This window comes from Haloarcula rara (assembly GCF_029338235.1).
GTDB classification, from domain to species: domain Archaea; phylum Halobacteriota; class Halobacteria; order Halobacteriales; family Haloarculaceae; genus Haloarcula; species Haloarcula rara.
Map to the genome: position 1 here is coordinate 1,932,206 of NZ_CP119785.1, position 109,540 is coordinate 2,041,745.

A 109,540-nucleotide genomic window follows, 5' to 3' on the forward strand; every position below is an offset into this window, starting at 1 on the left:
CGACTGGGAGGCCCTCGCTAACACCGGCGGGACCATCGTCGTGCTGATGGGCGTCGGCAAACTGCCGGGCTACACCGACGAACTGCTGAAATACGGGATGGCCCCCGACACGCCCGTGGCCCTCATCGAGCGGGCGACCTGGCCCGACCAGCGCGTCGCGACGGGCACCCTCGACACCATCGTCGACGTCCGCGACAGCGAGGGTATCGAACCGCCCGCCATCACGGTCATCGGCGAGGTCGCGGGCGAGCGCGAGCGGGTCGTCGAGTTCCTGGAGGGGGCCTGATGCGCGAGGCCACGCCTGCGGGTCGCGGCGTTCCGGCCCGACGACGAGCGACTGGCGGACGCCGTCGAACTGCTGGAATCGCTGGGTGCCGACCCGGTCCCCGACCCGATGCTCGCGGTCGAACCGACAGAGGCGGCCCCGCGAGAGGACTGTGATTACGTCGTCCTGACGAGCAAGACCGGCGCCGAACTGGCCGCCGAGGCCGGCTGGGACCCCGGCGAGGCGACCGTCTGTGCCATCGGCGACTCGACCGCCGCGGCGCTACGTGAGGCCGGTTACGCCGTCGACGTCGTGCCCGAGGAGTTCTCCTCGACCGGACTTGTCGAGCGGCTCGCGGCCGAGGTGGCCGGCGCTCGCGTCGAGGTCGCCCGTTCTGACCACGGCTCCGCGGTGCTGACCGACGGGCTCGAAGCCGCCGGTGCGTACGTCCACGAGACAGTTCTCTACCGGCTCGTCCGGCCACCCGAGTCGGGCGAGTCGGCACAGCTCGCGGCCGACGGCGAGCTCGACGCCGCGCTCTTTACCTCCTCGCTCACCGTCGAGCACTTCCTCGATGCGGCCGAGGAACGCGGCATTCGAGAAGCTGCCCTCGAAGGTCTCTCAGACGCGACAGTCGGGACTATCGGAAATCCCACGAAGGAAACAGCCGAAGCAGCCGGCATCCACGTCGATATCGTCCCGGACCGGGCCGACTTCGAGACGCTGGCCTGTGAAGTTGTCGAGGCGGCCGCCCCGACGCATCACGAGTAGCAGACACGGGTCGGCCGCCTCAATCGGCCGGCTCGCTCGTGCGCTCCTCGCTCGCAAGCTCCGCCCGGAGGGTGTCGAGTTCGTTCTCGACGGAGCGGTCCGTCGAGAGCCGGTCCAGCTCCCGGTCGATGTCGTCACCCTCCTCGAGGACGTTCTCTAGCTGGCCGGTCTCCTCCAGTTCCTCGAGCGCCGCCGCGCGGGCCTCCATCCGCTCCGTACGCTCGGTGGCTCGCTCCATCGTCCGGCCGACGTCGTCGATTGTCTCGCCGACGCCGGTGAACGCTTCGGAGACGCGGGCCGACGCCTCGGCGGCCTCGTACCGGGCCTTGACCGTCTCCTTGCGCGTGCGGAACTGCGCTATCTGGCTCGATAGCTCGGCCCGCTTGCCGACCAGCTGGTCCTGGGTCGCCTGCAGATTCGATATCTGCTCGCTGAGCTCGGTTATCTGGGAGACGTGGGCCTGTTTCTTCTCTACGGCGCGCTTTGCGAGGTCTTCACGGTCCTGGCGCATGGCCGCTCGCGCCTGACCGTCGTACTTCTCGACGTTCTCCCGGAGCCGGCGGCGATGTATCTCCAGGCGTTTCTTCTGGGTCGTCACGTCGGCGACGGCCCGGGTGACGTTCTGTAACTCGTCGCGTAACTGCTCGTAGGAGTAGTCGAGCTCGCTCGCGGGGTCCGAGGCCCGGTTTATCAGCGCCGAGAGCTTCGAGCGGATGGTGAAGGCGAGTCGACCGAGCAGGCTCATCGACCCACCTCGACGGACTGACTGGCGAACGCGGGGCGGTGATTCATACAGTAATATAGAATTGACAATAGGATAATCCCATCGGGCAATATCGGGCTACCGACGGAACCGCTCTTGGACGTCTATACAAGCTTGTGTGAGGGTATGGGCCAGTCACAGAAACGCTACCTACCAGTTATATATCAATCTCAGTTTATTGATATGGGGGCCGGTAGTACTGTCACGCATCGATGGAGCGACTCCGCTCGGTCTGGACTTCGGTGCCGGATGACGGGACGAGGTCACCAATCGACTGCGAGACGGGGCCCGAGAGCTGATGCCCGACGACTGGCCAGTCGTCGCGCTGCTGGCGGCGGTGGGCGTCCTTCTGCTGGTCACCGCTGGGGTGGTGCTGACCGGTGTCTTCGGGCTCTTCGGGTCCGGTGGGGCGGGCGTTGCAACCGAATCGCCGGCCGTGCCGACGCCCAGTGACGGGGTGCCATCTGACACGGCTACGACCGCCAGCCAGCCGTTCACGTTCGAAACCCACGAGGTAGCAGAGTGTGGGTTGCTGTGTCGCAACGTGACCTCGACGGTGAGCAACGAGCAGTCGACGGTCGCCCGCGACGTGACTGTCCGCACACGGCTCTACGCCGGCAACGACACCGACGGCGAGGTCCGCTGGGAGGCGACCGAGCGAGTGGCTCGACTCGACCCCGGTGAGACCTACCAGACGACACAGCGCGTCGAACTCTCTATGGATGCCGCTCTGGCCATCCGTGAGGCAGACGGCTGGGTGAGCATACGTACAACGGTCGAGACAGCCGAGCAGTCGGTCACCGTCACCGACCGCCGCGAAGTGACATGAGGCGTCGGCTTCGACCGCCGCGAAGTGATATGACGCGTCGGCTTCGACCGCCGCGAAGTGATATGACGCGTCGGCTTCGACCGCCGCGAAGTGACATGACGCGTCGGCTTCGACCGCCGCGAAGTGACATGACGCGTCGGCTTCGACCGCCGCGAAATGAAACGGCGCTCCTGAAGCTTTTTATCCGGAGGCGAACCTACCTCGCCACCATGAGCGTTCCCGTCCCTGCGCTGGCCGACCGCGCGACAGCGTCTGCCGACCGCCTCCGCGCGGCCGACCGCGTCCTGTTGGCCTCCCACATCGACGCCGACGGGCTGACGAGCGCCGCCATCGCGTCGGCGGCCCTGGCGCGGGCGGGGATTCCCGTCGAGACGGTGTTCAAGAAGCAACTAGACGCCGACGAGATAGCGAGTATCGCCGCGAGAGGCGAGGAGACGGTGCTGTTTACGGACTTTGGCTCCGGCCAGTTAGACGTCATCTCCGAGCACGTCGCCGCGGGCGACTTCGAGGCCATTGTCGCCGACCACCACCAGCCCGCAGACCCCGAGGACTGCCACCCCGACGCAGTCTACGAGACCGACGGCTACGCCGACTTCGACTACCACTGCAACCCGCTGCTGGTCGGCATCAACGGCGCCTCGGAGCTGTCCGGCGCGGGGGCGGCGTACGTGCTGGCCCGGGCGCTAGAACCCGACGACAGCGACAACCGTGACCTCGCGGCGCTGGCAGTCGTCGGCGCGGTCGGTGACATGCAAGCCGTCGGCGGCGAGCTCGTCGGGGCGAACAGCGCTGTCGTCGAGGAGGGTGTCGCGGCCGACGTGTTGACCGAGGGGACCGACCTCTCGCTGTACGGCAAGCAGACCCGCCCGCTCCCGAAACTGCTCGAGTACGCGACGGAGGTCCCGATTCCGGGCATCTCGAACGACCAGGCCGGGGCGACACGCTTCCTGGAGGAGCTGGGGCTGGACCTGAAGCGACAGGGCGAGTGGCGCACCTGGGCGGACCTCACCGACGACGAGCGCCAGACGGTCGCCAGCGCGCTGGTCCAGCGGGCCGTCAAACGCGGCGTGCCAGCCGGCAAGATAGAGTCTCTCGTGGGGACGACCTACACGCTGACAGCCGAACCAACCGGGACTGAGCTCCGAGACGCAAGCGAGTTCTCGACGCTGCTGAACGCCACCGCCCGCTACGAGCGAGCCGACGTGGGACTGGCGGTCTGTCTGGGCGACCGACAGGCGCCGCTGGACCAGGCCCGGAAACTGCTCGCGAACCACCGCCGGAACCTCTCGCAGGGGCTGGACCTCGTCAAAGAGCGCGGTATCACCCACGCCGACCACGTCCAGTATTTCGACGCCGGCGACGCCATCCGTGAGACCATCGTCGGCATCGTCGCCGGGATGGCCCTTGGCACCGACGGCGTCGACGCCGACAAACCCATTATCGCCTTCGCCGACGCCGACGGCGAGACGAAGGTCTCGGCCCGCGCGACCGGCCCGCTGGTGGGCCGTGGCGTCGACCTCTCGGAGGTGATGGGCGAGGCCGCCCGCTCTGTCGGCGGTGATGGCGGCGGCCACGACATCGCCGCCGGTGCGACCGTGCCAACGGGCAAAGAGGAGGCGTTCATCGCGGCCGCCGACGACATCGTGGCCGACCAGCTCGGGTAGGCCCGCCGCGGCGGCAATAAGAGCTATACGTTCTCACATACGATAATGGGGCGAATGGACCGACGCGTACTGTTCGACGCCCTGCTGGTCGTCGTCGGGGGGCTCCTCGCCTACACCGAAACGTTCGGCTTTGCGGACCCACGAGCGACACTCCGACAGATACTGGCCATTCTCGCGACCCTGGACGTCCGCGTCTATCTCGTCCTCAGCGGCCTCTTTGGCATCGTCTTTGTCGGCTACCTCGTCGTCTACCTGCCACAGAAGGACGCCCGGACCATCCGGCCGCGGTAGTTCACAGCCCACCACGTGGCACAACTCCGTACCACCTTTATTCCATGGGTCCCTCCTCCCGGCCAATGACCGACTTCGACCCCGGGCAGTTCGAGGACAAGTACGCCAACTACTTTCCACAGCTCCAGAAGGCCTACCAGCAGGCCTTCGAAGTGATGAACGACCGCTACGACTCCGAACTCGTCCACGCCATCGACCAGCAGGTGTTAAACGAGTCCGAGCCGTTCTACGACGACGACCGCGGGTTCTACGTCGAACTCCCCGAGGACCCGGCCGACCGGCTCACGGCGGTCATCGTCGACGACGAGAAGTTCGCGGTCGTGCTAGAGGAGTACGTCGACCAGCTAGCGACGGAACTGCACGAAATATTCGGCGTCGAGCGCTGAAAAAACGGTTCGCTCGGTCGCTACGGAATCGTCGGCGTCGGTGTCGGCGTGGGTTCCTCACCGCCGTCGCTACCGCCGAATCCGCTATCGTCACCGTAGCCGCCACCACCGAAGCCACCACCACCGAAGCCGCTACCTGGCGCGTTTTCGGGCGATTTGTTACCGGAGACCAGGAAGTCGAGTAAGTTACTCACCAGCACCTCGTTGTCGGCGTGGTAGAGGTACTCCTGGTCGAAGATGCTCGCGTCGCCGACTGTGACGAAGTTCCCGCTCCGCGAGAGAACGCCGTAGGTATCCGACTCGCGTGTCGTCGACAGCGTCGTTCCCTCGGTGGCGGTCAGCACCGGTTCGCCGCCGTTGACTGCCACTGACTCGTGGAGCACCACGCGGTCGACCCCCTCGGTGAGTTCGGAGTTACCGGACGGGGTCGCGTAGACGTTCCGGTAGTTGTTCGCGTTGTCGTCCATGTTGTACAGGTAGCCGTTCTCGTAGGTCACGCCGTACTCGTTGGACACGGAAAGCAGCGGGTTCGGCGGCGGAGCGCCGAAGCTACCACCGCTGGCGCCGAACAGCCCCTGTGGCACCTGCTGGCGCGGCTCGTCCATCAGGACGACGCGACCGCCGGCGTCGGTGAACGCCTTCAGCCCGGCGGCGTCCGACTCGGAGAAGGGCTGGCTGGCGCCGAAGACGATGTACGCGTCGGCCTCGCTCAGCGTGCTGTTCAGGCCCGCACCGTACGTCGAACCGCCGGAGCTGTACCGGACCGTGGCCCCGCTCTCGATCAGCGCGTTGGCCATCGGCGTCACTGTCTCGGGCGTGACACTCGAGCTGCGAGTCGTGTCGATGACGACGACCTGTCCCTCACCGTCTTCGGACATCGATATCTCGCCGTTTTCCTCGGGGACGTCCGCGACCGCATCGTCAGTGTTGAACGCCGAGGCGTTCGCGTCGTCGACCGCCGGCGCGGACCCGCCGCCCGCGCCGAGTGCGACCGACCCGACGCCGACCGCTAGCACGAGCGCGACGAGGAAGACGCCGACTCGTTTCGCGACGTCACTCATCGCGAACACCTCCCTGGTCGGTGCTGTTGTACAGGATTCGTTCGTTCTCGAGGGTGCCAAACAGCATGAAGAACCTGACTCTGTCGATGCCGTTGTCGTTCATCGGCGCCTGTTCGACGGTCACGTTACCGCTCGTCGCGTCGGACCCGTTCAGCCCCAGCAGACTGGTCTGGGGCTGTGCGGGGTCGCGGTAGCTCACCTGGTAGTCCGAGACGCCGGCGTCGTCTGCGGCGGCTACGACGGCATCTTCGGTGTTTCCGATCTCGTCGGCGTAGCCGGTGTTGACGGCGCGACCGCCGACGTAGACGGTCGCCTCCGCGACGGTCTCACGGTCGACAGTGAGATTATCGCCGCGCTCTTCCATTACCGAGCCGACGAAGGAGCGCTGCATCGACTCGATGGCAGCGTACCACTCGTCCTGTGTCATCGCGCCGGCCTTGTCCGGACCTGTGGTCACGCCTGGCGGGAGGCCGCCACTCGACGAGACGCTCGCTCTGACACCGACGCTGCCGACGAGGCTGCCCGGCGTGACGTATATGCCGTCACTCGGGATGGCGGTGTAGTACGCGCCGGAGGCTGCGGTGTCACCGACGCTCGTGTACACCGGCTTCTCCGCTTCGAGCCGTTTGACGGCCAGGTACATCGATTCGCTGGCCGCGGCCCCGCCACCGGGGCTGTTGATGTCGAGCACGACCGCTTTGACGGAGTCGTTCTGCCGGAGCGAGCGAAGCTCCGCGACGGTCTCCTGTGCGGACGAGCCCGTTATCGGTTCGTCGACGTTCACCACGACGACGTGGTTCTCGTTACTTTCCGCGACTGCCACCGCGTAGGGTGCCACTGCGGCACCGATGAGGAGGGCGACGATCGCGAGGACTGTGTACGACTGGAGGGCAGTCGCCACATACGTATCAATTGGGTTATCCATAGCGCCTACATTCCGTCCCTGACACGTGCGCATAATAAAACTATATGCATGTATCTGCGGCGCAGTTGGTCTCCGTTGTGCCGACTCGGTCCGACACCGACATGGCAAAGTTCCTTACGCTCGCCCCGCAAGCGCGGGTATGGACCAACGGACGCCACCCCAGACCGAGGAAGGCTGGTACGTGCTCCACGACTGTCGCCGTGTCGACTGGGACGCCTGGCGCGACGCTCCCCAGCGGGCCCGTGACCGGGCGCTCGCCGAGGGTATCGATTTCCTCGAAGGCTACGAGTCAGTGGCTGACGCCGAGGAGGGCCAGACGGCCGTCTACACCGTCATGGGTCACAAGGCCGACCTGCTGATACTGCACCTGCGGCCGACGATGGCAGACCTCGACGCCGCCGAGCGCCACTTCGAGCAGACCGAGTTTGCGGCCTACACCGACCAAGCGTTCTCCTACGTCTCGGTCACGGAAGCGTCGGGCTACACAGAGAAGGCCCGCGAGTACTTCGAGGGCGAGGTCGACGACGACTCCGGCCTGGCACAGTACATCCAGGCACGGCTCCACCCCGACGTGCCCGACGAGGAGTTCGTCTGTTTCTACCCGATGAGCAAGCGCCGGGACCCAGAGCAGAACTGGTACGATATGTCCTTCGAGGAGCGGGCCGCCCACATCAAGCGCCACGGCGACATCGGCCGTGGCTACGGCGGGAAAGTGAACCAGATGATATGTGGCTCCATCGGCTTCGACGACTGGGAGTGGGGCATCACGCTGTGGAGCGACGACATGACCCACATCAAGGAGCTGCTGACCGAGATGCGATTCGACCCGTCGACCTCGCGCTTTGCGGAGTTCGGTCCGTTCTACGTCGGCCGCCGGTTCGCGCCGGCAGACCTGCCTGCCGTCCTGGCCGGACACAGAGTCCCGACCGACGAGGCCGATGGGGTACCGTCGACCGCCACAGACGACCAGTCGGCCCACGCCACCGCGACCGACGCGCACGCGGCCGATAGCGGGCACTCGGGCGACGCCGACGGCCACGGGAACGCCCACCCCGGCAGCGCGGGCGAGGGCGACCACCCACACGGCGACGACGCCGCCGACGCCGACCACCCCACGAGCGGCGATAGCGAAGACAGCTCGTCGGGTAGCACCGGCGGCCGCCCGGACGTCTCGGGCGACTTCGAGGAGGTCGACGACGCCGTGGGCCGGCTGGGCCGGCTGGGCCTCCACGAGGGCGAGGCCTACGACGCCGGCGATTACGCGCTCGTCTTCCACTCCTCGGGGGACGCCGAAGACCTCGTCGACGACGTGGGCGAGCTCGCCGAGAGCTTCGACCACTACGACCGCCACGTCACGACGACGGTGCGGGCCCAGAGCGGCCAGAGCTACGTCGTCAGTATCTGGACCGCGAAGGAGGCCGCCGAGACCGCCGCCGGCTTCCTCGGCGACCTCGACGGCATCGAGGAGCGCGTGGGCGGCCAGCTCGGCGAGCCCGACGGGGCGGCTGACAGCGACGAGGACGACCGGACCGCTGCGTCCTCTCAGTCCATCCGCGAGGAACTGGACGCCGAGGGGGTCTACGCCGGCCAGCCCCACGGCGAGGACGTCTACGCCCTCGTCGTCTACTCCGAGGCCGACCCGGAGACGCTGGCTGAGGAGGTCTCGGGGCTGCGTGACGCCTTCGACCGCTACGACACGCACGTGCGGACGACCATCTACGAAGATACGGACTCCGACACCACCGCCGTCGCCTCCCTGTGGGACACCGAGGACGCCGCCGGAACGGCGAGTGACTACCTCACGGACCTCCCCGGCGTCGTCCGTCGACAGGGCGAGAGCGACGGCTTCGGGACGATGGGGATGTTCTACACCGTCAAACCCGACTACTGCGAGGACTTCGTCGCAAAGTTCGACGCCGTCGGCGACCTGCTGGCGGAGATGGACGGTCACCGCGAGACGGCGCTGCTTGCCAATCGCGACGACGCGAACGATATGTTCATCGCCAGCCAGTGGGACAGCAAAGACGACGCCATGGCCTTCTTCCGCTCGGATGAGTTCTCCGAGACCGTCAGCTGGGGCCGGGACGTGCTGGCGGACCGACCGCGCCACGTCTTCCTGGCGTAGTGGCTCAGGTTTTCGTTACTGATAACTAATCGACAAGCGTTTTTACCTGTCCACCGCTATCGCGAGCAATGGTGGGCGAGGCGGGACTAAGCGTCGCTATCGCCGTCATGATGCTCGCCGCGGCCCTCGCCAGCTACGGGTTCGCCTGGTACTCCCGGCGACGGGCCGAGCACCCCATCTCCGACCGCTTCGCGCTGCTGATGGTCGCCGACGGCTCCTGGGCGCTGTTCCTGTTGCTCGGGCACCTGAGCCCGACCGACTCCCTCGCGCTCCTGTCGCGGACGCCGATGACGGCCTCGGCGGTCTTCGCCACCGTCTTCTGGTTCATGTTCGTCATCGAATACACCGGCGACAGCGAGTGGATACCCGACGTGACAGAGTGGCTACTCGCCATAGCAGCCGCCGGCTACGTGGTCGTCTTCGCGCTCAACCCCGGCGGTATCGCCTACTCCAGCCGTGGTGTCGCCAGTTTCGGTTACCTCCGCGTGCCCTACGAGGTGTTTGGGCCGTTCATGATCGGCTACACCCTCTACACGTACGTCGTCCTCCTGTTCACGTTCGGGCTGCTGGGGCGGTTCCTGCTCCAGACGCGCAACCTCTACCGGAAACAGGCGGCCGTTATCTTCGGAGTGACCTTTCTGGTCCTGGTCTCGACAGTCGTCTACGTGTCGGGGGTTTCGCCCCATCCGCGGCTGGACCTGACGCCGGTCTTCTTCGTCCTTCAGGCCGTCGGAATCGGCATAGCGCTGTACCGATACGACTTCCTCGACGTCGAACCGATGGCGGCCCACACGCTGCTCGAAGAGATGGCCGACCCGGTGTTTGTCGTCGACTCCAGCGACCGGCTGGTCGACTGGAACGACGCCGCCGACGCCTACGTGGAGCGCGACGACGGCCAGACGGTCCTCGACGATATCGCTATTCCGGGCCTCCCGAGGACGCTGACCGTCACCGACGGCGGGTCGGGCGGCGACACGAGCACAGTGACGACGACGAGGGCCGACGGGAGCCGGGAACGGGTCACTTTCGACGTGCGGACGACGCCCATCGAGGACCGCTACGATATCGTCCGGGGTCGCGCCGTCGTCCTCAGGGACGTCACCGAGCAGGAGCAGCGAAAACGTGCCCTCGAAACCCAGAACGAACGGCTGGAGGAGTTCACCGGGATGGTCAGTCACGACCTCCGGAACCCGCTGCAGGTCATCGACAGCCGCATCGAACTCGCCAGACAGACCGGCGACCTCTCCCATCTCGAGGACGCCGGCGAGGCGACCCGGCGCATGGAGGAGCTGCTCGACGACCTCCTCGACCTGGCGCGGGAGGGCCAGGTGCTGGACGAGACGCGCGAGCTCGACCTGGCCAACTGTGCGAGACGCGCCTGGGACTCCGTCGACGCGCCCGAGGCCACGCTGTCCGTCGAGACCGACCGCGTCGTCGTCGCCGACGAGTCACGGCTCCGGCAGGTGTTCGAGAACCTCTTTCGCAATTCGATAGAGCACGGCGGCCCCGAGGTGACTGTCACGGTCGGGGACGCCGACGGCGGGTTCTACATCGCCGACGACGGCCCGGGTATCCCCGCCGACCAGCGCGACAGCGTCTTCGACTTGGGCGAGACCTCCTCGGCCGACGGCACCGGCTTCGGCCTCGCTATCGTCGAGCGCGTCGTCGCGGCCCACGGCTGGTCGGTATCGGCGAGCGAAGGCGAGAGCGGCGGTGCCCGCTTCGATGTCTCACTCTCGGAGCGGACCCTGCCTGCACTCGACGAGTGACGCCGCGGGCTACCTGGTCGGTTCGGCGACGAACCGCAACCGCCGGTAATCGGCCGTCCAGGTCTCCGTCTCGGAGTCATAGAGGTCCGGGCGCAGGCGCTCCTCGACACCATCGAGGATGGCCTCGCGGTCCGCCTCGGAGACCCCCTCGAACAGTTCGTCGCCGAACATCCCGACCCACTCGCGCAGCCCAGAGGCCCCGCCGTCCAGTTCCGTCGGCCGGTCGAACAGCGCCGCGTCGGTGACCTCCAGCCCGTGGGCCGCCAGACGGGGCGCGTACTCGCCGACGCTCGGGAAGTACCACGAGTGGTTGGTGTCGTAGCCGCGCGCGTCGAGTTCGGCCCGGACGGCCCGCTCGACCCGCTGGACGTTGCCCCGGCCCCCGAACTCCGCGACGAAGCGGCCCGTCTCGCCCAGTGCCTCGCTGACCATCGACAGGACTGCGTCGTGGTCCTCGTCGGGAATCCAGTGCAGCGCGGCGTTCGAGAAGACGGCGTCGAACGCGTCGGGCTCGTACTCGCGGGCGTCGGCCACCGCAAAGTGCAGGTCGGGGTACCGCTCGCGGGCCTGCTCGACCATCGACTCGGCGGCGTCGATGCCCACGACCTCGGCCCCGCTGTCGGCGATGACTGCCGTCAGCGTGCCCGTCCCACAGCCGAGGTCGAGGATGCGCTCCCCGGGCTGAGGGTCCAGCAACCGCACCACGTCCCTTCCGTACTCCGCGACGAAGCCGTGGCCCTCGTCGTAGTCCTCTGGGTCCCACTCGTTGTCTGGCATACCGGGGCGACGGCCGGATGCGGATAAAAACTGTCGGGGGTGTGAGAGGGCGCTCCCATACGGATGGTTGTAGATTATTCCCGGACAGCGGCGACGCCGGGGGTCGCTGCGTCCCGGTAAACCGCTACAACCATCCGTATCAGTCGTCGTCTTCGGTCGTTGTCCGCTCGATATCCAGCTCGTCGAAGTAGATATTCGCGCCGTCCTGAGCGACCTTCTCGGCCAGCACGGCACATTTGATACGCATCGGGGAGATGTCGACCCCGAGCATGTCGACGATGTCGTCGCGGTCCATCTCGCGGAGCTCCTCGACGGCCATCCCGTGGAGGCGCTCTGAGAGCATCGACGCCGAGGCCTGGGAGATGGCACAGCCGTCCCCGCGGAAGGCGACCTGCTCGATTGTCTCCTCGTCCTCGCTCAACACCACGTCCATCCGGATTTCGTCACCGCACATCGGGTTCTCGCCGACGTGGGTGAAGGTGGGATCCTCGAGCTCCCCCGTATTCCGGGGGTTCTTGTAGTGGTCGAGAATCTGCTGCCGGTACATGTCGGAGCCTCCGATACCCATTGTTGAACTCTTGTACGGTACTCCGGCGGATAAGGGTTGCCTCTCCACCCTTTTTTGGCGGGGTCACACTGTGTGCCCAGACAGCGGGACCGCCGCTCCGGTACCCCCTCGGCGAGTGGCGCCGGGCGCTACAGGAACAGCGCGGGCACCGTGTTCCGGAAGATGTTGAGCGAGATGAGAAAGAGGAGCCCGACGACGAACCAGTTGAACTTCGCCTCGTCTATCTCCAGGCGTCGGAGGTACGTCCCCACCAGGAGGCCGACGACGGTGACGACCGCGATTACGGAGCCGAGCCAGAGGCGATAGGGCGTCAGCAGGTCGGTGAAAAAGAGCATCTGGACGATGCGGACCGTAAATATCGTCCCCAGGACCATCGACAGGCCGCCGATGTACCGCTCGACGTCCCGCTCGAAGGTGTGAAAGTACGTCGGGAGCAGCGGCCCGAGGTTGGCGACGGCAAGCAGGAACCCCTGCAGGAAGCCCGCGACGCTGAGCGCGACCGGATGGTGGGCCTCCTGGACGGTCACGAAGTTCTGGGCGACCTGGAACAGGACGTAGCCGAAGATGACCAGCCCGATGAGGAACGGGACGATGGGGCCGGCCCGGAACCTCGCGAGGAAGGTGACGCCGATGACGGTGCCGATGACGGCCAGCACCAGCAGGACCCACTCCTCGCGGACGAACGCCAGCCCGGTGTCGGTCTCGCCGACCTGGAACATGTTCAGCATCCACGGCGGGATGGCAAGCACCGCGACGGCGAGTGTCGGGTCGATGACCGAGGCGAAGATAGGGGTCGTGATAAGCGCGTAGCCGAAGCCGATCATCCCCTTGACGGCGCCGGCGACGACGGCGACGACCACGAACAGCGCGAGCAGCCCCCCGGAGACGTCCGACTGGAGCCCCTTCGTGACGTTGTCCATCCCGGGAAAGAACACGATAGCGCCGGCCGCGACTGCGAGCGTCGCGGCTGCCATCATCACCTCGCGGTACCGGAAGTCGACGAGGTTCGCCAGGAACTGTTCGGCGTCGATGTGTGGTTGGTCTGAACTCATGAACGGATGGAAAGCGAGTAGCTGAGTGGTCCGTCCTATAACACAGCCGCACTTCTCTCCGTCCTTACCGGTCGTATCTGAAGCGACCGGTGACTGGGTCGCTGGTCACTCGCCCGGTATGACGGAGTTTTCCGGCCCCCTCCTACGCTATCGACCGTTTCGGTCGCGTCATAGACGCCCGCAAGTTTTGCTCACTGTGCCCTCCCGAGCGCGGTCGAAGACGCTCGCTCGTTCCGAGTTGCTTCGCCATGCGAAGCAACTCGTGTCAGGCAAACAGCTGACGAGCCTGGCGAGACTCGCTGCACTCGTCTCGCTGGCTCTCGGCTCACTTTGTTCGCCGAGAACGTCGTCTATCGCGACGACACTCGTCAGGCAAACAGCTGACGAGCCTGGCGAGACTCGCTGCACTCGTCTCGCTGGCTCTCGGCTCACTTTATTCGCCGAGAACGTCGTCTATCGCGACGACACTCGTCAGGCAAACAGCTGACGAGCGTCGTCGATGGCCTCGACCAGCTTGTCGACCTCTTCTTTCGTGTTGTAGACGTAGAAGGACGCTCGCGCGGAGGCGGGAACGCCGAGCTTGTCGTGGAGCGGCTGCGTGCAGTGGTCGCCCGCTCGAATCGCCACCGCCGAGTCGTTGAGGATAGAGGAGAGGTCGTGGGCGTGGACGGAGTTCAAGTTAAAGGAGACGAGACCGCCCCGTTCGACGCCGGCGGGCGGGCCGAGGATGTCGATGTCACCCTCGCCTTCCAGCTGTTCGATGGCGTACTGGGCGAGTTCGTTCTCGTGGCGCCGGATGGCGTCCATGCCGATATCGTCCAGATAGTCACAGGCCTCCGCGAGCGCGATGCCCTGACAGATGACCGGCGTGCCGGCCTCGAACTTCCAGGGGAGCTCGTGCCAGGTCGAGTCCTCGAAGGTGACCTTGTTTATCATCATCCCGCCGTAGAGATACGGCTCCATCTCTTCGAGGATGTGCTTCTTGCCGTAGAGGACACCGATACCGGTGGGCCCGGCCATCTTGTGCCCCGAGAAGGCCAGAAAGTCCGCGTCGATGGCCTCGACGTCTACGGGACGATTCGGCACCGACTGGGCGCCGTCGACGAAGATGTAGGCGTCGTGGTCGTGGGCGATGTCAGCGAGTTCGGAGACCGGATTCACGGTCCCTAGCGTGTTCGAGACGTGGACGACGCTGACCATCGCGGTGTCGTCGCCGATGAGTTCGCGGGCGTGGTCCATGTCCAGGGTCCCGTCCTCCTCGACCTCGATGTAGCGACAGGTCGCGCCGGTCTTCTTGCAGATCTGCTGCCAGGTGACCAGCGAGGCGTGGTGTTCCATCTCGGTGAGGACGACCTCGTCCCCGGGCCCGAGTTCGTTCAGGCCCCAGGCGTAGGCGACGAGGTTCTCGCTCTCGGTGGTGTTCTTCGTGAAGACGATCTCCTCGCGGCCGCCGGAGGCGCCGATGAACTCGGCGACCCGGTCGTGGGCCTCCTCGTAGGCGATGGAGGCCTCCTGGCTCAGCTGGTGGAGCCCGCGGTGGACGTTGGCGTTCGTGTGGCGATAGTAGTGAGCGATGGTGTCGACGACCCGGTCGGGGGTCTGGGTCGTCGCAGCGTTGTCGAGATAGACGAGCTGCTCGCCACCGAACTCCCGCTGGAGGATCGGATACTCCTCGCGGATGGCCTCCACGTCGAGCGGTTCGATATCGGTTTGTCCCATTGGCTAGTGACAGGGGTTGGGCAGTGAACTTTCTTTTGGTTCACCAAAACCACGCTTCGTCTGGAGCGAAAACAGCCCGTCCGGGCGGTCCGTGAGTATCACCGCGGATACCCACAGGGGCCTCGCTGTCCGGCCGCCGCCTGATGTATTCGGCCCGTTCGGGGCTCCGTTTATCAGCCGCTGAAATAGTGACAAATATTTTATGAGTGTGGCTGTACTGTACCACCAGCGATGGGGGACCCAGACGACCGCAGTTCCGATGTGGTGAAACAGCCCGACGGGGGCGTGGTTCGACACGGGAGCCGACAGCGCGCCCGCTCACTTCGACCGACCGGGACCCACGAACAGCCCGGCGTCGAGCGCCACGAGGTGCCCGGCACAGTCCACGTCGGCGACTATCACGAATACCACCACGCCGACCGGTGGAAGGCGGCCGACACCCCGCTGCGTGGTGACGCCGACATCGACTGGCTCGCAAGCGACGAGTGGCTCGCCTACGACGTCTACATCCAGGCGGCCGGCCGCTACGAGCTGACACTCGATGTCGCCGCGGCCGACAGCTTCGGCGGCGGCGACCTCGGAATCGTCGTCGACGACGACCCGCTCTGCCGGGTCGAGTTCGACGCCACCGGTGGCTGGTACGACTGGGACGAGATCAGGACCGAAGTCGAACTCCCCCGTGGAACCCACACCGTCCGGCTGGTCGTCTTCGAGGGCGGCTGGAAGCTCAAACAGCTACAGGTGCGGTAGCGAACTAAAGCCAGAGCAACTGTGCGTGGCGGGTCCCGTCCACGTCGAGGACGTTCTCCTCGTCGACGAACCCGTGCTCTATGGCCACGTCCACGCTCTCGGTGCCGACGATGTTGGCGACGCTACAGCGCGCGAGGCTGTCGACGACCTCCGATTCGGTGACTGTCTCGCCGCCGTAGAACTCCTCGGAGACCGTCAGCGAGACGGGACCGTCCTCGAAGGTCTCGCCCATGACTTCGGCGTCACAGACGGAGACGAGCAGCCCCTCGTCGGTCTCGCGCTCGTTGAGTATCATTCGAGCAGCTGCTGTTCGGCCTCGTCGCGCATCTCCTCGACTTCCTCGGCCAGTTCCTCGGCCTTGTCGTACTCGCCCAGCTCTTCGAGCGCGCGGGCCTTCTCTTCGAGCACGTCGGCGTTACGGAAGCTCAGCCGAATCGCGTTGTCGAACGCGTCGAGGGCGTCCTCGGCCAGCCCCCGCTCCAGCAGGAAGAAGCCGCGGTTGTACCACGCTTCGCCAAAGCGCGGGTCGATTTCCACCGCTCGCTCGGCGTGTTCCAGTGCCTGTTCGGTGCGGCCCGACTCCCACAGCGCGTAGGCCAGATTGGTCTCGGCGGTGGCGGCGTGGTCGGACTCCTCGTCGTAGGTCAGGGCCTCCTTGTAGGCCCCGATGGCGGCGTCCCACTCCTCTAGCTGGGCGTGGGCGGCGCCCTTGTTGGTCCAGGCCTCCTGTTTGAGCCGGTCGTCCTCGCTGAACTGGGCGACCCGCTCGAACGTCTCTGCGGCCTGTTCGTGGCGGTTGATATGCATGTACTCCAGCCCGACGTCGAGCAGTTGCTCGGGGTCGACGGCGTCGGAACTGACGTTGCGCCGGTCGAGCATGTCCGTCAGCACGCGTGAGTCGACGGGGTCGACCTTGTCCGGGTCGACTTCGAACTCCGGCGGTTCGAGGTCAAAGCCCTCGTAGGGGTCGTCGAACCCCTGTCCTTCCGAGAACTGGTGGTCCTCGCGCTCGCGGTCTGTCATTGCCCTGGATTGACGGTCAGGCGGGTTAAGGGCTGCGTCCCGGCGCCACGTTCTCAATCGGGTGCGTCGCTCGTCCGGCCACTCGTCTCATCGATGCTCAGTACGACGTAGCCGAAGCCGCCAACGGCGAGCAAGAGACCGATGGTACTGCCGTTCGCCGAGAGACCGTAGACCGCGAGACCGACAGCGGCAACGAGGATGGCTGTACACCGCCGCACCGTGTTCTGGAGGGCCCCGACGTCGTCCATACATGACGCCTCGGCGACAATTATGACACGTGTTTCGGCGCCGGAGCCAAGGGCGGCCCACACCTGGTGGCGCGTATGAGCAAGCGACTGTTCGTCAGCGTCGACCTCGACGGGCTGGCCGACGCGGTGGCTGCCGTCCAGCAGCGGTTCGCGGGCGCCGGCGGCCTCCGCTTGACCGACCCCGAGCAGGCCCACGTCACGCTGAAGTTCCTGGGTGACACCGACCCCGAGTGCGTGGACGACCTCGTGACCGAACTTGAGCGCGCCGTCGCGGACAGCGGTGTCGAACCCTTCGAGGCCCGGTTCGGCGGGCTGGGCGTGTTCCCCTCACTCGAGTACATCAGCGTCGTCTGGGTCGGCGTCCGCGACGGCCACGGGGGCCGCGAACTGGCGGCGCTCCACGAAGCCGTCGAGGACCGAACCACGGCGATGGGGTTCGACGCCGCGGACCACGATTTCACGCCCCACGCCACCATCGCCCGGATGGACCACGCCGGTGGGAAGGGGCTGGTCCAGGACGCCGTCGAGACCGATGACCCGGACGTCGGCCGCCTCCGGGTCGAGGCAATCCGGCTCACCGAGAGCGTGCTGGGCGAGGACGGCCCGACCTACCGTACTGTCGAATCGATTGCGCTCTGAGCGCCAGCGTGCAGCTCTAGGTCGGCCAAAAACAATCAAATTTATGATAATTCTTATGTCCGTGAGTCCAGTAGGACTCGCATGGTCGTCGTCGAGAACGTCGCGTTCGTCTTTGTCGCCGGATTGCTGACGGCGCTGGCGACCGGGCTGGGTGCCGCCCCCTTCTTTCTGGTCGAGGAGTTCTCCGACCGGTGGAACGTCCTGCTGTGGGGTATCGCCTCCGGCATCATGGTCGCCGCGTCGCTGTTCGGGCTGGTCCGGGAGGGACTGAACTACGGGTCACCGATTCTCCTGGTCCCGGGACTGCTCACCGGCGTCGCCCTCGTCGTCGTCGGGCACGAACTGTTGGAGGGGTACAACCACGGTCCGGAGAAGTTCGAGGAGGCCGATTTCAAGAAGCTGGTGCTCATCCTCGGCATCCTGACGGTCCACAGCTTTCCGGAAGGTGTGGCCGTCGGCGTCTCCTTTGCCGAACTCGGACTGGACGGCGCCAACGCGGGCGAGACGCTCGCCGTTGCCGGCGTCGCGGTGCCGCTGCTGGCGGTGTTCATGACGGTGGCCATCTCCATCCACAACGTCCCGGAGGGGACGGCCATCGCCATCCCGCTGCGGTCGCTGGGGGTCAGCGAGCCGAAGATGGTGTGGTGGGCGGTCTTCTCCTCACTGCCCCAGCCCATCGGGGCCGTCATCGCCTACTACTTCGTGACGCTGGCCCGGGAGTTTCTCCCCTTTGGCTTTGGTTTCGCGGCCGGGGCGATGATATATCTCGTCGTCACCGAGTTCGTCCCCGAGGCCCTGGAGTACGGGCAGAACCTCGCTGGCGGCGGCAAGCGGGAGCTACTGACAGGCGTCATCGCGGGCGTGCTGGCGATGGTCCCGCTCGCGTTTATATAACTGAGCGCTTCCGGATGACTTTCAGGTCCACGAAGGCCTGCAGCGGGTCGTCGAACTCCTCGACGCGGTTCTCCATCCGGTAGCTGGAGTGGTCGACGGCGAAGTAGTACGGGCCCGCTGATTCGACGGACTGGCGGTTCCCGTCGTTGTCGGTGGTCGCCTCGTACATACTGTCGGCTTCTCGCTGTACAGCCGCCTGGCTGAACTCGCTGTTGCCCGGCGGTTTCGACTCCGGGTCGTCACCCTTGATGTACGCGTCGTACTGTTCGAAGGCGGACTCGTCGCTGAAAAAGTAGACGTCGAAGGCCTGTTCGGCCCGGACGATGTATTCGATGGCGCCGCCGGTGTCCGAGAGGTCCGGAATCTCTTTTTCCATCCACGCGTTCCCGGGGTCGACGGTGACGTCCTGCTGGACGCTCACGATAACCTCGCCACCACCGCCGAGGCATCCGGACCCGGCGACGACCATCCCCGTCCCGAGTGTCTGTAGCACGGACCGTCGCTTCATACGTGACTGGTGCCGATTTCGGAACTTAACTCTACGCGCCCACTTACCAACCATGATAATGAAAGTCCTCTGTGGTCAGGCAGGCGACGGCGAGCCGAAAAGGAAGGAATTTAAGCCGTGGCACAGAAGGTCCGACACCATGAGCAAGAAGTCGAAGGCCAAGAAGAAGCGTCTGGCCAAACTCGACAACCAGAACAGCCGCGTCCCGTCTTGGGTCATGCTCAAGACCGACCGCGAAGTCCAGCGCAACCCCAAACGGCGCCACTGGCGCCGGGGCGACACTGACGAATAATGAGCGCCGGTGACTTCGAGGAGCGTGTCGTCACGATTCCGCTCCGCGACGCCCGTGCCGAGCCGAATCACAAGAAGGCCGACAAGGCGATGAACCTCATCCGCGAGCATCTCGCCAAGCACTTCTCCGTCGAGGAGGACGCCGTCCGCATCGACCCCTCTATCAACGAGGCGACGTGGGCCCGCGGCCGGTCGAGCCCGCCGAGCAAGCTTCGCGTGCGCGCCGCCCGCTTCGAGGAAGAGGGCGAGGCCGTCGTCGAGGCAGAGACAGCGGAATAACCCTTGCTCCGCGCGGCATTCTCCGGGTCGTCGTACGTCGGTGTCTTCGCTCGTGCGACCGACGACTGCGTGCTGGTTCGCCCCGACGTAGACGGATCGCTGGTAGAGGAGATCAGTGCGGAGCTCGAGGTCCCCGCCGTCCCCACGACGGTGGGCCACTCCGCGACGGTCGGTGCGCTGGCGACCGGCAACAGCAACGGGCTGCTCGTCTCCTCTCGCGTGCGCGAGACGGAAATCGAGCGCATCCAGGACGTCGTCGACGTTCCGGTCACCGAACTGCCCGGGCGCATCAACGCCGCCGGAAACGTCGTCTGCTGTAACGACTCGGGCGCCTACGTCCACCCCGACCTCTCTCGGGAGGCCGTCCAGGCTGTCCGTGATGGGCTCGGCGTCCCCGTCGAGCGCGGCGTCATCGCCGGCGTCAACACCGTCGGTACCGCCGCCGTCGCCACCGACAGCGGCGTCCTCTGTCACCCGAAAGCCACCGACGGCGAACTCGACGCGCTCGAGGACCTGCTCGACGTCTCGGCCGACATCGGTACCGTCAACTACGGCGGCCCGCTGGTCGGCTCCGGACTCGTGGCCAACGACGCAGGCTACGTCTGTGGCACCGACACCTCCGGGCCGGAACTGGGCCGTATCGACGCGACGCTGGGTTACATCGACTGACGCGCTGTATTCCTCGTTTTTTTTGCGGCCGCTGAGCCGCGGCTGTCGGCATCCGCGCACTGGATCCGGGTAATGTCAACATTTATCATGATAGACGTTGAACGACTATACATGTCAGAGAAAGAACTGACGACGGCCGAACCGAAGCCGCTCGTATGCCGCCGGTGTGACTACGCGACGGAGGTTCTCAGGACGTCATGTCCGATGTGTGGCGGTGATATGATATACGAACCGGACTAGCGAGGCACCGAACGAGGCACCGAACGAGGCGAGGTTCCTCGAAAGTGCCGGGGGAGCGGAGCGACCCGCACAGCGAAAGCGGTGGGTGGAGGCCTCGGTAGTCCGCTTACAGGGACGCGAGCGTCACCGCGTTCAGCGCGACAACGGCCAGCGAGACCAGTGCGAACCCGACGAGTACGGCCGTGTCCCGGGGCTCGTCGAACCGGGCCCACGCGACCACCACGACCACCAGGGCGCTGAACTTCAACAGCCCAATGCCGGGCGTCCCGTAGGTCTCGATGAACGCCCGGGCGACGGCGTTGCCCTCGCTGAACCCCTGGTCCATCCCGACCATGGTAGTCACGACGTCGAACAGCGACGAGAGGATGACTACCGTCCACAGGACGGTGTGTGACTCAGAGAGCGGCCGCTCACCTGGGAGCCACCCCGCGCCACTGCCGCCCATCGCCGGGCTGTCGGACCCCACTGTTGTCTCTCCCGTCGTCGGCGACCGATATAAGCGCTGTTGCCCCCAGTCCCGCCGCCGTCCCGGACTTCCGGGGTGTGGGTGAAAAACACCGAAGGGGAAGATACTTCCCTGTCCTGCCCGCACCGGAGGATATGAGCACGTACACTGTTCGCGGTAGTTTCCCGGCCCGCGACGGGCCCCAGCAGTTCGAGAAGGAGGTCGAAGCGCCCAACGAGGACGTCGCCACCGAGCGCGTCTATAGTAACTTCGGTTCCCAGCACAATCTCAAGCGCACACAGATCACCATCGACGAGGTGGCAGCATGATGGGCGGCGGTGGCGGTGGCGGCATGCAGCAGCTCCAGCAGGAAATCGAGCAGCTCGAAGCCGAAATGGAGGCCATCGACGAGGAAGTCGAGCGCCTGCAGGAGAAGAAATCAGACATCGACGACGCTATCGAGGCCATCGACGTGCTGGAGTCGGGCTCGACGGTGCAGGTCCCCGTCGGCGGCGACGCCTACGTCCGCGCGACGGTCGACGACATCGACGAGGTCGTCGTCTCGCTCGGTGGCGGCTACGCCGCAGAGCGCGACCAGGACGGCGCCGTCGATACGCTGGAAGCCAAGAAGGAGACCCTGGACGGCCACATCGAGGGACTGCAGGACGACAAGGCCGAGGTCGAGGGCGAGATGAGCGAGCTCGAACAGCAGGCCCAGCAGATGCAACAACAGCAGATGCAGCAGATGATGCAACAGCAGGAAGAGCAGCAGTCCGACGAGTAAGGTCCCCATGTTCGATGGACTGAAGGACAAACTCAGCGGGTTCACCAGCGACGTCGAGGACGACGTCGACGAGGACGCTGTCGAAGACGACGCCGAGGACGAAGCAGCCGAGACGGAGGCAGCTGACGCCAAGGCCGTCGAGGCCGAGTCGGAACCCGCGCCAGACACCGGAGCCGAATCGCCGACCGAGGCCGATAGCGGCGACGCCGCCGAAGCCGACACCGAGACGGTCGAGGAGTCCGCCGAAGCCGACACCGAGACGGTCGAGGAGTCCGCCGAAGTCGACACCGAGACGGTCGAGGAGTCCGCCGAAGCCGACACCGAGACGGTCGAGGAGTCCGCCGAAGCCGACACCGAGACGGTCGACGAGCCCGACGCATCCGGCGCCGAGACGGAGGCCGAAGCGGTCGACGAGCCCGCCGAAGACGACAGCGAGGACGCTGCCGACGAGGCGGACGACGGCGGCCGAAGCCTCACCGAGAAGGCCAAAATCATGGCCACGGGGAAGACCGTCATCGAGGAGGAAGACCTCCAGGGCCATCTGGACGACCTCGAACTTGCCCTGCTATCTTCCGACGTCGAGATGAGCGTCGCCAACGAGATACTCTCCGGCGTCGAGGAAAACCTCACCGGGGAGACCCGCCGGCGCCTCTCCAGTACCGGCAATCTCGTCCGGGACGCGCTGCGGGAGGCGCTGTTCGACGTCATCAGCGTCGGGCAGTTCGACTTCGACGAGCGGGTCCAGGCGGCGGACAAACCCGTAGTCATCATCTTCACCGGCGTCAACGGCGTCGGGAAGACCACGACCATCGCCAAGCTCTCGCAGTACTTCGAGGACCGCGGGCTCTCGACGGTGCTGGCAAACGGCGACACCTATCGGGCCGGCGCCAACGAGCAACTTGAGAAACACGCCGAGAACCTGGGCAAGAAGATAATCACCCACGAGCAGGGCTCTGACCCGACGGCTGTCGTCTACGACGCCGTCGAGTACGCGAAGGCCAACGACGTGGACGTGGTGCTTGGCGACACGGCCGGCCGGCTCCACACTTCGGACGACCTGATGGCCCAGCTCGCCAAAATCGACCGCAACATCGATCCGGACATGACGCTATTCGTCGACGAGGCCGTCGCCGGCCAGGACGCGGTCAACCGCGCCCGCGAGTTCGACGATGCGGCCGAGATAGACGGCGCGATACTCACGAAAGCCGACGCCGACCCCCAGGGCGGGGCCGCCATCTCCGTGGCCCACGTCACCGGCAAACCGATTCTCTTCCTCGGGACCGGACAGGACTACGACGACCTCGAACCGTTCGACCCCGAGGAAATCGTCGACAGTCTCTTCGACGAGTGAGCGCCGTCTCTTACTCTCACACTACTCGACTGGCCTCCCGAACACAGCCGTCATGCGACGATATTCGCACCCGATAGTGTCGAGTCAATCCGGAATTACAATCCGGTTTACCCCTCGTAAACTGTCACTTACCATAAGCCCTGGCGCAGACGGGCCTATCGATGCAACGGAACAGCACGACTCGACGCGGTGTACTGACGGTCGCCGGCGGTGCGCTGGTCGCCCTCGCCGGCTGTAGTAACAGCGGTGGGCAGAGCGGGACGCCCACCGAAACCGACACCGAGTCGGGTGGGATAGAGCCGACGGACACCGAGACGGCCGAGCCCACGGAGACGGAGGCCGAGCAAGCGACCGAGGACGGGACCGAGACGCCCACGGGGGGCGACGCGATGCTCCGGGTCGCCCACCTCGCGCCGGACGCGCCGAACGTGGACGTCGCTGTCGACGGTACTGAGGTACTCACGGACGTTCCGTTCGAGACGGTGAGCGATTACCTGTCGGTGACGACCGGAGACCACCAGATAACCGTCACGCCGACCGGCGGGTCGGAGGCGGTGTTCGACCAGACCGTCACACTGGAGAGCGGACGCCAGACGGCCGCGGCCGTCGGCGAAGTGTCGGGCGAGAGTCAGGCGTTCACCGTGACGCTGCTTTCCGACGACGCCGGAACGGCGGACGCTGGCAACACGAACGTCCAGGCCGTCCACACGATTCCCGACGCCCCCGCCGTCGACGTCACTTCCGGCGAGACGGTCATCGCCGACGACATCGAGTTCGGTGGGGCCGGGGAGTACGTTACCGTTCCCTCGGACACCAGCACCGTCGAACTCCGGCCGGATAGCCTGGCCAACGACGAGGAGCCGGTCGGGACGTTCAGCGTCGACCTGACCGACATGGCTGCCCAGACCGTCTTCGCGACGGGCTATCTCGAACCCGCCGGCGGGCAGCCCGAGGCCCGGCTCGTCGTCGCGACCGACGCCGAACCCGACAGCATGACCGGCGGGACGGAAACGCCTACTGGGACTGCCACGGGAACCGCGACCCCGACCGACGGGATGTGACACCACCGCGGTCGCACAGTCTCGCGGGCCACGGCGCTCGTCCGTCGTGACAGTGTCCGGGTCAACTGTCACGACACCTTCTGTACCGCCGCTCGCTCTTTCCGAGGACCCTCACTCCGCTCGGTTCCTCGCTTGCTCCACGGGTCACTCCGTTCCCCGTTTCGCTTCGAGGGACTTCGCTCTGCTCAGTCCCTCGCCTGCTCCACAGCCTCCACGAACTCGACCGCGCTCTCGCGGACGCCGTCCATATCCTTGTTCCTGATGGCCTCGTAGTCAACTAGCGCCGAGCCGGCACCGACCGCGACTGCGCCCGCATCGAAGTACTCCGCCACGTTCTCGGCGTCGACGCCGCCGGTCGGCATGATGGGAACGTCGCCGAGCGGTCCCTGAATCGCACTGATGTGTCCTGGGCCGACGGTCGAGGCCGGGAACATCTTCAGCATATCCGCGCCGGCGGCCATCGCGTCGGCGGCCTCCGTGGGTGTCATGACGCCCGGAATGCAGAGCACACCCTCGCGATTGCACACCTCGATGACGTCTTCGTCGAAGTGGGGTCCGAGGATGAACTCCGCGCCGGCCTCGATTGCGTTGCGCGCGGCCGCGGGGTCCATCACCGTCCCGACGCCGACGATGGCGTCGGTGTCGGAGAGCGCCCGGTCGACGGCAGCGACCTGCTCCGAACACCGCTTGGCGTCGGCGGTCAGTTCCAGCGCGCGCACCCCGCCGTCGTGGACGGCGCGGGCCACGTCGACCATCTGGTCTTCCGGAACCCCCCGCAGGACGGCCGTGACGCCGCTGTCGAGGAGTGCCGCTTTGACTTCTTCTTTCCGTGTCATGGGTCACAGTCGACGGCCTGGCCGGAAAAACGTAGCTGAACCAGTCACTCGTCAGGTTCGTACGGCAGGCCGGGGTCGGACTTGGGCGCGCCGACGCCGAGCACGCGGCCCGACTGGTCGGCGTCTTCTGGCACGAAGGCGCGGTGGGGGCTCTCGGGCTCGGCGATGAACACCTCGTCGGTCTCGACGACGAACTCCCCGTCGGGTGTCTCGATGTGGACCGGCCCCGAGACGACGTAGAACAGCTCCTCGCGCTGTTTGTGGTAGTGATACGAACGCGGGAGCTGTTCGCCGGGCGCCATCTCGTAGGTGGCCGCGTGCAGCGCCAGCAGCTCCGCCGCGTCCGAGAGTCCCCGGCGGTCACACGGGTAGTCCTCGGTTTCCGGCAGCGCCTCGGGGTCGATGTGGTGGTAAGGCATACTGGGTGGTGGGGCCGCGAGCGGGGAAAAGCGTGTGGTGGTGTCCCCGACCCGTGTCATCCGAACAGCCAGACGAGCACCGATAACGTTCCAAGCGACGCCACGGTCGTCACGACGACGTTCATCGAGGCGAAGGCGGCGTCGCCGCCGAGTTCGCTGGTGTAGACGTACGTGGAGACGGCGGTGGGAACACCGAGCATGATGACGGCCGCCGACAGGGCCGTCGACCCGACGCCCAGCGCCGAGAACACGGCCCAGGCGAGGACGGGCATCCAGACGACCTTCAGCAGGACGACGCCGGTCGTCGGCCGGAGCGTCGACAGGGACAGCTCCGTGTCGAGTTTCGCCCCGACACAGACAAGCGCCAGCGGGAGCGCGAGCGTCGCGACGGCGTCGAGGCCGGTGACCATCGGCGCCGGGACGCCGACACCGCCGACCGAGGCGGCGATGCCAGCGGAAAGCGAGACGAGGACGGGATTCGTAGCCAGCGCCCGTAGTTCGCCCGACAACGACGCGTCGCTGTCGTTGATGCGGATGAGTGTCAGCACCGTCACGGGGACGTGGGTCAGCGCGCCCAGCCCGAGGACGACGCTGGCGATGGCGGCGGCCTCGCCGCCCAGCGTCGCCGCCACCAGTGGGAGCCCCAGAAACCCCATATTCCCGTGGTAGGACTGCACGATGGCGACGCTCCGGCGGGCATCGCTCTCCCGGCGGCGGTGGACGATCCAGCCGGCGGCGACGGTCGCCGCGAGGACGGTCCAGAAGCCGACCAGCAGTGCCGGCGAGACGAGTTCGCCCAGCGGGCGGTCGAACGTCGAGGCAAAGACCAGCGCCGGGAGGGCAACGTAGAACGCGACGGCTGTCAACGTCTCCGTCCGCGACGCGGTCAGAAGGGAGACGCTGCGTGCGGCCGCGCCGATGGCGAGAAAGACCAGCATGAAACCGAGCTGCTCGATGACGGCCATACCGGTCCCTTCGAGCAGGTACTTTAGTGGCTTTCGTCACCAGGGCGCCGTGCCACTGGCAGTCAGGGGCAGACTGCGTCTCGCTCAGTTCGCCTGCACGACGACGCTGGTGGTGCCCGCGTCCGCCGCGACGGTCACGGTGTAGGCCCCGCGCGGTTCGACGGTCCAGAGCGCACCGTCGCTCCCGGTCGAGCCCACGGGCTGGCCGTTAATCGTGACCGTCCCGTCGACGTCGCTGTCGGTCTCGTTGTTCGACGCGGTGACGAGCAGCGGCCCCGTCGCGCTGGACTGGCGGACCGTCACCGCGAGGGTGCCGTTGACGTTACGTGCTGTCGACGTCGTCCGGACGTCCGAGAGGCTGCGGAACTGCTCCTCGTAGAAGACGTCGGTCGTCCCGCCGTCGAGATACGCCCGCAGGTTGCCGTTGGGATGGTCGGCCGTCAGTTCGTAGATGCCCGAATCGCCGTAGAACGTGAAGCTCGGTCGCTGTCGCTCGTAGAGCCACGGGTAGAGGTCGGCCGCCCGCTCGTCCGCGACGTCCAACCGGTCAGTCTCGGGGTCACCGTCGTTGATTGCCGTGTCGAGGAACTGGTCGGGCGCACTGGCGTCCCGTGCGCCGTCGAGGCGGGTCTCTCTGACGTACTCGTCGTCTGTCACCGTCGCGAGCATATAACCGGTGTCGGCGACCTCGATGTACAGTGTGCGGCCGGCCGCCTCACCCGACTGGAGCTGGTCTCCGATCGGGCCGGTAAGGGTCCGTAGCTCACCCTCGACCGAGCGAAGGCGGGTGATGGTGGACTCGTTCAGCGAATACTCGGGCGCGGTGTCGGGGGCAGCCGAGACCCGATCGAGTGTCGCCAGTAGCTCGCTCGCCTCGGCGTTGACGACGAGGCGCGTCCTGAGGAACGCCGCTGCAGATATCTCATCGCGGGCGTAGCGGGCGATAGCGGCGTCCTGGCGCTGGTCGAGGGCCTGCTCCTGGGCTTCGATAGCTGCCAGGCGGTCGGTCACGAGTCGTGCCCGCGCCTCGCGCCCGTCGGCCCGTCGGAAGCGTTCCTCGAACGAGAGGGCGTCGTGTCGGTGCTGGAGCTGTGTCGACCAGCCCTCGGTGGCGGTGCCGACGTCGACGTCGGTCTCGTTGTGGCTGGTCCGTCGGACCTCACCGCCGGGGATGGTGAGCTGATTCGTCGTGTTCTCCACGGTGTCGATATTCTGGGCGGGAACCGCCGTCGTGAAGGTCCGCTCTGGCGTCGCGTAGGCGCCGGCGACCGGGAACGCCGCCGCGGTGACGAACAGCAGCGCGACGAGGAGGGCAGGAAGCGGTCGCATTGTCGATTCGTATACCGGCAGCGTACAAAAATCTCTCCCATTACACCACCCGTAACTGTCGCGTGAGAAGCGCCGAGACGTTTCACCGCCACCGCTGACGTTTTATTCTTCGATAGAAAGGGTTTTGCCGACAGCCCGTACACTCTTTGTGTGATATGGCCCCGCGGGTATCCGCCGTCCTCCTCGTTCTCCTCTTTGTTGCGTTCCCAGCGGCCTCGGCAGCCACACTGCCTGTCGCCGCCCCCAGCGAGCCGGCCGCGCAGTCGACGACGGCCCAGGAACTGGCGGCCGAGAACACGACGTTCCAGGTACAGTTGTACCCGGACGGAGACGCGCGCTGGCGGGTCGTCGAGCGATTCAATCTGACGGACGAGAACGACACCCGAGCGTTCGAACGGCTGGGCGAGACGTTCGTTGCCGGGAACACCGAGGAGAACGCACTGGCGGAGTTCCGGACCGCGAGCGATGCGGCGGCCAGCGCGACCGGGCGCGACATGGAACTGCGAGACGTCAACCGTGAGTACGTCGTGGACGACGGACAGGGACGGCTCGTCCTCTCGTTCAACTGGACGAACTTCGCGGCCGTCAGCGGCAGTAAGCTCCGGCTCGAAGACGCCTTCTACACGCCGAGCGGGACGTGGCTTACCAACCTCGCGGCGGGCCAGTCACTCGTCATCTCCCCGCCCCAGGGGTACGTCCTGACGAACTCGCCGCAGAACTCCTATATCGACGACGGAGACCTTCGTATCGACGGGGGTCCGGCGACGACGTTCGAACGTGGCGATCTGAACATCGTCTACGATAGCGGCGGGTCCCCGAACAGCACGGGGACAGCGACCGACGAAGGCCCCATCCAGGGCGGCGGGTTCCCGCTGTGGGGTGGTCTGGGCATCCTGCTCGTCCTTGGGGTAGTGGCCGCGTTGCTCTACCTGAACGAGTCCAACGAGTTCCCGGCCGTAGGCGGCAGCGCGACCGACAGCGACGGCGGGGACACACCGTCGGCGCCCGCGCCGACCACCGACGATGACGAGTCGACCGACGAAGTCGACGTCGAGTTGCTCTCCGACGAGGAACGCGTCGAACGGCTGCTCACCCAGAACGGCGGTCGGATGAAGCAGGCACGCATCGTCAAGGAGACCGGCTGGTCGAACGCCAAGGTGTCCCAGCTGCTCTCGTCGATGGACGAGGACGACCGCATCGACAAGCTCCGCATCGGGCGGGAGAACCTCATCTCCTTCCCCGACGAGGACGTCACCGAGATCGAGGACTGATACTGGTGGCTGTAACAAACTGACGTACTTCGCCACCCTGGGGTGGCGAACACCTTTCCGAACCTACAGTCACCAGATGAGCGGGCCGGCGGTAGCGTTTTCTCGCTGCCGGCCCACCGTTCAGTGTGCAAGTCCTTGTCACAGCGGTGCCGGTGTCCCGGGCCGACGGCGACTCCGACACCGGCGGCACCGAGTACCGCCTCGGTGCGTGGGACGCCCGTGCCCTCGAAGCGGCCGTAGGGTTACGGGAGACCCACGGGGACGTGACAATCGTCACGGCGACCGTCGGGCCGCCGGCGGCCGACTTGGTCGTCCGGGCGGCGCTGGCGAAGGGGGCCGACCGCGGGATACGTGTCTGGGACGACGCCCTCGCCGAGACGGCCCTGTTCGACCCCCGGCTGAAAGCGCGGCTGCTGGCTGCGGTGGCCGCCGACGTAGAGCCCGCCCTCGTACTTGCGGGGGTCCAGTCCGGTCCCGACGGGTTCGGTGCGACCGGCGTGGCCCTGGCGTCGACCCTGTCGTACGGCTGGGCCACGGTCGTCACCGACATCTCGCTCGATCGCGACGCGGGCGTCGTCTCGGTCCGGTGTGACCGCGACGGTCCACACGTCGACCTGGTCGCGGTCGACCTGCCGGCCGTCCTCACCGTCGGGTCCGGCGCCAGCGAGCCCCGGCACGCGAACCTCGGGGCAGTCAGGGCCGCACACCGGGCCGAGATTGCGGTGTGCTCACTCGACGACCTGGGGCTGGACCCGGCTGCTATCGAACCGTCGCTGACACGGGCCGGCACTGCCGACCGGGACCGCGACGTGACACTGTTCGAGGGACCGCCGGACGAGGCGGTGGCCGACCTCGCGAGCGCCCTCCGCGCTCACGGAGTGGGGCCGTGACTGTCCTCACCGTCGCCGAGCACCGCGGTGGCCGGCTGCGCGAGGTGAGCCGCGCGACACAGACGGCTGGGCTGGAACTTGCCGAGGCGACCGACGACCCCGTCCACACCGCCGTCGTCGGCGGCGACGCCGAGCGGTTCGCACCACGACTCGCCCGTGACGGCGTCGACGTAGTCCACACGGTCGCCGAGGGCGAGGAGTTCACCTACGACATCGCCACGCAGGCACTGACACAACTGGTCGCCGACATCGACGCGCGGGTCGTCCTCGCGCCGGGCTCGGCGACCGGGCTGGCGTACGCCCCCGCAGTTGCTGCCCGACTCGGCTGGCCGGTCGTGACCGACGCGGTCGGGCTGGACGCCGCGGACGGCCTGACGGTCGCCCGCGAGGCCGACGGGACGGTGACGACGTTCGCCGTCGACGGCGACCGGGCCGTGGTGACGCTCCGGCCCGGCGAGTGGCCCTCCGCCGAGGCGACTGGTGACGCCGAAATCTGGTCGTTCGCGGCTGATATCGACGACGTAGCGGTCCGGTCGACGGTGACCGGTTCCGAGACGCTCGGTGACCGCGAGCTCACCGAGGCCGACGTGGTCGTGGCGGTCGGACGCGGCATCGGCGCCGAGGCGAACCTCGAGGTGGTCTTTGACCTCGCCGAGGCCATCGACGAGACCGTCGCGGCCGCCAGCCCACCGGTGAAACGGGGGTGGCTTCCACCAGAGCGGCAGGTCGGCCAGTCCGGCGTGACCGTCGCCCCCGACGTCTACCTCGCCATCGGTGTCTCCGGCGCCGCCCAGCACCTCGTCGGGATGCGTGAGAGCGACACTGTCGTCGCTATCAACAGGGACCCGACTGCGCCGATATTCGACGTGGCGGACTACGGCATCGTCGCCGACTTCGCCGATGTCGTCCCAGCCCCGGTGGCCGCGTTCGATTCCTGAGTCGGCCGGAATTTTTACTGCCGTGTAGCCTCTGCTTACCGGGACTGTATCACTGTTTATATTTTGAGTTCTTCTGGTATGCAAAATACTGCCAGTAGGGTCTTCTTTACTGTCAGAACCCTTATTTCCGGTAAACTTATGATGGGTGATTAATGATGTACGTGTCAGCAAGAGGGGCGAGTATGGGCCGGTCGCCGAGGCGACCGGCGTGGGACCTCTCGGCGCATACATAAATCACAATGACAGACCGGATTACTGACCGCATATCACGACGGAGCGCACTCAAAACACTGGCAGTCTCGGGGACGGTGGGTCTCGCCGGGTGTGGTGGGATTTTCTCGGACTCTGACTCGACAGAGTACGGCCCGACGGACGTTCCACCCAAGCCGGAGGGCATCGACGAGTGGGGGAAAAAGCTCAACGAACACGCCAGAGAGGCCAACATCAACTGGGAGCAGTTCTCTGACGACGACATCACGCTGACGTTCGGGATGGGGCTGCACCCATACTCGACGACGTTCTCGACGACGCCCGAAGGCGAGGAGAACAACAAGGCGGTCAAGGACTATTTCACCGACCTCACCGGTATCGAGGTCGAGTACGAGATCGTCTCAGAGGACAAGTTCTGGTCTGAGACCGAGAGCGCCCTCTCCAGTGAGAACAATCCCTACGACGGCATTATGAACGGGCTGTGGCCCTCGGGCGGCTACCACTACGGCGACAACGGCACCGCCTGGGTCCGTGACCTCATCCCGTACATCAACGACGCCAGCCTGACCGACAAGAAGTGGCTGCGGATGGGCGATTACAGGCGACAGACCATCGAGTTCATGTCCTACCCCAACGCCGACGGCACGGTCGAGCTGACGGCCCTGCCGAACGGCATCGAGTTCTACGGTGGGACGGCCATCCACAAGCCGACTTTCGATACGCTCGGGCTCTCGGAACCGACGAACTTCGCGGAACTGGAGTCCGCCGCCAAGACTATCGCCGAGTCGAGCGACGTCGACCGGCAGGGTATCGTCTCTCGGACCAGTTCGGCCACGCTGTCGGCAGCCAACTGGGGGACGATGTTCAAAACCTACGGCGGGGAGTGGATCGACCGGGAGAACCGGACGGCGACACTCAACGAGGAAAAAGGCGTCAAATCGCTCGAACGCTTCGGCAACATGCTGAACAAGTACGGCCCGACGGACCCCGGGTCGTACGACTGGTACAAAAACAACAACGCCTACAGCAACGGCGACGTCGGGATCATGTACTCGACGCCACAGACCTCCGGTATCGTGGACACCGAGGTGATGCAGGAGACGAAGTGGCTCCCGCCACTGGAGGGACCGGACGGTCAGGATCCGGTGGCCGACACCTGGGTCTGGGCGACCGGTATCACCGCTACTTCGGACAACCCAGAGGCGGCGTGGCTGTATCTCCAGTGGGCTAACTCACGCATGGCGAACCTGCTGCTCTCGACGCGGCAGTGGGAAGACGACGGGCCCCGCGCGGGCTATGCCCGGTTCGACTATATCAAAGACCAGATCGAGCAGGGTAACGCGCCCCCGGTCCCCGGCGAGGGGTACATCGAGGCGTTCAACCAGGGGATGGACGCCGTTCCCGGTGGCAAACCCGACAAGCCCCAGGAGTATCCGCCGGTCCCGGTCGACACGCCCCAGAACATGAACATCATGCGCCGGGCCGCCGGGGCGATGAGCAGCGTCGTCAGCGGCCAGCAGACCGCACAGGCAGCGCTGGACGACGCGGCGTCCACTATCGACGACGAGGGGTTCCTCTCCGAGGAGTCGATTCCCCAGCGCTACGTCGCAGACGACAGATTCTTGGACAGAGACTACGGTCAGCAGTACGGAACTAATGGGAACTGATACACAACGATGAGTGGAGAAGACACACAGCAATCACGGAGCGTCGAGGAAGCCAGTAGCATCCTTCCCGGCTTTCTCGCACGGAGCTTCCTCGCGAAGTTCCTGGTCGCGCTGTTGCTGATATCGGTCGTCATCGTCGGTGTGAGCGCGAACACGTACGACCAGACGTCCGATCAGCTGACTGCGGAGACCCAGACGGAGTATACGGGTGTCGCGAACCAGAGCGCGACACAGATCGAGGAGTGGCGCGAGTCACGAAGCGACACCACCCGTCGACTCTCGCAGTTCGAGGTGGTTCGCAGCGGCACGCAGCAGGAACGGCAATCGTTCCTCGAGAACGAGCGCGAGCAGCTCCCGGGGGACGTTTACAACGTCCACCTCGTCGACTTCGAGGACAGCTCGAACATCACCGCGAGCACGGACGAATCCGAGATCGGCCAGAACCTCAACACGCGCGAGGCGCCCTGGCAGACCCGTGTCGGGAATCTGAGCACCAACGATGACGGCGTGTTCATCTCCCGTGCAGAAGAGGCACTGGGACGCTCGCTCGTGTCGTTCGTGACGGAGGTCGAGACCGAGAGCGGTGAGAGCCGATACCTCGTGGTCCAGGCTGACATGGACGCACTGGCCGGGGACCTCCCGGCCCCATCCGAGGACGTCTACTCGCAAGTTATCGACAGCGAGGGCCGTATCGTCGCGGGGACCCAGGACACTCAAGCGCTGGACCGTAACGACGGCTCGCTCTCCGTCTACTCGGAGAACCCCGACCAGCTGAGTATCCTCCAGGACGGGCTGAACGGCGAGACCGGCTTCGTTCAGGGCAGCGAGATCAACAGCTCGACGGTCCCGTCACACGGGGACTACGCTATCGGGTTCGCCGCGGTCGGGGGCGACGACTGGATCGTCGCGACCCACGTCCCGCTCTCGACGGCGTACGCGCTGCGGAGCACCATCACTACGAACCTGCTCGTCCTCTCGGGCGCGGCGTTCTTCGGTATCGCGTTCATTGGGCTCGTCTTCGGCCGTGGTGCGACGAGCGCGCTGAACGGGCTGACCCGGAAGGCCGAACAGCTGGAGGCGGGGAACCTCGACGTCGACCTCGACGTGACTCGCCGCGACGAGTTCGGTCAGCTGACCGCCTCGTTCGCGAACATGCGCAACGCACTGCGTGACCGTATCCAGGAGGCCGAATCCGCACGGAAGGAAGCGGAGGTCTCCCGGCAGGAAGCACTCGCCATGACCGATTACCTCCAGGAGAAGGCACAGGACTACAGCGAGGTCATGCAGCAGTGTGCCAACGGTGACCTGACCCAGCGCATGGAGATCGACAACGAGAACGACGCGATGGACCGCATCGCGGCGGAGTTCAACGACATGCTCGGCGAGCTGGAGAAGACGACCGGACAGCTCAAGACCTTCAGCGAAGAGGTCGCCGAGTCCAGTGACATCGTGCTGACCAACACGGAGAACGTCCGTCAGTCCGCCGAGCGAGTCACTGCCTCCGTCGAGAGCATCAACACGGACGCGACCGATCAGGGGGCCCGCCTCGAAGAGCTGGCCGGCGACCTCAACGAGGTCATCGACCGGCTCCACTCGCTGAAGGGCAACCCCCACGTCGACATCAACGACGAGTTGGACCAGTTCCAGAACGTCGCGAACGTGCTCGAACAGGCGACCGGACAGAGCCAGTCTATCCGCTCGGAAGCCGAGAGCGCGGCCGAGACCTCCAAACAGCAGGCCGACGAGCTGGACGAGGTCTCCGAACGTGCCGACCGGCTCAAACGCTACGCGAAGCCGCTCGGGGGTATCCTCGACCGCTTCGAGACCGCCGCGGAACACGAGTTCGTCTTCTCCGGCGGCCCGAGCCAGCCGGTCCAGAACGACAACGACGACTGACTTCGCGGTCACTTTTTTGATTTTTTGCCAGTCTGGGAGGCGGTGCTTAGTTTAGCGGAGATTCGCTCTGAGAGCCAGAAAGCCCCCGCGTTCTCGACTCGTGCGGCTCGCTGTCGTCCGAAAGACGGCATAGCCGTCTTTCGTGATCACGAGAGAGCAGAGCTCTCTCGAACGACGCGCCGTAGGTGCTTGCTTCGCCGTGCTTCGTCGAGAACGCGGCCCCTTTCATCCCCACCCATGCCGGCTGGCCAACCGGCTACGGGTGGGACTGAAAGGGGCGGCTGGCTCCGGGAAGACGGCCGACGCAAGGACCGCAACGTAGTGAGGACCGCAGCGAGGCCCTCGACCGGAGCCAGCCGGGGCTTTCTGGCTGTTCGAACTCGGAGTTTCCTAAGTAAACACGACATCTGGAATGCCCGCACACACTGGGTCGTCAGGTACTTTTCCCCGTGGTCCCAAGCCGACGGTAATGGAGTATCTCGAGGCGCGTCGTGACCGCGTCGAGGCGCGGCTACAGGCCGTCATCGACGACGTCGAACCCGACGAACTCGCAGACCAGGTCGGCCACGTCGTGCTCTCGGGCGGGAAACGGGTGCGCCCGACGGTGGCGGTGCTGGTGTGTGAGGCGCTGGGTGGGGACCCGGCCGACGCCGTCGATTTCGCCGTCGGCATCGAGCTAGTCCACAACGCCTCGCTCGTCATCGACGACATCATCGACGAGTCCGAGGTCCGCCGCGGGACCCCGGCGGCGTGGGCAGAGTACGGCCACGGACCGGCCATCATCGCCTCCGACGGGCTGCTCGGGGAGGCCTTCGCGCTGTTCTCGTCGGACGAGCGGGCGATGCAGACCGTCTCCGAGGCGATGGTCGAACTCGGCGAGGGCGAGGCTATGGAGCTGGTCGCCCAGCCCACAAACGAGACCGAGTACATGGAGCTCGCCCGCCGGAAGACGGGCGCGCTGTTCCGGGCGGCCGCCGAGCTGGGCGCCATCGCCGCCGACGCCGACGCCTACACCGTCGAGGCCATGGGCGAGTACGCCCAGCGCGTCGGGGTGGCCTTCCAGATGCGCGACGACGTGCTCGACGATATCGCCGACGAAGAGACGCTCGGCAAACCCACCGGCCACGACGCCGAGATGGAACGACCCTCCTTCGTCGAGGTGACCGACCTCACCACAGAGGAGGCAAACGCCAAGGCCCGCGCCGAGTCCGACGCCGCCCTGGAGGCGCTCGACACCGTCGACGCGCAGAAGTCTCAGTCCGTGGAGTACCTGCGGGAACTCGCCGAATTCGTCGTCGTTCGGGAACGCTGACTAGCAACGACGGCTTCTGGTGCTGTCTTCGATGTCTGGAGTCCCGCAGCTGACGGCACTGAGAGCCAGAAAGCCCCGGCTGTGTCGACTCGGGGGGCTCGCTGCGCGCCTCGGTCGCTTCGCTCCCTGCGGTGCTTGTGTCGCCCGCCTTCGTCGACACAGCCGCCCCTTTCAGTCCCACCCAGTGCTGTTTGACCAACCGGCTACGGGTGGAATGAAAGGGGCGAGCGGCTACGGGAACCCCGGTGAAGCAAGGACCACAGCGAGTGAAACGAGCGAGGACCGCAGCGAGCCGCGGGACCGTAGCCGCTCGGGGCTTTCTGGCCGTACACTGCAGCATTCGTGTGTCAGATTGCTAGCGGGGCTTTCTGGCCGTACACTGCAGCATTCGTGTGTCAGATTGCTAGCGGGGCTTGCTGGCCGTACACTGCAGCATTCGTGTGTCAGATTGCTAGCGGGGCTTTCTGGCCGTACACTGCAGCATTCGTGTGTCAGATTGCTAGCGGGGCTTTCTGGCTGTTTCCAGTAGGTCCGGCCCCAACAGTCACCACAACGAGAACAGCAGGTCTTTAGCCGGGAATCGACAACACAGGGGCAATGACAGTCATCGGTGTCGTCGGACTCCCCGGCAGCGGCAAGAGCGAGGCGGCCGAGGTCGCCCGCGAGATGGGCGTCCCGGTCGTGACGATGGGAGACGTGATTCGCGCGGAGTGTCGCGAGCGCGGGCTGGACCCGGCGACCGACCACGGGACCGTCGCGAAGGCGCTGCGCGAGGAGAACGGGCCGGGGGCCATCGCCGAGCGGTCGCTGCCGATTATCGAGGACGAGCGGGCCGGCCACGACACCGTCCTCGTCGACGGCATCCGCTCGGACGTCGAGGTCGAGGCCTTCCGGGACGCCTTCGGCGAGGCGTTCGTGCTCGTCGAGATATCGGCCCCCTTCGCCGTTCGCGCCGAGCGGCTGGACCTGCGGGGGCGAGACGCCAGCGTCGAGGAGGGCGGCGAGTCCCTCGAGGACCGCGACGAGCGGGAACTGGGCTTCGGGATGGGCGAGGCGATGGAGATGGCCGACGTGACCATCGAGAACACCGACTCGCTCGCGTCGTTCCAGCGCCGCATCCGGACACTGCTCGAAGATGGCGTGGAGGCCCAGTCGTGAGTAGCGTCTACAGCGTCGACGTCGAGATTACGGCGCCGGTCAACGACACCGAGGTCACGGCGAGAGTTGCGGACGCCATCCAGAACCTCTTCCCGGAGGCCGACCCCGACCACCGCGATGGCGAACTCGTCGCCGAGGTCCACACGATGGAGGGCTTCTCCGAGGAACTGCACCGTGCGGAGATTCTGGACACGGCTCGGTCGGTCTTCTTCGACAACCTGACCGGCGACCAGTTCGCCTTCGACCTGAAGAAACAGGCGGCATTCGAGGGCCGGGTGAACTTCGCCGTCGGCGAGCCCGCCGAGCTGGGCGACATCCGCGTCGACGTCACGGTGCGAGCCCCCGGCGCCGAGAGCTACATCGACTACGTGGCGCCCCCGACCGAGGACGGCAAACCCGTCGACACGGAATGACCGAGGCGCTCTGTTTCGCCCTCGACGAGGTGCTGGTCCACCGGACCCGCGCTGACGCCGATATCCTGCGGGACGTCTTCGCGGCCCACGGCATCGAGCCGTCCGACGAGGTCCTGACGACGGCGCGGGACGCCTTCCGCGATGCCTTCGAGAACCTGGAGCCAGCCCCCTACCGACAGTCGATGGCGGCGGCCCGCTCGCTGGCCGAGGCCAACGGGTTGGCCGCCGACCCGGACGCGATGGTCGCGACGCTACGCGAGCGGACGTACGCGGGAACGACGGTTCCCGACGCGGCCCGGGAGAGTCTCGCCGGGCTGGCCGAGGACAGCGCGCTGGCGGTGATTACCGACGGCCCCCGCGAGTGGCAGGTCGGCAAACTCGACCACCACGACCTCACCGACCGGTTCGACGCCGTCGTCGCCTCCTACGAGGCGGGTTCGCACACGCCAGATACGGCCCCGTTTGAACTGCTGTGCGAGCGCCTGCCCGCCGACGAGTACGTGATGGTCGGGGACAGCGAGGACGTCGAGGGCGCGCGGGCCGCGGGCTTTGTCCCCATCGAGTACAGCACGGCGGGGGCGGACCTCTGGGCGATCATCGACGCCTTGCTCTGACCTACTCTGCCAGATAGACGCCCGCCTTCGGGTGCTGGTCGGCGTCCTCGACGATGCGGTCGTCGTCCCGGGCGGCCTCGATGGCGGCTCTCGCGGACTCGCGGCTCATCTGGCCCACGACCGACATGACGTCGACGAGTTGGTCCTCGTTGATGCCCTGCCGGCCGCCGGGCGCGTTGCTGAGTACCGATGGCGCGTTCTCCTCGAAGAAGCGCAGATAGGCAGCGGGGTCGCGCTCGCCGCCCAGCTGGTCGTGCCACGCCGCCGGATACTGGCTGATGCGGCCGCCCTCGAGTTCGTAGAGGCGTTCCCCGTCGGCGACCCAGCCGTCCGAGTCGGTGCGGCGCTCGTCGACGACCTCGCCGAAGACCTCGGTGTCGAAGCTGCTGTCATCGCGTTCGTTCAGATCCCGTGCGTACGCGGCGATAGCCGCCTCGGGGACACCGGGCCGGTCGTCGTGATACCGTTCGAGGATGTCGACGAGCGCCCCAGTTCCGAGGCCCTCGCCCTGGTGGACGATCTCGTCGACGGCCTGCTGGTCGGTGTCTACCATACCGCCAGTACTGTCGTCGAACCGATAAGCCGGCGGCTTTCAGATGCCACTGGCGAAGATAGCGAGCCATCTACCTGCCTCGCGCGGTTCGGTCACCGGCGTGGCGGTCAGTACGCCCGCTGCAGGACCACGTCCCCGCCGCTCGTCCGGACGGTGACCCTGTCGCCGTCGTTGTTCCAGACCGCCCCGCTGGCGCCCCAGTACCGGGCGGTCGCGTTGTCGCTCCCGCTGCCGGTGTAGAGGGTGGTCCGTTCCCCTGGCCCGAGCGAATAGATTCCGAACGTGTAGCTGTGGCCCGCGGCGTCGGTGACGGTCCAGCCGGTGAGGTTCAGGGCGTCCTCGCCCCGGTTCGCGAAGACGAGGTACTCGTCGTTCAGATTCTCGTTGTCGTTGCCCGCGGCGTCCTCGTGAATCTCGACCAGCGCGAGTCCCGAGGGGCTCGTGGTCGCCGTGGCCGTCGTCCAGTCGGCCGCCTCGGGGTCTACACAGCGCCAGAGGCCGCGACGGGCATCACGGGCGCCCGCCTCGGCGGTCGTGAACGACCCCTGCTGACTGAAGTCGCTGTCGTAGACCCTGGCACGCCCGCTCGCGACGAGCCGGTAGTTGAATAGCCGCTCGTCGACGACCACGTAGGCAAGCAGCCGGTCGTAGTAGCCCCGCCGGTCGAGATTGGGGTCCGTGGCGATGCCGACGGTCCGTCCCAGGAGTCGGTCTTTGGCGAAGTTCGAGGCGTTCGTCCCGGCCTCGCGGAGACAGTCCGCGCCGGCCGCGGTGTCGGGGACCCCCTCGAACTCCGCGGGGTCGTTCTCGGCGTGTACCTCCGGCGTGTCGACGCCGACAAGCCGAACGGTGTCGCGCGTGCCGTTTTTGTACTCGATGCGGATGGTGTCGCCGTCGACGACGGCCGTGACGGTGACCTGTGTGGTGTCGGCCGGGAGACTGGTCGCCGTCCCCGGCGCCGTCGGAGCGGGCCCCGTCCCGGAATCGGGAACGAGCCCGCCACAGCCCGCAAGCAGGACTAGCACGACCACCACGCCGGCTCGCCGACCTGTCATCGTCGGACCGAGGGCACCCACCTACACAACCTTTCGGGCGGAGAGTTATGACACTGGCCCGAGAGAAACCAGTCGATGCTCGCCCTGCACGTCAGTGAGGTCATGCAGACGCCCGCAAGCACTATCACGCCCGGGAGCCCCATCGTCGAGGCGGCGACGCGGCTCCGCGACGAGGGCATCGGCTCGCTCGTCGTCGAGCGCAACGGGGAGTCGGTCGGCATCGTCACCGAGAGCGACATCGTCGCCGTCACCGCCGAGGAGGGCGACACGCGACAGCTGACCGTCGCGGACGTGATGGCGACGGCGCTGGTGACCATCTCGCCCGACGCCGACCTGGAAGTCGCCGTCGACCGACTGCGCACCCACGGCATCAAGAAGCTCCCGGTCGTCGAGGACGGCGAACTCGTGGGTATCGTGACGACGACGGACATCTCCCGGTACGTCCCCCACATCACCCGTCCGAAGCTGTCACGCGAACCCCGCCCCGAGCGGCGCCGTTTCACCCGCCCCGACACGCTGTACGAGGACGACGACTGGGAGTTCGACAGCTACGGCGTCGCCGACGGTATCGACGTGGGCGACCACGTCCGCTTCTCGAAGACGCTCTCGGAGAACGACGTCGAGCGCTTCGCCGAGATCAGCGGCGACACGAACCGGCTGCACCTGGACGACGAGTTCGCCGAGGGGAGCCGCTTCGGCCGCCGCATCGCCCACGGAACGCTGGTCTCGGGTATCATCAGCGCCGCGCTGGCCCGACTGCCCGGCCTGACCATCTATCTCTCTCAGGAGCTCTCCTACCGGGGGCCAGTCGACATCGGCGACCGCGTCACCGCCCACTGTGAGGTCGTCGAACAGCTCAAAGAGAACCGCTTCCGGCTGGCGACTGCCGTCGACGACGGCGACGGGGAGTGTGTCGTCGAGGGCGACGCGGTCGTCATCTCGGACCCGATTCCCGACGCTGACTAGGGCACCAGCAGTATCGTGAGCGCCAGGGCGATCCAGCCGATTTTCAGCCCCGTGTTGACGGCGATGACCTTCGAGCCGAACTCCCGGCCCCAGATGCCGTACTGGAACGGGATGGAGCGTTTGAACGTCGAGACGGCAAAGGAGACGATGCCGCCGACGAGCATCGTCGCCACCGCCGTCCGAGCGGTGAAGGTGCCGTTCTCGATGAGCGGGGCGATGACGACCGCGCCGGAGGTCGTATCGAGCGCGAAGGCCGCCACCACTGGCACGGCCGCGCCCGGCAGGCCGAGCAGCCCGGTCAGCCCGCTGGCGCCGGTCGTCAGCGCCTGTCCGGAGCCCCCCGCCAGGACGAGAATCTCCTCGGAGTACGCGACCAGCAGGGCCACGACGACGTAGATGCCGGCCAGTCGCGGGAGAATCTCGCCGAGTTTCTCGCCGGTCTCGAAGAGCGCTTCGAGGACCCGCTCTACGTTCGTCTCGGGTTCGTCCTCGTCGTCGCTGGCCGTACCGTCGTCCGCACGGGTTTTGGCGCCCCCGTCCGGCGTCGCGGCCATCGCCCCGCGGTCGACGTTCGCGCTATCGAGCAAGACCGCACCGGCGACGATGCCGGTCAGCGTGATGGCGAGTGAGATGAGCCCCCGCGTCGTCACGTACAGCACGCCGACGCGGGCCCCGAGGATGGGAATCAGAATCGGGACGTAGAACGTGACGATGTGCTGGGCGAACCCGAAGAACGTGTTGATGGTCACCGCGACCAGCGTCGCGCGGTCGTCGAGCACGCCGGACTCGCGGAAGTCCGCGAGCATGCCGTAGCCCGCCGTCGGCGAGGCGGTCGTCGTCAGGATGGCGGTGCCGACCTCATCGGGGAGGTTCGCCGGGCCGGTGAGATACTGCGAGACGACAGCTATCTTCTCGACGAGGCCAAACGAGACCGCGAGATTCGCGAGGAAGACGCCTATCGAGAGGAAGATGGCGATTCGCAGGACCCGCCAGACGACGTCGGCGAGCAGCGTGACCAGCGAACTCACGCCACGCAGTTCGGTCGACAGCGTCAAAGAGGCGTCGGTCCCCGCGTGTCGGCCCGGGACTTGCAGCTGCAAGCGCCAGCGTTGGAACGCCCGGCCCGATAGGCTATCCGATGGAAGAGAACCAGACGACAGCTTCGGACGACGTCTCGGTCCAGCGAAACGAGGAGATTTTCAACGACGACGGGACGCTCGTCGGTATCGTCGGCGACGCGACCGCGGCGGGGTTCACGGTCGAGACGGTCGCCTCAGTGACCGTCGCACACGGCGACGCCGCGCGCCACGACGACGAGGACCCCGGCCAGGAGTTCGGCGAGGGGTACATTATGTGGCGATGCACCGAGTGCGGTGAGCTGGGGGAACTCGACGAGGGGTTCCCGGAGACCTGTCCCAACTGCGGGGCGCCGCGTGAGGCCATCACGAAGGACCGAGAGGACTGAGACCGCCGTTTCCCGCCGGCTACACCAGCACCCTGACGGCGCCAAAGAGCACCAGCACGCCCAGCACGTCACACACGTTGGTGACGACGGGGATGACCACGTCGTCGGGGTCCAGTTCGAACCGGTAGGCGGCGTAGGTCGTTATCGTCGTGACGGCGACCGCCAGCGCCGCCAGCACGACGCCGCTGAGGAGCGCGACCGCGACGACCGTCGACAGGGCGAGCCGGGTCCCGCCGAGCAGGAACTGCAACAGCCACGCGCCGGCGCCCACGAGCGGGAAGACGGTGACCGCCAGCGCGATGGTGGCGACGGCGTTGCCCACGAGTCGGTCGTCCTCGGTGCTGAAAGAGAGCAAGCCGAGGTGCAGGGCCGTCGAGAACCGCGCCGCGAGGATGCTCCCCAGATTGCCGGCCATCCCGATGGTGACCGGCACGAGCACGAGTAGCGTCGGGTAGCGAAGCAGCGTCGACTCGAACGTATCGAGGACGATACCGCTGCCCAGTTCGATTGCGGTGAGGACGATGAGGACTGGCAGCATCCGGCGGACGATACCCCGCACGGTCCAGTTCGACGCCACCACGCTATCCGCCCCCCAGCGCGAGGACGATACGGGTCGCCACCAGCAGCGTCGCGATGCCGACGACGTCACCGGTCGTCGTCACCACCGGCCCCGCCAGGGTGTCGGGGTTCAGCCCGCGACGGTAGCCGACGAAGACGACCGAGACGACCGCGATGGTCAGCAACACGCCCGAAATCAGGCCCGCGAGCAAGGCGATAGCGACCAGCGTCGACAGCGACGCCGACGGCCGACCCAGCACGCCAAGCAGCGCGACCGCCAGGACGGCGGCGATACCGCTGACCATGACGCCGTTTGCCAGTGCCGCCGCCACCGCCGCGTTCACCCGCTCGTCATCAGTCGAAAAGGTCGGGTCGACCAGTCCCTGATGGAGCGCCGACCCCAGCCGCGCCCCCAGCGACCCGTAGACGTTTCCACGCGTCGCCAGCAGCGCCGGCACCAGTACGAGCAGGCCCGCCACCTGCTCCAGCTCGGCGTCCATCCCGCCCAGAACGACGCCTGCGAACAGTCCGCCGGCGGCACTGAGTGCCAACACGGGCAGTGACTCCCGGTAGGCCTCCTCGGCCACCTCGCGGACGGTCATTACGACACGCAAGCGCGTCCAGTCGCAAAAAGCACCCGTCTTTGGCGCTGCCGATAACAGCGCGGCCTGGATTACTACCGCGATGGATACAGACAGCCAGAAAGCCCCCGGACGCTGGACTCCCGCGGCTCGTTGCGCGCTTCGCTCACTACGTTCGCTCCAGTGCTTACGTCGCCGGGGTTCGTCCAGCGTCCGGCCCCTTTCAGTCCCACCCAACGCTGTTTGACCAGCCGGCATGGGTGGGACTGAAAGGGGCGGCGGGCTGAAGGAAGGCGGACGACGTCACCGAAAGACGGCTTTGCCGTCTTTCGAGATGATGAAAATCGTCTCGCGATTTTCAGATCACAAGCACGCGAAGCGCGCCTGGTTCGAAAGGCGCGCAGCGCCTTTCGTTCATCACGAGAGAGCTCCGCTCTCTCGGACGACAGCGAGTCCCCCGAGTTCAGCCCGCCGGGGCTTTCTGGCTGTTCACGATAGCAGTAAACTCATCGGCACTATCTGTTGCTAGGGACCGAAGTGTTCACACTGACTGACCCCTACCTCCCCCTAATGACGGAGCCACGGGTGCTGCTGACGAACGACGACGGCATCGATGCGCCGGGGTTGGCGAGCTGTTACGAGGAACTTCGGGCGGTCGCGGACGTGACGGTGGTCGCGCCCATGGAGAACCAGAGCGGCGTCGGGCGAACCCGGAGTCACCGTACCGCCCGCGAGAGCCACCCGTGGGGGTACGCCCTGGACGGGACCCCCGCCGACTGCGCGGCGTACGGGCTGCGGGGGCTCGATGAATCGTTCGACCTCGTCGTCTCGGGCTGTAACCACGGGCCAAACGCCGGCAACTACGTCGTCGGCCGCTCGGGAACGGTCGGGGCCTGCGTCGAAGCGGGCTTTCTGGGCACGCCAGCCGTCGCGGTGTCGGCGTACCACTGCGAGGACTTCTTCGTCCACCCCGCGGCGGAGTACGATTTCGACCGCCCGGCCCGGGTCATGACCGAGGTGGTCGTCAGGGCGCTGTCGGGCGATATCTTCGATACGGCTGACTTTTTGAACCTGAACGTCCCCGTCGACGTGGCGGACCCCGAGATGCGGCTGACCGAGCCTTACCACGATTACGACCTACAGGTCGAACACGACACGGCGACCGACGTCGACGAACAGGCGACCCAGGGGACCGTCGGCGACATCGCGCTGCGCGACGTCGTCTGGCCGGACACCGCGGGGTGGGAGAACCCCTTTGACGGCGAGGCCGACCTCGCCGAGCGCTACCCTGAAGGGAGCGACCGTCGGGCCATCATCGACGGCGCGGTGAGTTGCTCGCCGCTGACGGCGCCAGCGGTGGGCGTCCAGTCCGACGCACTCGACCGGCTGGTCGGAGAGTTTAACGAGAGCGAAGCGGTCCGCAAACGCAACCGGTAGTCCGACTACTCCGTCGCCTCGACGGGGTTGCGCCGCCGGAGCCGCCCCTCGTCGTCGAACCGTCCGGCCTCGTCGGTCACGTACCACTCGCCGGTCGTCGCCGCCGTCGCGACGTCGCTCGTCTCCCAGTAGCGCTCGACGACGTGGTCGCCACGGAAGGCGACAGTGCCCACTTCGGTGATGGCGACCTCCGTCCCGGGGAGCGGGTCTCCCAGTGCCGTCAGCTGTTCGGCGCCGTACTCGTTGACACAGCCGACGCCCGTGAGCTCCGTCGTCCCGAAGACCTGACTGACCGGGACGCCGAGCCCCCAGAGGAACTGCGTCGTCTCCGGGTCGAGCGGGTCGGTCCCGGACAGCGCGTGGTCGAGGTCCCCGAGCCCGAACGACTCCCGGAGCGGCCCGAACACGACGCGGGCCGCCGCGGAATCCGTCAGCGACCCCGTGTTCCCGTTCTGGACGGCCTGTCCCCGGTCGATTGCGGCGCCGTTGGCCAGCCGTCGTTTCAGCCCGCCCAGCTCCGCTATCGCCGCCTCAAGCTCCGACCGGAGGTGGTCGTACAGTTCCGGGGACCCGATAAGGACGTCCGGTTCCACCGCTTCGAGCCCGCCGACGACGTCGTCCGTCGGGATGTACGCCGCCGCTGCCCCCCGGTTCCAGAGGTAGTACGTCGCCGCCCGGTTGAAGATATCCGACTGCGACAGCACGGCGGTCCCGGTCGACCCCCGCGTGGCCGGGAACTGTTCGGAAAGCATCGCGGCCGCGGCCAGCAGGTTCCGGTGTGTGACCGCACATTCGACCGTCCCCATCTCCGCCCCGGGCGGGGAGACGATGGTCGCCACGTCGTCGGGGTCCGCGTCGAATCCCGGGAGGGTGTCGCGGTTGCCGGCGGGCAAGTCGCTGATGTCGAACACCTGCTGTGCGCCCGCCCTGACGGCCTCGCTCGCGGTGCCGTCGACGACGACCGTCTCGATGTCCGTGGTGGCCTCGACCGTGACCGTTCGTTCGTCCGTCTGGCCCGCCTGGATGGGGACGGAGACGACGCCCGCGAGATGGCAGGCGATATCGACGACCGACCAGCGGTACGAGGGCCGAGCACAGATACCGAGCGTCGTCCCGGGCTCGACGTCGGCGTCCAGCAGGCCGGCGGCGACCCGCCACGCCTGCGTGTACAGCTCACGGAACGTCTGTGATTCGTACCCGTCGCCAGTCGGGACGTACGCGGCCGGCCGGTCGCCGTGGCGGTCGACCTGCCGTGCGAACCAGTCCGCGACCGTCCCTTTCGGTATGGATACCGTCCCGCCGACGTAGACGTCGCTTTCGAGTTCCACCTCGGTGTCCTCGGCCTCGTAGGTCCGCTCGCCCCCTCGGGTCTGGTTCAGTTTCCCGGGCTGGTACTCGTAGTCCTCCGGCACCTCTTCTTGGTAGTACTCACTGTACTTCTGGTCGATGTCGGGGCCGGCGATGTGGGCGTCGAGCCACTCCTTCGTGAACTCCAGGACGTCCGTCGTTATCGGATCGCCGTTCTCGTGGCGCTCGCGGAACTCCCCCACCGTCTCGACGAACTCTTCGTGGAAGTCCTTGTGGTCGTAGAAACAGTCCGCACAGTCCATCGCGTACCCGCAGTCCTGCATGAACTCCTCCTCGTCGCCGAAGTGGTACTCCGTGTACCGCTCCAGTTCCTCGAGGATATCCCCCACCACCGCCTCGGAGTGACCCGCTTCGATGGCCACGTGCAGGTCGTTCAACAGCCCGAACAGGTGTTTGTGCTGCTCGTCGAAGCGGTCGATCTGTGTGCTGTACCGCTCGTCACGCCACTCGATGAACTCACCGTCCGACTCGGCCATACACCCGACTTCGTAACGAAACAAAAAAGCGAGACCGGGAATTCCCACTCAGTGAAAACTGCCTCGAGCGACTCAGAACGGGCCGCCGCCCATCCCGCCCATGCCGCCGCCCTCGCCCTGTTGCATCTGTTTCATCATCCGCTCCATGTCGCCGTCGCCCATCCCCTGGAACTGTTTTAACATCTGGGACATCTGCTTGTGCTGTTCGAGCAGTTCACGCACGCGCTCTTCGGGCTTGCCCGAGCCGGCACAGATGCGCTCGGTGCGGGACTGGCCGATGATGCGCGGATTTTCGAGTTCCTCTTCGGTCATCGAGTCCATGATGACGTCGAAATCACGCATTCGCTCCTGGGTGACGTCCATCGCGTCGTCGGGGAGCTGGTCCATCAGCCCGCCGCCCATCCCCGGAATCATGTCCATCACCTGGTCGAGCGGCCCCATGTTGTTCATCGTCTCCATCTGCTTGCGCATGTCCTTCAGGGTGAACGAGCCCTCCAGCATCTGCTCGGGGTCCCAGTCCTCCTCCTCGTCGCCGGTCTCCTGCATCGCCCGCTCGACGCGCTCGGTCAGCTGTTTCAGGTCGCCCATCCCGAGCAGCCGGGAGATAAAGCCAGAGGGCTCGAAGCGCTCGATGTCCTTGACCGTCTCACCGGAGCCCAGGAAGGCGATGGTCGAGTCGGTCTCGTCGACGGCGGCGAGTGCGCCCCCACCTTTCGCCGTCCCGTCCAGTTTGGTGATGACGACGCCGTCGATACCGATGGCCTCCTGAAAGTCCGCGGCCTGGCTCTTGGCGCTCTGGCCCATCGCGGCGTCGAGTACGAGGAGGTTGCGGTCCGGTTTGACCTCCTCCTCGATGCGTTCGATCTGCTCGATGAGCTCCTCGTTTAACCCGTCGCGACCCGCCGTGTCCACGATGCGGACGTCGGCTTCCTCGGTCGCCTCGAGCCCGTCGCGGGCGATTTCGACGGGGTCGTCCTCGTCGGGGTCACCGTAGAAGTCGACCTCGGCCCGGTCGGCCATCTCCTTTGACTGGTCGTAGGCGCCGGGCCGGTCGGTGTCGGTCTGGATGATGGCCGGTCTGAGTCCTTTCGTCGAGAACCACCACGCCATCTTGGCGGCGGTGGTGGTCTTCCCCGACCCGTAGAGGCCGGCGAGCATGATGGTCTGTTCTTCGAGCGGGAGTTCTGTGGACTCCCCGACCATATCGACCAGTTCCTCGTAGACGATGCGAAGCACCCAGTCCCGCGGCGTCGTGCCCGCCGGTGGCTCCTCCTCCAGGGCGCGGGTCTTGATGTTGTCCGACAGCTCCTGGACCAGCGCCACGTCGACGTCCGCCTGCAACAGCGACCGCTGAATCTCCTTGACGATGTCCTCGATGTCCTCTTCGGAGATGCGGGACTTCCCCCTGAGGTTGTCCAGCGTTCCCCGGAGAGAACTTCCGAGATTGTCGAGTACCATTGTTGGCCCCACCTACAGCACCGCGCGGGTAAAACACTGCGGTCCCACCTTTTTTCTTCGTCGGGTGTCCGCAGCGCCGCCATCGGCGGCGCTGCGGGCACCCTCCTCGAAAAACGTGGGCGAAAAAGGCCGGAATCGCGGCTGAGCCGCGATTCCGGGGAAACCGCGCCGGAGGCGCGGTATGCTCTTCGTCCCGGCAGGCCTGCCCTTCCCCGCGACCTTTTTCATCGTCGCCCTTCCTCGCTCACTCAGTTCGCTGCGGGAGGGCTCCTCGAAAAACGTCGATGAAAAAGGCCGAATCCTCGCTGTGCTCGGATTCGGTGAACCGGCTCGCTCCGCTCGCCGGACACTCCCTCGGCAGACCTGCCCTTCCCCGGGTCGCGGCCCGGAGGCCGCTCCCGGCCAATGCGGCAGCTACCGCCTGTCTCTCCGTTCGCAGCGCCGCTCAGTTAACCTCGTTGTACATCTCGTCTATCATCTCGTCTAAGTCCGGTTTACCGCCGCCGGGCTGCTGGGGCGAGTTGCTGAACTCCCCCCTTGCCGTCCGGGGCGTCGCCCTGGGTCCAGGGCTGCTCGGGGTCCTCGCGCTCCTCGTGGGCAGTGGACATGAACGTGTAGTTGAACTCCTGGTTCTCCTTGTCCTGGTCGAAGCTGTTGGGGACAGGGCGGTGCTCGCCTAGCGCGTCGAGGGCGGCGTGCCACTGGTTCTGGTGCATCGTGTCCCGCGCGATGAGGTATTCGAGCATATCCTTCATGCCGGGGTCGTCGGTGAACTCGTAGAGCCGCGTCGCGAGCAGCCGACCCGTTGACTCGGCCATGATGTTGGCGTACATGTCGGCGGCGAGGTTGCCGGAGGCGACCACGTAGTTGCCGGTGAAGGGCACGCCGTTGCTGTCGACCGGCATCGCGTGCAGCCCCGAGGAGAGCGCCTGGCGGGGCTGGCCCGACCGCATCATCTCGTCGATGACGGCGTCCTCCCGGGCGGCCTCGCGGGCCTCGTCGGACGCCCCTTCCAGGTTTTTCGAGACCGCGGTCGCGAGCATCTCGATGTGACCCAGCTCTTCGGTGGCGGTCTCCATCAGGAACTGGCGCATCTCCGCTTTCTCGGCGGGGACGGCGAAGGCCTGGAACATATACTGGAGGGCGACGCGCATCTCCCCTTCGGCCCCGCCGATGGCCTGCTGGAGCATCTTCGCGAACTGCGGGTCCGGCTCCGCTACCTCGACCTCGTACTGGAGTTCGTCGTCGTGATGGAACACGTATCAACTCACGGAAAGAAACTGAAAAAGCGAGTTGCCTGCAGTTGCCGGCGCCACCGGGACAGGCTGTTCACGACCCGTGGTGGGCTATTCGGGCACTTTCGCGACGGTCGTAATCGCTCGCGGGCTACCGGGCATCGACTGCTGGATGTGGTGTTCGAACTCCTCGAAGCCGGCCTCGCGGAACATCCGGTCGGCTTCGTCCTCGTCGTAGAACAGCATGATGGCGTCGGCTACCTTCTGGAAGACGCTGGAGTTGGGGTAGTCGGGACCGACGATGAGCACCTTGCCGCCGGGTTTCGTGATGCGGCGGGCCTCTTCGAGGGCGTCGACGGGGTTGGGCCAGTACTCGATGGAGCCCGAGGACCAGACGTGGTCGAAGCTGTCGTCCTTGAACGGGAGCCGCTCGGCGTCGCCCATGTGATACTGGACCCGTCCGAATTTGCCGAACTTCTCAAATGCCCTCGAGAGCTGGTGGGGGCTCTGGTCGAGCCCGTAGATGGTGTCGACGTGCTCGAGCAGCCCTTCGGTGGCGAAACCAGTCCCACAGCCGACGTCGAGCACGCGGTCGTCCGGGTCGAGCTCCAGCAGCTCGATGGCCTCGTCGCGCATCTCTTCGTTCCAGACGAGCGGATTGATCTCGTCGTACACCTTCGAGAGGTACTTGTAGAACGTCCGCGCCCGGGCTTTGTTCTCGAGGACTCCCATTGGTGGTTCTTGGGGCTTACTGGACATAATTCCCCGGATTCTCACCCGAGTCGGGTCCCCGGCGACATGGCTTCTGATACCGCGAAAACTTCGCAACTACCAAATAGCCGCTGGAGTAAGGTTCGGACGATTAGAGAATGCCACGGCCAGAAGTTCTAGACCGGATAAAGGAGGCCGAGCAGGAGGCCGACGATATCGTCGCCGAGGCCGAGGAGGACCGCGAGGAGACCATCGCGGCGGCTCGCGAAGAGGCCGACGAGATTCGCGAACAGGCCCGCGAGGACGCCGAGGCGGCGGCCCAGGAGCGCCTCGAGGACGCTCGCGAGGAGATAGAGGCCGAGCGCGAGGAGCTCATCGAGGAGGGCGAGTCGGCCCGCGAGGAGCTCGAACAGCAGGCCGAAGGGCGCGAAACCGAGGTGGTCGACTACGTGACAGACCTCTTCGAGGAGGCGGTACATGCTCAGACCTGAGAAGATGTGTCGCGTCTCGGTGACGGGGTCGAAACGCGTCATGGAGTCCGTCGTCGAGTCGGTCCACGACCTCGACATGCTCCACGTCACCGAGTACGACGGGGCCTGGGAGGGCTTCGAGCCGGGCGATCCGGTCGAGGGCGCCGACGAGGCTTCTGACCAGCTCGTCACCGTGCGCGCACTGGAGTCTATCCTCGGCGTCGAGGCCGAGGACGCGGGCCCGACGCGACTCGTCACCGACGAGGCCCTCGAGGAGGACCTCGAAGAAGTCCGGACGAAGGTCACCGAACTCGACGACCGGCGCGACGACCTGCGTGACGACCTCCGGGACGTCGAAGAGCGGATATCGACCATGGAGCCGTTCGTCCGGCTCGGTATCGACCTGGACCTGCTCCGTGGCTACGACACGCTCGCCGTGGCAGTCGGCGAAGGCGACGCAGACGAAATCGACGGGGCCCTCGCGGACAGCGACGTCGACACGTACGAGCTGTTCGATGAGGACGGCGTCGTCGCCGTCTTCGCGCGCGCCGACGCCGACGAACTGCAGGACGCGCTGGTCGGGGCGACGTTCTCCGCGCTCGACGTGCCGAAGGGCGACGGCGACCCGACCGAGTACTTAGAGGAGCTGAACCACCGCAAACAGCAGCTCGAATCGAAGCTCGACACGGTCGAGAACGAGCTCGACGAGCTTCGCCTCGACTACGCCGGCTTCCTGCTGGCCGCCGAGGAGAAACTCTCCATCGAGGTCCAGAAGGCTGAGGCGCCGCTGACCTTCGCGACGACGGAGAACGCCTTCATCGCCGAAGGGTGGATTCCCGACGAGGAGTACGAGCTGTTCGAACAGCAGGTCAGCGCGGACGTCGGCGAGGCCATCGACATCGAGAAGCTCGAGGTCGCCGCCTACGACAGCGACGGACACGTCCACTCCCAGGAGGAGGTCGAGGGCGAGGGCGGCCACGACGAGGCGGCCGCCGACGAGACGCCGCTGACCGACGAAGAGGACGCCGGCCGCGAGGCCGTCGCGGACGGGGGCCACGCCACGACGGGCAGTGGGCTCGTCACGATGGGCGAATCCAGCCCGCCGGTCATCCAGGACAACCCCGGCGCGGCCAAACCCTTCGAGGCGCTCGTCGAGGTCGTCAACCGCCCGAAATACGGCGAGTTCGACCCGACGGTGCTCTTTTTCCTCACCTTCCCCGTGTTCTACGGGTTCATGATCGGTGACCTGGGGTACGGTATCCTGTACTTCCTGGCCGGCTACGGCCTCTACTCGAAGGCGAGCGGCGACGTGATGAAGAGCCTCGGCGGCGTCGCGATGTGGGCCGGTGGCTTCACCGCGGTCTTTGGCGTGCTGTACGGCGAGTTCTTCGGCCTCCACCAGCTCGGTGATATCGTCTGGGGCGGCAGTCCGCCGATCCACAAGGGGCTCCAGCCGGTGTACGGCGAGTACGCGCTGGGCTGGCTGCTCGTTAGCGTGCTGGCCGGGATGGCCCACCTCGCTGTGGGGTGGACGCTCGGCTTCTTCAAGAACTTAGAGCACGGGCTCTGGGACGCCATCACTGAGAGCGGTTCCTGGCTCCTGATGCTGTTTGGCTTCTGGACCTGGATCTTCAGCGACTTCCCTGCCGGCAGCAAGCCCGGCTTCATCATCGGGAGCGAGGCCGTCTTCGCGGGTAATCCGTTCGGGCTGGGCTTTACCGGCTTCTCGGCGACCGTCGGGATGGCGGCGCTGGCCGTCTTCGTCGTCGGCCTCGTGCTCATCGCGCTCGCGGACTTCGCCGAGTTCGTCGAGGCCGTCTTCCTGCAGGTATTCGTCAACGGGCTCTCCTACACCCGATTGGCAGCGGTCCTGCTGGCGAAAGCCGGGATGGCCTTTGTCGTCAACCTGCTGTTCTTCGGCGTCTACGTCGACAGCAAGGGCGGCTGGCACTTCGGAATCGGCGGCATGCCGCCGGTGCCCGAAGGGTCCGAGACGGTGATGTATCACGGCTACGAGGTCACGAGCATCATGTTCCCGGGCCTGATGCACTCGGGTATCGCCGGCGTCGTCGGCGGGCTGCTCGTGCTCGTGCTCGGCCATATGCTGGTGCTCATCCTCGGTGTCACGAGCGCCGGCCTGCAGGCCGTGCGTCTCGAGTACGTGGAGTTCTTCGGGAAGTTCTTCGAGGGCGGCGGCAAGAAGTACAGTCCGTTCGGCTACGAGCGGACCTACACGACAGACGACTGACTGCCGCCATATTTCCGGCTATAGAAGCAGCGAAATTATCGACCGATCGTCGACTGGTACCCACTCACAGACGGTCGTCCAGCCACGCCTAAACCGCCAGAACAGGCTGCTGACGAACCGTTTTGGGAACCTTTATGAACTCCGTGGCGTCACATACGCCTGTTCGGACACGAGCAACTTCACAGAGGACTTCAACAACATGATCGAAACCATCGCACCCGTTGTCAACGCTGTACTGCAGGAAGGTACTGCTGCTGCGCCAGCTATCCCACCGAGTGCCGCCGCCGCACTCGCTGTCGGTCTCGCTGCGCTCGGCTCGGGCTACGCCGAGCGAGGTATCGGCGCTGCCGCCGTCGGCGCCGTCGCGGAGGACGACAGTATGTTCGGCCGTGGACTCATCCTGACAGTCCTGCCGGAAACGCTCGTCATTCTCGCGCTGGTCGTCGTCTTCGTCGTATAAACATCTCCCTTTTCAACAATGAGCCTTGAAACAGTCGTAGAGGACATCCGAGACGAGGCCCGCGCGCGTGCAGAGGAGATTCGGGCCGAGGCCGACGAGCGCGCCGACGAGATTATCGCCGACGCCGAGGCCGACGCGGAGGAAATCCGCGAGGAGCGCGAGGCCGAGGTCGAGCGCGAGATTTCCCAGGAGCGCGAGCAGCGTCTCTCCTCGGCGAAGCTCGAGGCCAAGCAGGCCCGACTGGGCGCCCGCCGGGACGTGCTCGAAGACGTCCACGAGGACGTCGAACAGGCCGTCGCCGACCTCGAGGGCGACCGCCGCGAGGAGCTGACCCGCGAGTTGCTCGACGCCGCCGCCGACGAGTTCGACGACGGCGCCGCGCTTCGGGTCTACGCTCGCGCCGAGGACCAGTCGCTCATCGAGGATATCCTCACTGAATACGACGATGCAACGTTCGCCGGTGAGCAGGAGTGTCTCGGCGGTGTGGTAGTCGAGAGCGAGGCCTCCCGAGTCCGTGTGAACAACACGTTCGACTCCGTGCTGGAGACCGTCTGGGAGGACAACCTGAAAGCAATCAGCGACCGACTCTTCGAAGACCAATGAGTCTGTACGGAACAGCATCCGGCGGCCGGGCAAGCAACTACGAGTACGTCATCGCTCGGGTCCGCTCCCGTCGCGCTTCGCTGTTCGACGACGACGACTACCGCAAGCTGGTCCGGATGGGGACGAGCGAGATCGCTCGTTTCATGGAAGAGACCGAGTACGAGACCGAGATGAACGCACTCGGGGCCCGCTACAGCGGTTCGGACCTCGTCGAGTACGCGCTGAATCGCAACCTCGCGAAACACTTCGACGACCTGCTTGAGTGGTCCGAGGGGGCGCTGTACAACTACATCGCACGCTATCTGCGGAAGTTCGACGCCTGGAACGTCAAGACGGTCATCCGCGGGTTGTACGCGGGTGCCGACCTCTCGGCCATCGAGGACGACTTCATCCGGGCCGGCGAGTTCAGCGAGCAGCGCGTCGACGCGCTGCGCAACGCCGGTTCCATCGAGGAGGTCGTCGAATCGCTCGACGACACTATCTTCGGAGCGTCACTGGCCGAGGCGTACGAGGTGTACGAGGAACAGCAGGTCCTCGTGCCCCTGGAGAACGCTGTCGACCGCGCGTTCTACGAGACACTGCTCGACGGGCTGCCGAGCAACCCGGAACGCGACAGTGCGACGGGGCTGTACGTCCAGTTCCTGCGGGCCGAGGTGGACTTCCGAAACCTCCGGAACGCCCTTCGGCTGGCCCGAAGCGGCGCGGAGACGGACCCGGCCGAGTACTACATCGACGGCGGCAAACTCTTTGACCAGCAGTCCCTGACCCAGCTTACGGCCAACATGGACAATCTGGTCGCAACTGTGCGTGACAGCACGTACGGCGACGACCTCGATTCGGCCCTGTCCGCGCTGGAAGACGCCGGGAGCCTGGTCGAGTTCGAGCGCGCACTCGACGCGGCGCTGCTGGAGTACGCCGACAAGTTGTCGACCCGCTACCCGCTGTCGGTCTGTCCGGTGCTGTCGTACATCCTCGCCAAGGAGCGCGAGGTCGACAACATCCGGGCCATCGCCCGCGGTCGCGAGGCGGGGCTTTCCCCCGACGAGATCGAACAGGAGCTGGTGATACTATGAGCCAGGAGATAGCAGTTATCGGGAGTCCGGAGTTCACGACGGGCTTTCGACTGGCGGGGGTTCGCAAGTTCGCGGACATCCCCGCACAAGCAAAGGACGAGCAGCTGGACGACGCCGTCTCGGAGATGCTCTCCGACGACGACGTCGGCATCGTCGTGATGCACGACGACGACATGGACCATCTCTCTCGGTCAGTTCGGAAAGCGGCCGAGACGAGTGTCGAACCGGTGCTGGTCACTCTCGGCAGCGAGGGTGCCGGCAGCGGCGGGCTGCGTGAACAGATCAAACGAGCCATCGGTATCGACCTGATGGACGAGGAGTAAACTATGAGTCAAGCAACAGAATCCGACGTCCGCGAGGACGGCATTATCGAAAGCGTCTCGGGACCGGTCGTAACGGCTCGGGACCTCGACGCCCGGATGAACGACGTCGTCTACGTCGGTTCGGAAGGGCTGATGGGTGAGGTCATCGAAATCGAAGGCAACATCACCACCATCCAGGTGTACGAGGAGACCTCCGGGGTCTCCCCGGGTGAACCGGTCGAAGGGACCGGTGCGCCCCTGTCGGTGGACCTCGGGCCGGGAATGCTCGACGCCATCTACGACGGCGTCCAGCGCCCGCTCGACGTCCTGGAGGAGAAGATGGGCTCGGCGTATCTCGACCGCGGTGTCGACGCGCCGGGTATCGACCTGGAGAAAGAGTGGGAGTTCCAGCCGGAAGTCGCGGAAGGCGATTCGGTCGAGGCCGGCGACATCGTCGGCACCGTCCCCGAGACGCCCAGTATCGACCACAAGGTGATGGTCCCGCCGAACTCCGATGGCGGCGAAGTCACCGCCATCGAGTCGGGCACGTTCACCGTCGAGGAGACGGTCGTCGAACTGGACTCCGGCGAGGAGATCCAGATGCGACAGGAGTGGCCGGTGCGCCAGCAGCGGCCCTCCGTCGACAAGGAGACCCCGACCGAACCCCTCATCTCGGGCCAGCGCGTGCTCGACGGCCTCTTCCCCATCGCCAAGGGCGGGACCGCGGCGATTCCCGGTCCCTTCGGGTCGGGCAAGACCGTCACCCAGCACCAGCTCGCCAAGTGGGCCGACGCGGACATCGTCGTCTACGTCGGCTGTGGCGAGCGTGGCAACGAGATGACCGAGGTCATCGAGGACTTCCCGGAACTGGAAGACCCAATCACGGGCAACGCCCTGATGGACCGGACCTGCCTCATCGCGAACACGTCGAACATGCCCGTCGCAGCGCGAGAGTCCTGCGTCTATACGGGTATCACCATCGCGGAGTACTTCCGCGACATGGGCTACGACGTCGCGCTGATGGCCGACTCCACCTCCCGGTGGGCCGAGGCCATGCGTGAAATCAGTTCGCGACTCGAGGAGATGCCCGGCGAGGAGGGGTACCCCGCGTACCTCTCGGCGCGCCTCTCGGCGTTCTACGAGCGGGCCGGCTACTTCTCGAATATCAACGGCACCGAGGGCTCCGTCTCCGTCATCGGTGCGGTGTCGCCCCCGGGCGGGGACTTCTCGGAGCCGGTGACCCAGAACACGCTGCGTATCGTCAAGACGTTCTGGGCGCTGGACGCCGACCTCGCGGAGCGTCGGCACTTCCCCTCTATCAACTGGAACGAGTCGTACTCGCTCTATCGGGAGCAACTCGACCCATGGTTCGTCGACAACGTTCGGGACGACTGGCCCGAGACGCGACAGTGGGCCATCGACACGCTGGACGAGGAGGCCGAACTGCAGGAGATTGTCCAGCTCGTCGGGAAGGACGCGCTGCCGGAGGACCAGCAGCTGACCCTGGAAATCGCGCGCTACCTGCGTGAGGCGTGGCTCCAGCAGAACGCGTTCCACCCGACGGACACCTACTGCGAGCCCGAGAAGACGTACCGTATCATGGACGCTATCAAGACGTACAACGACGAGGCCTTCGAGGCGCTCGACGCCGGAGTGCCCGTCGAGGAACTCACCGACATCGAGAGCGCTCCGCGGCTCAACCGCATCGGCGTCCAGGAGGACTACAACGAGTACATCGACGAGCTCGAGGACGACATCACCTCGGAGCTCCGGGAGCTCTACTAATGAAAGAGTATCAGACAATCACTGAGATCAGCGGCCCGCTGGTGTTCGTCGAGACCGACGAGCCGGTCGGCTACGACGAGATCGTCGAGATCGAGATCGGCGACGGCGAGACCCGCCGTGGCCAGGTGCTCGAATCGGCAAGCGACCACGTCGCCATCCAGGTGTTCGAGGGGACGGAGGGTATCGACCGCGATGCCTCCGTTCGCTTCCTGGGCGAGACGATGAAGATGCCCGTCACCGAGGACCTCCTCGGGCGAGTCATGGACGGTACCGGCCAGCCAATCGACGGCGGCCCGGAAATCGTCCCCGACGACAGACAGGACATCGTCGGCGCGGCTATCAACCCGTACTCCCGGGAGTACCCCGAGGAGTTCATCCAGACCGGGGTGTCGGCCATCGACGGCATGAACACCCTGGTCCGCGGTCAGAAACTGCCCATCTTCTCGGCGTCGGGGCTGCCCCACAACGACCTCGCGCTCCAGATCGCGCGACAGGCATCGGTGCCAGAGGAGGAGGAAGGCAGCGAGGAGGGCTCTGAGTTCGCTGTCATCTTCGGTGCGATGGGTATCACGGCCGAAGAGGCAAACGAGTTCATGGACGACTTCGAGCGCACCGGCGCGCTTGAACGCTCCGTCGTCTTCATGAACCTCGCGGACGATCCGGCCGTCGAGCGGACGATTACGCCGCGACTCGCGCTCACCACGGCCGAGTACCTGGCCTTCGAGAAGGACTACCACGTGCTGGTCATCCTCACGGACATGACCAACTACTGTGAGGCGCTCCGAGAGATCGGCGCCGCACGTGAGGAGGTCCCGGGCCGACGTGGCTATCCCGGATACATGTACACGGACCTGGCCCAGCTCTACGAGCGGGCCGGCCGTATCGAGGGTCGTGACGGCTCTGTCACCCAGATTCCCATCCTCACGATGCCGGGCGACGACGACACGCACCCGATTCCGGACCTGACCGGCTACATCACCGAGGGCCAGATCTACATCGATCGGGACCTCAACAGCCAGGGCGTCCAGCCCCCCATCAACGTCCTGCCAAGCCTGTCGCGGCTGATGGACGACGGTATCGGTGAGGGCCTGACCCGTGCCGACCACGCCGACGTGAAAGACCAGATATTCGCCGCCTACGCGGAGGGTGAGGACCTGCGCGACCTCGTGAACATCGTCGGTCGCGAGGCGCTGTCGGACCTTGACAACAAGTATCTGGACTTCGCCGACCGCTTCGAGGAGGAGTTCGTCGACCAGGGGTACGACACCGACCGCGACATCGACGAGACGCTCGAACTCGGCTGGGACCTGCTCTCGATGCTCCCGAAAGATGCGCTGAACCGCATCGACGAAGAGCTCATCGAGGAACATTACCGCGAGGAAGAGACGGCCGAAGAAGTCGCTGCGGACTGAGAGCGGCGACGGTTTCGACCCTCGTTCTCACGGCTCTCGACTGGGTTCACGCAAGCTTCGCCGCTTAGTACCCAACTGATTGGGTGTGCTAAACTTTACCTTCGGAACCCAAATTACAGTTGCACTATGCCACAACCAGGAAGCGAACAGATATGGCTATGGCTGGGTACAGCAGGCATGTTCCTCGGCATGCTATACTTCATCGGCCGAGGCTGGGGCGAGACGGACGACCGTCGCCAGAAGTTCTACATCGCGACGATACTGATAACAGCGATCGCGTTCGTGAACTACCTGGCGATGGCGCTCGGGTTCGGGCTGACCATCATCGAGTTGCCCAACGACCCCGAGGCGCCCATCTACTGGGCCCGGTACACTGACTGGCTGTTCACCACGCCGTTGCTGTTGTACGACCTCGCCCTGCTCGCCGGGGCGGACCGCAACACCATCTCGACGCTCGTCAGTCTCGACGTGCTGATGATCGGTACCGGCGTCGTCGCGACGCTGTCGGCCGGTAGCGGCGTGCTTGCGGCGGGCGCCGAACGGCTCATCTGGTGGGGAATCAGCACCGCGTTCCTGCTGGTGTTGCTGTACTTCCTGTTCAGCTCGCTGTCGAGCCGGGTGACCGATCTGCCAAGCGACACCCAGGGGACCTTCCGCACGCTGCGGAACCTCGTGGCCGTCGTCTGGCTGGTCTACCCCGTCTGGTGGCTCATCGGCACCGAGGGGCTCGCCCTGGTCGGCATCTTCACGGAGACGGCCGGCTTCATGGTCATCGACCTGGTCGCGAAGGTCGGCTTCGGGTTCATCCTCCTGCGCAGTCACAGCGTCCTCGACGGCGCCGCGCAGGCCCAGACGACGGGTGCCTCGCCCGCTGACGACTAGCGCAACTGGCGTCATGACCCACGAACGGCGTGGGTCCGACTGACGACGCGGATTTTTTCCACCGCGAACCCGACAGCCACGCCGCCGAGACGACTGAAAACGGTTAACTGGCTACGCCCGAAACGGCCCTGTAATGGCGAAGGACGTCAAACCCACTCGGAAGAACTTGATGCAGATAGAGGACCGCATCGAGCTCTCCGAGCGCGGGCACGATACGCTGGAGAAGAAGCGTGACGGCCTCATCATGGAGTTCATGGATATCCTCGACCAGGCACAGGACGTCCGTGAAGACCTCGACGACTCCTACGACCGCGCTCAGGACGCGATCAACATGGCCCGGGCGATGGATGGCGACGTGGCCGTCCGTGGTGCCGCGGCCGCACTCAAGGAACACCCCGAACTGACGACTCAGTCGAAGAACATCATGGGTGTCGTCGTCCCCCAGATCGATTCGACGGGCGTCAAGAAGTCCCTGGACGAGCGTGGCTACGGCGTGATGGGCACCTCCGCCCGAATCGACGAGGCCGCCGACGCCTACGAGGAACTCATCGAGAACATCATCCTCGCCGCCGAGGTCGAGACGGCGATGAAGAAGATGCTCGAGGAGATCGAGACCACAAAGCGGCGCGTCAACGCCCTGGAGTTCAAACTCCTGCCCGACCTCCACGACAACAAGGAGTACATCGAGCAGAAGCTCGAAGAGCAAGAGCGCGAGGAGATCTTCCGCATGAAGAAAATCAAGGCCAAGAAAGAAGAGGAGGAAGACGCGCTCGCGGCCGAGGAAGCCGAGAAAGCGGAAGCGGAACGGCTCACGGCAGACGACTGACGGGCGTGACGTCCTATCACTGGTCGTTTGGTGAATCGTCCCACATGTTCGAATCGTCGTCCCAGCCGTCGTCTGCCACACCGGACTCGTCGTCGACAGTCGATTCTATCGTCTGACCACCAGAGGCCGACGTCGCTGTCGGGTCGTCCGTCGCCGCATCGGTTTTCGCCGAGAATCCTTCACTGACGACGACAGTGCCAGCGAGGATATCGAACAGGCGTTGCCGGCGGTCCGACATCGCCATCGAGGCGAGGGCGACGAGATAGCCCAGCCAGGTCCCGGCGGTGATGGCGGGGATGTTCCGGACCAGCGCTTTTCTCACCCCGATTTCGTCACCCGCTTCGGTCACGACGCGGATACCGAGGAGCCGCTTGCCGACGGTCTGGCCGTTCCAGACGGCTTCGAGGATGGGGCTGTAGCCGACGATGACGACGACGGCGGCGACGAGAGTACCGAAGATGAAGATGGTGTCGGCCGCCTCGGGACGCTGTGTGACCATGCCGAGAAGGAGCGAAAAAAGGGCCATGACGGTCATGACGACGAAGAAAACCACACCCATCAGCAGGTAGTCGATTATCTGTGCAACGGTCCGGGCACCGATAACGTCTGTATCCGACCGGCCTGGTTTCGTTGACATGTACTTTCGTGTTTGTGACGGCGATAAATAGGTACTGCAGTACACCTGTACCCACCAGACTCATACTCGCCGCGGGCACAGGTCCGGTATGTCCTGTTCGCACTGTGGCGGTGCCCTCGTGGCCGTCCCCGTTCGCGCGGACCTGCGCGAGTATCTCCCCGGGGACGCCCCCGCCGTGGCGCTCTGTCGCGCCTGTCTGGCGATGGAGCCGGCCGACGAGTCGCCCGACGATGTCCCGAACCTCACCGACCTCGACGACGCGTTCCCCGCCAGCGCGGACGCTGCCGTCCCTATGGCGCTGCTCGTCGGCCTGCTCGACTCGCTGGCGGTACACCGCGCGGAGATAACGGCGTTGCTCGAACGGGTCGAACGGGCCGGGACGGACCCGTTACTGGCCGTCGACCGCCTCGCGGACAGTTACGGCGACGACGCGCACGTCGACCTCGGCCGTCGTCGGCACCAGCTCGAACAGCTACTCTGAGGCAATCCTAACGAGTTAGGCACTGTAAATTTATACATCCCGTCGCATGCACGAAATGCGGCAGACGTAAGCGTGTGTCCGCTTGTGGACCGACACTCTGCCCACTCCCCTATTCCCCACCCCCCATTCCCCATTCTGGATGGGTCAGACGCCAGTCGAGTAGCGGAGCAGTCCGGCGACGCCGCCGAAGGCGGTCTGTAGCTGCTCACCCTTCTCGAAGTCCGTGGAAATAAACACCGTTTCGGTCCCGCGCTGGTCGGCCAGCTCCATCAGGTGGTCGATGGCGTCCTCGCGTTCGCCGTCCTCGGCGTCGACCGAGGCGCCACAGCGGGTACACTCGTGGTCGGGTGTCGCCTTCGAGCTGTCGACGAGCTCGTACTCGTCGTGGCCGTTCTCGCAGGTGTAGGCGACGACGTCCTTCCGGAGGTCCTCGGAGATGAGCAGCTCCTCGACGGCGCCCATGTTCAGGTTCTGGCGGGTCTGGTCGAAGCCGTAGGTGGCCTTGTCCCCGTCGTGGAGCTGCTTGAAGAACTCCTCCATGACCTGCTTGTCCTGGAGCATCTCGTGTTCTTCGAGGACGTCCTCCGCGGCGTCGACGAGGTCGTAGAGGCCGGACTCGTCGGTGTAGGCGATGTCGAACTTCCCAAGCACCATGTCCTGGAGCTCGTGGTGGAGGTAGTCGCCGTCCAGGAACTCGTCTTTGGTCGGTGAGGGGCCGCCCACGAGGACGCCGTCCATCTCGTGGCGGTCGGGGACCATCAGGTCGTTGGCCATGCCGGCGACCTCCTGGTAGAAGTTGTCGATGGCCTCCAGGCGCAGGCGGGCGAATCGCTGGGCGGACTGACCACCTTTGCGCTGCTTGCCCGGCACCAGCGAGGAGGCGGACTTGACGGGTTCGACGCGCTTGCCCTTGAGCCAGCCGACGTTGGCCTCGCGCCGGTCCAGCACGACGAGCCCGAACAGACCCTTGTCGGCAAGCATGTTCTCCAGTGGCTCGGTGAGAAAGGCCGAGTCACAGTGGTAGCGAAAGGACTCGATGGGGTCGGGGGGCGATTCGAGCACCTTGGTCACCATGTTGGTCCGGCCGCCGCCGCTGTCGATGGCCCCGGAGAACAGCACCATCCCGTTTTCGGGCGGGCTGTGGTCGTAGTAGCGCAGGCGGTCCTTGATGGAGGTCAGCGCATCCTGGACGGCCGTCCGGGTGGCCTTCGATTTGATGTTCGACGCCTCGGAGTGTTCCTGGGTGACGTGGGCGACCACGTCGCTCAGCTGCTTGTCCTCGGGGACGTAGATAGAGACGAGCTGGGTACCAGAGCCCTCGTACCCTTTGAGTTCCTCTATGACCTTCTTGAACTCGTACTTCTGTTTGTCAGATTGCTCCTGTCCGTCCTGCTCACTCATTGTCTTTGTTTCGGTGAGGCTGCGTAAGAACCTGTTGACAGAGAGGTTCGAGCAGCGCGAGAACCTCTGGCATGCACAGCGGGGAACGAAGTGACGACCCGCGAGCAGCGAGAGCCGAACGTAGTGAGGGTCTCGAAGCGGAACGGTGAGCGTAGCGAACCTGGAGCAGGGAGGCGTGAGCTTCGCGAACGCCTCCTTCCAGTCGAACGGGGAGAGCGAGACCGACCGCAGCGAGGTCGTTCGAGACGGCTTTGCCGTCTCGTGATGTTGCAAGACCGGCGGTCTTGCACAGATCGCGAATCTTCGGTTTTCGAGGACCTCGAAAGCGAACCGTGAGACAAGCGGGCGAATCGAGCAGGGCGAGGCCAGCGACCTACGAGCAGGGGGCGCGAGCTATTACCTGCCCTCTCAAGGCCGGCAAACCGTTCCACTGGTACCGACACCACATCAGTAGCGTGCGTTCTCGGGTATTACTCACTTGTCATGACGGCTCACGGACAGCCGGGTTTATATGACTGCCCCTATTGAACACAGACAACAGATTATGGCGGGGTATGTTTGTACCATCGCAGGCGGGAAAGGCGGGGTCGGCAAGACCACGACTGCTGTCAACGTCGGTGCGGGACTGCAGGAACTCGGCTACGACGTCGCGGTGGTCGATGCCGACCTCGGGATGGCCAACCTGGGTTCGATGCTGGCGGTCGAACCCGAAAAGAGTGTCCACGAGATTCTGGCCGGCGACGCGGCCGTCAGCGAGGCGCTGACCGACGCCCCCGGCGGGCTGACCGTCATCGCCGGCGAGCAGTCGCTGGACGCCTTCGCCGACGCCGACCCGGCGAAGCTCCGCAAAGTCATCAAGACGTTGCGGGCCGCCTACGACGTCGTCATCATCGACACGGGCGCCGGGCTGAGCCACGAGGTCGCGGTCCCGCTCGGGCTCGCGGACGGCATCGTCCTCGTCACGACCCCTGACGAGGTCGCCGTCGGCGACACGGTCAAGACTGCCCAGCTCGCCGACCGCATCGACGGCAACGTTATCGGCGGGCTCATCACCCGCGTCACCCGCCACACGGACGTCGCCGACATCAACGAGCGCTTCGATTTCCCGCTGCTTGCGGTCATCCCCGACGACCCGCAGGCGACCCACGAGGAGCCACTCGTCCGCAACGAACCCGACAGCCCCGCAGCGGACGCCTATCTCCGCCTGACAGACGCCCTGGAGGGCGTGTTCTTCAGGGGCGACACCGCCGAGGCCGACCTCGACACCATCGTCGACGACGCCTGGTTCCTCGACGAGACGGAGGCCGCAGCCGACGAGGACGACGCCGACGAGGAGAGCTCCGGCGGCGTCTTCGGCCTGTTCAATTAGTGTCCGCTCTCTCTTTCGTGCCGAGTGGTATCGGTTCTTGAGACGCAGCGACCGCTATGAGTCCTGTGAGCCAGAAAACCCTGACTAGCTGTGTCGACCGCTGTAAACCGGGTTCATAGACGGTGCGTCACATCGAGGTCGGTGCGTCGACACCGATAGCGTCCAGCGCGTTCGCCACGGTGTGACGGGTGCCGGCGACGAGTGCGAGCCGGGCCGCACGCGTCTGTTCGTCCGCGTCGAGGACGGGACACTCCCGATAGAAGGCGTTGAACGTCTCGGCGACAGTGCGCGTGTAGGTCGCGACCGTGTGGGGCTGGAGGTCGTCGGCGGCCTCCTCGACGACGGCCGGGAACCGCGCGAGCACGCGAAGGAGGTCCAGCTCTTCGGGCTCGCCCAGCTGGTCGAAGTCGGGGTCGTCGGGTATCTCGCCGGCGTCCTCCGTGATACCACAGCACCGGGCATGGACGTACTGGACGTACGGGGCCGACTGGGCCTCGAAGTCCAAAGCGCGCTCCCACTCGAAGGTGATGCCCTTGGTGGGCTGTTTCGAGACGATGTCGTACCGCACTGCGCCGACGCCGACCTGGTGGGCGATGCGCTCGATGTCGCTCTCGTCTAGGTCGCCACGCGTCCGGTCGTCCAGTCGACGCTCGACTTCCTCGCGGGCGCGGGCGATGGCCTCGTCCAGCAGGTCGTCCAGGTCGATGCCGGTGCCCTCACGTGTGCTCATGCCGCCCTCGGGGAGGTTGACCCACGAGTAAAACACCTGCTGGAGCCGGTCGGTGTCGTTGCCGAGCAGGTCGAGCGCGGCAGCGAGCTGGTCAGCCTGGAGATGGTGGTCCTCGCCCAGCACGGTGACCGCGCGGTCGTAGTTGTCGAACTTCCACTCGTGGTGGGCCAGGTCACGCGTCGTATAGAGGGAGGTGCCGTCCGAGCGCAGGAAGACGAGGTTCTTCTCGAAGTCGGGCAGGTCGAGCTGCCAGGCGTCCTCGTCGTAGACGGCACAGTCGAGTTCCTGCAGCCGGTCCACGAGCGCGTCGGTGTCGCCGTTGCGCATGAACCGGGTCTCCTTGACGAACTCGTCGAACTCGGCGGGCAGGCGCGCGAGTGTGTCCTGCATCCCGCCCAGCACGGTGTCGACGACCTCGGCGACGCGTTCGTAGGTGGCCTCGTCGCCGTCTTCGAGCCCCTGCAGGATGGTCTGGACCTCCTGTTCGGCCGCTTCGACCTCGCTCTCCTCGCCGTCCTCCAGGAAACTGTTGCCCTTGCGGTAGTAGCGGACCATCTCGTACTCGGGCGAGTCACGCTCGGGCTCGGGCAGGTCGGACTCGTCGAAGGTCTCGTAGGCCCAGGTGAACACCGCAATCTGGCGGCCCGCGTCGTTGACGTAGTAGTGGCGGTCGACGTCGTAGCCGGCGTAGTCGAGCACGCGGGCGATGGCGTCGCCGATTATCGGATTGCGCGCCCGGCCGACGTGGACCGGGCCGGTCGGGTTCGCGGAGGTGTGTTCGACGACGACGCTGGTGTCGCGGTCGGGCAGCCGACCGTAGCTTTCGTCCGTGGCCGCCCCCAGCGTCTCGGCGAAGTACGCGTCGCTCGGCAGGAAGTTCACGTAGGGGCCCTGCGTGGTCACGTCGCTGACGTACTCGAGGTCGGCGGCGTCGATGGCGTCGGCGATGTCGGCGGCCACTTTCGGCGGCGGCGCGCCGACCTCGCCGGCCAGCCGGAACGCGGCGCTCGAAGCGAGCACGGCCTCGACGTCCTCCGGGGGCTCCTCGATACCGAGGTCCTCGGTCGGCAGATCGAGAGCCGTCAACGCCGAACGGAGCGCGTCTTCGGCCTCGGAGCGGAGCTGTCTGAACATACGCCCTCTCTCATCGCGGGGAGTAAATGGGTAACGAAACGCCGGGGGAGCCGGCCCCTCTCAGGCGAAGAAACGGGGGCCAAACAGCATCACGAAGAGGCCGCCGATCATCGACGCTGTCACGGCCAGTGTCACCGCCGTCGTGAGGCTCCGCCGACCGGGCACCGGTAACCGGGAGACGACGGATTCGGTCGAGGCCCGGAGGATGTGACCGCCGTCGAGCGGGTAGGTCGGGATGAGATTGAACTGGCCGATGATGATATTTATCCAGCCGGTCCAGAACAGGACGTTCGCGAGGAGGAACACCGTCGACTCCCCGAGGGCGGCCAGCGGCCCCTGCACGGTGTAGAAGTTCGTCGCGAACCCGGTAAAGCCGGGGAAGTTGTACCCAAGCTGTCCCGCGATGCCGATGACCGGGAGCACCAGTACGGTCGCGAACCGCTGGACAACGCTCAGGTCACCGACGTCCGAGGAGCCGCCCGAATCTCCGCCGATGAAATCGAGGAACGTTGCGGCGGGGTACCGGTCGAGACCGAAGTCGTCGACCGTGATACCCGAGACGCCTCGCTCGGGGGAGATACCGAGCAGGGCGCCGCCGTCACCGTCGTCGCCGGCAGTGACGTTGTAGGTCCGTCGCTCACTGTCGACATAGGCCGTGACGGTGACCGACTCGCCGGCGGACCGATTGTCCAGCACGTCGACCAGTGCGGCCGTATTCACCGTTCGCTCGCCGTCTATCGCCGTGATGACGATGCCGGACTCGGCCGGTGCACCGGCGTTCGCGAGCGCCCCGTCGGCCTGGACCAGCGCGTAACTCCCGGTTGGCAGCTGTTCGGTGCGGCCGTCTTCGGTTCGGATCTCCGCGACGGGATTGGCCCGCGCGGCGTCGACGAACTGCCCGCCCGTCGAGACGTTCGTCCCGTTGACGCTGACGATGGTGTCTCCGCTTTCCAGGGGTGAACTCTGGATGGCGCTGCTGACGACAGCTGACCGCTGGACCGTCACCGACTCCTTATCGCGAAACTGGACGGTCACGCGCGTCTCGTTGGTCGCCGCGAGCGTCGACTCCAGGTCGCCCGGACGCTGGACCGCCTGGCCGTTGATACCCGTTATCACGTCGCCGGATTCGATGCCCGCCTCGGCCGCGGGAGTCGCCTCGACGGTGCCCCCGACGTGGTAGCCGTCGACGACGGCGATAGAGCCCGCAATCGGCCCGAAAAGCAAGAGGAGCGCGAGAAAGGACAGCGCGAAGTTGTTGGTCACGCCCGCCGCGTACATCCGCACCTGTGCGCCGCGGTCGGACTTCAGCAGCTCCGTCTCGTCGGGTTCGACGAAGGCCCCGATGGGGATGACCGACAGGAGCGCAAGGCCCATCGACTCGATGTCGATATCCTCGACCCGGCAGAACAGCCCGTGGCCCCCCTCGTGGACGACCAGCGCCAGGAGGAGTCCGAAGACGATTTCGGGTGCGACCGACAGCGGCAGGAAGTCGTTGACGCCCGGAATCGCCAGCGCGTTCCGTGGCTCGTTCAGCGCCGAGGGCTGGGGGTTGACCACCGCCTGATACGCGCTGTAGGCGACCAGCAGGAACGAGCCGACCATCACGACGAGGGCGGCACCGACCCCCAGGTTCCCCCACGCGCGCCAGAACCGCTTCGGGCGGGCCAACCGCGTCAGTATCTGCTTTCCCCGCTGGGTGTGTAACGTCGCGAGTGGGCCGCTGACGTTGACGTACTCCGGTAATACACCACGTGATTTGAGCGCCATCGCCGCCAGCGTGTACGCGGCGAGTCCGACGAGGACCCACGTCAGTGTGTCCACCATTCACTGGAAGATTGGGCCAGCAAAGCAAGAGGGTTTGGTTCCACCTTTTTCGTCGTTGGGTGCGCTCACTCCGTTCGCGCACCACGCCTCGAAAAACGTGGGCGAAAAAGGCGCGAATCGCCATTGGCGATTCGCGTGAAACCGCGCCTTCGGCGCGGTATGCTCGTGACCGCCTGCCCTCCCCCGTCTTCGCGCGATGGAACGCGCTCCCGGCCACCGCTACTGCATCCGCTCCTGCTGCCGACTTACGCTTCCCGTCGGAGCCGCTTGACCACAAAGCCCCGGTCGAGTTTCCCCATGAAGGTCCCGAGCTGTGGCCCCTCGGTGTCGTCGAACAGCAGCCGGTAGCCCGCGGCGAAGAAGTCCGACATCTCGATATCGTGGCGTTTCGCGGTCTCGTATATCTCGCTCTGTATCGCTTCGCCGTCGTGTCCCTCGGCGACGTAGTCGGCCAGCTCGTCCAGGGCCGCTTCCATCTCGGGGGCAAAGTCGACGTCGGGCAGCTCGGCGCGCTTGAGTTCGTAGTCGAACTCGTTGCCGGTCCGGCGGGCCCAGCGCTGGGCGCGCTCGACGCGGGCCAGCGCGTCCTCGACGGCCCACTCGGGCGCGTCCTCGGGGATGTGACCCTCCTTGCGAGCGATTTGCTCCCTGACGTCGGGGTCCTCGGTCATCCCGAGGACGGCGGCGAAGGTATAGGGGATGCGAACGCGGTCCTCGCGCACGTCGTCGACGACCATGGGGTAGGCCCGCTCGGCGAGTTCGCGCTCGGCCTCGTCGCGGGGTTCGACATCGCCGAAGTATATCTCCTCGAAGCGGTCGAACTCGTCGACCAGTCTGTCGACATTCTCGACGGAGAAGTCCCGCTGCTTGCGGGGGTTCTTGACGAAGAAGTATCGCAGCACTTCGGGTTCGAGAATTTCGAGGACTTCGTCGACGGTGACGACGTTGCCCGACGACGAGGAGAGCGGTTCGCCCTCCAGGGTGAACCACTCGTAGACCATCGGCACCGGCGGCTCGATGTCGAGGACGTTCTCCGCGACGTCCTCGCCGGAGGGCCAGGAGCCTTCGGCGTGGTCCTTGCCGAAGGGCTCGAAGTCGACGCCCAGAATCTCCCACTGGCCGGGCCACTCGAAGCGCCACGGGAGCTTGCCATCCCGGAGCGTGGCGACGCCCTCGTGGCCACACCCCTCGATGGTCTGGTCGCCCGCCTCGACGTCCGTACAGACGTAGTGCACTTCGCCCGCCTCGAGGTCGACCTCGGTGACGCCCTCGGTGAGTTTCCCGCACTCGCGACACTGGGGCAGGAAGGGGACGTAGTCGTCGTCGACCTTGTTCTGGTACTCCGAAAGCACCTCGCGGGCGCGGTCGGCCCGATCCAGCACTCGCCGGCTGACGGCCTCGAACTCCCCGTCAGCGTAGAGCTCGGTGTTCGAGACGAAGTCGACGTCGACACCCACCAGCTCGGCGCTCTTTTTCAGCAGGTTCGTGAAGTGGGCGCCATACGAGCCACAGTCACAGTCGAAGGGGTCGGGGATGTCGGTGTAGGGTTTCCCGAGATTGCGCCCGAGCGCGCCGGCGTTCACGTCGCCCAGCCCCACGATGTTCCACTCGAGGTCGGCGAGCTGTCGGGGGACCGCCCGCAGGCGGTCCTTGTCGTCGGCCGTGAACACCTGTCGGACCTCGTGGCCCCGGTCGCGCAGAGACTGCGCGACGTAGTAGCCACGCATTATCTCGTTGAAGTGGCCGATATGTGGGACGCCGGATGGCGAGACGCCGCCCTTGATAACGATTGGGTCGTCGGGTTCCCGGGCCTCGATGGCGTCGGCGACCGACTCGGCCCAGAACGCTCGCTCGCTGCCGCGGCCGACCTCGTAGGGATCCTCGGCCATCTATGCCTCCGGGAGGATTTCCGTGCCCGCAAAGTCGTCGTCCTGTACCGCGTCGACGACCCGCTGGGGGTTGGTGCCGTCCAGTACGATGGTCCGAATCCCCGAGCGCTGTATCACCTTGGCCGCCAGCAGGTCCACCGGCGCCGAACTGCCGGCGTTCATCTCCATGTCGGCGATGACGTCCACGAGTTCACCGGCGGTCAGCTCGTCGAAGCGGGTCGCCTCGCCGTCGCTGTTGGGGTCGGCGTCGTAGACGCCGTCGACGGAGGTCGCGTACACGAGGAGGTCGGCGCCGACGTACTCGGCGAAGGCGGCGGCGACGGCGTCGGTGGTCTGTGCGGCGACGATTCCGCCCAGGACGGGGATATCCCCGCGGCGGATGGCCTCGCGGCCGCTCTCGTAGCTCTCCGCGGGCGTCGGCGCGGCGCGGTCGTCGAGAGCGGCGATGAGCAGGCGACCGTTCAGCCGGGTGACGGCGATACCCAGCTGGTCGAGTTCTATCTCGTTTGCGCCCAGTTCCCGGGCGGTGGTGATGTACTCGCGGGCCGTGGGGCCGCCACCGACGACCGCCCCCAGGGTGTGGCCCGCCGTATCGAGTGACTGGATGGCGGCCGCGTAATCGGCTACCCGGTCCGGTTCGAGGTCTGGGGCGAGGACGCTCCCACCGACAGAGATGACGACTTTCATTGGCCCGGCGTAACCGCGAAAGGCGCTTAAGCGTTGTCAAGCCCGGACGCCCGAACGGCTGCCAGGCGTCTGACGCCGACGGAGTAATATTGCCGCTAAATGGCCGGGAAACCGTCCTCGATTCCCGCTTTCCACCCCCAAAACCGAGCCTTCCTGAAAACCGAAATAGAGGATTTAGAAGCAGTTATAAAATGTTTGGGGGCCTTAGAAACAGTCGTAAAAAGTACTATTTGGGCTGATTTGGCCTGAAAGTCCCCGAAGCGACGCGAACCTTCCTTCCTTTATATACTCCTCCCGAACCACGTGAGAAACGAGGTGACACAGATGAGCGCTACTACGCAGCCCTCCGGTGAGGAAGCACCCTCGAAAGAACAGCGACTCAGGTCGTTCCTGGCGGAGAAGGCAGCCGATGGTGAGATGTACTTCAAGAGCAAGTTCATCGCAGACGAAGTCGGACTCTCCCCCAAGGAAATCGGTGCCCTGATGGTCAAACTTAAAGACAGCGCGACGGAGATACACGTCGAGAAGTGGTCGTACACGAGCGCAACCACCTGGCGTATCGAACCCGCGTAGCGACGTTCACACCACCTGGTCCCCCCCCCTCTATCGCTCTGTTCAGTCGGAGCACCGAGTATTAATGTCCTCGCCGACTACCAGTAGCCGATGAGTGGCCACGGCGACGAGGCGCCGTCCCCCGACGAACTCGCAGGTGTGTTCCACGTGGCAGCAGTCGACCGGAGCGACGGCACAGTCCGGTACTTCGGCGAGCCCCTGGTCCGACCCGACGCCGTCGTCGAGACGCTCCGCCCGCAGTTTGCCCAGTCGGGCTATACGCTGTCGCTGGAACGACAGCCGGCCCCGCAGTCGCCCGCGCAACCGGGTTCGGGTCCACCCGTCCAGCCGGCAGACGACGGATTCGGCACCCCGGCGACCGAGCAGTACGCGCTGGTGGCCGAACCCCGGGACAGCAGCGGGATACCGTGGCTCAACGTCGCGCTGCTGATCGCGACTATCGCCTCGACGCTGTTTGTCGGTGCGAGCAGCTGGTACTACATCCCGGTCACGGAGCAACCACTGCGCCTGTTCGAGGCCTGGCCCTTCGTCGTCGCGATGCTGGGCGTGCTGGGCATCCACGAGCTGGGTCACTACGCCGCCGCCCGCTACCACGGCGTCGACGTCACCCTTCCGTACTTCATTCCCTTCCCCTCCCTGCTGGGGACGATGGGTGCCGTCATCAACATCCGCGGGCACATCCCCTCGCGCAAGGCCCTCTTCGATATCGGTGTCGCGGGGCCGCTTGCGGGGCTTGTCGCGACAGTCGTCGTCACAGTCGTCGGCTTCACGCTCGACCCCATAGCGGTCCCCGAGCGCGTCCGGTCGGGTGGGGCCGAGTACGCCATCAACTTCCACGACCCGCTACTGATGCAGGCAATCGAGGCGTTCGTCAGGACTCTCGGTGTCGGGACCGCGGTGGGACCGACGGAGGCGGTCCATCCCGTCGTCTTCGCCGGCTGGGCGGGGATGTTCTTTACCTTCCTGAACCTCCTGCCGGTCGGACAGCTAGACGGGGGTCACATCGTCCGCGCCATCGTCGGCCAGCGCCAGGAGACCGTCGCCGCTGCGGTCCCCGGCGGCCTGTTCGCGCTCGCCGGCTTCCTCTATCTCACGCAGGACGCCCCGCCCATCGGCTACGGCGTCTGGACGCTGTGGGTGTTCTGGGGGTTGCTCTCGGCGGGGATGGCCTACGCCGGACCCGCACGGCCGACCGTCGACGACACCCTCGACAGCCGACGCACGTTGCTCGGGGTCGTGACCTTCGCGCTCGGCCTGGCGTGTTTCACACCGATTCCGTTCGAGATAGTCACTGCCTAACCGGGCTCCCGTCGAGACCGGCTGCTCTCTCTGTTGTCGACGACCGGACTCGATGGCTGGGGCAGATGAACTCGCCCGAATCGTGTAAACAGTGCTGAAATATCGGCCCGTTATAGGTGGCTGGCCCACCGCTACCCTGACAGCACATGCTCTCCGAAGACGGCTCGTCCGCCGACGACCCGCTGGCAGGGCTGACCCACGAGGAGCGCGCCAGTGCCGCAACCAGAGCTGTCGAGCAGGTAGCGTCGACACTCGCCGCCGACCGTCAGTGCGAGTAGCCGCGGTCGGGCAGCGGTTCCTCGTCGAGTGTGACGCCCGACTCGGTAATCGTCCCGACCCGATGGAGCGGGCAGGGCGTCGCCGCCCGGGCCGCCGCCAGCTCGGCCTCGGGGACCGCAGACACCAGCTCGAAATCCTCGCCGAAGAAGACGCCCAGTTCCCGCCGGTCCGCGTCGTCCTCGGCCAGCCCGTCGACCCGCTCGTCGATGGGCAGCGGCCCGGTCAGGGCCGCGCCGCAGTCGCTTGCCGCGACGAGCTGGTGGACCGACCGAGCCAGCCCGTCACTGGAGTCAAGCATCGCCGAGGCGTAGGGGGCAAGCGCCCGGCCCGCGGCCACCCGCGGCGTGAACCGGAACAGCTCGTTGGCCGCCTCGACATCGCCCCGGTCGAAGTAGCGAATCGCCGCCGCCGTCCGACCCAGTGTCCCGGTCACACAGAGCGCGTCACCGGGTTCGGCACCCGACCGGCGCACGGGGTCGTCGGTCTCGCCCAGCGCGGTCGTCGCGACGGTGAACTCGTCGTGGCCGTCGAGGTCCCCACCGACGTACTCCGCCCCGACCGTGTCACAGACCGCCGTCGCGCCGTCGAGGAAGGCCCCCAGTTCAGTCTCGTCGAACTCGGGGGCCGCGTACACCGCGACCGCCGCCGTGGCCTCGGCCCCCATCGCCGCCACGTCCGACAGCGACGCGCCGACGGCCCGCCAGCCAGCGGTGTACCGGCTCGTCCCCGCCGGGAAGTCCGTCCGCTCGTGGAGCATATCAGTCGTGATGACCTGCCCGTCGACGACCGCACAATCGTCACCGGCGGCCGTCAGCCGGTCGCTGACGAGTCCCAGCGCGGTCTGTTCGTCCATACGCGGTTCTAGCAGCCGTTGGTAAAAACGACGGTGGATGTTCGGCGCCCGAGGGCGACTCAATAGTGACTGCGGACAGCCAGAACACACCACCCGTAGCTGTTTGACCAACCGGCCGGGGCGTTCTGGCCGTTCCAGTTGTTCGTCCTCGCCGTCGTCACATATCAGTCCACTGGTCGGTACGTTCAAACCCCAGACGGCCCACCGATGTGGTATGGACGGCAATCGCGCGGCGACGATTGCGGGCTTTCTGGGCGCGCTCGCCGTGCTCGCGGTGCTGGTGTGGATTGTCGGGGTCGACCGGACCGTCGCGGCGCTGCTGGCGGCGGACCCGGTCGCGCTCGTCCTCGTCGGCGCGCTCGCCGTCCTCTGGCTCACCACGTGGGGGCTGGCGCTGTGGTCGGTGCTGCGGGCCCTCGGGAGTCCGATTCGGGCCTATCTGGCGGTGCTGGTCTACGCCGGCGCCGTCTTCTCGAACAACGTCACCCCCTTCGGGCAGGCCGGCGGCGAGCCGCTCTCGGCGCTGCTCATCTCCTCGGCGGCCGACACGGAGTACGAGACGGGGCTGGCCGCCATCGCCAGCGTCGACACGGCCCACTTCGTCCCCTCGGTCGCCTTTGCCATCGCCGGGTTCACGTTCGTGACGGCGGGTGCCGTCCAGCTCGGGCGGAACCTCGCTTTCGCCGCGGTCGCCGTCGCGGCGCTGGCGGTGGGGCTCCCGGTCGCCGGGTTCCTGGGCTGGCGCTACCGCTACGAACTGGAAGAGGCGGTCATCAGACTGTTGACCCCCGTCATCCGCTGGCTCGGTCACACCGTCCCGAAGTGGTCGCCGCCGACGACGGCGACCATCGCGGCCCGCATCGAGAGTTTCTTCGCCGCCATCGACCGCATCGCCACGGACCGGAAGACGCTGCTGCAGACGCTGGGCTTCTCGGCGCTGGGCTGGGCCTCGCTCGCAGGGTCGCTGTGGCTCTCGCTGTACGCCGTCGGTTACGCGGTCCCCGTCGCGACGACGCTGCTGGTGGTTCCGGTCGGCAGTATCGCGAGTCTGGCGCCGCTGCCCGGGGGTTCCGGTGCCATCGAGACGGTGCTCGTGACGCTGCTGGTCTCGACGACCACCGTCCCGGCGGCCGTGGCGGCCTCGGCGGTGCTCATCCACCGCGGGGCGACGTATCTGTTCCCGCTGTTGCTCGGCGCCGGCGTCGCGAGCGCTCTCGGTGCCGACCACGCCGCGGCGAACGCCAGAGAGTGAGCCTGCTGGGACGGCTCCGGCGTGGTGACCGTTCACGCCCTGGGCCGGACAACGATGCGCTTAAATGACGCCAACGGGAAGCAAGGGCCAATGACGACACTCTACGACGTGCCCGCAGAGGACCTCATCGAGGCCCTCACCGAGACGCTCAAGGACGATGACGACATCGAGGCCCCCGAGTGGACCGCCGTCGCCAAGACCGGCGTCGACCGCGAACTCCCGCCCGAACAGCCGGACTTCTGGGAGCGACGCGCCGCCAGCCTGCTCCGGAAGGTCGCCGTCGACGGCCCGATGGGCGTCAACGCCCTCAAGACCGAGTACGGCACCTCGAAACAGGGTACCACCCGCTACCGCGTCCGCCCGCACCAGAAGGCCGAGGGGTCGGGCTCCATCATCCGCACCGCGCTCCAGCAGCTCGAGACGGCCGGCTACGTCGAGACCAGCGAGGCCGACGGCCGACGCGTCACCGGCGAGGGTCGGAGCCTGCTCGACGACACCGCCGGCGAGGTCCTCTCGGACCTCGACCGTCCCGAACTCGAACGCTACGCATAACTGCGGCTCCGAAATCGTTTTCCCGCCGAACCCGGTAGCTGTTGATATCTATGAGTGGTGACCCCAGCGAGGAGGAACTCGAAGAGCTCCGCAAGCAGAAGATGGAACAGCTCAAGGAGCAACAGGGCGAGGGCGACGCCGAGGCCCAGCAGGCCGCCCAGCAGCAGGCCGAGGCCCAGAAGAAGGCCATCCTCCGCCAGCACCTGACCGACGGCGCCCGCAAGCGGCTCAACACGGTCAAGATGTCCAAACCGGACGTGGGCGAGCAGGTCGAACAGCAGATTGTCGCCTTAGCCCGCAGCGGCCGCGTCGGCGACACCATCGACGAGGAGCAGATGAAACAGCTCCTCTCGGAGCTGACGCCCGATTCGAAGAGCTTCGACATCAAGCGCCGGTAGATGCGCGCGGCCCTGCTGTTCAGCGCCGGCAAGGACTCTACACTGGCGGGGCTCGTGCTCGAGGACTTCTACGACGTGACGCTCGTGACCGCCAGCTTCGGCGTCGTCGACCCCGAACCCGCCCGGGAAGCCGCCGAAGCCCTCGGCTTTCCCCACGAGACGGTCGCCCTGGACCCCGACGTGGCCCGCGAGGCGGTCGAGCGGATGCACGAGGACGGCTACCCCCGAAACGGCATCCAGCAGGTCCACGAGCACGCCGTCGAGCGGGTCGCTGCCGGCGACTGGACCGACGAGCTGGACGCCGTCGCCGACGGCACCCGCCGGGACGACCGCGTCCCGACTATCGAGCGCCCGCTCGCCCAGAGCGTCGAGGACCGCTTCGGCGTAGACTATCTGGCCCCCCTTGCGGGTATCGGTCGGGGCGCCATCGACGATATTGTCGCCGACGAACTCGTAGTCGAGACGGGGCCGAGCGCCGAGATTCCGAAAGCCGACTACGAGGTGGAACTCCGTGCGCTGCTGGTCGGGGCGTACGGCGACGGCGCCGTCGACGAGGTTTTTCCCGACCACACCCAGTCCCGGGTGCGTGGCCGGCGGTAGCGCCCTCTTCACCGTCTGGAACGCCGGTAACTATAGCCCGGCTGTCGGGTCGTCGACGGCTCTGTAGGACTGGACGGCCAGGGCGAGCCCGAGGGCGAAGATGGCGGCGAAAGACCAGACTTCGTTCACTGCCGCGTAGCCACTCAGGCCCACCGCGACGAGACAGAGTGCTGCCGAGGCCAGCTTCTGGACGCTGGCGACGGGTCGATTCACGCTCACGAGGTCGCTGTCGTCAGTCGACGTCACTGTCCTGAGTCCTGCGGTATGCTCCTGTAACTCTTTTCATGCCGACGTGGGCCGATAATATCCATCAAATGACAGGAATCGGTGGCCCGGTCGCGCCAGCGAGGCGCGAACGAACAGTTTCAAGCGCGCCCTCGCTGTACGCGCTGGTATGTACGACTCCGTCAAGGGATTTCGTGACTTCTACCCCGAGGAGATGGGTTCGCGGCGCTGGGCGATGGACACCATCGAGAGCACCGCCCAGCGCTACGGCTTCCGGGAGATAGGGACGCCGGCGCTCGAACCCACCGAGATGTACACGGACAAGAGCGGCGAGGAGATCGTCGAGGAACTGTACAGCTTCGAGGACAAGGGCGGCCGCGAGGTGGCGCTGACCCCGGAGCTGACACCCACCGTCGCGCGGATGATGGTCGCCAAGCAACAGGAGCTCCAGAAACCAATCAAATGGGTCTCGACGCGACCGTTTTGGCGCTACGAGCAGGTCCAGCAGGGCCGGTTCCGGGAGTTCTACCAGACCAACGTCGACATCTTCGGCTCCAGCGAGCCCGACGCCGACGCCGAGATTCTGGCCGTCGCCGTCGATATGCTCTCTGACCTCGGGCTCGAGGACGACGATTTCGAGATTCGGGTCTCCCACCGAGATATCCTCTCGGGCCTGCTGGCGTCGTTCGACGCCGACGTCGACACCCGCGAGGCCATCCGCGCCGTCGACAAGCGCGCGAAGGTCGACCGCGAGGCGTATCTCGACCTGCTGTACGAGGCCGGCCTCAGCTACGAGGACGCCGAGGCCTTCGACGACCTGCTGGAAACCGGCGAGGACGACCTCGACACGCTCGCTGCCCGGTCCGACACTGTCGCCGCGGCGACCGAGAACCTCCGTGCAGTGCTCTCGGCCGCCGACGACTTCGGGGTTCGGGACCAGCTCACGCTCTCGCTGTCGACCGCTCGCGGGCTGGACTACTACACGGGTGTGGTCTTCGAGTGTTTCGACGCGACCGGCGAGGTCTCACGGTCGGTCTTCGGCGGCGGTCGTTACGACGACCTCATCGAGGGCTTCGGCGGCCAGCCGACGCCCGCGGTGGGCTTTGCCCCGGGTCACGCCACCCTGCAGTTGCTCTGTGAGCGGGCGGGCGTCTGGCCCGAGGAAGCGCTCGCGACCGACTACTACGTCCTGCAGGTGGGCGACACGCGGCCGACCGCCGCGCGAATCGCCCGCGACCTGCGCGAGAAGGGCCACGTCGTCGAGACCGACGTCGCCGACCGCTCCTTTGGCGCACAGATGGGCTATGCCGACAACGTCAACGCCGAGACGGTCGTCATCGTCGGCGAGCGCGACCTCGAAAACGACGAGATAACGATAAAGGAGATGGACGACGGCGAGCAGATTGCCGTTCCCGTCGACGAGTTCCCGGGCGACCGCGACCGGCCGACCTTCGCCGACTTCGCCGAGTGACGGCCTAGCTTTTTCAGCCTAACGTCACTCTATTGATACATGGTGCCGTCCCTCGGGACGTGGCGGCTCGCCGCCGTCGTCACGGTCCTCTCGTACGGATTCGCAATCCTGCTCGGTCTCTTCGGACTCCCACGGCTCGCGGCGGCGCTGTTCGTCGTCGGCTTCCTGATTGCCACGCCGCTCGTCCTGATTCTCGGGACGGCGTCGTCAGCGGTCGAATCGTCTGAGATGGAATCCGCCCCGCTCGAAACAGCGGACGAGATGGCGGCGACCACTGCCGACACGCCGATAGCTACCCTCCGCGGACGATACGCCCAGGGAGAACTGACCGACGAGGAGTTCGAACGACGGCTCGAACGGCTGGTCGAGACCGAACGGCTCGCCGACCGCGAACGCGAACTGGAGCTCTAGAGGTCCCGTTCCATCTCGATTTCGACGTGTTCGCGCAGGCGGGTCTCGAAGCCCACCGAGCGGTAGACGCGCATCGCGACGTGGTTGCGCTGGGAGACGGCCAGCCAGACGTGCTCGATACCTTCCGCCTGGCCGTGGCCCAGTAACACTTTGATTAGCTCCGTCCCGATGCCCGCCGACTGGTAGTCGGGGTGGACGAAGATGGCCAGCTCCGAGCTGTTGTCCTCGACCGGCACCAGCACGGCGTGGCCCACCGGTCGGTCGTCGTGCCACACGACGACGTTGAGCCCCTCCTCCAGCAGGGTCGTTACCCACTCGCGGATGGCGGGCTCCTTTCGGGGCGGGACGCCCTGGGACCGGGAGTCCGCGTCGAAGTCGGTGTACATCGACACCAGCGGCTCGGCCTCGCCGTCGTACGCCGCCATCCGGACCGTCCGATTCTCGCCGTCGGTAAAGTCATGTGGCGGACGGGGGAACTGGCGACTGTCCTCGGCGGAGTTAGCCATTCTATTGCCAGCTAGGGTCCCGACGTTGGTAAAGCCGCAGGGTCCACTCGGCGACACGGCTGCCGCTCCGCCGGCGGCAAAGCGGAGCCGAGTGGGACCCCGCTACTGTCCTCGCCCGGTGAGAACTCGCCCGGTCGTCGCTCAATCGTCTGTTATCGGCGGACACGGAAAAGCCGGGGGGCACAAGTGCAAGCGCTTCAAACACCGCGCCATGCGCGCCTTTCGGGTCGCCTACGACGGCCGGCCCTACAGCGGGTTCCAGCGACAGCCCGACGTGCCGACCGTCGAGCGGGCGCTTCTGGCCGGCCTGGCCCGACTGGGCGTCTGTGAGCGCGACGCGGTCCCCGAGGGCTATGCGGCGGCCGGCCGTACCGACGCGGGCGTCTCCGCCGTTGCACAGACGGTCGCCTTCGAGGCTCCCGAGTGGCTGACACCCACGGCGTTTACCAGCGAACTGCCCGCCGATGTCAGCGTCTGGGCCAGCGCCGACGTTCCGGAGGACTTCCACGCGACCCACGACGCGGCCGACCGTCGCTACACCTACTTCTTGTCCGCCCCCGGAGCCGACGACGACCTGGCCGCCGAGACGCTCGAGGCCATCTGTGGTCGGCACGACTACCACAACCTCACGCCCGACGACGACGGGACGGTGCGGGAGCTTCGCGGACACCTCGAGCGTGACGGGGACCTGCTGGTCGTGACCCTCGCTGCGGGCGGGTTCTGCCGCCAGCTGGTCCGGCGGGTCGTCGGCCTGCTCGACGAGATTATCCGCGGTGCGGCCCCGCCATCGAAGGTCGACTGCGTCTTCGACGACGAGCCGCTACCCGGACCCGAGGGGGTCGCTCCCGCACCCGCTTATCCGCTGGTGCTGACCGGCGTCGACTATCCAGGTGTTACGTTCGAGACCGATGAGGAGGCCAGTGACAGCGCTCGCTCGGTGTTCGAAGAGCTGCGAGTGGAACGCCAGACTGCGGCGCGGGTTGCAGAGTGTGTGGTTTCGGGGCTAGAGTAAAGCGTCGCCGTAGTCGACCCTGCGAACGTTCGAAACAGCCAGAAAGCCCCGCCCAGCTACACTCGGGGGGCTCGCTGTCGTCCGAAAGGCGCGACGCGCCTTTCGTGATCACGAGAGAGCTTTGCTCTCTCGAACGACGCCCTTCACTCACTACGTTCGTTCCAGTGCTTACGTCGCCCGCCGTCGTGTAGCTGACCGCCCCTATCAGTCCACCCATGCCGGCTGGCCAACCGGCTACGGGCGGACTGAAAGGGGCGAGCGGCGACGGAAACCCCGACGATGTAAGGACCGCAGGGAACGCAGTGACCGAGGACCACAACGAGTCGCAGGACCGTCGCCGCTCGGGGCTTTCTGGCTGTTAGTAACGCTGTTTTCAGACTCAACTGTCCTGTCTACTAGCCCGGAAAGGCTTACTTCGGCGCCTTTCCTAACCCGAGGCACATGAGTTCGGTACCCGCACGCGACGATATCGACGAGGAGTACAAGTGGGCCCTCGAATCCCTCTACGCGGACGACGAGGCATGGGAGGCGGCCTACGAGAAGGCAGAAGCACTAATCGAGGACCTCGAGGCCTACGAGGGCCGCTGCACGGACGACGCCGCGACCTTGCTGGCCACGCTCGAAACCTACGAGCAGCTGATGCGTACGGTTTCGAACGTCGCCTCTTACGCCCGGATGCGCCGGGACGAGGACACGACCGACGACACCTACCAGGCGCTCACTGCCCGCTCGCAGTCGCTCTCCTCTGAGGCGAGTTCCGCTGCCTCCTTCCTCGAACCCGAACTGCAGGAGCTGACCGAGGACGACATCGACGAGCTGGTCGAGGCCGAACCCGACCTGGCCGAGTACGAGCACTACTTCGACGACGTGCTCCGGATGAAACCCCACACCCGTTCGACGGAGGTCGAGAACCTGCTTGCGGAACTGGGTGAGGTCACCGGCGCCGCCGGCGAGGTGTACAACATGCTCGCCAACGCCGACATGGAGTTCCCGACGGTGGAGGGGCCCGACGGCGACGCCCAGCCCATCACGCTCAACAACTTCACGACGCTGCAGAAACACCCCGACCGCGACTTTCGCCAGCGGGTGTACGAGACGTTCTACGACGAGTGGGAGGGCGTGCGAAACGCCGTCGGCACCGCGTACAAGAACTCGGTGAAGACGGACGTGAAGCTCGCGCAGGCCCGCAACTACGACACCGCTCGCGAGGCCGCGCTGAACGGCCCCAACGTGCCAAGCGAGGTGTACGACACGCTCGTCGACACCGTCAACGACAACCTGGACGCGCTCCACCGCCACGCGGAGCTGAAAGCCGACACTATCGAGGGCGACGACCTGCGGATGTGGGACCTCTACGTTCCGCTCGTCCAGGAGGAATCGCCCGAAGTCAGCTACGAGCAGGCCTGTGAGTACGTCACCGAGGCTGTCGCGCCGCTGGGCGAGGAGTACCAGTCCCGGTTGGCCGAGGGCCTCGATTCGCGGTGGGTCGACGTCTACGAGACCAAGCACAAGCAGTCCGGCGCCTATTCGGGCGGGACCTACGACTCACAGCCGTTCATCCTCATGAACTACCAGGACGACGTGGAGTCGATGTACACGCTGGCTCACGAACTCGGCCACTCGATGCACTCTGAGTACACCAGCGAGTCCCAGCCCTACGTCTACTCGGGCTACGAGATATTCGTCGCCGAGGTCGCAAGCACCGTCAACGAGACGCTGCTGACCCACCACCTGCTCGACACCGTCGAGGACGAGCAGCTGCGCCGGCACGTCCTCAACGAGTATCTCGAGCGGTTCCGCTCGACGCTCTATCGCCAGACCATGTTCGCGGAGTTCGAACACCGCACTCACGAGATGGCCGAGGCCGGCGAGCCGCTGACCCCCGACAGACTCGACGACCTCTATGCCGACCTCAAGGGCGAGTACTACGCGCCCGCCGAACTGGACGACCGTATCGCCCGCGAGTGGATGCGCATCCCGCACTTCTACCGGGCGTTCTACGTCTACCAGTACGCGACCGGCATCTCCGCTGCCGTCGCGCTCGTGGATGGGATTCTTGACGAGGGCGAGCCCGCGGCTCAGCGCTACATCGACTTCCTCTCCAGCGGCTCCCGGGAGTACCCGCTCGAACTGCTGCGTGGCGCCGGCGTCGACATGGCCTCGCCCGACCCCGTTGAGTCGGCCCTCGACACCTACGGCGAGTATCTCGACGAGTTCGCGAGCCTGCAGTAGGATTCGGACATCTCTCGCACCCGCCCGGGCGGGCAAACGAGACGCTTGGCCGACACAAGCCGGGTGTGTGACCCAAAGGCACTTTTAGTCTCAACCGGTAGTACCGGGCAGTCAAATGTCGCGCAGTCCCTCGCTTCCGGAACGACCACGCCTCGACCTCGACCCAGAGATGACGCCGGAAGAGCGTCTGGAGGCGCTCCGGGATCACTTCGAAGAGATAGTCCGTGTCAACGAACAGCTCACCGACCAGCTCGACAGCGCCCAGGAACGCCAGGCCGACCTCTCCGAGGACGTCGACCAGCTCGAACGCGAAAACGAGACGCTCAAGACCTCCTCGCTGTACATCGCGACGGCCGAGGAGCTGACCGACGACGGCGTCGTCGTCAAACAGCACGGCAACAACCAGGAGGTGCTGACGGAAGTCTCGCCGTCGATTCGGGACACGCTCGAGGCCGGCGACCGCGTCGCCATCAACGACTCCTTCAGCGTCAAGCAGATTCTGGAAGCCGAGACGGATTCGCGCGCCCAGGCGATGCAGGTCGAGCGCTCGCCCGACGTGACCTACGCGGACATCGGCGGGCTCGAGGAACAGCTGATAGAAGTCCGAGAGGCCGTCGAGGAACCGCTGCTGAACGCCCAGCAGTTCAAGGACGTCGGCATCGAACCCCCGAGCGGCGTCCTGCTGCACGGGCCGCCCGGCACCGGCAAGACGATGCTCGCGAAAGCCGTCGCCAACGAGACCGACGCCACCTTCATCAAGATGGCCGGCTCGGAGTTAGTACGCAAATTCATCGGCGAGGGCGCCCGCCTCGTCCGGGACCTCTTCGAACTGGCCTCCGAGCGCCAGCCCGCTATCATCTTCATCGACGAGATTGACGCTATCGCGGCCAAGCGAACCGAATCGAAGACTTCCGGCGACGCCGAGGTCCAGCGGACGATGATGCAACTCCTCTCGGAGATGGATGGCTTCGACGACCGCGGTGAGATCCGCATCATCGCCGCGACCAACCGCTTCGATATGCTCGACCGCGCTATCCTGCGCCCGGGCCGGTTCGACCGCCTCATCGAAGTCCCGAATCCGGACGTCGATGGTCGCGAGCGCATTCTGGAGATTCACACCGAGGAGATGAACCTCGGCGCCGGCGTGGATCTGGGCGCCTTCGCCGCCGAGACCGAGGGGCTCTCGGGGGCCGAGCTTGCCTCGCTCACGACGGAGGCCGGGATGTTCGCCATCCGCGACGACCGGACCACCATCGAGCAGGCCGACCTCTACGACGCACTGGAGAAAATCGACCAGGACGAGGAGACGGGCAGTCAGCCGGTTGCCTTCGCCTGAGAACCTTTTTCTGCGTCGGGTGGACTCGCTCCGCTCGTCCACCACTCCTTGAAAAACGTTCGCGAAAAAGGCCGGAATCTCGGCCTTAGGCCTCGATTCCGGTGAACCGACGACTTCGTCGTCGGATGCTCACGCTGGACATCCTGCCTTTCCCCGTCTTCGCTCGGGTGTGGCAGAGCCACACCACTCGCTCGCGGCCACAGCGCCGTTAACCCGGTTCAGTCCGACCCGGCGCGGGCGTGACTCGCCGTCGCCTGCACGTCGGCGCCGTCGGCGTGGAACTCCCCGAGACAGTTGTAGAGACCCCGTTCGTAGATGTCCGGTTCCTTGCTGATGCCGATGTGCGAGCCGATTTTCGCGTCGGCCCAGTAGGCCCGGTGGGGACCCTCGAACAGACGCATCAGCAGCCGGGGGTCGATATCCATCTTCACCCAGCCGTCGTCGTAGTCGTCGGTATCGAGGTCGCTGGTGTAAGAAAAGCCCGACCCGTCCATCGACAGTTCCAGGCAGACGTCGTCGACGAGCGGGACGAGGACGGTGGTGTCGCTCTCGAAGCCGATGTTGGCCCGCTTGCCCTCCATGTTCTCGTAGGCCAGCGGAACGTACGCCCGGAAATCCTGCAGGCTCGGTATCGGGTCGTGCTCGTAGTCGAACTCGCGGGGGGCGAGTTCGGTTTCGATGTACTCCTGTTTGGCGTCCTGGTCGATGGGCTCGAAGGGGGCCGAGCGCTCGCCGGTCGTGACGTCGATATGCTCGCCGGAGTTCAAGAAGACACACTCGTGTTCGGGCCCGGTGTGTTCCTCGAAGAACTCTTTGGCCTCGATTCGCGGGGGATTGGCGGTGTACTCGTTGAGCTCGGCGAGCTCGCCCGCGAGGACGTACTCGCCGGCGAAGGGGAGGTAGTACGTCGGTTCGAACAGGTCGATGAAGTTCAGGGCCAGTTCGTGTTTCTCCCGGATGACGCGGTCTCGTTCCTCGATTTTCTCCTCGTGGTCGTAGTTGGTGACCGCCTGCGGGTAAAACTGCGCGGCGCTGTACTGGTGACAGAGCAGGTCGATCTCGCCGTACTCGGCCTTTATTTTCTTGCAACTGGACTCGGCGATGGGGTAGGGACAGTCGTTCGTGTTGACCACCGTCTCCTCGCTGTCGGCGATGACGGCCATCGAGTCGACCTGCGTCGAGCCGTCCTGGTCGGCCTCTTTGTCGTACCACGAGCAGCCAAAGAAGTTGCCACAGAGCTCGGGGTCACAGCCGTCGGCGGCCAGAATCTGGATGTGGGTGTCGCTGCCGAGGGCATATCGTTCGGCGTGGGGTAGCTCGACGGCCTCGAAGCCCAGCTCTTCGACGGCGTCTCGGAGGTAGTCCCAGCGGTAGTCGTGGATGAGGACGGGGATGTCGTCGTCCATCCGGGCCAGACTGTCCGGGTGGAAGTGGTCCGGGTGGACGTGGGAGACGTAGATGTAGTCCACGTCGTTGAAATCCTCGGGCTCGAAATCGGGCTCGGGGTAGTGGGCCCAGGAGCCGTAGTACGCCCCGTCGACGAGCCACGGGTCACAGAGGACCGACGTGTCTTCGGTCTCGATCAGCACCGCCGCCGATTCGAGGTATGTGACTTGCATCAGTCGACAGGAAGGACCACGTGGCCATTGTTATCGCCGCGTTGTCGACGCTCGGCGGCGCGGACGGCCCGGATAAGCTCGGCTTGCCGCGCCGAACGTGCCGGCTTTCGCCCCGCGCCGCGGGCGAAACGAAACCCCTTAGCGGCCGGGTCCGCCACGCACAGACATGAGCACCATCCAGGTCGTGTGGGGGACCGCTACTGGCCCGACCGCGCTGTCGTCGTACGACGCGGCGCTTTCCGAGGCCGGCGTCCACAACTACAACCTGGTGACGCTCTCGTCGGTCATCCCCGCCGGTCCGGCCATCGAACTCGCGGGGACGGCCCCCGACCTGGGTCCGCCGGGCGAGGCCCTGGAGGTGGTCCAGTCGGCCGCGACCGCCGCGCCGGGCGAGCGGGCAGCCGCGGGCATCGGCTGGGCCCGCAGCGAGGACGGTCCCGGTATCTTCTACGAGGTCGACGGGACCGACCCCGAGACCGTGCGCGAAGAGATTCGCGAGGGACTGGCGGCCGGGCGGGCCCTCCGTGACTGGGCGTTCGTCGAGGAAGACGTCCGCGTCGAGTCGGTCGCGCCCGAGGACCGCCACGCAAGCGCGGTGGTCATCGCCACCTACGGCGAGAGCCATCCGGTCCTATAAGCCGAGCTTTCGCCGGATAGACGCGGTTCGACGGCAACATTCTCGCAAAGCCACTGGCTTTTTATCAGTCAGCTACCTACCCCAAGCAGAACCTTCATGTACGGTAATTCGCCGTTCGGTGGCGAGACGGAGAAAGTAACGCTCACGCGTGAACAGCGCCAGACGCTGCGCCGGGACCTCGCGAGTGTCGCGGCCCGAACGCGAGAGCTACTCCCGGGGGAGTTCGTGGTGGGGTCGGAAGTCAGTGACAGCGAGACAGGGCCACGAGCGACGATCGCGGTCCAGCCGCCGGTCGGCTCTGTGGTCAGTGCCGACTACCGGCCCGAAGACCCGGAGTCGGCGACCATCTCCGCCGACGAACGGGACGACCTCGCACAGGGTATCGCCGCCTCGGCGGCCCTGCAAGTCAAGCAGGTCATGGGCGAGGACAGCTCGCCGACAGCACAGTAGCGAGCGCCGTTTGCGACCGTCGGCGGTCCTCACAGTGTTGCGAAGCGAGACGCCCGCTCAGCGACGACGCTGGCGCTGTGTCAGTGTCCAGCCGTCGTCGGTGAACGAGCCCCGAACGGCCTCGTAATCTCGGTCGGCCATCCCGTAGAAGGACTCGCGACCGACGGGTGTCTGCACCCGGAGCACGACGGTGTGTTCGGTGACGTCGAAGACGGTCAGCGACTGCCGGCCCGTCTCGTCGGTCCACGTCTCGCGGGGCTGACCTTCCCGCTCGACACAGGTATGGCCGTACTCCCAGCTGTGTGATTCGGCCCGGTCCAGCGCCGCCTGGAGCCCCACTCCCGGCACGTCAGACGACGACGTGTTCGACGTTGCCATGCGAGACGTTACACCGAACACCGCAAAAAATCGTGTGATTCCGGCGTGCTCGCTGTGCCGGCGAGCGTGGGTCTTGACCCGTTGCGCTCACGCGTCCGTCGGCGGGTTGTAAAACAGCGCGTAGCCGATAGAGCCGGTCGCGGGTATCGAGCCCGCGGCCATGGCGACGGCGACGCTGAGTGAGGTCGCGACGGCTCCAAAGGCCGAAAGCGCCATCGCTATCGCGATGCTCGCCAGGACGAGGTCGGCCGTCGAGAGCGCCTCGGCCATCGTGTCTGTGCGGAGACACGCCTGCTAATTAAATATTATTACTCGCGTTCGGTGTGCTCGTGCTCGCCCGAGAGGAACGCCCCGATGTCGGGGCGTTCGTTGACGAAAAACGGCAGGACGACGCCGACGCCAAGCAGTAGCGCCAGCACGAGCGGTCCGGGGAGGTCCAGCCAGGCGGCAGTGTAGCTCAACAGTACTGCGAGGGCGCCACAGCCCAGCAAAATCTGGTTCTCGCGGGAGAGCATACGCGCCCGTTCCACCGGGGCCGAAAAAAGCATGCCGCATGTTCCGGCGGAGTCTCGCTACTGCTCCGCGGGTCACTACGTTCCCCGTTCCGCTTCGAGATATCTCCCTTCGGTCGATATCTCGCTGCTCGCGGGTCGCTCCACTCCCCGCTGCGCTTTGTCGAGGTTCCTCACTCCGTTCGGAACCTCGCTACTGCTCTCCGGCTCCCTGCGGTCGCCGGTTCGCCCCGAGGTCTCGCCGGCTGCGAAACCTCGCTATGCTCGCGGGTCACTACGTTCCCCACTGCGCTTTGTCGAGGTTCCTCACTCCGTTCGGAACCTCGCTACTGCTCCGCGGCTCCCTACGGTCGCCGCGTCGCCTGGCGGTTTCGCCCGTCGGGCGAAACCGCCCTACTTCCCCCAGAAGGGGTCCCGATTCCGGTGGTTCTCCAGGTACATCGACAGCGCCTCGCGCTCGTCGACCGAAATCTCCTCGCGCAGTTCCTGTTCGAGTATCTTGGCGTGTTTCTCGGGGATTTCGACCCAGAGGTCGTCGCCTTCCTCTATCTGGCGGCCGACCGTCGGCCCGTCGATGGAGGCCGCGAGCTGTTCGCCGGTCCGGGCCGAGTCGACGTCCTCGCCGGCGTCCTGCAGCGACTTCAGGCGGCCGACCCGCGTCGGCTCGTTGCCGTCCCATTTGACGACGTTGACGTTCCGGCGGAGTTCGCCGGAGAGCACCTCGATACCGACGACGGCGGGGTCGTTCTGCCGGAACGTGTGGTCCGGCAGCACACGGAACTTCGCCGGGCGGGTGATGTTCTCGAGAATCTGTTCCTGCTGGGACTCCTGAATCTCGGTGACGTGGTCGTCGTACCCCTCGACGAGCTGGTAGATGACGTCGTCCTCGAACAGCGTCACGTCCTCCTGCTCGGCCAGGTTCCGGGCGTCTTCGAGCACCTCGACGGAGAACGCCAGAATGGCCTGGTGGGTCGGCTCGTTGGCCGTCTCGGCGACGCGGACGTCCCGGGGAGCGACGGCGCCGACCTCGGCGCGCATGATTGGAATCTCCTCCTCTGCGAGGGTGCTCGAAATCGCCTCGAGCGAACCCAGCGTATCGGCCTTGACGACGACGCCTTCCTCCTGTGTCGTGACCTCTATCTCGGAGAGCTCCTCCTCGACCTCGGCGATGACCTCGCTGCGCTCACGGTCCCGGAGCACCCGGATGGGTGCGCCGGCGATGGCGTCGTCTAAGTCCGGCGCAGCGATTTTCACCCCGTCGGCCGCGGCCACGGCGTCGACCTGCTCGAACTGCTGTTCGGTGCGTATCTCTTCGAGCGGCCGCGGACGCAAGAGCGCGCGCACGTCGGTGACGATGGGGCCCTGCAGCCCGCCGACGACGATGGTGTCGTCCTTGTGAATCGTCCCGTCGTAGATGATGGCGTCGAGCGTCGTCCCGAAGCCCTGGGTGTCCTTGACCTCGAGGACGGTCCCGACGCCGGGGCCGCTGGCGTCTATCTCCATCTCTTCTTTCATGTACCGCTGGGAGAGTCCCATCATCACGGTCAGCAGGTCCGGGATGCCCTCGCCCGTCTCGGCGGAGACGGGGACGACACCGATGTTGGCCTGGAAGTTCTGGACCCGCCAGTACATATCCGCCGAGAAGCCGTTATCGGAGAGCTCGCCGATGAGCTCGTACAGCTTCTCGTTTAGGTCCGAGGTGACCCGCTCGGACTGGGCGTCCATCGTCTGCTGGACGGGCTGGTTCTCGTTGGGGTTCCAGCCCGGCACGGTGTCTATCTTGTTCGCGGCGACGATAAAGGGCGTCTGGGTCCGTTTGAGGATGTCGATGGCCTCCAGCGTCTGGGGCTGGAACCCGTCGTTGACGTCGACGACGAGGATGGCGATGTCGGCCAGCGCCCCGCCCCGAGAGCGAAGCGTCGAAAAGGAGTGGTGGCCGGGCGTGTCGATGAACAGCAGACCGGGCAGGTCGAAGTCCGTGGGGTCGACCAGCTCCCCGGCGATGTCAGAGATGACATCGAGCGGGACTGCCGTGGCCCCGATGTGCTGGGTGATGGCGCCGGATTCGCCGGCCGTCACGGCCGAGCCGCGGATCCGGTCCAGCAGGCTGGTCTTCCCGTGGTCGACGTGTCCCAGTACGGCGACGATGGGCGTCCGTAGGGTGTGCTCCGTCTCTGTGGTGGCGTCCTGATCAGACATAGATGGGCCTCAGAAGTTACTGGAAGGTGTCGGCCACAGTAGTTAAGTTCGTCGTCATGGGCTCCGCGGCCGGGCTGTTCGCCCCTGCAGTCCGCTGCTGAGGCCGCCACGAAGCGCTGTCGTCTCGCTTCTGGGACGTCGCTGGTACGCTCCTAACGAGTGTACTACGTCCGTCTGTGACGTACTGCTGTAGATTAGTTCCGGATTGCGCCGACCCGGGGTCGGCGCATACCGGGACCTCGCTACAACACTGCGTCAGACGCCCCGTGGCGTTTATGTAATCTCGCTCAGAAAGGGGGGTATGGCCGAAATACTCGCCGAGAATCTCTCGGGGAAAGACGTCATGGGTAGCGACGGCGCGGAGATGGGGAGCCTCTACAACATCACGATGGACCTCTCGTCGGGGTCGCTCAACCACCTCGTCATCGACCCCGCGGAATCGCTCCGGAACACGGACTTCGAGTACAGCGACCAGGGCCGCCTGCTCGTCCCCGTGGAGCGAGTCAAGGCAGTCAAGGATCACATGATAATCCAGCGGTAGATGTACGTTCTCGACTCGTCAGCGTTCATCAACGAGTACCACACCGACGAGCGGATAGCGACAATTCCGCTCGTCCAGGAGGAGCTAGAGGGCGAGGCCGCCTACCGATTCGACGCGCTCGAGGGCTCGGGGATGCACCTGCATATCCCGGAGGAAAACACCGTCGAGCGCATCGAGCGGGCCGCCCGCGAGACGGGCGACCTCGAAGAGCTATCCGAGACCGACATCCGCCTCGTCGCCGCCGCCTTCGAACTCGACAGCCCGCTGGTCACCGACGACTACGCGATGCAGAACGTCGCGGAGAAACTGGACGTCCGCGTCGAGGTCATCGCCCGGGAGGGCATCACCGAGCAACGGGAGTGGCGCTTCCAGTGTGCCGGCTGTGGCCGCGAGTTCGACGAGAACCGCGACCGCTGTCCGGTGTGTGGCAGCTCGCTGTCCAGAAAGAACCCGGCCTAGATCGTCCGTTCTTCCACGTCTTCGAGGCCGACCTCGATGAGCTGCTTGAGCACTTCCTCTTCGGTGATGCCGTAGCGACGGGCCAACACCTGAATAGCCCGGGCCTGGTCGTCCTCGCACACGACCGTGTACCGGGTTGACATACATTGACAATGAACCGCGTCCAGCTTAAATACCCGTCAGACAGCCGTCACACGGCTCGAAAGCGCCTGCAGGTGGCGGTGACTCGCGCTGTCAGCCCGGCATCGTCAGCGAGGTGGTCGCGATGTAGTAGTTCAGCACGAACAGTCCGGCGTTCCAGCCCCCGTGTGCCAGGGCGGGAACGAGGATGCTCTCGGTGTACTCGTACACTGCACCGAGGACTAGCCCGAGCGCGCTGGCGGTGAGGATGTACGTCCAGGCGCTGCCGGAACTGATAGCGAGATAGTGCCCCATCCCGAAGAGGAGGCTCGCGAACACCACTCCCGGAACCACGCCGAACGCGCGCCGGAACAGTCCCTGAACGACGCCGCGGAAGACGAGTTCCTCGGCCGGCCCGACGAAAAAGAGCGCGACGGGAACCATGTACAGGAAGAGGACGGGGTTGTCCCGGCCCTGGGTGATAATGTTGTTCTGGCCGGTCTCGACGGCGACGCCGAACAGCGTCTCGGCGAGGGTCGAGAGCACCTGTACGACGACGCCCATCACCAGCGAGCCCAGCAGGATGCCGACCACCCCGACCGCTGCCCAGCCGAGGTCCGAGGGGCGGGGCCGGCGCAGATAGACCAGCGACTGGTCGTCTCTGACCTGGAGGTAGGCGACGCCCGCGAGTATAAATCCGACGAACGAGATGGCGTTGACCGCCGCGTACAGCCCCGCCGGCGTCGAACTCGCGTCGAGGCCGTTCTCGACGTTGATGCCAAGCAGCGCCGCACCGAGCGCCGAGAAGACGCCGGCAAAGAGGAACGCTCCGGCGACGACGGCCAGCGCACGAACGACGCTTTCGGTTATCGTGCGACCGTCGGCGACCGAGACGTACGGCGGGGAGAGTGCCATTGCAGTTGCCGGCGGTACGCGAGCGAGGCCCAAGACCCCACCGATTACCGGCAGTGGCCGAGGCGGCCGCCTCGCCCGGCTAGTCGATGCGGTAGCTGGGGCGTTCCTCGACTACCTTCGTCTCCTCGGTCTCCTCGCCCGACAGCAGGCCACGTGCGGCGCGCTTGCCCCACTCGACGGCCGGCTGGGTGAACGTCTCGATGTCGGCCAGTTCGCCGACGAGGACGGTGGCGGCCTCCATCGCGTACAGCAGTTCGCCCAGGCCCTCCGCGTCGAGTTCGTCGAGCTCTATCTCGACGGCCGGCCGACCGGCCTCGGCGAGGCTGGCGACGGTGGCGTCGTACTCCGCGTCGAGCAGCTGGCCCAGGTCCGCGCCGGCGAAATAGGAGAGCGACTCGTGCTCGGACTCGGGAATCGGCACGTCCGCCCGCGCCTGTGGCCGGACGACGGTGACCATCTTGTCCTGTGGCCCGGCCCGATACAGCTGGAGCTGGGAGTGCTGGTCGGTGGCGCCCAGCGCCCGGGCGGGCGTCTGGCCCCGTCCCTCCTTGCCGAGGCTCTCGGCCCACAGCTGGGCGAACCACTCGGCGAAGTACTCCAGCCGTTCGGCGTAGGGCATGACGGCGTTGACCGCGGCACCCTCTTCTTCGAGCGCGTAGCAAACGGCGCCGTAGGCGTAGCCCGGCGAGTCGAACAGGGATGGACCGAGCCCGTCGGCGGCCGCGCTGGCCCCCTCGAGCAGCCCCTCGATGTCGACGCCGAGGACGGCCGGCGGGACCAGTCCGACCGACGACAACGCGGCGAAACGGCCGGGGACGCCGTCAGGGACTGGCAGTCGCGGCAGGTCGTGTTCGGCGACCAGTTCGGCCAGCGGGCCGGACTCGCCGGTCGTGACGACCGTCAGCTCCGTCCAGTCGACGCCCGCGTCCTCGTAGGCCTCCCGCACCACGAGGAAGTTCGCCAGCGTCTCCGCGGTGGTCCCGGACTTCGAGACGACGTTGATGGCGGTGTCTTCGAGCGGGAGGCCGGAGAGCGTGCGCTCGATGTGTTCCGGGTCGACGTTATCGAGGATGACGTGCCGGTCGGGCTCGTCGGCCAGCGCCGCTGTCACCGTCTTCGCGCCGAGCGCGGAGCCGCCGATACCCACCGTCACGACGTATTCGGCGTCTGCCACGGGCTCGACGGCCTCGCGGATTCTCGTCGGGTCCGTCTCCTCGGGCAGGTTCAGGGCGGCGTACCCGAACTCGCCGTTGTCCCGGCCCGCGGCGATTGTCTCGTGGGCCGCGGCCACTTGTTCGTCCAGCTCTTCCAGGTCGTCTTCGTCGACGCCGGGGTCAGCTACGTCCCCGAGCGCCGCACCGATATCGAGCTGCATACGCCAACTCTCGAAGCCCTGTTACATATGTACCCGGTTCACAGCAGCAGCGTCCCCCGGCCGACGACGAAGGCCAGCGCGGCAAAGACCATCCCCGCCTTGAGCCACCGCTGTCCGCTCCCGGGGTCGACGAAGGCGTAGCCCGCCGCCGCGAGCATTGTCACGTTGGCTGGCAGGACGGCCAGCACGTATCCGGTTCCGAAGGTGCCATCGAGATAGGGAAGCACGCTTGCAGCGACCGCGACGACGATACTCGCCAGGCCGAGCCACAGCGACGGTGACTCGCCGATGGCGATGGGAAGCGTTCGCAGTCCCTCCTGTCGGTCCCCGTCGATGTCTTCGACGTCTTTGATTATCTCGCGGCTGAGCGTCGCGATGGCCGCGAGTGCGAACAGGACCACGGTGGCACGGACGTCGCCCACGGCCGCACCCCCCAGGAGCAGGTTACTCGGCATCACGACTGCGATGAGAGCGTTGCCGACGCCCGGGAGCGGCTTGAACACTTGCGTGTACGCGAGGAGACCAAGTGCGTTCCCCACGACGATGACGGTCCCCCACAGCGGGAGCAGGAGCGACGCCACGAACCCGGTGCCAAACAGAGCGAGACTGTACAGCAGCGCCCTCCGTGCCGAGATTGCCCCGCGCGGAATCGGTCGGTCCGGTCGGTTGATAGCGTCGATGTCCCGGTCGAAGTAGTCGTTTATCGTGTTACCGCCGGCAGTGACCGTCGTCGCGGCGACGACAGCCGCACAGACCGCGAGCGGCCGCGTGAGGATGCCGCCGGCGACGAACGCGCCGATTACTGTGAGTACCCCCGTGAACGCGACGTTACCGGGTCGCGTTATCTCCAGGTACACGCCCAGGCCCGAAAGCTGTCGTCTGAGCACCGCGAAGAGACCGTCACTTGCACTCACTGTCCCCCAGCCGGTCTGAACCCCACCACGTGAGTTGCTCATACAGTACAATCGACCCCTAATGAAACGATTATTATTATATTTTATCATCTATAACAAACCAATCATATTGTGCAACAAAACGTGAAACCAATCGCGTCTGGGGATGGGGACGAGACGACTGCACAGCCGACCATCGCTCGCCCGACAACGGGGCGTTTAACCCGCTCGTCCCGCTAGGTCGGGTGATGACAGACGCGCAGCCGGCCGAGGGCGAACGGAGCTACAACGGGTTGCCCGGCGCCTTTCCGTACGCTATCCGTGCAAGCGAGTCGCTGCTGTTCAAGGGCTATGTCGTGGTCGCTATCTTGCTGACGGTCGCCATCGCGCTCATCTTCACCTTCGGTCTCATCGGCGTCCTGGCCAACAGCACGGGCGCCCGGGGCGGGACGTTCACCTTTTCACGAACCTTCTTTCTCTTTGTCGGCGTGCTCGTCGTCGCACCCTTGCTCGCGCCCGTCCTGCTGGTTGCCCGTCGCCACCGCCGCACCGCCTCGTCGGTCGCCTACGACCGCGGACTGGCCCTCTCGGCGCTTGGGTTCGTCGCCTCGCTGTACGTCGGGCTGATTATCTCCGTCCCCCCGGCCCTGCAGGAGTCGACCGATAGCGGCGTGGTGATGGCCCTGTACGGCCTGCCACAGCTCGCCGGGCTGGTTCCGCCGCTGCTCGCCGTCGGGCTGATGTATCTCGTCCACAGGACGCTGAAGTGAGTGCTTTCGGTGTTTTCTATACCGCTACCTCTGACTGTTCACGGTCGCACTCATATCCTCATCCATCGCTAGTCGAAACCCCGAAAAACGGCCCTGACGTACCGGTCGCCATGACCCAGAAAGAGGGGACCTTCCTCGTCACCCACGCCGACGAGTCGTCGGTCACGGTTCGGGACGTGGTCGATGCGCAGGTACTGACGCTGTCGGAGAACCCCGGTCTCGAAGCCGGCGCCGTCATCGAGGCCACACTGGCGGCGGAGCCGCCGATGGAGGTGACCTACGCGGTTGCCGACCTCGCTGCCGAGTACGAGATTCCGGTCGAAGTCGTCGACCTGGAGCCGACCCAGCAGGCAAAAGAGCTCGCCGCCGACCAGCCCGTCGGCGAGCTGACGACACAGGAGCGGGCCGGCACCGGGGAGTTGCACGTCCTGACCGTGCCCGACGGCGAGGCGGCGGCGACGGCCGAGGACGTCGCAGCCGACGAGGAAACGGTCGCCCGCGCGGGACGGCTGGGCGTCGACCGCGTCGAGATTCGAATCGCCGACGGCGTCGTCAGCGTCCGGTATCTGCCGGATTGAGCGACGGTTCGATTCACTCGCTCCCGCGCGTAGATTACAAAGGCTTATTCGGGGGCGTGCCACACCTGCGGCCATGGTCGCGTTCGAGGTCCCGGAAGTCGACTACACGCAGTACTCCAACCGTCAGCTCATCGCGATACCGCTGGTGGTACTGGCGGTCGCGCTGGGGGTGCTCGCGGTCACGTACGCGATGACCGGGTCACCGGTCGCGCTGGGCAACGACTTCACAGGGGGATCAGAAATCAAGGTGCAGTCGTCCGAACCGATTTCGGAACAGCAAGCCACCGACCTCTTCGGTGACACCGTGGTCTCGGTCCAGGAGGTCTCCGGGCAGGACCAGTACATCATCACGTTCGAGCGCTCTGCGGACGTATCGGACCTCACAGATACGGCCGAGGAAGCCGACGGCATCACCGTCCTCCAGAGCGGGAGCACCTCGGCGGTCTTCGGCGAGCAGAGCCAGCGGTTCGCTCTCATGGGCGTCGGCATCGCGTTCCTCGGCATGAGCCTGCTCGCCTTCGCTCTCTTCCGGACGTTCGTGCCGAGTATCGCCATCGTCATCTCGGCGTTTTCCGACATCGTCATCCCCGTCGCCATCATGAACCTCGTCGGTATCAAACTCTCGCTGGGGACCGTCGCGGCACTCCTGATGCTCATCGGGTATTCAGTGGACTCGGACATCCTGTTGAACAACCACGTCCTCCGGCGCTCCGGTGGGTTCTACGAGTCGACCTACCGGGCGATGCGGACGGGTGTGACGATGACGCTCACCTCCATCGCCGCGATGACCGTGATGGCTATCGCCGCGACGCTCTTTGGCATCGACCTGATGGCCTCTATCGGTATCGTGCTCGTGCTGGGGCTGACGGCCGACCTGATGAACACCTATATGCTCAACGTCACACTGCTTCGCTGGTACAAGTACGAGGGGGTCAACCGATGAGTACGCTCCGTGACAACTGGCGTATCGTCCTTCTGGTCGTCCTCCTGCTCGCAAGCACCGTCGCGCTCTTTGTCCCTGGAGCGCCGCCGGGGACGAGCGCCAACGAGAGCGCCGGCGGCGACCAGCTCACGAACCTCCAGTACGGTATCGACCTCTCCGGTGGCGCCCGCATCGAGGCGCCTGTCGTCGGGATGACTGCCGAGGGCATCAACGTCTCGGTGAACGACGAGGCCGATGCCCAGCAGGCCATCGCTGACCGGCTGGGTATCGACCCGCTCGATGTCGAGGTTCGAGGGGTCGAGGAGCGCGGTGAGAACGGTACTGTCGAGGTGTACAACGAGAACGTCACCGAAGACGAGTTCCGGACCGCACTCGAGGACGAGGGGTACCAGCCCACGACTATCCGGGACGGCGTAACGGCCGAGACCCGTGAACGGATGGTCTCCGTTATCGAGGACAAGATATCCACCTCCGCGCTCAGCGGTGGCCGCGTCCAGGACGTCAACTCGCCCGGCGGCCAGAACTTCATCAGCATCACCGCACCCGGGCGAGACGCTGACGAACTCATCGACATCCTCAACGAACGAGGTGTCGTCCGTGTCTATGCCGTCTACCAGAACGACTCCACGGGCAACTGGACCCAGCAAGAGGTCCTCGGCCAAGACGACTTCCGTAACATCGGCAACGCACAGGAACAGGACAACCAACCGCAGGTCCCGGTGGTCGTCAGAGATGGTCCGGCCGAGCGGTTCCAGAACGACATGGCCGAGGCCGGCTTCGGGGGCGGAGCCTCCTGTGGGGTCGACGCGAGTGACCACGACTCCGTCGACACCATCGAAGGGACGTGTCTGGTGACGACGCTCAACGGTGAACCCGTGTTCATCGGCGGCGTCCAGCAGAGCCTCGGGCAGTCCTTTGCCGACGGGTCCTTCGCCGACGACCCGTCGTTCGTCATGACGACCACCTCCATGGCGGAAGCACGAGACCTCCAGCTCTCCCTGCAGGCCGGCCGACTGCCGGCCGACCTCGACTTCGAGTCCGGCACCCAGAACACGCTGTCGCCCGCACTCGCGGACCAGTTCCGGACGAACTCCCTCATCACGGGACTGCTCGCGGTGCTCGCGGTCAGTCTGGTGGTGTACGTCCGCTACCGGCGCCGCGAGGTCGCCCTGCCGATGATCGTCACCGCGCTCTCTGAGGTGTACATCCTGCTTGGCTTCGTCGCGATGGCACAGTACCCGCTCAACCTCTCGCATCTGGCCGGGTTCATCGCCGTCATCGGGACGGGGGTGGACGACCTCATCATCATCGGTGACGAGATTCTCCAGCAGGGGGAGGTCGGGACAGCCCGCGTGTTCCAGAGTCGCTTCCGCAAAGCGTTCTGGGTCATCGGCGCGGCCGCGGCGACGACCATCGTCGCGATGGTTCCGCTCGTGGGCTTCCCGCTGGGTGACCTCTCGGGCTTTGCCATCATCACCATCGTCGGCGTCCTCATCGGTGTGCTGGTCACCCGCCCGGCCTACGGTGACATCCTCCGGAACCTCGTGCTGGACGAGTAACCGACGTAGCTGCTATCTTTTCGGCCGGTAGTCATCTGACTGCGTACCGCCAGAAAGCCCCCGAGCGATGCGGTCGAGGGGCTCGCTGCGCGCCTCGCTCACGTCGTTCGCTGCGGTGCTTTCGTCGCCCGTCTTCCCGCATCGCTCGGCCCCTTTCAGTCCCGCCCGTGGCGGTTGTACAACGGCATACAGTTGTGTCGGTTGGACGGTGTGCCTTCAGAAGTCCCCGAGCGACGACTGCTCGGCGGCGGCCAGCACGTCCTCGCAGGTGGACCACGACGAGCGGGCACACTCGGGCAGCTCGCCGTGGCGCTCGACGTAGTCGGCCAGAAACGCCCGCGTGGTGGGGTCGCTGGGGTAGCCCGAGCCCACGTCACCGTGGGCGTCGGCCAACCGTTCGACGTGGCTGTCGCGGGCCACCTTCGCGAGGATGGAGGCCGCGCCGACCAGCGGGTCGGTCTCGTCGGCGCCGTGTTTGGCGGTGAGCGAAAGCGTCGCGTCGACGCGGTCGGCCACCCGACGACCGAAGCGCTCGGCGTCGGTGTCGCCGGCGTCCACCAGCCCCGCGAGCCCGTCCGTCGCCACGCCTGAGAGCGCCTCGGCGTGAGCGGCAACGGTCAGCGTGTTCATGTCCGTCTCGGGGTCGTCGATGCGGGCGACGGGAATCTCCGCGACGGCGACGGCGTCGGCTCCCGCTCGGATGTCGCCGTCCAGCCGCTCCCGTGTCGCGGGTGCGATACCCTTCGAGTCACCCACGCCGTCGGGCAGTGCGTCGGGCTCGGCTCGCACCGCCGCGGCGAACATCGACCCCAGCACGGGCCCTTTGCCGGCCTCGTCGACGCCAAATCGCATGGCTGGTCGGTTCGCGGCGTCGAGTAAAGCCGTTGTGGTCGGCCGTTACACGTCCCGGAAGAACGCCTCGTCGGCGAAGGGCTCGTCCTCGCCCTGGACGTCCACGACGTCCAGCGCCGTCACCACGGCGTCGACGCCCAGCAACCCGCTGAGGCTCGGTTCGGTGCGACCCTCGTCGCTCGAAATCAGCTCCTTCACGTAGAGGCCGCCCGCGCCGTGGATACGGATGTCTGCGTGGGTCGAATCGACCAGCTCGCCGCTGGTGGCGTAGACGTCCCGCGTCCGTGTGAGGTCCGCTCGTCGGTGTGCGACGCGCTGGGGCGTCTCCTGGTGGATGGTCGCCCCCTCGAGCTCCTCGAGGGCGCTCTGGAGGGCCTCGTCGGTGACCGGCTCGCCGAACTCGACGTCCATCCGGTAGGTCTTCGAGGCGTCGAGTTCCTTGACCCGCTCGACCATGTCGTGGGTCGCCAGCCGGAGCCCCTCGACCTCGACCTTGCCGTCGGCGAAGTCGTTGATATCCGCTTCCAGTTGCTCGACGTCGACGTCGCGGACGCGGGGCTCGTCGACCTCGATGACGAACGGGCGCCCGGATTCGAGCATCAGCGCGTCGACGTCCTCGCGGCCGGCGCCGTGGAACGTGCCCGCCTCGCCGTCCATGGCCTCGACGACGACGGGCGCCGAGAGCTGTTCGACGCTCTCGTCGTACCGGAAACCGGTTCCGTCACACCCCTCGCAGGGCTGGCCCTGCCAGCGACCGGTGCCGTTGCAGTCGTTGCAGGGCCACTTGGTCTGGGGGATATCGCGTTCGAGCTTGCGGTAGCGGCCGTAGACGAACGCGGAGTTGACGTTGACGTCGACCTCGTCGGTCGACTGGTCCAGCGTGAACTGGACGTCCGGGCGACCGAACTCCACCTCCGCGCCGGTGATATCGCCGATTCGCTTGCCCACTTCCCGATTGAGTTCGGTCTTCAGCGCCTCGCCGGCGTCCTCGTCGAGGCCGACGTCCTCCCGGAGCAACGCGTCGTTCTCTTCGAGCAGGGGCGGGACCTTCGTGCCGACCTGGTACGTGTTGAACTCGTAGCCACGGACGGCGGTGGCGGCCTGTTCGGCCCACCACTCCACTCGTTCGCTCTCTAGTTCACAGACCCAGCAGTCCTCGGCCGGCTCGAAGGGCTCGTCGTCCTCGAGCGCCAGCGAGACCCGGAGCGCGTGGCCCCGCTCGGCGTTGGCCAGCCCGAAGCTGCGCTCGGCGAACAGCCGACCGAGACAGGAATCACAGAGCGGCCCCGTGGCCAGCGCGGCCCGCGCGTCCTCAAATACGGTCATTGTCGATGCGAGGAGGGCGGCCGGTAACTGCGTTTCGACCTCGCCGTCTCGGGTAGCAGCCAAGCGAGTGAGACGGCCTGCAACCGCCCGTCCCGGCTCCGGACCGAACCAATTTTACCCTCGGCTGTCCGCTGGATGGATATGAACCCCGTCCTCGTCGCCGTCCTGCTGGGTATCCTCCAGGGGATACTGGAGTGGATTCCCGTCTCCAGCGAGGGCGGGGTCGCGCTCGCTTCGACGGTACTCGGGGGGTTCGCACCCGAGGACGCGACGCGGCTGGCGCTGTTCTTGCACGCCGGGACCGCCGTCGCCGCCATCGCGTACTACCGCGCGGACGTCGTCGACATCCTCGACTCAGCCCGCGAGCTCACTCGGCGTCCCTTCGCCGACGAGACGGCCGACCTCTCCTTTCTGGCGATAGCGACCCTCGCCACGGGGCTGACCGGACTGCCGGCGTATCTCCTGCTCGACGCCGCCGTTTCCGGGCTCGAAGGGGGGCTGTTCCTCGCCCTGGTCGGTGGCCTGCTCGTGTTGACGGGGCTGCTCCAGCGCTTCGCCGTCGCGCTGTCGCTGGGCGAGCGGGCCCGGCCGGACTGGGTCGACGCCGTCTTCGTCGGCGCGCTCCAGGGCGTGGCCATCCTCCCGGGCGTTTCCCGTTCCGGAACGACCGTCAGCGCGCTCCTGTTGCGCGGGCACGAGGGCGAGTCGTCGCTGCGACTCTCGTTCCTACTGTCGATTCCGGCGGCGCTGGGTGCCAACGCTCTGGTGCTGGCCGACGACGGCGTGCCGGCTATCGACCCGCTGAGTGCGGTGGTCGCGCTGGCAGTCAGCGCGCTCGTCGGCTATCTCACCGTCGACGCTCTGGTCAGACTGGTTCGGCAGGTCCCCTTCTGGACCGTCTGTGTCGTCTTCGGTGGCCTGGGCGTCGTCGGCGGGTTGCTGGTGGCGCTCTGAGCGGTGGAACTTATATACGAGTCGGCGACAACTCTGTGACGACAGCGGCTATGAGTGGTGACGAACACAAGATACTCGACACGTCCGGCGACTTTCAGTACGTCGTCCGCGGCGGCGAGCCGGTCGCAGACCCCAGATGGCAGTCCTGCCGGCTCATCGTCACCAACAAGCGGCTCATCCTCGCGACCTCGGACGGCAAGACGCCGATTCCACACTCGAACATCTCCGTGCCCGACGACCCCGAGAGCGCCGTGCCCGAGGAGGTCCCACCCGGTGCGACGGTGCTCTCGGTCGGCGACAACGTCCTGCTGGTGGACGCGAGCAACGTCGCCGATTTCGCGTTCGAGTACCGACGGGCGACCCTGCAAGGCGAGGTCATCCTCGCCCGGCATCCCGCCGTCGTCGGCGGGGTCATCCAGGACGACGCCGAGTGGAGCAAGGCCCGGTTCCGACTGGACGACGACGAGGTCCGCCTGCAGTTCCCGGGCGGCGGGTCGACCGTCTTCGACATCGACGACGTGGGAACCATCGAGACCAGCGAGAGCACCGTGCTGGGCGATACGCGGGCAGTCGTCGAGGTCGAACACACCGACGAGGAAGGTCGCAGCGTCGAGACCCACTTCTCCGGAATGGCCTACCACACCGACGCGCTGGAGGCACTCTTCGGGGCCGTCGTCGACGAGCGAGAAGACGACTACGAACTCTCCGAGATGGAGAGCCAGGTGCTGATGGCGCTCTATTCGGGGGTCTCTCCCTTCGAAATGGCCGACTTCGTCGGCACGACGCCGGACGACGTCGAGGAGATATACCAGAAGCTGCTGGACGTGGGGGCAGTAGACAAGGTCCGGACCCGGACGGAGGTCAGTCTGAACGCCCAGGGGCGGAATATGGCGAGTGAAGCGATGAGTGGGGAGTAGCGAGGAACCGAACGGAGTGAGGTTCCTCGAAACGGAACGGCGACCGGAGGGAGCCGTGGGGTAGGGAGATACTGACCCCAGGGAGGTATCTCTAGTTGTGAGCGGGGAGGAACGACCCGCGAGCAGAGAGACATCGAGCGGAGCAAGATGTCTCTACACGAGCGAGCGGGGAACGCAGTGACCCGCGAGCAGAGAGACATCGAGCGGAGCAAGATGTCTCTACACGAGCGAGCGGGGAACGCAGTGACCCGCGAGCACTAGCGTGGTTTGAACGAACGGAGTGAGCGGACCTGGCGGAGTGCAGGTGGTATTTCGGTCTCGCGTAGACCGGGCGCCCCCTCTCGTCGTGGACCAGTGGCGATATCTCCGTCCTGATACAGCGGTCCAAATCGTCGGTACTGTTAATATTCGAGACCTGTATATATAATGCAAATTGTCGACACCGAATAACCGTGCTGTCTCACCAGTCATCGGCACTATTCTGCTCGTCGCGATAGTCGCGGTAATAGCCGCGTTCGGCGGTGCTGCTGTGATGTCGCTCACCGAGGAGCGGGAGCCGGCACCGGAGGTGAAACTGGAGACGCAGCTGTCCGAGGACGGCTACGGTCACGAACTCGTCCACAGACAGGGAGAGAAGCTCGACGGCGACAAGCTGACGTTCCGCGGAGCGTCGGACCCAGATGTACTGTCGGGAACGGAACTCGAGGCGAGCGACAGCGTCGGTTTCTATCCACAACAGCGGGAACTGACGCTCGTCTGGGCCGGCGACCACGGAGCGACCTACGAGCTCGCGACGTTTACTGTGGACCGGACGTTCCCGGCGCCCGACGAGGGCTGTTCGTGGGTCACGAGCGAGTTCGACGACGAGACGGTGAAAGTCGACAGTATCGTGGTCGACTGTGACGTGACGAACGACAGGGACATCGGGGTGGAAAACGGTGGCGCCATCGTCGGTGACGTCACGAGCGAGAACAAAAATGTCGATGTCATCACTGGTGGAACAGTCTACGGAGACGTCGTTGCCAACCACGGAGTGAAAGTCCAAGATGGCGAGGTGACCGGTGCGGTGACCGAACGTAACGAGAATATCAAAATCGACAATAGCTCAGTCGGTGGCACTGTCACGGCTGACAACAAAGAGATAGAGGTCATAACCGGTAGCTCCGTCGACGGCGACCTCGTGGTGAACGCCGACGATATGATAAAAGTCCAGTCGTCGAGTTCGGTCTCCGGTTCGGTGGTCACCGACGGTGACGTGGACCTCGACGACGCGACTATCGAGGGTGACGTCTACGTGGGTGGCTCTTTCGACTGTGACAACACGACCATCGACGGACAGGACTGTGGCAGCTACACGCCGAGGGACCCGAGCGACCGGTGATTTGACCGGCGCGGCTACTCGGCCGCTCGCACCGCCTCCAGCGACCAGAAGAAGCCGAAGTAGGCGACGACGCCACCGAGCAGCGTCAGGTAGTAGAGCCACTCGGGCCCGCCGGGCAGCAGGTCGAAGACGACGGTGACGACGGTAACCCACGCCAGCGCGAAGACGAAGTCGACGACCATCCCGCCACGGTGCTCCTCGACGTGCTCGCCGACGGTTTCGAGCAGCCCTTTCGGCGACGTCATCGCCATCTCACGGCTCCTCGTGTTCGTCGACGACGAGGGTGGGGAGGTGGCTCGACCGGAGGACGCGTTCGGTGACGCTCCCCAGCAGGGCCCGCCGGACACCCGAGCGCCCGTGGCTCCCGATGACGATGAGGTCGATGTCCTCGTTGTCGGCGTAGCTGGTGATTATCTCGTGGGGGGTGCCACCTCGCACCTCCTCGATGACCTCGACGTCGTGGTCGCGGGCCGCGTCGGCGACGACGCCGGTCGCCTCGGCGGCGTCGGCTTCCACGTCACCCATCTCACCGAAGTTGCCCTGTCTGATACGGTCGAGTTGCTCGGAGCCGAGACTGTAGGCGAGCCAGTCGGGGTCGACGACGTACAGCGCGTGCACTGTCGCCCCGTACTTCGCGGCGAGGTCAACAGCGTGCTCGACCGCGACGTTTGCCGTTTTGCTTCCGTCCGTCGGGATGAGGATGTTCTCGTACATTGTCAGTCGTCCGCAGGGGTGTCACCGCCGCTGGAGACGATGTCCTCGGCGGTCTGTTGCTGGCCCATCGGTTCCGGGCTGTGACACTGCCTGACCATCTTCTTGGTCTCCAGTGGCGGTTCGGGCGTCACCAGCGAGACGGCGATGGTGACGATGAAGACCAGTGGCGTCCCGATCAGCGCGGCGCCGATGGGCGGGACGTACTGTGCGTAGATGGGAACGAGCGCGCCGCCCTCTCCGGCGATATCGGCGAGAAAGCCCACGTAGGCCGGCAGGACGCTGTTGATAATCGACGTGATCCACAGCAAGAGGCCGACGGTCATTCCGGCCAGGGCGCCCTGGCGATTGGTGTTCTCCCACCAGAGACCGAGGAAGAACATCGGGAAGAGGACGGTCCCGGCAAGCGAGAAGGCGTAGGCGACGAGTTCGCCGATGAGCGCCGGCGGGTTAAAGGCGGTCACCGTCACTAAGGCCCCGATGCCGACGATGGTCGCGCGCCCGATGAGCACCTGCTGGCGCTGGGTCGCGTCGGGGTTGATGAGTTCTGAGTAGATGTCGTGTGCGACCGCCGACGAGGCCGTGATGAACAGCCCCGCAGTCGTCGCGATGGCCGCGGCCATTCCGCCCGCGGCGACCAGCCCGACGAACCACGTCGGGAGGTCGGCGAACTGCGCAGCGAGGACGACGATGACGTCACCTTCCGCTCCGGACATCGCCTGTCCACCGCTGTAGACTGCTTCCGGTGAGATGTTGTTGACCGCCGCGAACAGGTCGACGCCGAAGGCGGCCATCGCGGGGGCGGCCCAGTACAGGAGCATGATGAAGAACAGCCCCGAGACGGTCGACCAGCGAGCGGTCCGCTCGCTTTTGACCGTGTAGAACCGCACCAGGACGTGGGGAAGCCCACAGGTCCCGACGATGAGGGAAAAGGCTGTCGCCACCCACAGGTAGTAGCTGTTCCCGCCGATAAAGGGCTCGGAGAACTGCCGGCTGAGTTCGCTGAAGAGGGCGCCGTACTCTATCTGTGGCAGGACCGTCGAGTACCCCTCTGAGATGCCGACGACGTAGACGCCGGCGAGGAACGCGACGATGAGGATGACGTACTGGACGGCCATGTTCTTGGTCGCACCCAGCATCCCCGACAGCGCGAGGTAGCCGACGGTGATGGTCATCATGACGACGATCATCGGGATGATGTCCAGACCGAAGACGTACTGGCCGACCAGCCCCATTCCGCGGGCCTGGCCCACCGAGTAGACGTACGCGATTAGCAGCGTGGTGAAGGCCGCCAGTGCGCGGGCAGTGGGCGAGTTGAATCGGTCGGCGACGAAGTCCGGGGCGGTGTACTTCCCGAACCGGCGCATCTGTGCGGCGAGGAAGATGAGCAAGACGAAGTAGCCGGTGGTCCAGCCGACGATGAAGGCCAGGCCGTAAAAGCCCGAGAGCGCGACCAGTCCGGCCAGGCCCAGGTAGGAGGCGGCCGACATCCAGTTGGCGCCGATGGCCATCCCGTTCTCGATGTTCCCGATGCCCCGTCCGGCGACCCACATCCCCTCGGTGTCGGCAACCTTGAACACGTAGCCGATGACGAGGAAGGAGGCCATCATCAGGAAGACGATGATGGCCGGCAGTAGTTTGAACGAGATGTCGAGCGCCTCGGCCTGCAGCGGTATCGTCATCGCTGGGACCTCCCGTCAGAGCGCGACTCTGATGCGGGTCGCCTCGTTTCACTCGGCTCACCGCCGTCGGTCGCGGCGGTTTCACCGCTCTCGGCGTCGCTCTCCACTTCGCCCGAATCGGTCCGGCTGTGGTCGATACCGTACTTGTCGTCCAGCTTGTCGCGCTGGCGGGCGTAGACGGCCGCCAGGATGAGCGCGCCCGTCGGCGCGCCGAAGCCGACGAGGAAGTAGTGCCACGGGAAGCCAAGCACCGGCATCGTCGTGGTCATCACCTCGGGCGCGATGGCCGTCAGCGTCACCGGCCCGAAGACGATGAGCGCCCAGGTGACGAAGCCGGCCCAGACGATTCTGAGGTGGTCGCGCATATAGGCCGTGCTCGGCTTCAGCAAGTTCACCTCCTCGTCGAGATAGTCCGTGTTCCGATGACGCTGTGCTGCTTGCGAGATACCACCATCGGAGCGAGGCTCCGATGCGGCTCGTCTCGTTTCACTTGACCCGTTGCTTTCGACAGCGGCGGTGTCGTCGCCCGCCGTTTCGTGATTGTGTTTGTCTGGCATGGTTGGGTTCGTCTCTCTCCCCCACCGTGTTCGAAAATCGGTTCTCCGGGGGTGTTCGACGCCATGACCCAGTGGCGCCGTCCGGGCGTCTCCGCCCGGAGCCCCCTCAGTCGTCGCTCATCTTCGACTGGATGTCACTGACCACGTCGGGGTTGCGCAGCGTGCTGGTGTCGCCCAACTCTTCGCCGTTGGCGATTTCCTCCAGCAGCCGGCGCATTATCTTCCCCGAGCGGGTCTTCGGGAGTTCGGGCGTGAAGATGATGGCCTCCGGCCGCGCGATTGGGCCGATGGCGTCCTCGACGCCCTCGACGATTCGCTGTTCGAGGTCGTCGGTCTCTTCGGTGCCGTCCTCGGTGATGACGTAGGCGTAGACGGCTTCGCCCTTGATGTCGTGGTCGCCGCCCACGACGGCCGCCTCCGCGACGCCCTCGACGCCGACGATGGCGCTCTCTATCTCCATCGTGCCCAGCCGGTGGCCCGAGACGTTGAGTACGTCGTCGACCCGGCCAAGCACCGTGATGTAGCCGTCCTCGTCGATCTTGGCGCCGTCTTCTGGGAAGTACACCCACTCGTCGCGGTCGGGGTTGGAGTACTCCCGCCAGTACTCGTCGACGAAGCGCTCGTCGTTCTTGTACAGGGTCCGGAGCATCCCGGGCCAGGGCTGGTTCACGACCAGATAGCCGGCTTTCCCGGCACCCACGGGGTCGCCGCTCACGTCGACCACGTCGGCGCTGATACCCGGCAGCGGCGGTCCCGCCGTCCCGGGTTTCATCTCCCCGATTGCCGGCAGTGTCGTCAGCATCATCCCGCCGGTCTCGGTCTGCCACCAGGTGTCGACCACGGGGCAGGACTCCTTGCCGATGTGTTTGTAGTACCACTTCCACGCGCGGGGGTTGATGGGCTCGCCGACGGTCCCCAGCAGGCGAAGGCTGGAGAGGTCGTGCTGGTTGGGGTACTCCGTGCCCCATTTCATGAACGCGCGGATGGCGGTGGGGGCGGTGTAGAGCTGGGTCACCTCGTACTCCTCGACGATCTCCCAGAGCCGGTCTTTCTCGGGGTAGTCCGGCGTCCCCTCGTACATTACCGTCGTCGTCCCCAGCGCCAGCGGCCCGTAGACGATGTAGGAGTGGCCGGTGATCCAGCCGATGTCGGCCGAACACCAGTAAGTGTCCTCGGGCTTGATGTCCAGTACCGCGTGGCTCGTCCAGGCGGCATAGGAGAGATAGCCCCCGGTCGTGTGTTTGACCCCTTTCGGCTGGCCCGTGGTCCCCGAGGTGTACATGAGAAAGAGCATGTCCTCGGCGTCCCGGGTGACGGGCTCGACAGTCGCGCCCTCGTGTTCGGCGACGAGTTCGTCGTAGTCGTACTCGCCGTCTTTCATCGGGTGGTCGTAGTCGTCGGCTAACCGGTCGACGACCACGGTCTCGACGTCGTGGCCCACGTCTTCGAGCCCCTCGTCTGCTTTCTCCTTGTGGGGCAGCGGGTCACCGCGGCGGTAGTAGCCGTCACACGTCACGAGATACTCGGAGTCGGCCGACTCCATCCGGGTCGCCAACGCGTCCGCGGAGAAGCCCGCGAAGACGACCGAATGGGGCGCGCCGATGCGGGCACACGCCAGCATGGCCACCGGGAGCTCCGGAATCATCGGCATGTACATCGTGACCACGTCGTCCTCCTCGACGCCGAGGTCGCGCAAGGCGGCGGCGAACTCGTTTACCTCCTGGTGGAGGTCCGCGTAGCTGTAGGTGCGTTTCTCGCCGAGTTCGCCGATCCACTCGATGGCGGCTGCCTCGCCCCGATCGTCGAGATGTCGGTCGAGACAGTTGGCCGAGGCGTTCAGCTTCCCGTCTGTGAACCACTCGTAGTACGGGGCGTCGCTGTCGTCGAGTACCTGGTCCCACTCGGCCTCCCAGTCGAGTAGGTCGGCCGCCCGCTCCCAGGCGTCGGGGCCCGCTTCTTCGAACTCGTCGTAGATGGCAGGGTCGGCGACGTTGGCCTGCTCGACGAACGACTCCGGTGGCTCGAAGACGTCCTGTTCTTCGAGTCGTGCTTCGAGTTGGACCTCATCGTCTGACATGGTCTATCATAGACAATCACGGGCGTTGTTGATAAACGCCGGGGTCGGTCACCCGTGGTAGGAACCACCTACGTCCCCCCAGTATTGTACTGCGGTGTCCGGAACGGGGCACCGATGGCCGGCGTCAGCTATCGGGATGGGCGCGGCGTCGCAGTCGGCCCGTTCTCAGTATCGACACTCGCGGCGCAACCTATTAACGCCGGCCTCGATAACGACGGCACAGAGCGGCCCATGAGCGACACAGAGAAGAAAATCGCCGATATGCAGGGCCAGTACCTGCAGGCGGTCTCGCAGGGCCAGCGGCTCACCGACGCCGAGTGGCAGAACTGCCGCATCATCCTCACGACCGAGCGCGTCGCGCTCATCGCCGACGAGAAGCGACAGGTCGCACTGACCGACATCGACCGCATCGCCGACCGGTTCGACGTGAACCAGCAAAGCGCCGGCGTCTCCGAGTACGTCGCCCTCCACGTCGGCCCGGACGTCCTGCTGGTCTCGGCGTCGAATCACGAGGCATTCGAGACGGACTTCTACCGGGCGAGCCTGGACGGCGCGGTCATCCTCGTCCAGCACCCCGCGGTGAAAGGCGGCGTCGTCCAGAGCAACGAGTGGACGAAGGGCCGGCTGAAGATATCGGACGAAGCAGTCAGGCTCGCGATGGCCGACGGACAGGCCGTCGATATCGAACGGACGGACATCGGCGACCTGACTGTCGAGGACAAACAGGTCTCGGGCGAAGAGCGGACCGTCATCCAGGTCGAACACAGCCAGGACGACATCAGCGTCGAGACCCACCTCGCCGGCGAGGAGTTCCACGCCACCGTCCTCCGGACGATGCTAGAGGACAGCGCCGAGCAGAACCGCGCCGACCTGGACCTGTCCTCGACGGAGAAACGCGTCATCATGGCGCTGCACTCGGGCGTCTCGCCCTTCGACATCCCGAACTTCGTCGGCATCGACGTCGAGAAGACCGAGGCGATTTTCGACCGGCTCATCGAACTAGACGTCATCAGCGTCCTGCGCGAGCGGACCGAGGTGTCGCTGACGACGAAGGGACGGCGGGTTGCGGGCGATAGGATGGGAGAGCAGTAGCGAGACGATGAACGTAGTGAATCGTCTCGAAGCGGAACGGCGACTGAAAGGAGCCGTGGAGCAATAGCGTGGTTTGAGCGAACGCAGAGAGCGAAAACCACGAAGCGAAGCGGGGAGCGAAGCGACTCGCGGAGCAGTAGCGAGCTCAGTCCTAGCACGGCTCTCGAAGTAAACTGGAGCGGGACCGGCGGTCCCACAAGCAGTCGGGCGGCGACCTGCCCGACGACGGGGAGCGACCGCCAGCGCGACCCGACGGCGCGCTTAGATTCGCACTTGCCGCTGGGAGGGCAAATGTTGCACCATTAGCCCCGCCATATTGAAATCCCTGCTGGCACTGATACGTGTATGGACATCGACACGGCGGTGGTGCTCGCCGCTGGCGAGGGGACTCGACTGCGGCCGCTGACGCGGAATCGACCGAAACCGATGCTGCCCGCTGGGAACCGTCCGATTCTCGAACACGTCTTCGACGCCCTGGTCGAGGCGGGCGTCGAGGAACTCGTCGTGGTCGTCGGCTACAAGCGCGACCGCGTGCAGGACCACTTCGGACCGACCTATCGCGACGTGCCGGTCACCTACGTCACACAGAACAAGCAACTGGGCAGCGGACACGCGCTCTTGCAGGCGCGCGAGGCCGTCGACGAGTCGGTGCTCGTGCTCAACGGCGACCGGCTCATCGACGCCGGGACGGTGTCGGCCGTCGCCGACAGCTTTGTCGAGACGGGCGACCCGTCGCTGGCCGTCGTCGAGCGCCACGAGACGAGCCGGTACGGGGCCGTCGAGATGCACGGCGACGAGATCGCGGAACTCGTCGAGAAACCCCGCGACGGCGACTACCGGCTCATCAACGGCGGCGTCTACGCCTTCTCGGCGGACATCTTCACTGCCATCGAGGAGACGCCG

At 66.0% G+C, this 109,540-nt stretch carries 116 protein-coding genes and 1 pseudogene (2 of these 117 cut by a window edge); 67 read left to right on the top strand and 50 right to left on the bottom strand.

The features are described from left to right. Together cobA and P1K32_RS10280 are read left to right on the top strand one after the other, a co-directional pair. A protein-coding gene (cobA, locus tag P1K32_RS10275) for a uroporphyrinogen-III C-methyltransferase (RefSeq protein WP_276249642.1) crosses the window boundary here: on the top strand, window positions 1-286 show its final stretch. Its footprint begins 500 nt before the window's first position; the window shows 286 of its 786 coding nt (coding positions 501-786); its start codon lies off the left edge, out of view; its stop codon occupies window positions 284-286. A gap of 15 nt (window positions 287-301) precedes the next feature. Then, the gene (locus P1K32_RS10280) at window positions 302-1,036 is read left to right on the top strand and encodes a uroporphyrinogen-III synthase (RefSeq protein WP_276252184.1); all 735 of its coding nucleotides are present in this window, start codon (window positions 302-304) and stop codon (window positions 1,034-1,036) included. 19 nt (window positions 1,037-1,055) lie between these two features. Here P1K32_RS10280 and P1K32_RS10285 read toward each other — a convergent pair whose 3' ends face one another. Next, the gene (locus tag P1K32_RS10285; RefSeq protein ID WP_276249643.1) at window positions 1,056-1,781 is read right to left on the bottom strand and encodes a PspA/IM30 family protein; all 726 of its coding nucleotides are present in this window, start codon (window positions 1,779-1,781) and stop codon (window positions 1,056-1,058) included. A gap of 316 nt (window positions 1,782-2,097) precedes the next feature. Here P1K32_RS10285 and P1K32_RS10290 point away from each other — a divergent pair, with 316 nt between their 5' ends. The 4 genes from P1K32_RS10290 to P1K32_RS10305 all read left to right on the top strand — a co-directional run bounded on the left by P1K32_RS10290 (window position 2,098) and on the right by P1K32_RS10305 (window position 4,969). Further along, window positions 2,098-2,628: a hypothetical protein gene (locus P1K32_RS10290; protein ID WP_276249644.1), complete on the top strand. Its 531-nt coding sequence runs from the start codon at window positions 2,098-2,100 to the stop codon at window positions 2,626-2,628. Window positions 2,629-2,837: 209 nt separating this feature from the next. Further along, window positions 2,838-4,292 (top strand): RecJ family nuclease, encoded by a 1,455-nt coding sequence (locus P1K32_RS10295; RefSeq protein WP_276249645.1) that lies wholly within the window; start codon window positions 2,838-2,840, stop codon window positions 4,290-4,292. A gap of 54 nt (window positions 4,293-4,346) precedes the next feature. Continuing rightward, a complete protein-coding gene (locus tag P1K32_RS10300; RefSeq protein WP_276249646.1) occupies window positions 4,347-4,583 on the top strand; it encodes a hypothetical protein in 237 nt (78 codons plus the stop codon). 65 nt (window positions 4,584-4,648) lie between these two features. Further along, the gene (locus P1K32_RS10305) at window positions 4,649-4,969 is read left to right on the top strand and encodes a DUF5783 family protein (RefSeq protein ID WP_276249647.1); all 321 of its coding nucleotides are present in this window, start codon (window positions 4,649-4,651) and stop codon (window positions 4,967-4,969) included. 20 nt (window positions 4,970-4,989) lie between these two features. Here the strand turns inward: P1K32_RS10305 and P1K32_RS10310 are convergent, their stop codons facing one another. Both P1K32_RS10310 and P1K32_RS10315 read right to left on the bottom strand, forming a co-directional pair. Continuing rightward, window positions 4,990-6,030, bottom strand: coding sequence for a DUF4350 domain-containing protein (locus P1K32_RS10310; protein WP_276249648.1), 1,041 nt, complete (start codon window positions 6,028-6,030; stop codon window positions 4,990-4,992). Then, window positions 6,023-6,955: a S49 family peptidase gene (locus P1K32_RS10315; RefSeq protein WP_276249649.1), complete on the bottom strand. Its 933-nt coding sequence runs from the start codon at window positions 6,953-6,955 to the stop codon at window positions 6,023-6,025. The genes P1K32_RS10310 and P1K32_RS10315 overlap by 8 nt, the downstream gene beginning before the upstream one ends. 139 nt (window positions 6,956-7,094) lie before the next feature. Here P1K32_RS10315 and P1K32_RS10320 point away from each other — a divergent pair, with 139 nt between their 5' ends. Both P1K32_RS10320 and P1K32_RS10325 read left to right on the top strand, forming a co-directional pair. After that, a complete protein-coding gene (locus P1K32_RS10320) occupies window positions 7,095-9,080 on the top strand; it encodes a heme-binding protein (protein WP_276249650.1) in 1,986 nt (661 codons plus the stop codon). Between the two features lie 68 nt (window positions 9,081-9,148). Next, window positions 9,149-10,849 (top strand): sensor histidine kinase, encoded by a 1,701-nt coding sequence (locus tag P1K32_RS10325; RefSeq protein WP_276249651.1) that lies wholly within the window; start codon window positions 9,149-9,151, stop codon window positions 10,847-10,849. Between the two features lie 9 nt (window positions 10,850-10,858). Here the strand turns inward: P1K32_RS10325 and P1K32_RS10330 are convergent, their stop codons facing one another. From P1K32_RS10330 to P1K32_RS10345, 4 genes are all read right to left on the bottom strand, one after another. Next, window positions 10,859-11,626 (bottom strand): class I SAM-dependent methyltransferase, encoded by a 768-nt coding sequence (locus P1K32_RS10330; protein ID WP_276249652.1) that lies wholly within the window; start codon window positions 11,624-11,626, stop codon window positions 10,859-10,861. Between the two features lie 139 nt (window positions 11,627-11,765). Continuing rightward, on the bottom strand, window positions 11,766-12,194 hold the full coding sequence (gene sufU, locus P1K32_RS10335) for a Fe-S cluster assembly sulfur transfer protein SufU (protein ID WP_276249653.1): 429 nt from the start codon (window positions 12,192-12,194) through the stop codon (window positions 11,766-11,768). Between the two features lie 128 nt (window positions 12,195-12,322). Further along, the gene (locus P1K32_RS10340; RefSeq protein ID WP_276249654.1) at window positions 12,323-13,246 is read right to left on the bottom strand and encodes a TSUP family transporter; all 924 of its coding nucleotides are present in this window, start codon (window positions 13,244-13,246) and stop codon (window positions 12,323-12,325) included. A 471-nt stretch (window positions 13,247-13,717) separates the two neighbouring features. Beyond that, the gene (locus P1K32_RS10345; RefSeq protein WP_276249655.1) at window positions 13,718-14,965 is read right to left on the bottom strand and encodes an aminotransferase class V-fold PLP-dependent enzyme; all 1,248 of its coding nucleotides are present in this window, start codon (window positions 14,963-14,965) and stop codon (window positions 13,718-13,720) included. A gap of 231 nt (window positions 14,966-15,196) precedes the next feature. Here P1K32_RS10345 and P1K32_RS10350 point away from each other — a divergent pair, with 231 nt between their 5' ends. Next, window positions 15,197-15,715: a carbohydrate-binding protein gene (locus P1K32_RS10350; RefSeq protein ID WP_276249656.1), complete on the top strand. Its 519-nt coding sequence runs from the start codon at window positions 15,197-15,199 to the stop codon at window positions 15,713-15,715. A gap of 4 nt (window positions 15,716-15,719) precedes the next feature. Here P1K32_RS10350 and P1K32_RS10355 read toward each other — a convergent pair whose 3' ends face one another. Genes P1K32_RS10355 through P1K32_RS10365 form a run of 3 tightly spaced genes read right to left on the bottom strand, consistent with a single transcriptional unit; the run spans window position 15,720 to window position 16,986 of the window. Further along, window positions 15,720-16,010 (bottom strand): DUF424 domain-containing protein, encoded by a 291-nt coding sequence (locus P1K32_RS10355; RefSeq protein WP_276249657.1) that lies wholly within the window; start codon window positions 16,008-16,010, stop codon window positions 15,720-15,722. Next, complete coding sequence (locus P1K32_RS10360; protein ID WP_276249658.1) at window positions 16,007-16,738, bottom strand: tetratricopeptide repeat protein; 732 nt, start codon at window positions 16,736-16,738, stop codon at window positions 16,007-16,009. Before P1K32_RS10360 ends, P1K32_RS10355 begins: the two co-directional genes overlap by 4 nt. Window positions 16,739-16,791: 53 nt before the next feature. Continuing rightward, window positions 16,792-16,986: a hypothetical protein gene (locus P1K32_RS10365; protein ID WP_276249659.1), complete on the bottom strand. Its 195-nt coding sequence runs from the start codon at window positions 16,984-16,986 to the stop codon at window positions 16,792-16,794. A 75-nt stretch (window positions 16,987-17,061) separates the two neighbouring features. Between P1K32_RS10365 and thpR the strand changes: the two genes are divergently transcribed. Then, window positions 17,062-17,625, top strand: coding sequence for an RNA 2',3'-cyclic phosphodiesterase (thpR, locus tag P1K32_RS10370; protein ID WP_276249660.1), 564 nt, complete (start codon window positions 17,062-17,064; stop codon window positions 17,623-17,625). 81 nt (window positions 17,626-17,706) lie between these two features. After that, the gene (locus P1K32_RS10375; RefSeq protein ID WP_276249661.1) at window positions 17,707-18,519 is read left to right on the top strand and encodes a ZIP family metal transporter; all 813 of its coding nucleotides are present in this window, start codon (window positions 17,707-17,709) and stop codon (window positions 18,517-18,519) included. Here the strand turns inward: P1K32_RS10375 and P1K32_RS10380 are convergent. Continuing rightward, complete coding sequence (locus tag P1K32_RS10380; RefSeq protein WP_276249662.1) at window positions 18,512-19,027, bottom strand: hypothetical protein; 516 nt, start codon at window positions 19,025-19,027, stop codon at window positions 18,512-18,514. The two genes, P1K32_RS10375 and P1K32_RS10380, sit on opposite strands and share 8 nt — an antisense overlap. A gap of 139 nt (window positions 19,028-19,166) precedes the next feature. Between P1K32_RS10380 and P1K32_RS10385 the strand changes: the two genes are divergently transcribed. From P1K32_RS10385 to P1K32_RS10395, 3 genes are read left to right on the top strand one after another with little or no spacing between them, the layout of a single operon-like run. After that, window positions 19,167-19,319: a 50S ribosomal protein L39e gene (locus P1K32_RS10385; protein WP_220588816.1), complete on the top strand. Its 153-nt coding sequence runs from the start codon at window positions 19,167-19,169 to the stop codon at window positions 19,317-19,319. Continuing rightward, window positions 19,319-19,597 (top strand): 50S ribosomal protein L31e, encoded by a 279-nt coding sequence (locus P1K32_RS10390; RefSeq protein ID WP_276249663.1) that lies wholly within the window; start codon window positions 19,319-19,321, stop codon window positions 19,595-19,597. Before P1K32_RS10385 ends, P1K32_RS10390 begins: the two co-directional genes overlap by 1 nt. 3 nt (window positions 19,598-19,600) lie before the next feature. Then, on the top strand, window positions 19,601-20,266 hold the full coding sequence (locus P1K32_RS10395; RefSeq protein ID WP_276249664.1) for a translation initiation factor IF-6: 666 nt from the start codon (window positions 19,601-19,603) through the stop codon (window positions 20,264-20,266). 346 nt (window positions 20,267-20,612) lie between these two features. On the opposite strand, the gene P1K32_RS10400 is transcribed toward P1K32_RS10395, so the two are convergent. Then, window positions 20,613-20,972 carry a DUF5658 family protein gene (locus tag P1K32_RS10400; RefSeq protein WP_276249665.1) on the bottom strand — a complete coding sequence of 120 codons (360 nt, stop codon included), beginning with the start codon at window positions 20,970-20,972 and terminating at the stop codon, window positions 20,613-20,615. A gap of 134 nt (window positions 20,973-21,106) precedes the next feature. Here P1K32_RS10400 and rpl18a point away from each other — a divergent pair, with 134 nt between their 5' ends. From rpl18a to P1K32_RS10420, 4 genes are all read left to right on the top strand, one after another. Beyond that, the gene (gene rpl18a / locus P1K32_RS10405; protein WP_276249666.1) at window positions 21,107-21,280 is read left to right on the top strand and encodes a 50S ribosomal protein L18Ae; all 174 of its coding nucleotides are present in this window, start codon (window positions 21,107-21,109) and stop codon (window positions 21,278-21,280) included. Next, entirely contained in the window at window positions 21,280-21,735 is a 456-nt protein-coding gene (gene pfdA / locus P1K32_RS10410) for a prefoldin subunit alpha (protein WP_276252185.1), read from the top strand. Before rpl18a ends, pfdA begins: the two co-directional genes overlap by 1 nt. A gap of 7 nt (window positions 21,736-21,742) precedes the next feature. Then, a complete protein-coding gene (gene ftsY / locus P1K32_RS10415; RefSeq protein WP_276249667.1) occupies window positions 21,743-23,086 on the top strand; it encodes a signal recognition particle-docking protein FtsY in 1,344 nt (447 codons plus the stop codon). 161 nt (window positions 23,087-23,247) lie between these two features. Further along, a complete protein-coding gene (locus P1K32_RS10420; RefSeq protein ID WP_276249668.1) occupies window positions 23,248-24,147 on the top strand; it encodes a DUF4397 domain-containing protein in 900 nt (299 codons plus the stop codon). A gap of 185 nt (window positions 24,148-24,332) precedes the next feature. Here the strand turns inward: P1K32_RS10420 and P1K32_RS10425 are convergent, their stop codons facing one another. The 4 genes from P1K32_RS10425 to P1K32_RS10440 form a co-directional block, all read right to left on the bottom strand. Continuing rightward, on the bottom strand, window positions 24,333-24,983 hold the full coding sequence (locus tag P1K32_RS10425) for a bifunctional 4-hydroxy-2-oxoglutarate aldolase/2-dehydro-3-deoxy-phosphogluconate aldolase (protein ID WP_276249669.1): 651 nt from the start codon (window positions 24,981-24,983) through the stop codon (window positions 24,333-24,335). 44 nt (window positions 24,984-25,027) lie between these two features. Continuing rightward, on the bottom strand, window positions 25,028-25,402 hold the full coding sequence (locus P1K32_RS10430; protein WP_276249670.1) for a cupin domain-containing protein: 375 nt from the start codon (window positions 25,400-25,402) through the stop codon (window positions 25,028-25,030). Between the two features lie 56 nt (window positions 25,403-25,458). Then, complete coding sequence (locus tag P1K32_RS10435; RefSeq protein ID WP_276249671.1) at window positions 25,459-26,367, bottom strand: AEC family transporter; 909 nt, start codon at window positions 26,365-26,367, stop codon at window positions 25,459-25,461. Between the two features lie 84 nt (window positions 26,368-26,451). Beyond that, window positions 26,452-27,696, bottom strand: a complete 1,245-nt coding sequence (locus tag P1K32_RS10440; RefSeq protein WP_276249672.1) for a DUF7094 domain-containing protein — start codon at window positions 27,694-27,696, stop codon at window positions 26,452-26,454. 155 nt (window positions 27,697-27,851) lie between these two features. Between P1K32_RS10440 and P1K32_RS10445 the strand changes: the two genes are divergently transcribed. From P1K32_RS10445 to P1K32_RS10485, 9 genes are all read left to right on the top strand, one after another. After that, window positions 27,852-28,967, top strand: a complete 1,116-nt coding sequence (locus tag P1K32_RS10445) for a helix-turn-helix transcriptional regulator (protein ID WP_276249673.1) — start codon at window positions 27,852-27,854, stop codon at window positions 28,965-28,967. A 125-nt stretch (window positions 28,968-29,092) separates the two neighbouring features. Continuing rightward, on the top strand, window positions 29,093-29,857 hold the full coding sequence (locus tag P1K32_RS10450) for an electron transfer flavoprotein subunit beta/FixA family protein (protein WP_276249674.1): 765 nt from the start codon (window positions 29,093-29,095) through the stop codon (window positions 29,855-29,857). Then, window positions 29,854-30,795 carry an electron transfer flavoprotein subunit alpha/FixB family protein gene (locus P1K32_RS10455; protein ID WP_276249675.1) on the top strand — a complete coding sequence of 314 codons (942 nt, stop codon included), beginning with the start codon at window positions 29,854-29,856 and terminating at the stop codon, window positions 30,793-30,795. The genes P1K32_RS10450 and P1K32_RS10455 overlap by 4 nt, the downstream gene beginning before the upstream one ends. Before the next feature lie 239 nt (window positions 30,796-31,034). After that, entirely contained in the window at window positions 31,035-32,672 is a 1,638-nt protein-coding gene (locus P1K32_RS10460) for an ABC transporter substrate-binding protein (RefSeq protein ID WP_276249676.1), read from the top strand. Window positions 32,673-32,681: 9 nt separating this feature from the next. After that, complete coding sequence (locus tag P1K32_RS10465) at window positions 32,682-34,568, top strand: PDC sensor domain-containing protein (RefSeq protein ID WP_276249677.1); 1,887 nt, start codon at window positions 32,682-32,684, stop codon at window positions 34,566-34,568. Between the two features lie 469 nt (window positions 34,569-35,037). After that, window positions 35,038-35,880, top strand: a complete 843-nt coding sequence (locus P1K32_RS10470; RefSeq protein ID WP_276249678.1) for a polyprenyl synthetase family protein — start codon at window positions 35,038-35,040, stop codon at window positions 35,878-35,880. 597 nt (window positions 35,881-36,477) lie between these two features. Beyond that, the gene (locus P1K32_RS10475) at window positions 36,478-37,038 is read left to right on the top strand and encodes an AAA family ATPase (protein ID WP_276249679.1); all 561 of its coding nucleotides are present in this window, start codon (window positions 36,478-36,480) and stop codon (window positions 37,036-37,038) included. Next, window positions 37,035-37,451: an RNA-binding domain-containing protein gene (locus tag P1K32_RS10480; protein WP_276249680.1), complete on the top strand. Its 417-nt coding sequence runs from the start codon at window positions 37,035-37,037 to the stop codon at window positions 37,449-37,451. The genes P1K32_RS10475 and P1K32_RS10480 overlap by 4 nt, the downstream gene beginning before the upstream one ends. Then, a complete protein-coding gene (locus P1K32_RS10485; protein WP_276249681.1) occupies window positions 37,448-38,065 on the top strand; it encodes an HAD family hydrolase in 618 nt (205 codons plus the stop codon). The genes P1K32_RS10480 and P1K32_RS10485 overlap by 4 nt, the downstream gene beginning before the upstream one ends. A gap of 1 nt (window position 38,066) precedes the next feature. On the opposite strand, the gene P1K32_RS10490 is transcribed toward P1K32_RS10485, so the two are convergent. Beyond that, window positions 38,067-38,618: a hypothetical protein gene (locus P1K32_RS10490; RefSeq protein ID WP_276249682.1), complete on the bottom strand. Its 552-nt coding sequence runs from the start codon at window positions 38,616-38,618 to the stop codon at window positions 38,067-38,069. Between the two features lie 107 nt (window positions 38,619-38,725). Further along, the gene (locus P1K32_RS10495) at window positions 38,726-39,673 is read right to left on the bottom strand and encodes a lamin tail domain-containing protein (RefSeq protein ID WP_276249683.1); all 948 of its coding nucleotides are present in this window, start codon (window positions 39,671-39,673) and stop codon (window positions 38,726-38,728) included. A gap of 75 nt (window positions 39,674-39,748) precedes the next feature. Here P1K32_RS10495 and P1K32_RS10500 point away from each other — a divergent pair, with 75 nt between their 5' ends. Then, window positions 39,749-40,639 carry a CBS domain-containing protein gene (locus P1K32_RS10500; RefSeq protein ID WP_379691091.1) on the top strand — a complete coding sequence of 297 codons (891 nt, stop codon included), beginning with the start codon at window positions 39,749-39,751 and terminating at the stop codon, window positions 40,637-40,639. On the opposite strand, the gene P1K32_RS10505 is transcribed toward P1K32_RS10500, so the two are convergent. Beyond that, window positions 40,636-41,676, bottom strand: coding sequence for a nucleoside recognition protein (locus P1K32_RS10505; protein WP_419181067.1), 1,041 nt, complete (start codon window positions 41,674-41,676; stop codon window positions 40,636-40,638). The genes P1K32_RS10500 and P1K32_RS10505 overlap by 4 nt on opposite strands. A 101-nt stretch (window positions 41,677-41,777) precedes the next feature. On the opposite strand from P1K32_RS10505, the gene P1K32_RS10510 reads away from it, so the two are divergent. After that, window positions 41,778-42,104, top strand: a complete 327-nt coding sequence (locus P1K32_RS10510) for a DUF7130 family rubredoxin-like protein (protein ID WP_276249684.1) — start codon at window positions 41,778-41,780, stop codon at window positions 42,102-42,104. 19 nt (window positions 42,105-42,123) lie between these two features. On the opposite strand, the gene P1K32_RS10515 is transcribed toward P1K32_RS10510, so the two are convergent. Then, window positions 42,124-42,642, bottom strand: a complete 519-nt coding sequence (locus tag P1K32_RS10515; RefSeq protein ID WP_276252188.1) for a magnesium transporter — start codon at window positions 42,640-42,642, stop codon at window positions 42,124-42,126. A 43-nt stretch (window positions 42,643-42,685) separates the two neighbouring features. After that, the gene (locus tag P1K32_RS10520; RefSeq protein WP_276249685.1) at window positions 42,686-43,264 is read right to left on the bottom strand and encodes a magnesium transporter; all 579 of its coding nucleotides are present in this window, start codon (window positions 43,262-43,264) and stop codon (window positions 42,686-42,688) included. 549 nt (window positions 43,265-43,813) lie between these two features. On the opposite strand from P1K32_RS10520, the gene surE reads away from it, so the two are divergent. Beyond that, a complete protein-coding gene (gene surE, locus P1K32_RS10525) occupies window positions 43,814-44,680 on the top strand; it encodes a 5'/3'-nucleotidase SurE (protein WP_276249686.1) in 867 nt (288 codons plus the stop codon). 5 nt (window positions 44,681-44,685) lie between these two features. On the opposite strand, the gene P1K32_RS10530 is transcribed toward surE, so the two are convergent. The 4 genes and pseudogenes from P1K32_RS10530 to P1K32_RS10545 all read right to left on the bottom strand — a co-directional run bounded on the left by P1K32_RS10530 (window position 44,686) and on the right by P1K32_RS10545 (window position 49,949). Beyond that, window positions 44,686-46,524, bottom strand: coding sequence for a bacteriohemerythrin (locus tag P1K32_RS10530; protein ID WP_276249687.1), 1,839 nt, complete (start codon window positions 46,522-46,524; stop codon window positions 44,686-44,688). Window positions 46,525-46,596: 72 nt separating this feature from the next. Next, the gene (locus P1K32_RS10535; protein ID WP_276249688.1) at window positions 46,597-47,982 is read right to left on the bottom strand and encodes a signal recognition particle protein Srp54; all 1,386 of its coding nucleotides are present in this window, start codon (window positions 47,980-47,982) and stop codon (window positions 46,597-46,599) included. 445 nt (window positions 47,983-48,427) lie between these two features. After that, window positions 48,428-49,241: pseudogene (locus P1K32_RS10540) on the bottom strand (manganese catalase family protein). Window positions 49,242-49,328: 87 nt separating this feature from the next. Continuing rightward, window positions 49,329-49,949 carry a methyltransferase domain-containing protein gene (locus P1K32_RS10545; RefSeq protein WP_276249690.1) on the bottom strand — a complete coding sequence of 207 codons (621 nt, stop codon included), beginning with the start codon at window positions 49,947-49,949 and terminating at the stop codon, window positions 49,329-49,331. A gap of 137 nt (window positions 49,950-50,086) precedes the next feature. On the opposite strand from P1K32_RS10545, the gene ahaH reads away from it, so the two are divergent. The 10 genes from ahaH (at window position 50,087) to P1K32_RS10595 (ending at window position 59,989) form a co-directional block, all read left to right on the top strand. Next, window positions 50,087-50,419: an ATP synthase archaeal subunit H gene (gene ahaH / locus P1K32_RS10550; RefSeq protein ID WP_276249691.1), complete on the top strand. Its 333-nt coding sequence runs from the start codon at window positions 50,087-50,089 to the stop codon at window positions 50,417-50,419. Then, window positions 50,406-52,646 carry a V-type ATP synthase subunit I gene (locus tag P1K32_RS10555; protein ID WP_276249692.1) on the top strand — a complete coding sequence of 747 codons (2,241 nt, stop codon included), beginning with the start codon at window positions 50,406-50,408 and terminating at the stop codon, window positions 52,644-52,646. The genes ahaH and P1K32_RS10555 overlap by 14 nt, the downstream gene beginning before the upstream one ends. 199 nt (window positions 52,647-52,845) lie before the next feature. Next, on the top strand, window positions 52,846-53,106 hold the full coding sequence (locus P1K32_RS10560) for a F0F1 ATP synthase subunit C (protein WP_276249693.1): 261 nt from the start codon (window positions 52,846-52,848) through the stop codon (window positions 53,104-53,106). 18 nt (window positions 53,107-53,124) lie between these two features. Beyond that, window positions 53,125-53,709: a V-type ATP synthase subunit E gene (locus P1K32_RS10565; protein ID WP_276249694.1), complete on the top strand. Its 585-nt coding sequence runs from the start codon at window positions 53,125-53,127 to the stop codon at window positions 53,707-53,709. Then, window positions 53,706-54,782, top strand: a complete 1,077-nt coding sequence (locus P1K32_RS10570) for a V-type ATP synthase subunit C (RefSeq protein ID WP_276249695.1) — start codon at window positions 53,706-53,708, stop codon at window positions 54,780-54,782. The genes P1K32_RS10565 and P1K32_RS10570 overlap by 4 nt, the downstream gene beginning before the upstream one ends. Beyond that, window positions 54,779-55,105 carry a V-type ATP synthase subunit F gene (locus P1K32_RS10575; protein WP_276249696.1) on the top strand — a complete coding sequence of 109 codons (327 nt, stop codon included), beginning with the start codon at window positions 54,779-54,781 and terminating at the stop codon, window positions 55,103-55,105. Before P1K32_RS10570 ends, P1K32_RS10575 begins: the two co-directional genes overlap by 4 nt. Window positions 55,106-55,108: 3 nt before the next feature. After that, entirely contained in the window at window positions 55,109-56,869 is a 1,761-nt protein-coding gene (locus P1K32_RS10580) for an ATP synthase subunit A (protein ID WP_276249697.1), read from the top strand. Next, entirely contained in the window at window positions 56,869-58,281 is a 1,413-nt protein-coding gene (locus P1K32_RS10585; protein ID WP_276249698.1) for an ATP synthase subunit B, read from the top strand. The genes P1K32_RS10580 and P1K32_RS10585 overlap by 1 nt, the downstream gene beginning before the upstream one ends. 126 nt (window positions 58,282-58,407) lie before the next feature. After that, a complete protein-coding gene (locus P1K32_RS10590) occupies window positions 58,408-59,163 on the top strand; it encodes a bacteriorhodopsin (protein WP_276249699.1) in 756 nt (251 codons plus the stop codon). Between the two features lie 133 nt (window positions 59,164-59,296). Beyond that, the gene (locus P1K32_RS10595) at window positions 59,297-59,989 is read left to right on the top strand and encodes a V-type ATP synthase subunit D (RefSeq protein WP_276249700.1); all 693 of its coding nucleotides are present in this window, start codon (window positions 59,297-59,299) and stop codon (window positions 59,987-59,989) included. 16 nt (window positions 59,990-60,005) lie between these two features. On the opposite strand, the gene P1K32_RS10600 is transcribed toward P1K32_RS10595, so the two are convergent. Continuing rightward, complete coding sequence (locus P1K32_RS10600) at window positions 60,006-60,626, bottom strand: RDD family protein (protein WP_276249701.1); 621 nt, start codon at window positions 60,624-60,626, stop codon at window positions 60,006-60,008. An 88-nt stretch (window positions 60,627-60,714) separates the two neighbouring features. Here P1K32_RS10600 and P1K32_RS10605 point away from each other — a divergent pair, with 88 nt between their 5' ends. Next, window positions 60,715-61,107, top strand: a complete 393-nt coding sequence (locus tag P1K32_RS10605; RefSeq protein ID WP_276249702.1) for a DUF6276 family protein — start codon at window positions 60,715-60,717, stop codon at window positions 61,105-61,107. Between the two features lie 144 nt (window positions 61,108-61,251). On the opposite strand, the gene prf1 is transcribed toward P1K32_RS10605, so the two are convergent. Beyond that, entirely contained in the window at window positions 61,252-62,508 is a 1,257-nt protein-coding gene (prf1, locus tag P1K32_RS10610) for a peptide chain release factor aRF-1 (protein WP_276249703.1), read from the bottom strand. Window positions 62,509-63,052: 544 nt separating this feature from the next. Here prf1 and P1K32_RS10615 point away from each other — a divergent pair. Further along, entirely contained in the window at window positions 63,053-63,877 is an 825-nt protein-coding gene (locus P1K32_RS10615; RefSeq protein ID WP_276252189.1) for a MinD/ParA family ATP-binding protein, read from the top strand. A gap of 127 nt (window positions 63,878-64,004) precedes the next feature. Here the strand turns inward: P1K32_RS10615 and argS are convergent, their stop codons facing one another. From argS to pyrH, 4 genes are all read right to left on the bottom strand, one after another. Further along, window positions 64,005-65,741, bottom strand: a complete 1,737-nt coding sequence (gene argS / locus P1K32_RS10620; RefSeq protein WP_276249704.1) for an arginine--tRNA ligase — start codon at window positions 65,739-65,741, stop codon at window positions 64,005-64,007. Window positions 65,742-65,801: 60 nt separating this feature from the next. Beyond that, the gene (locus P1K32_RS10625) at window positions 65,802-67,565 is read right to left on the bottom strand and encodes a site-2 protease family protein (RefSeq protein ID WP_276249705.1); all 1,764 of its coding nucleotides are present in this window, start codon (window positions 67,563-67,565) and stop codon (window positions 65,802-65,804) included. A gap of 245 nt (window positions 67,566-67,810) precedes the next feature. Continuing rightward, on the bottom strand, window positions 67,811-69,454 hold the full coding sequence (lysS, locus tag P1K32_RS10630) for a lysine--tRNA ligase (RefSeq protein ID WP_276249706.1): 1,644 nt from the start codon (window positions 69,452-69,454) through the stop codon (window positions 67,811-67,813). Further along, a complete protein-coding gene (pyrH, locus tag P1K32_RS10635; RefSeq protein WP_276249707.1) occupies window positions 69,455-70,141 on the bottom strand; it encodes a UMP kinase in 687 nt (228 codons plus the stop codon). Between the two features lie 324 nt (window positions 70,142-70,465). On the opposite strand from pyrH, the gene P1K32_RS10640 reads away from it, so the two are divergent. The 3 genes from P1K32_RS10640 to P1K32_RS10650 all read left to right on the top strand — a co-directional run bounded on the left by P1K32_RS10640 (window position 70,466) and on the right by P1K32_RS10650 (window position 72,291). Then, window positions 70,466-70,714: a DUF7123 family protein gene (locus tag P1K32_RS10640; protein WP_276249708.1), complete on the top strand. Its 249-nt coding sequence runs from the start codon at window positions 70,466-70,468 to the stop codon at window positions 70,712-70,714. Window positions 70,715-70,804: 90 nt separating this feature from the next. Next, entirely contained in the window at window positions 70,805-72,013 is a 1,209-nt protein-coding gene (locus tag P1K32_RS10645) for a site-2 protease family protein (protein WP_276249709.1), read from the top strand. Window positions 72,014-72,159: 146 nt separating this feature from the next. Next, window positions 72,160-72,291 carry a hypothetical protein gene (locus P1K32_RS10650; protein WP_276249710.1) on the top strand — a complete coding sequence of 44 codons (132 nt, stop codon included), beginning with the start codon at window positions 72,160-72,162 and terminating at the stop codon, window positions 72,289-72,291. Here P1K32_RS10650 and thiL read toward each other — a convergent pair. Then, a complete protein-coding gene (gene thiL, locus P1K32_RS10655; protein ID WP_276249711.1) occupies window positions 72,279-73,145 on the bottom strand; it encodes a thiamine-phosphate kinase in 867 nt (288 codons plus the stop codon). The genes P1K32_RS10650 and thiL overlap by 13 nt on opposite strands. 214 nt (window positions 73,146-73,359) lie before the next feature. On the opposite strand from thiL, the gene P1K32_RS10660 reads away from it, so the two are divergent. The 4 genes from P1K32_RS10660 (at window position 73,360) to P1K32_RS10675 (ending at window position 75,947) form a co-directional block, all read left to right on the top strand. Continuing rightward, window positions 73,360-74,397 (top strand): lysylphosphatidylglycerol synthase transmembrane domain-containing protein, encoded by a 1,038-nt coding sequence (locus P1K32_RS10660; RefSeq protein WP_276249712.1) that lies wholly within the window; start codon window positions 73,360-73,362, stop codon window positions 74,395-74,397. Window positions 74,398-74,487: 90 nt separating this feature from the next. Further along, on the top strand, window positions 74,488-74,949 hold the full coding sequence (locus P1K32_RS10665) for a 30S ribosomal protein S19e (RefSeq protein ID WP_276249713.1): 462 nt from the start codon (window positions 74,488-74,490) through the stop codon (window positions 74,947-74,949). Window positions 74,950-74,999: 50 nt separating this feature from the next. Continuing rightward, window positions 75,000-75,347 carry a DNA-binding protein gene (locus P1K32_RS10670; protein ID WP_220588877.1) on the top strand — a complete coding sequence of 116 codons (348 nt, stop codon included), beginning with the start codon at window positions 75,000-75,002 and terminating at the stop codon, window positions 75,345-75,347. Then, window positions 75,348-75,947, top strand: coding sequence for a DUF7411 family protein (locus tag P1K32_RS10675; RefSeq protein WP_276249714.1), 600 nt, complete (start codon window positions 75,348-75,350; stop codon window positions 75,945-75,947). A gap of 30 nt (window positions 75,948-75,977) precedes the next feature. Here P1K32_RS10675 and P1K32_RS10680 read toward each other — a convergent pair whose 3' ends face one another. Further along, on the bottom strand, window positions 75,978-76,193 hold the full coding sequence (locus tag P1K32_RS10680) for a hypothetical protein (RefSeq protein ID WP_276249715.1): 216 nt from the start codon (window positions 76,191-76,193) through the stop codon (window positions 75,978-75,980). A 148-nt stretch (window positions 76,194-76,341) separates the two neighbouring features. On the opposite strand from P1K32_RS10680, the gene hisS reads away from it, so the two are divergent. Further along, window positions 76,342-77,643, top strand: coding sequence for a histidine--tRNA ligase (gene hisS, locus P1K32_RS10685; RefSeq protein ID WP_276249716.1), 1,302 nt, complete (start codon window positions 76,342-76,344; stop codon window positions 77,641-77,643). Window positions 77,644-77,682: 39 nt separating this feature from the next. Beyond that, on the top strand, window positions 77,683-78,054 hold the full coding sequence (locus tag P1K32_RS10690) for an SHOCT domain-containing protein (protein ID WP_276249717.1): 372 nt from the start codon (window positions 77,683-77,685) through the stop codon (window positions 78,052-78,054). Here the strand turns inward: P1K32_RS10690 and P1K32_RS10695 are convergent. Continuing rightward, window positions 78,051-78,560 carry a GNAT family N-acetyltransferase gene (locus P1K32_RS10695; protein WP_276249718.1) on the bottom strand — a complete coding sequence of 170 codons (510 nt, stop codon included), beginning with the start codon at window positions 78,558-78,560 and terminating at the stop codon, window positions 78,051-78,053. The genes P1K32_RS10690 and P1K32_RS10695 overlap by 4 nt on opposite strands. 211 nt (window positions 78,561-78,771) lie before the next feature. Between P1K32_RS10695 and truA the strand changes: the two genes are divergently transcribed. The 3 genes from truA (at window position 78,772) to pan2 (ending at window position 83,140) form a co-directional block, all read left to right on the top strand. Beyond that, window positions 78,772-79,572, top strand: a complete 801-nt coding sequence (truA, locus tag P1K32_RS10700; RefSeq protein WP_276249719.1) for a tRNA pseudouridine(38-40) synthase TruA — start codon at window positions 78,772-78,774, stop codon at window positions 79,570-79,572. 441 nt (window positions 79,573-80,013) lie between these two features. Next, a complete protein-coding gene (gene pepF / locus P1K32_RS10705) occupies window positions 80,014-81,804 on the top strand; it encodes an oligoendopeptidase F (RefSeq protein WP_276249720.1) in 1,791 nt (596 codons plus the stop codon). 115 nt (window positions 81,805-81,919) lie between these two features. Continuing rightward, window positions 81,920-83,140 carry a proteasome-activating nucleotidase Pan2 gene (gene pan2 / locus P1K32_RS10710; RefSeq protein WP_276249721.1) on the top strand — a complete coding sequence of 407 codons (1,221 nt, stop codon included), beginning with the start codon at window positions 81,920-81,922 and terminating at the stop codon, window positions 83,138-83,140. Between the two features lie 218 nt (window positions 83,141-83,358). Here pan2 and P1K32_RS10715 read toward each other — a convergent pair whose 3' ends face one another. Beyond that, window positions 83,359-84,759, bottom strand: a complete 1,401-nt coding sequence (locus P1K32_RS10715; RefSeq protein WP_276249722.1) for an MBL fold metallo-hydrolase — start codon at window positions 84,757-84,759, stop codon at window positions 83,359-83,361. A 166-nt stretch (window positions 84,760-84,925) separates the two neighbouring features. Here P1K32_RS10715 and P1K32_RS10720 point away from each other — a divergent pair, with 166 nt between their 5' ends. Together P1K32_RS10720 and P1K32_RS10725 are read left to right on the top strand one after the other, a co-directional pair. Beyond that, window positions 84,926-85,396, top strand: coding sequence for a pyruvoyl-dependent arginine decarboxylase (locus P1K32_RS10720; RefSeq protein WP_276249723.1), 471 nt, complete (start codon window positions 84,926-84,928; stop codon window positions 85,394-85,396). A 96-nt stretch (window positions 85,397-85,492) separates the two neighbouring features. Beyond that, a complete protein-coding gene (locus P1K32_RS10725) occupies window positions 85,493-85,846 on the top strand; it encodes a DUF5811 family protein (protein WP_276249724.1) in 354 nt (117 codons plus the stop codon). Between the two features lie 57 nt (window positions 85,847-85,903). Here P1K32_RS10725 and P1K32_RS10730 read toward each other — a convergent pair whose 3' ends face one another. The 4 genes from P1K32_RS10730 to infB all read right to left on the bottom strand — a co-directional run bounded on the left by P1K32_RS10730 (window position 85,904) and on the right by infB (window position 88,935). After that, complete coding sequence (locus tag P1K32_RS10730; protein ID WP_276249725.1) at window positions 85,904-86,224, bottom strand: hypothetical protein; 321 nt, start codon at window positions 86,222-86,224, stop codon at window positions 85,904-85,906. 87 nt (window positions 86,225-86,311) lie between these two features. After that, window positions 86,312-86,494: a DUF8015 family protein gene (locus P1K32_RS10735; RefSeq protein WP_276249726.1), complete on the bottom strand. Its 183-nt coding sequence runs from the start codon at window positions 86,492-86,494 to the stop codon at window positions 86,312-86,314. 38 nt (window positions 86,495-86,532) lie between these two features. Next, the gene (locus P1K32_RS10740; protein WP_276249727.1) at window positions 86,533-86,739 is read right to left on the bottom strand and encodes a DUF7987 family protein; all 207 of its coding nucleotides are present in this window, start codon (window positions 86,737-86,739) and stop codon (window positions 86,533-86,535) included. 390 nt (window positions 86,740-87,129) lie between these two features. After that, complete coding sequence (gene infB / locus P1K32_RS10745) at window positions 87,130-88,935, bottom strand: translation initiation factor IF-2 (protein WP_276249728.1); 1,806 nt, start codon at window positions 88,933-88,935, stop codon at window positions 87,130-87,132. 301 nt (window positions 88,936-89,236) lie between these two features. On the opposite strand from infB, the gene P1K32_RS10750 reads away from it, so the two are divergent. Next, complete coding sequence (locus P1K32_RS10750) at window positions 89,237-89,476, top strand: PRC-barrel domain-containing protein (protein ID WP_276249729.1); 240 nt, start codon at window positions 89,237-89,239, stop codon at window positions 89,474-89,476. Next, window positions 89,477-89,935 carry an NOB1 family endonuclease gene (locus tag P1K32_RS10755; protein ID WP_276249730.1) on the top strand — a complete coding sequence of 153 codons (459 nt, stop codon included), beginning with the start codon at window positions 89,477-89,479 and terminating at the stop codon, window positions 89,933-89,935. Here P1K32_RS10755 and P1K32_RS10760 read toward each other — a convergent pair. The 4 genes from P1K32_RS10760 to P1K32_RS10775 all read right to left on the bottom strand — a co-directional run bounded on the left by P1K32_RS10760 (window position 89,932) and on the right by P1K32_RS10775 (window position 93,301). Continuing rightward, on the bottom strand, window positions 89,932-90,078 hold the full coding sequence (locus P1K32_RS10760; RefSeq protein ID WP_276249731.1) for a CopG family transcriptional regulator: 147 nt from the start codon (window positions 90,076-90,078) through the stop codon (window positions 89,932-89,934). The genes P1K32_RS10755 and P1K32_RS10760 overlap by 4 nt on opposite strands. Window positions 90,079-90,169: 91 nt before the next feature. Continuing rightward, window positions 90,170-90,970: a CPBP family intramembrane glutamic endopeptidase gene (locus P1K32_RS10765; protein ID WP_276249732.1), complete on the bottom strand. Its 801-nt coding sequence runs from the start codon at window positions 90,968-90,970 to the stop codon at window positions 90,170-90,172. Window positions 90,971-91,049: 79 nt separating this feature from the next. After that, window positions 91,050-92,345: a glucose-6-phosphate isomerase gene (locus P1K32_RS10770; RefSeq protein ID WP_276249733.1), complete on the bottom strand. Its 1,296-nt coding sequence runs from the start codon at window positions 92,343-92,345 to the stop codon at window positions 91,050-91,052. A gap of 38 nt (window positions 92,346-92,383) precedes the next feature. Further along, window positions 92,384-93,301: a geranylgeranylglycerol-phosphate geranylgeranyltransferase gene (locus P1K32_RS10775; protein ID WP_276249734.1), complete on the bottom strand. Its 918-nt coding sequence runs from the start codon at window positions 93,299-93,301 to the stop codon at window positions 92,384-92,386. A 185-nt stretch (window positions 93,302-93,486) separates the two neighbouring features. Here P1K32_RS10775 and P1K32_RS10780 point away from each other — a divergent pair, with 185 nt between their 5' ends. The 4 genes from P1K32_RS10780 to P1K32_RS10795 all read left to right on the top strand — a co-directional run bounded on the left by P1K32_RS10780 (window position 93,487) and on the right by P1K32_RS10795 (window position 97,088). Beyond that, window positions 93,487-94,008 (top strand): DUF8056 family protein, encoded by a 522-nt coding sequence (locus tag P1K32_RS10780; protein WP_276249735.1) that lies wholly within the window; start codon window positions 93,487-93,489, stop codon window positions 94,006-94,008. 110 nt (window positions 94,009-94,118) lie between these two features. Next, window positions 94,119-94,586: a DUF5812 family protein gene (locus P1K32_RS10785; RefSeq protein WP_276249736.1), complete on the top strand. Its 468-nt coding sequence runs from the start codon at window positions 94,119-94,121 to the stop codon at window positions 94,584-94,586. Between the two features lie 73 nt (window positions 94,587-94,659). Then, window positions 94,660-95,529, top strand: a complete 870-nt coding sequence (gene secF, locus P1K32_RS10790) for a protein translocase subunit SecF (protein ID WP_276249737.1) — start codon at window positions 94,660-94,662, stop codon at window positions 95,527-95,529. Beyond that, window positions 95,526-97,088, top strand: a complete 1,563-nt coding sequence (locus tag P1K32_RS10795) for a preprotein translocase subunit SecD (RefSeq protein ID WP_276249738.1) — start codon at window positions 95,526-95,528, stop codon at window positions 97,086-97,088. The genes secF and P1K32_RS10795 overlap by 4 nt, the downstream gene beginning before the upstream one ends. Before the next feature lie 216 nt (window positions 97,089-97,304). Here the strand turns inward: P1K32_RS10795 and rnhB are convergent, their stop codons facing one another. Next, window positions 97,305-97,940: a ribonuclease HII gene (gene rnhB / locus P1K32_RS10800; protein WP_276249739.1), complete on the bottom strand. Its 636-nt coding sequence runs from the start codon at window positions 97,938-97,940 to the stop codon at window positions 97,305-97,307. Between the two features lie 45 nt (window positions 97,941-97,985). Beyond that, entirely contained in the window at window positions 97,986-99,266 is a 1,281-nt protein-coding gene (locus tag P1K32_RS10805; protein ID WP_276249740.1) for a tRNA pseudouridine(54/55) synthase Pus10, read from the bottom strand. Window positions 99,267-99,407: 141 nt separating this feature from the next. Between P1K32_RS10805 and P1K32_RS10810 the strand changes: the two genes are divergently transcribed. The 3 genes from P1K32_RS10810 (at window position 99,408) to P1K32_RS10820 (ending at window position 102,518) form a co-directional block, all read left to right on the top strand. Further along, window positions 99,408-100,220: an undecaprenyl-diphosphate phosphatase gene (locus P1K32_RS10810; protein ID WP_276249741.1), complete on the top strand. Its 813-nt coding sequence runs from the start codon at window positions 99,408-99,410 to the stop codon at window positions 100,218-100,220. A gap of 50 nt (window positions 100,221-100,270) precedes the next feature. Then, entirely contained in the window at window positions 100,271-101,137 is an 867-nt protein-coding gene (locus tag P1K32_RS10815; protein ID WP_276249742.1) for a CheF family chemotaxis protein, read from the top strand. Window positions 101,138-101,570: 433 nt separating this feature from the next. After that, window positions 101,571-102,518: a type IV pilin N-terminal domain-containing protein gene (locus tag P1K32_RS10820; RefSeq protein WP_276249743.1), complete on the top strand. Its 948-nt coding sequence runs from the start codon at window positions 101,571-101,573 to the stop codon at window positions 102,516-102,518. Between the two features lie 14 nt (window positions 102,519-102,532). Here the strand turns inward: P1K32_RS10820 and P1K32_RS10825 are convergent, their stop codons facing one another. The 5 genes from P1K32_RS10825 to acs form a co-directional block, all read right to left on the bottom strand. Further along, window positions 102,533-102,769, bottom strand: a complete 237-nt coding sequence (locus P1K32_RS10825; protein ID WP_276249744.1) for a DUF8119 family protein — start codon at window positions 102,767-102,769, stop codon at window positions 102,533-102,535. A gap of 1 nt (window position 102,770) precedes the next feature. Continuing rightward, window positions 102,771-103,232: a universal stress protein gene (locus P1K32_RS10830; protein WP_276249745.1), complete on the bottom strand. Its 462-nt coding sequence runs from the start codon at window positions 103,230-103,232 to the stop codon at window positions 102,771-102,773. 2 nt (window positions 103,233-103,234) lie between these two features. After that, window positions 103,235-104,911, bottom strand: a complete 1,677-nt coding sequence (locus P1K32_RS10835; protein WP_276249746.1) for a sodium:solute symporter family transporter — start codon at window positions 104,909-104,911, stop codon at window positions 103,235-103,237. Beyond that, entirely contained in the window at window positions 104,908-105,468 is a 561-nt protein-coding gene (locus P1K32_RS10840; protein WP_276249747.1) for a DUF4212 domain-containing protein, read from the bottom strand. Before P1K32_RS10840 ends, P1K32_RS10835 begins: the two co-directional genes overlap by 4 nt. 106 nt (window positions 105,469-105,574) lie before the next feature. Continuing rightward, entirely contained in the window at window positions 105,575-107,545 is a 1,971-nt protein-coding gene (acs, locus tag P1K32_RS10845) for an acetate--CoA ligase (protein ID WP_276249748.1), read from the bottom strand. A 231-nt stretch (window positions 107,546-107,776) separates the two neighbouring features. Between acs and P1K32_RS10850 the strand changes: the two genes are divergently transcribed. Beyond that, on the top strand, window positions 107,777-108,637 hold the full coding sequence (locus tag P1K32_RS10850; RefSeq protein WP_276249749.1) for a CheF family chemotaxis protein: 861 nt from the start codon (window positions 107,777-107,779) through the stop codon (window positions 108,635-108,637). A gap of 345 nt (window positions 108,638-108,982) precedes the next feature. Beyond that, window positions 108,983-109,540, top strand: partial view of a bifunctional sugar-1-phosphate nucleotidylyltransferase/acetyltransferase gene (gene glmU / locus P1K32_RS10855; protein WP_276249750.1) — the 5' end (the start) only. The gene runs 633 nt beyond the window's last position; the window shows 558 of its 1,191 coding nt (coding positions 1-558); it begins with the start codon at window positions 108,983-108,985; its stop codon lies beyond the right edge, outside the window.

Excerpts from the sequence above, each read along its gene's own strand:
- P1K32_RS10600 (WP_276249701.1), bottom strand. The coding sequence starts at position 60,626 with ATGTCAACGAAACCAGGCCGGTCGGATACAGACGTTATCGGTGCCCGG.
- pepF (WP_276249720.1), top strand. The coding sequence starts at position 80,014 with ATGAGTTCGGTACCCGCACGCGACGATATCGACGAGGAGTACAAGTGG.
- P1K32_RS10390 (WP_276249663.1), top strand. The coding sequence starts at position 19,319 with ATGAGCGCCGGTGACTTCGAGGAGCGTGTCGTCACGATTCCGCTCCGC.
- P1K32_RS10440 (WP_276249672.1), bottom strand. The coding sequence starts at position 27,696 with ATGCGACCGCTTCCTGCCCTCCTCGTCGCGCTGCTGTTCGTCACCGCG.
- P1K32_RS10500 (WP_379691091.1), top strand. The coding sequence starts at position 39,749 with ATGCTCGCCCTGCACGTCAGTGAGGTCATGCAGACGCCCGCAAGCACT.
- P1K32_RS10320 (WP_276249650.1), top strand. The coding sequence starts at position 7,095 with ATGGACCAACGGACGCCACCCCAGACCGAGGAAGGCTGGTACGTGCTC.
- P1K32_RS10365 (WP_276249659.1), bottom strand. The coding sequence starts at position 16,986 with ATGGACGACGTCGGGGCCCTCCAGAACACGGTGCGGCGGTGTACAGCC.
- P1K32_RS10560 (WP_276249693.1), top strand. The coding sequence starts at position 52,846 with ATGATCGAAACCATCGCACCCGTTGTCAACGCTGTACTGCAGGAAGGT.
- P1K32_RS10425 (WP_276249669.1), bottom strand. The coding sequence starts at position 24,983 with ATGACACGGAAAGAAGAAGTCAAAGCGGCACTCCTCGACAGCGGCGTC.
- P1K32_RS10660 (WP_276249712.1), top strand. The coding sequence starts at position 73,360 with ATGGACGGCAATCGCGCGGCGACGATTGCGGGCTTTCTGGGCGCGCTC.
- P1K32_RS10465 (WP_276249677.1), top strand. The coding sequence starts at position 32,682 with ATGAGTGGAGAAGACACACAGCAATCACGGAGCGTCGAGGAAGCCAGT.
- P1K32_RS10720 (WP_276249723.1), top strand. The coding sequence starts at position 84,926 with ATGAGCACCATCCAGGTCGTGTGGGGGACCGCTACTGGCCCGACCGCG.
- P1K32_RS10850 (WP_276249749.1), top strand. The coding sequence starts at position 107,777 with ATGAGCGACACAGAGAAGAAAATCGCCGATATGCAGGGCCAGTACCTG.
- P1K32_RS10295 (WP_276249645.1), top strand. The coding sequence starts at position 2,838 with ATGAGCGTTCCCGTCCCTGCGCTGGCCGACCGCGCGACAGCGTCTGCC.
- P1K32_RS10575 (WP_276249696.1), top strand. The coding sequence starts at position 54,779 with ATGAGCCAGGAGATAGCAGTTATCGGGAGTCCGGAGTTCACGACGGGC.
- P1K32_RS10315 (WP_276249649.1), bottom strand. The coding sequence starts at position 6,955 with ATGGATAACCCAATTGATACGTATGTGGCGACTGCCCTCCAGTCGTAC.
- P1K32_RS10510 (WP_276249684.1), top strand. The coding sequence starts at position 41,778 with ATGGAAGAGAACCAGACGACAGCTTCGGACGACGTCTCGGTCCAGCGA.
- P1K32_RS10815 (WP_276249742.1), top strand. The coding sequence starts at position 100,271 with ATGAGTGGTGACGAACACAAGATACTCGACACGTCCGGCGACTTTCAG.
- P1K32_RS10530 (WP_276249687.1), bottom strand. The coding sequence starts at position 46,524 with ATGGCCGAGTCGGACGGTGAGTTCATCGAGTGGCGTGACGAGCGGTAC.
- P1K32_RS10765 (WP_276249732.1), bottom strand. The coding sequence starts at position 90,970 with ATGGCACTCTCCCCGCCGTACGTCTCGGTCGCCGACGGTCGCACGATA.
- P1K32_RS10435 (WP_276249671.1), bottom strand. The coding sequence starts at position 26,367 with ATGGCCGTCATCGAGCAGCTCGGTTTCATGCTGGTCTTTCTCGCCATC.
- P1K32_RS10795 (WP_276249738.1), top strand. The coding sequence starts at position 95,526 with ATGAGTACGCTCCGTGACAACTGGCGTATCGTCCTTCTGGTCGTCCTC.
- P1K32_RS10615 (WP_276252189.1), top strand. The coding sequence starts at position 63,053 with ATGGCGGGGTATGTTTGTACCATCGCAGGCGGGAAAGGCGGGGTCGGC.
- P1K32_RS10290 (WP_276249644.1), top strand. The coding sequence starts at position 2,098 with ATGCCCGACGACTGGCCAGTCGTCGCGCTGCTGGCGGCGGTGGGCGTC.
- P1K32_RS10375 (WP_276249661.1), top strand. The coding sequence starts at position 17,707 with ATGGTCGTCGTCGAGAACGTCGCGTTCGTCTTTGTCGCCGGATTGCTG.
- truA (WP_276249719.1), top strand. The coding sequence starts at position 78,772 with ATGCGCGCCTTTCGGGTCGCCTACGACGGCCGGCCCTACAGCGGGTTC.
- P1K32_RS10430 (WP_276249670.1), bottom strand. The coding sequence starts at position 25,402 with ATGCCTTACCACCACATCGACCCCGAGGCGCTGCCGGAAACCGAGGAC.
- sufU (WP_276249653.1), bottom strand. The coding sequence starts at position 12,194 with ATGGGTATCGGAGGCTCCGACATGTACCGGCAGCAGATTCTCGACCAC.
- pan2 (WP_276249721.1), top strand. The coding sequence starts at position 81,920 with ATGTCGCGCAGTCCCTCGCTTCCGGAACGACCACGCCTCGACCTCGAC.
- P1K32_RS10445 (WP_276249673.1), top strand. The coding sequence starts at position 27,852 with ATGGCCCCGCGGGTATCCGCCGTCCTCCTCGTTCTCCTCTTTGTTGCG.
- P1K32_RS10715 (WP_276249722.1), bottom strand. The coding sequence starts at position 84,759 with ATGCAAGTCACATACCTCGAATCGGCGGCGGTGCTGATCGAGACCGAA.
- P1K32_RS10835 (WP_276249746.1), bottom strand. The coding sequence starts at position 104,911 with ATGACGATACCGCTGCAGGCCGAGGCGCTCGACATCTCGTTCAAACTA.
- P1K32_RS10545 (WP_276249690.1), bottom strand. The coding sequence starts at position 49,949 with ATGGGAGTCCTCGAGAACAAAGCCCGGGCGCGGACGTTCTACAAGTAC.
- P1K32_RS10520 (WP_276249685.1), bottom strand. The coding sequence starts at position 43,264 with ATGACCGTCCGCGAGGTGGCCGAGGAGGCCTACCGGGAGTCACTGCCC.
- P1K32_RS10515 (WP_276252188.1), bottom strand. The coding sequence starts at position 42,642 with ATGCTGCCAGTCCTCATCGTCCTCACCGCAATCGAACTGGGCAGCGGT.
- rpl18a (WP_276249666.1), top strand. The coding sequence starts at position 21,107 with ATGAGCACGTACACTGTTCGCGGTAGTTTCCCGGCCCGCGACGGGCCC.
- P1K32_RS10770 (WP_276249733.1), bottom strand. The coding sequence starts at position 92,345 with ATGCAGCTCGATATCGGTGCGGCGCTCGGGGACGTAGCTGACCCCGGC.
- P1K32_RS10825 (WP_276249744.1), bottom strand. The coding sequence starts at position 102,769 with ATGGCGATGACGTCGCCGAAAGGGCTGCTCGAAACCGTCGGCGAGCAC.
- P1K32_RS10760 (WP_276249731.1), bottom strand. The coding sequence starts at position 90,078 with ATGTCAACCCGGTACACGGTCGTGTGCGAGGACGACCAGGCCCGGGCT.
- P1K32_RS10675 (WP_276249714.1), top strand. The coding sequence starts at position 75,348 with ATGCGCGCGGCCCTGCTGTTCAGCGCCGGCAAGGACTCTACACTGGCG.
- P1K32_RS10570 (WP_276249695.1), top strand. The coding sequence starts at position 53,706 with ATGAGTCTGTACGGAACAGCATCCGGCGGCCGGGCAAGCAACTACGAG.
- P1K32_RS10725 (WP_276249724.1), top strand. The coding sequence starts at position 85,493 with ATGTACGGTAATTCGCCGTTCGGTGGCGAGACGGAGAAAGTAACGCTC.
- P1K32_RS10460 (WP_276249676.1), top strand. The coding sequence starts at position 31,035 with ATGACAGACCGGATTACTGACCGCATATCACGACGGAGCGCACTCAAA.
- P1K32_RS10340 (WP_276249654.1), bottom strand. The coding sequence starts at position 13,246 with ATGAGTTCAGACCAACCACACATCGACGCCGAACAGTTCCTGGCGAAC.
- P1K32_RS10735 (WP_276249726.1), bottom strand. The coding sequence starts at position 86,494 with ATGGCCGAGGCGCTCTCGACGGCCGACCTCGTCCTGGCGAGCATCGCG.
- P1K32_RS10830 (WP_276249745.1), bottom strand. The coding sequence starts at position 103,232 with ATGTACGAGAACATCCTCATCCCGACGGACGGAAGCAAAACGGCAAAC.
- P1K32_RS10350 (WP_276249656.1), top strand. The coding sequence starts at position 15,197 with ATGGGGGACCCAGACGACCGCAGTTCCGATGTGGTGAAACAGCCCGAC.
- P1K32_RS10385 (WP_220588816.1), top strand. The coding sequence starts at position 19,167 with ATGAGCAAGAAGTCGAAGGCCAAGAAGAAGCGTCTGGCCAAACTCGAC.
- P1K32_RS10330 (WP_276249652.1), bottom strand. The coding sequence starts at position 11,626 with ATGCCAGACAACGAGTGGGACCCAGAGGACTACGACGAGGGCCACGGC.
- P1K32_RS10840 (WP_276249747.1), bottom strand. The coding sequence starts at position 105,468 with ATGCCAGACAAACACAATCACGAAACGGCGGGCGACGACACCGCCGCT.
- prf1 (WP_276249703.1), bottom strand. The coding sequence starts at position 62,508 with ATGAGTGAGCAGGACGGACAGGAGCAATCTGACAAACAGAAGTACGAG.
- P1K32_RS10780 (WP_276249735.1), top strand. The coding sequence starts at position 93,487 with ATGACAGACGCGCAGCCGGCCGAGGGCGAACGGAGCTACAACGGGTTG.
- P1K32_RS10810 (WP_276249741.1), top strand. The coding sequence starts at position 99,408 with ATGAACCCCGTCCTCGTCGCCGTCCTGCTGGGTATCCTCCAGGGGATA.
- P1K32_RS10665 (WP_276249713.1), top strand. The coding sequence starts at position 74,488 with ATGACGACACTCTACGACGTGCCCGCAGAGGACCTCATCGAGGCCCTC.
- ftsY (WP_276249667.1), top strand. The coding sequence starts at position 21,743 with ATGTTCGATGGACTGAAGGACAAACTCAGCGGGTTCACCAGCGACGTC.
- P1K32_RS10485 (WP_276249681.1), top strand. The coding sequence starts at position 37,448 with ATGACCGAGGCGCTCTGTTTCGCCCTCGACGAGGTGCTGGTCCACCGG.
- ahaH (WP_276249691.1), top strand. The coding sequence starts at position 50,087 with ATGCCACGGCCAGAAGTTCTAGACCGGATAAAGGAGGCCGAGCAGGAG.
- P1K32_RS10755 (WP_276249730.1), top strand. The coding sequence starts at position 89,477 with ATGTACGTTCTCGACTCGTCAGCGTTCATCAACGAGTACCACACCGAC.
- acs (WP_276249748.1), bottom strand. The coding sequence starts at position 107,545 with ATGTCAGACGATGAGGTCCAACTCGAAGCACGACTCGAAGAACAGGAC.
- P1K32_RS10355 (WP_276249657.1), bottom strand. The coding sequence starts at position 16,010 with ATGATACTCAACGAGCGCGAGACCGACGAGGGGCTGCTCGTCTCCGTC.
- P1K32_RS10640 (WP_276249708.1), top strand. The coding sequence starts at position 70,466 with ATGAGCGCTACTACGCAGCCCTCCGGTGAGGAAGCACCCTCGAAAGAA.
- pyrH (WP_276249707.1), bottom strand. The coding sequence starts at position 70,141 with ATGAAAGTCGTCATCTCTGTCGGTGGGAGCGTCCTCGCCCCAGACCTC.
- P1K32_RS10590 (WP_276249699.1), top strand. The coding sequence starts at position 58,408 with ATGCCACAACCAGGAAGCGAACAGATATGGCTATGGCTGGGTACAGCA.
- P1K32_RS10750 (WP_276249729.1), top strand. The coding sequence starts at position 89,237 with ATGGCCGAAATACTCGCCGAGAATCTCTCGGGGAAAGACGTCATGGGT.
- P1K32_RS10345 (WP_276249655.1), bottom strand. The coding sequence starts at position 14,965 with ATGGGACAAACCGATATCGAACCGCTCGACGTGGAGGCCATCCGCGAG.
- P1K32_RS10775 (WP_276249734.1), bottom strand. The coding sequence starts at position 93,301 with ATGAGCAACTCACGTGGTGGGGTTCAGACCGGCTGGGGGACAGTGAGT.
- P1K32_RS10535 (WP_276249688.1), bottom strand. The coding sequence starts at position 47,982 with ATGGTACTCGACAATCTCGGAAGTTCTCTCCGGGGAACGCTGGACAAC.
- P1K32_RS10555 (WP_276249692.1), top strand. The coding sequence starts at position 50,406 with ATGCTCAGACCTGAGAAGATGTGTCGCGTCTCGGTGACGGGGTCGAAA.
- P1K32_RS10325 (WP_276249651.1), top strand. The coding sequence starts at position 9,149 with ATGGTGGGCGAGGCGGGACTAAGCGTCGCTATCGCCGTCATGATGCTC.
- P1K32_RS10380 (WP_276249662.1), bottom strand. The coding sequence starts at position 19,027 with ATGAAGCGACGGTCCGTGCTACAGACACTCGGGACGGGGATGGTCGTC.
- P1K32_RS10695 (WP_276249718.1), bottom strand. The coding sequence starts at position 78,560 with ATGGCTAACTCCGCCGAGGACAGTCGCCAGTTCCCCCGTCCGCCACAT.
- P1K32_RS10285 (WP_276249643.1), bottom strand. The coding sequence starts at position 1,781 with ATGAGCCTGCTCGGTCGACTCGCCTTCACCATCCGCTCGAAGCTCTCG.
- rnhB (WP_276249739.1), bottom strand. The coding sequence starts at position 97,940 with ATGCGATTTGGCGTCGACGAGGCCGGCAAAGGGCCCGTGCTGGGGTCG.
- pfdA (WP_276252185.1), top strand. The coding sequence starts at position 21,280 with ATGGGCGGCGGTGGCGGTGGCGGCATGCAGCAGCTCCAGCAGGAAATC.
- P1K32_RS10740 (WP_276249727.1), bottom strand. The coding sequence starts at position 86,739 with ATGCTCTCCCGCGAGAACCAGATTTTGCTGGGCTGTGGCGCCCTCGCA.
- P1K32_RS10645 (WP_276249709.1), top strand. The coding sequence starts at position 70,805 with ATGAGTGGCCACGGCGACGAGGCGCCGTCCCCCGACGAACTCGCAGGT.
- P1K32_RS10605 (WP_276249702.1), top strand. The coding sequence starts at position 60,715 with ATGTCCTGTTCGCACTGTGGCGGTGCCCTCGTGGCCGTCCCCGTTCGC.
- P1K32_RS10565 (WP_276249694.1), top strand. The coding sequence starts at position 53,125 with ATGAGCCTTGAAACAGTCGTAGAGGACATCCGAGACGAGGCCCGCGCG.
- P1K32_RS10305 (WP_276249647.1), top strand. The coding sequence starts at position 4,649 with ATGACCGACTTCGACCCCGGGCAGTTCGAGGACAAGTACGCCAACTAC.
- surE (WP_276249686.1), top strand. The coding sequence starts at position 43,814 with ATGACGGAGCCACGGGTGCTGCTGACGAACGACGACGGCATCGATGCG.
- hisS (WP_276249716.1), top strand. The coding sequence starts at position 76,342 with ATGTACGACTCCGTCAAGGGATTTCGTGACTTCTACCCCGAGGAGATG.
- P1K32_RS10580 (WP_276249697.1), top strand. The coding sequence starts at position 55,109 with ATGAGTCAAGCAACAGAATCCGACGTCCGCGAGGACGGCATTATCGAA.
- P1K32_RS10690 (WP_276249717.1), top strand. The coding sequence starts at position 77,683 with ATGGTGCCGTCCCTCGGGACGTGGCGGCTCGCCGCCGTCGTCACGGTC.
- thpR (WP_276249660.1), top strand. The coding sequence starts at position 17,062 with ATGAGCAAGCGACTGTTCGTCAGCGTCGACCTCGACGGGCTGGCCGAC.
- P1K32_RS10495 (WP_276249683.1), bottom strand. The coding sequence starts at position 39,673 with ATGACAGGTCGGCGAGCCGGCGTGGTGGTCGTGCTAGTCCTGCTTGCG.
- infB (WP_276249728.1), bottom strand. The coding sequence starts at position 88,935 with ATGTCTGATCAGGACGCCACCACAGAGACGGAGCACACCCTACGGACG.
- P1K32_RS10595 (WP_276249700.1), top strand. The coding sequence starts at position 59,297 with ATGGCGAAGGACGTCAAACCCACTCGGAAGAACTTGATGCAGATAGAG.
- secF (WP_276249737.1), top strand. The coding sequence starts at position 94,660 with ATGGTCGCGTTCGAGGTCCCGGAAGTCGACTACACGCAGTACTCCAAC.
- argS (WP_276249704.1), bottom strand. The coding sequence starts at position 65,741 with ATGTTCAGACAGCTCCGCTCCGAGGCCGAAGACGCGCTCCGTTCGGCG.
- lysS (WP_276249706.1), bottom strand. The coding sequence starts at position 69,454 with ATGGCCGAGGATCCCTACGAGGTCGGCCGCGGCAGCGAGCGAGCGTTC.
- P1K32_RS10310 (WP_276249648.1), bottom strand. The coding sequence starts at position 6,030 with ATGAGTGACGTCGCGAAACGAGTCGGCGTCTTCCTCGTCGCGCTCGTG.
- P1K32_RS10625 (WP_276249705.1), bottom strand. The coding sequence starts at position 67,565 with ATGGTGGACACACTGACGTGGGTCCTCGTCGGACTCGCCGCGTACACG.
- P1K32_RS10360 (WP_276249658.1), bottom strand. The coding sequence starts at position 16,738 with ATGACAGACCGCGAGCGCGAGGACCACCAGTTCTCGGAAGGACAGGGG.
- P1K32_RS10300 (WP_276249646.1), top strand. The coding sequence starts at position 4,347 with ATGGACCGACGCGTACTGTTCGACGCCCTGCTGGTCGTCGTCGGGGGG.
- P1K32_RS10475 (WP_276249679.1), top strand. The coding sequence starts at position 36,478 with ATGACAGTCATCGGTGTCGTCGGACTCCCCGGCAGCGGCAAGAGCGAG.
- P1K32_RS10490 (WP_276249682.1), bottom strand. The coding sequence starts at position 38,618 with ATGGTAGACACCGACCAGCAGGCCGTCGACGAGATCGTCCACCAGGGC.
- P1K32_RS10470 (WP_276249678.1), top strand. The coding sequence starts at position 35,038 with ATGGAGTATCTCGAGGCGCGTCGTGACCGCGTCGAGGCGCGGCTACAG.
- P1K32_RS10420 (WP_276249668.1), top strand. The coding sequence starts at position 23,248 with ATGCAACGGAACAGCACGACTCGACGCGGTGTACTGACGGTCGCCGGC.
- thiL (WP_276249711.1), bottom strand. The coding sequence starts at position 73,145 with ATGGACGAACAGACCGCGCTGGGACTCGTCAGCGACCGGCTGACGGCC.
- P1K32_RS10730 (WP_276249725.1), bottom strand. The coding sequence starts at position 86,224 with ATGGCAACGTCGAACACGTCGTCGTCTGACGTGCCGGGAGTGGGGCTC.
- P1K32_RS10785 (WP_276249736.1), top strand. The coding sequence starts at position 94,119 with ATGACCCAGAAAGAGGGGACCTTCCTCGTCACCCACGCCGACGAGTCG.
- P1K32_RS10585 (WP_276249698.1), top strand. The coding sequence starts at position 56,869 with ATGAAAGAGTATCAGACAATCACTGAGATCAGCGGCCCGCTGGTGTTC.
- P1K32_RS10670 (WP_220588877.1), top strand. The coding sequence starts at position 75,000 with ATGAGTGGTGACCCCAGCGAGGAGGAACTCGAAGAGCTCCGCAAGCAG.
- P1K32_RS10650 (WP_276249710.1), top strand. The coding sequence starts at position 72,160 with ATGCTCTCCGAAGACGGCTCGTCCGCCGACGACCCGCTGGCAGGGCTG.
- P1K32_RS10805 (WP_276249740.1), bottom strand. The coding sequence starts at position 99,266 with ATGACCGTATTTGAGGACGCGCGGGCCGCGCTGGCCACGGGGCCGCTC.